We start from the raw sequence: 114,695 nt of genomic DNA on the forward strand, positions 1-114,695 counted from the left end.
GGCTGGTCCCAATCATCACAGCCCTGTGGGCGATCCTGTTGCTCGGTGAGCGGCTCTCTGCGGTCGGGGCCGTCGGCGCAGCGATCGGCTTTCTCGGTATCGGCCTCGTCGTCCAGCCCGACCCCGGAAATCTGCTGGCAGGTGACACCGTTGCCCGACTGCTCGTCATCGGCCAGGTCGTCAGCGTCGCCCTCGGCGGCGTCGTCGTCCAGCGAGCCGCACCGACGATCGAACGGGTCCCGCTCGTCGGCTGGTCGATGCTCGTCGGCGGGCTGGTCTTACACGCCGGCAGCCTGCTGGCCGGTGAGTTCCCGACCACCGACGCGGTCGCACCGATGGCGCTCGTCATGCTGGTCTACCTCGGCGTCTTCTCCACGGCGATTGCCTTTTTCATCTACTTCCGGATTCTCGAGGAACACGGCGCATTCGAGGCAGCACTCGTCGCCTACGTGGTCCCGATCGTTGCGACGGTCGCGGGCGTGTTCCTACTCGACGAGTCGATCGGTGCGCTGACGTTTGCCGGCTTTGGGCTCGTCGCGCTTGGGTTCGTCTTGCTCAAACGCCACGCGATCGCCGACGCGGTTGGGCTTACTTCTGGCGTTAGCAGCCCCTGAAACTGCTGTGGCCGACAGTCGAGGGCGGATCGACCGTACTCGAGTCGCCCAACAGATCCCGTATCCGAATGTGTCGGTATCGAAAGGGAGAAAGCACTTATAGGCCCGTTGACAAGCCTGGCTCACTTCGATTTCTGCCCCACTATGACAGGCCCTCCCACTGATCAAACACCGGCCCAGCAGCGACGCTCGAGGGGTGTTGCGTCGTTCCGAGCGGCCCTCGAGTCGCGTCTCGGAATCGACCAGCGAGCCCTCGGTGCGTTCCGGATCGCACTCGGCGTGCTCTTGCTCGCCGATCTCACGATGCTTCGACTGCCGGGACTGATCACGTTCTACACCGACGCGGGCGTCTTTCCACGGTCGACGCTTCTGGAGGCGTATCCGATGGTCGGACGGGTATCGATCCACGCGCTGTCCGGGGCGGCATGGTTCCAGGCGGTGTTGTTCGCGCTCGCCGGTGGATTCGCACTCCTCTTACTCGTTGGCTATCGAACCCGCCTCGCGGCGCTTGGCTCACTCGTCCTCTTCGCATCGCTGCACGCCCGCAATCCGCATCTGGTCAACGGCGGTGACACGATCCTGCTCAGCTTCCTGCTCTTTGGCCTGTTCCTCCCGCTCGAGGCCCGGTGGTCGCTCGAGGCCCGTCGCCAGCCCGACCCTCGCGGTCGTCGCGTGTGCTCGATCGCAACGGCGGCGATTCTACTCCACTTCGTGGCCATCTACGTGACGAACGCGGTGCTCAAGTTTCAGAGCGAGCCGTGGATGGACGGGACGGCAGTCCAGCAGATCTTTCAGTTGAACCAGTATCTCACGCTGCTCGGACCGGCGCTGTCGGCGTACCCGACAGCACTCGTTGCGACCAACTGGCTCTGGACGGCCGTGTTGACCGCCGGCGCGTTGTTGCTCGTCGCCACCGGATGGCGTCGTATCGCGCTCGTGGCGGCGTTCATTGGAACACACATCGGGATGGCGGCGACGATGCGGTTGGGTGTGTTCCCGTTCATCATGATCGCCGGCCTGCTGTTGTTCCTCCCGCCGGGCGTCTGGGATCGGCTCGAGCGGTTCCTCGTCGCGTTCGACCTCGAAAACCGGCTCGGCGCTCGCTCGGCGGGAGACAGTGACGACGCGCCGTCTCACCTCGGACGCGGTCGTCGACTCGTCGTTTCCGGGCTCGTCGCGTGTCTGCTGCTCTCGAGTCTGCTCTGGCAGGCAGCCGGGATCGGCGTTGTCGACACGCCGGCGGTGGAGGGTGAACTCGACGAGGCGAGCTGGACGTTTTTCGCACCGACACCGCCGTCGGCACACAGCTGGTACGCTATCGAGGGGACTCTCGAGTCCGACGAAACGGTCGACATCGCCAACGCACACCACGACCGGCCGCCGACTGCCGCGGAAACGTATCCGAGCACGCTCTGGAAACGCTACGGGATGGAGCTGCGCTACGCTGACCAGACGCAGTACGAATCGGCGGCCGCGTCCCTCTGTGAACGGACGGATCGCGAGGTCGACTCGCTAACCATTTCGTTTGTCGAACAGCCCGTCGATCCTGATGGCCCGGTCGGTGAGCCGACAGTTCACGAGCGCCTCGAGTACGACTGTTGAGCGTCGCCCGTATCGATACCCTCTTTTCTCACCCCCAGAGAGATGCAGACATGACTCACGAAATCGCCGTCATCCCTGGCGACGGAATCGGACGGGAAGTCACACCAGCTGCGGTCGAAGTCCTCGAGGCACTCGACATCGACTTCGAGTTCGTCGAAGCCGATGCTGGTGACGCGGTCAAAGAAGCAACCGGCGAAGCGCTGCCCGAAGAGACCTACGAGCTGGCGGCGTCGGCCGACGCGACGCTGTTCGGTGCGGCCGGTGAGACGGCAGCCGACGTCATCCTGCCGCTTCGTGATGCAGTCGGCTCGTTCGTCAACATTCGCCCCGCGAAGGCGTATCCGGGCATCGACGCCGTCCGTCCCGAGACGGATCTGGTCTTCCTGCGAGAGAACACGGAAGGCGTCTACTCGGGCCACGAAGACCGCCTGACCGACGACGTCTCCACGCTGACCCGCGTCGTCACCGAATCCGCCTCGAGAGAGCTCGCCGAGTTCGCCTGTGACTACGTCGACACCGACGACCACGACGGCTTCACGATCGTCCACAAGGCAAACGTCATGCGCGAGACCGACGGCCTGTTCCGCGACACCGTCGCCGAGGTCGCCGACGAACACGGCGTCGAAACCGACGAAGTGCTGATGGACGCCTTCGCGACGCACGTCTGTCTCGACCCCGAGCAGTTCGACGTCGTCGTCTGTCCGAATCTCGCGGGCGACGTCCTCTCGGACCTCGCAGCTGGTCTCGTCGGCGGGCTCGGCCTCCTGCCAAGCGCCAACGTCGGCACCGAGCGTGCGCTGTTCGAACCCGTTCACGGCACCGCACCCGACATCGCTGGTGAAGGCGTCGCGAACCCGGCTGCGGCGATCATCTCCGCCGCGATGATGGTCGAGTATCTCGGCTACGAGGAGGAGGCAGCGGCCATCAACGATGCCGTCGAGGCCACCCTCGAGGAAGGCCCACGAACGGCGGATCTGGGCGGCGACGCCTCGACGGACGACGTGACGGACGCGGTCGTCGACCGACTGTAACGCAGCGTCGCCACGTTCCGATCGTCGCCGCAGTCGTTTTCGAACGGTCCTGCTGTTTCGACCGTCAGCCGGCTTACAGTTATAACGGGCCACGTGGTAGCGCCTGCCCATGACTCGAGACGACACCCTCGCCGGCGTCAGCTCACGTATCGTCGACACCGACAGACTCGAGACGCATGTCCTCGAGTCGGGTGGCCAAAGCGAGTCGGCCGAAACAGATGGTACCGTCGTACTCCTCCATGGCAACGTCTCCTCCTCGCGGTTTTTCGAGGATCTCATGGCCAATCTGCCAGCCCGGTACCGGGCGATTGCGCCCGACTTGCGAGGGTACGGCGATTCGGAGCGAAAGCCAGTCGATGCGACGAACGGGCTCGGCGATTTCGCGGGCGATCTTCAGGCGCTGCTCGCCGACCTCGAACTCGAGGAGCCACTGACGCTTGTCGGCTGGTCGAACGGCGGCGGAGTCGCGATGCGGTATACGATCGACAACCCCAACGCGGTCGACTCGCTCGTCCTCATCAACCCGCTCTCGCCGTACGGCTTCGGCGGGACGAAAGACCTCGAGGGAACGCCGTGTTTCGACGATTATGCCGGCTCCGGCGGCGGCCTCGGCAACGACGAGTTCGTCGCCGGCCTCGCAGACCGCGACCGCAGCGAGGGTGGGGAGTCGTCGCCGCGGAAGATACTGCGGACGTTCTACGTCAATCCAACCCACAATTTCGACCCGGAGCGAGAGGAATCGTATCTGACCGGCATGCTCGATACGGCCACTGGCGACGAGCACTACCCGGGTGATGCGACACCGAGCGAGAACTGGCCTGGCGTTGCACCGGGCGAGCACGGCGTCAACAACGCCATCTCGCCGAAGTACTGCTCGCTCGAGGCGATCACCGAGATCGACCCCGACCAGAAACCACCCATCACCTGGATCCGCGGCGCGTCAGATCAGATCGTCTCCAACGAGTCGCTGTTCGACGCCGGCACGCTCGGAAAGATGGGTGCGATGCCGGACTGGCCCGGGACGGACGTCTTCCCGCCCCAGCCGATGGTCGGCCAGACTCGGGCTGTCCTCGAGTCGTACGCTGACGCCGGCGGTGAGTTCGAGGAGATCGTCTTCGCAAACACCGGCCACACGCCACATATCGAGGTGCCCGGCGAGTTTCTGGACCGACTCGAGCGCGTCCTCGAGGAGTGACGAGGACTCGGCGTCGCAGACGGGTTCCTGACTGTCGACTGCAGTGCAGCCGCAACTATCCCGCGGTTGTCCCGAAAATCGGGATCGAAGCCGGTCTCAGGCCTCGGTGACCTCGAGCGACCAGTCGCCGTCGGCTTCGATATTGAGCCAGACGGTCCCGCCCGCGCGGTACGACCGCGAGTTGTCGACCGCGCCGGTCTGGTTGACGATCGACTCCTTGCCGCCGTCGGCATCGTAGCCGTCGACGATGAAGTCGCCGTCACCGTCGTGTGTAACCTCGAGTCTGACGTCGGTGTCGGTCCAGATTGGCCCGACGAAGCCCGACCCCGAGCCGCTTGCCTCGACCGGGAGCGAGTCGAGGTCGTCGGCGTGCACTTCCGGCTGGAAGAGATCGATCGACCATGGCCCGTCCGCGGCGACCTCGAGGCGGTACGTTCCGCTTTCGACTGCGGCGATCGACTCGCCAGCGGTGATCCCGGAGGTGGTCACCAGCGAGTCGTCGCGACCGTTGCCCGTCGCGATCAGGTCGACGCTGAACTCGCCGTCGCTGTTGTGGGAGAAACTCGCGCTGAGAACGCCGTCGTCGAGGTTGATCGTCAGCGACTCGGACGATTCTGATCCCTCGAACGCGTAGGATTGGCCGGCCTCGAGAATCGTCCCCTCCGGCCGACCGTCGCTGAACGTCTCGTCACCGTCGTCGTCGCTTTCGAACGTGCCGTCGACGAGATCCGACGGCGTGACGACATCGAGTCCGCGATGCTCGAGATGATTGAGCAGGTGTTCGAAATCGTCGAGCGACATCCGGTTCTCGTCCGGGCCCACGTCCTCCTCGTCGACGATCCGTGGAATTCGCAGGACGGTGAGCAGCTGATACTGATCAGCGAGATTGATGTGGCGACGCACGCCGTTGTGAAGCGCAGGTCCCCAAATCAGCGGAATCGTGTCCATCCCGGTCGGTGGTACGCCGGACGTACAGGAGCCAAAGAGGAACGCCGAGTCGTGGACATCTCTGATGAGTTCGTTGGTCGTCGCGTCCATCCGATCCTCGGGGATGAACAGGTGGCGTGCGCCGTCTTCGAAGCCGTGGTCCTCGAGTGCGTCCCGATTCGTCTCGAGGACATCTCGTTGCCGGCTTTCGGGCATCTCCGGCAGGGCCATCGAGACTCGAGGATACGAGCAGATGTCCCAGCCACGATCCTGCAGCTCGTTGAGTTGGGTCTGTCCCATCCGGCCCTGGTCGCCGATTCGGTCGGGGCTGATGGCGGCTGCCGCCGTCCAGCCGCGTTCTTCGAGCATCTCCGCGGCGATGTCGTAATGGGAGTCGTGGCCGCCGTAAAACGCCAGGATCGCTTTGCCGTTGTCGGCTCCCTTGGTCCGGCGGAGGTCGTCGACGAGCAGTCTGGTGGTCTCGTCTTCCGGCCCCACTGCGACGATGTTGATGCGGGTCACGTTCGAGAGATCCGGCTCGCCTTCCGGTTTGTGCTCGTAGCCACAGTCGAGGCGGAACCAGCCGTTGAACTCGTCGGGGATCGTTCGGACGGTGTTGAGCCGTGCGTCTCGGTCCGGCGCGAGGAATTCGACGACGATCCGGTCTGTGGCTTCTGGCTTGACCGCGAGTGACGTATCCCACTCGCGGAGGTCGAGCCCGTCGGGGAAGCGAAGGTTGATACTGGCTTCACGGTCCTCGCTCTCGATGACGGCTGCCTGCGTGCCGACCCGCGCTTCGTCTGGCGCAGCTGAGAGTTCGGTTTCCCAGGCGTTCCACTCCTCGAGGGTTTCGAAGTCGGAAAGCGACTCGCCCTCGTCGATCGCAGGCCAGCGACTCTGGCCGCTTGCACCTCCAGCGCCGCTCCCATCGTCATCGTCCTGCGAGGTGACTCCATCCGTCACGGAGTCCGCCTCCGGGAGCATATCCGTACAGCCTGCCAGCGCAGCTGACGTCACTCCGGCCGTGGTCAACAGCCACCGTCGAGAGCGTCCGTCGCTCGAGTTGCGTTCGTTGTTCATCTGTTGTTACCAGAGTCGTACCAGCCGGTGTACTTGTTAATAGAGCTGTTAAATGATTCCACGGGCACCCCTCCCTCAGTTCCGGTGTGCTCGCGACCGCCTGACAGGTGCCCCGGGCTATCGGAATCGCAGACCGTATAACGCCGGTCGAAGCCGGGTTCGGCTCCGGCTGAGACCGTTTACCGACTTGTTAAGAACCGTTTCAGGCCGTCTCAAGTGGTTTTAGACGATGGCCGACTTCGTTTGGTTCTACCGAAAAGCAGCGAGAGTGCCTCGGGGTCGTACGGAAATCTCCGATTTCCGTGATGACGAGAATCTCCGATTCTCGAACCACTTGACCCCGAGGGTGAATCGCGTAAGCTATATGATTCATCTCACCGTATTGACGAGTACAGTTGCGACGTGGGTTAAAGACCGTAATCCGAAGCAACTGCCGGCAGTTGCGAGGAAATGCGACACCTCTCAAAACCCGCGTCTTTGGCGTGGTGCGACGGGTGTTGTCGGGCGGGGTGGAGCCGCCGACCCTCACGGACGAAGCGAGCGTTCGGGTGTTAATTCCAACCGACCCATTTCGGGAAGGTCGAGGGGAATTACATTCGCCTGCGACGGCGCGGCCCGTTCTGGGACGTGCGGTCAAAACGGTGAAGCCGCGGGGCTTGCCCCCGCGGTACTTCACACTGATCGGACAGCCATTGTGCGATGGGATGTGCAGTGATGATCAGTGGCTACGACAGTTCGTTCACACGATGTCGAGGTCGTCGCGATCGACACCGGCGAGTTCGACCAGCGCATCTGCCTCGAGCAGGTGACAGTCCCCAGGAACGACGAGCAGATGCAGCGGGTCGCCGAACTCGCGCTCGGCAAGGGCGGCCATCGTGTCGGCTTCAACGAGTGGGTCCGGGCTGCCTGCGCGGGCGACGACGACGCCGACGAGGTCGGGGTACTCCTCGGCGAGCAGTGTCGCGCCCACGTCGGCGGTCATGTACTCCTCGACCGCTTCGTCGCCCTCGAGACGGTTCGTCGCGGCTTCGTTGTCGACTTTGATGTCGAGATAGACGACGGTGTGCAGGCCGTCTTCACGGTTATCGTCGATTGTTCTCGTTACGCTCGCCGGGAGCCCGTCAGCGCCGTGGGCATAGGGGAACGGCAGCGTCGTCGCCTTCCCGAAACGGTAGTTCTGGAGGCCGGTCAGCGCGCTCGTGGCCGTCTGGGCCGTCACGCCGTGGATCACCCGCGTCTCGATACCCCGGTCGTGAGCGCGCAAGCGAAGGTCGACGTGGGTCGTCGAGATCATCGTATCGCCCGCGGTGAGGAAGGCGACGTCTTCGTCTTCGGCGGCTGCGAGGATGTCGTCGGGATGTTGTTCGACGCCCGCGCGGTCGCGAACCTCGATGTCGACGTCGTGGTGGGACTCGAGGTCGTCGACGGTCGTCCCGATCAGTTTGCTGGTGTAGAACTCGGCGTAGGCGCGGTCGGCGTTGCGAAGCGCCTCCTGACCCTCGACGGTGATCGAGCGCTCGTCGTAGAGTCCGAGGCCGATGAATGTGAGCATGGCAGGCCTAGCGCCAGCGCGTGCTATAACGTTTCGAGTTGGGGCTCCGCCCCGGCCGCCGTCCGATCCGAAGCGCCCTCCGGAACGATACATCGCCGTCCCTCGTGGTGAAACACCGAGACGTCGACTCCGTAGACGGTTCGGATCGTCTCCGGGGTCAGTACCGTCGGTGGGCCGACGACGTGGATCTCGCCGTCGTGAAGCAACGCGATACGATCACAGTATCGTGAGGCGAGATTGAGGTCGTGTAAGGCCGCGACGACCGCCACGTCTCGCTGTCGAACGTGCGTGGTGACGAGTTCCATCACGTCGAGTTGATGTTTGAGGTCGAGTGCGCTTGTCGGCTCGTCCAGTACCATCACCGACGGATCGCCGACCAGCGCGCGCCCGAAACGCACCTTCTGCTGTTGACCGCCGCTGAGGTCGCCCAGCCGGCGGGTGGCGAACTGCTCGAGGTCGAGTCGTGCTAAGACCTCGGCAACCGCCTCGCGGTCGGCTGCACTCGGCGACCATCCCCCGTGCGGGCGTCGTCCCTGCAGGACCGTCTCGAAGACCGTCGCCGGGAACGCGCCGTCGTCGTGTTGGGGCACGTAGCTGGCGACTCGAGCGAGTTCCTGTGGACCGAACGCCTCGATGTCTCGCCCGTCAATCTCGATCCGCCCACCGCCGGGCTCGTGGATCCGGTGAATGGATTTGAGCAAGGTACTCTTCCCCGAGCCGTTGGGGCCGAGCAGGCCGACGATCTCGCCCGCCTCGACCGTCAGATCGACTCCCTCGAGAACCGACACGTCGCCGTAGCTGAACGAGAGATCGGTGATCTCGAGTGTCATCACCAGTACTCCCTCCCTTTGACGGTCAGATACAAGAACAGCGGCGCACCGAGAAACGAGGTGACGATCCCGACTGGCAAGACGACGGGCGAGATGATCGTCCGGGCGAACACATCGGCGGCGACGAGCAGTGCCGCCCCAACGACGGCGGATGCGGGGAGCAAGAATCGTTCGGTTCCGCCGATCGTCATCCGGACGAGATGGGGGGCGACGAGGCCGACGAAGCCGATGATGCCGACGAAGGAGATCATCACCGCCGTCAGAAGCGAGGCGATGGCCATTCCACGGATGCGCAGCGACGAGACGTCGACGCCGAGGCTCTGTGCGGTTTCGGTTCCGGCGTCGAGGACGTCGTAGTTCCAGCCGTTGCGGACGAAGTAGCCCAGCCCGAAGAGGAACACCACGAGCATGAGTCCGATCTCGTCCCAGCTCGCCCGGCTCACGTCGCCAAAGGTCCAGTAAACGATCTCGGCGACCTGCGCGTCGGTCGCGAAGTACTGGATCGTCGCCAGCCCGGCGCTGAACAGCGAGCCGATCGCGACGCCCGTGAGAATCAGCGTTTCGGGGGTCGCCTCCCGGTAGGTGACCAACAGGAGGATCGCCACAGTCGCTGTCATCGCGCCGACGAACGCACCGATCGTCTGCATCGAGAGCATGACGATCCCGCCCTCGAGGCCGGCCGTGCCGACGGCGATCGTGATCGCCGCGCCGAAGGCTGCTGCATGCGAGATGCCAAGGGTGTAGGGCGCACCGAGTGGGTTCCGAAGCACCGACTGCATCGCCGCACCCGCGACCGCGAGGCCACCTCCGGCGATCGTCGCCGCGAGCACACGCGGGATCCGAACGTGCCAGACTGCCAGTTGCTGTGTCTCGGGGCCGCGCTGGGCGAGTGCAGTCACCACGTCTGCGAGCGGATAGGTGACGGAGCCGACCGCGACGCCGGCGACCCACAGGACGGCGAGCAGCGCTGTCGTCCCGGCGAGAAAGGCGACCTTTCGGCGTGTCGCCTCGCGGTGGGCCTGAAAACTCGAGTGTGCAGCCGGCTCAGAAGAGCGGTCGGTAGACATCGGGGAACTGTGCGTTCAGGTGATCGCTGTACATTCGCTCGCCGAACAGTGCCTCGAAGACGTCGTCGACCTGCCTCTCGAGGTCGACGTCCGCAAAGCGATCGGGGTAGGAGGTCTTCCCGACGAAGTAGGCGTTGGCGATCATCGGCCCGAAGTTACGCATGTCACGGTAGACCTGCAAGACGGGGTACACCTCGCCTTCTTTGACGGCCGTGAGTGCCTCGAACTCCGGATTTTCGTCGACTTCTTCGCGAACCCGGTCGACGCTTGCAACGTCGATGAAGATTCGTTCGGGATCGGCCTCGAGGAGCCGCTCGTGGCTGAGATCGACGGAGTTCTGGTGGCTCTCGACGTCTTCGATGGCGTTCTCGACGTTAGGGTAGTGAAACATCGTCGTGTCGCCACGGGTCGTCGACAGCCCATGTGCGCCCCGGAAGCGAAACGCCGCGGCGTAGCCTTCCGCGCGCTCGTCGACGGGGATGTCTCCGGTACGTTCGTCGAAGTCGGCGATGGTGTCCTCAAGGAACGTTTCGAGCTCATCGGCGCGGTCTTCTTTCCTGAGTGTCTCGCCGATCGTCTTCCAGGTTTCATAAAGGACCTCACGACCGTCCTCAGTCAGGATGTTCTCGGTGTCGACGAGCACGACCGGCGTGTTCGTCTGGTCCGCCAGTTCGTCGGCACGCGAGGAATCCCCGTTGAGAAAGATTACGTCGGGTTCGACCTCGAGGATCTGTTCGGCGTCGCCGTCGCGGTCTGCACCGCGGTCGCCGAAGGTTGGAAGCTCGCCCAGTTCGGGATTGGCCACGAGGTAGGGGAGTTCGTTCAGCGAGGACTCACGGACGCTTCCGATACCGACCACGCGATCAGTCGCGTCCATGAACGCGAGCTGTCTGAGCGTTCCGGCCCCGATACCGAGAATGCGCTCGGGGTCGTCCGGGACATCGACGGTCCGGCCGGCCGTGTCCGTCACGGTTCGATCACCTTCCGTCTCGCTGGCAGGCAGCAGACTCGCACATCCCGCAAGTCCCGCGAGAGCCGTTGTCCCGAGTCCGGCCAGGACGGATCGGCGTCGCGGCCGCCGGTGTCCATCCCTCTCGACTGCGTTCGTTGTGTCTCGAGGCACGCCTGCCTGTGAGTCATCCGTCATTATCTACCCCGAAAAATGCAATTAGTAAAAACATTTTGTATTAGTCCAACCAGGCTTGGATAACGCCTTCGGCTCTCGACAGTATCCGTTTCAGATCGTGTCGCCTCCTGTCGACGTCGGGGTCGTCGAGTACGGCCTGTCCCCGGACAGTGTCGTCGTGTTCGTGTCCTAATTAGACTCTACTAACTATGTTATTCCACACCACAAATTTATTAACAATTGGTGGCATAGTTGTTATCTGATGGACCTCAGTCCGATCGCAGAGGAGTATCTGAAAGCGATCTCTACCCTCGAGACTGAGCATGCCCGCCCGATCCGAACTGTCGAAATCGCCGACGAGGTTGGGGTTACGTCCGCCTCCGTCTCGAGTATGATCGACACACTCGATGAACGAGGACTCCTCGAGTACACACCGTACAAGGGCGTCGAACTGACCGATGACGGCGAGGAGATCGTCACGACGCTCGTGCGAAAACATCGACTGCTAGAAACGTTTCTGACGGAACAGCTCGAGTATCGGTTGACCGACGTTCACGAGGAAGTCGACCGACTCGAACACCACATCAGCGACGAGTTCGCCCAGCGCCTAGCGACGTTTCTCGACGATCCCACGATAGACTCCCACGGTGATCCGATTCCGGACACTGCGCTGACTGTCAGCGAGAAGTCGACACACACCCCACTGACCGAATACGAAGTCGGTGAGACCGTTGTCGTTGCTCAAGTCCCCGACCGTGATGTTGCCGTCCGAGAACACCTGTTCGAAAACGGTATCGACCCCGGAACGACGCTGACAATCGACGATGTGTTACCCGTCGATCTCATCACGGTCGTTCCCGATTCCGTGGCTGCTCCCGTCTCGTTACCGACACACGTTGCACGACGTATCGGCGCTCGAGTCCCGGATCAGTAGCCAGCAACTGATTTAGCCATATCTAATCTATAGTTTAGTCTCGCAAAATATAAATAGCGGTACACTAAACCGAGATGTAATGACGAACCAATCCAAGGAAAACGGTTCACGAGTCGTCTCGCGCCGAAGATTCACCGCCCTCAGTGCCGGTGCACTCACCGCCGGGTTGGCCGGCTGTTTCGGGGATGACCCGCAGGACGACGGAGGCGACAGTGATGCGGAGTTTACCGTCTTCGCGTCGATGCCCGCCGTCTGGGACTTCGTTCGACAGACTGCAGGCGACCACATGGAGGCGATCGACCTCGTCCCGATCGGTGAGCACGGCCACGACTGGACGCCCGAACCCGGGACGGTCGAGGAACTCGACGAGGCCGACGGCTTCGTCTATCTCCGTGACTTCGCGACCTGGCAGGACAACGCCGCAGATCAGCTCTCAGAACGCGACGACGTCGTCGTGATCGAGGCCTCGGAAGGGATCGAGTTCTTCGACAGTCCCGCGGAGGATAACGACGAACACTGGTGGATGGACCCAGTCGAGTGCCAGGAAGGCGTCGAGAATATCGCCGACGGCCTCGCCAAGATCGACCCCGACAACGCCGACGACTACGAGGCGAACGCCGCGGCGTTCAACGACGAACTCGAGGCACTCAACGAGGACATCCACGACATCGTCGACCGGGCGGAACTTGAGGACATCGTCGTCGCCACTCACGACTCCTTCCAGTGGTGGTACAGTCGGTACGATATCAATATTCACTCGCCGGTGGGGACCTCGCCCGACGACGCCGCTTCGGCGGCCGACGTCGAGAGAGTCGAAAAACTGATCGACGATATCGGTATCGAGCACGTCCTCTACGACGTCGGCGAACCCGCCCCGCTCGCGGAGTCGCTCGCCAACGAGGTCGACGCGGAGATCCTGCCGCTCTCGCCGGTCGAAACCCAGATGGACGGCAGTCCGGCGATCGACCCCACCGTCGAGATGGAACCCGACTGGGGGTACATCGACCACTTCCGAGAGCTGAACCTGCCGACACTCGAGACGGCGCTCTGGGCGGAGTAGAATTAGCCCAATCAAAAGGTTTGGGTAGGTGGAGCAAATAAACTATTGTAACTAATCAACGTACTATGACTCGCGCAATAACTGTCGAAAACGTCCACTTCGCCTACGACGAGCAGCCGGTGTTGAGAGACGTCTCACTGTCGGTCGAGGAAGGGGAGTTCCTTGGATTGATCGGGCCGAACGGCTCGGGCAAGACGACGCTGCTGAAGATCATGCTCGGCCTGCAGACGCCCGACACCGGCCGCGTCGAACTGTTCGGGACGCCGTCGACGGCGTTCTCGGAGGGGACTCGGCTTGGATACGTCTCACAGCAATCGACCGAGGCCGAGACGATGATGCCCGTCACTGTCCGGGAAGTCGTGACGATGGGACGATATCCACACGCCGGACTCCGGCGACTGAGCGACGAGGACCGTGAGATCATCGACGACGCACTCGAGGAAGTCGAGATCACTGACCTCGCCGACCGACGGATCAACCGCTTGTCGGGTGGCCAGCGACAGCGGGCCTACATCGCCCGGGCGCTCGCCTCCGAGGCGGACCTGCTGGCACTCGACGAGCCCACCGTCGGCGTCGACGCGGGGTCGGTCGAGCAGTTCTACGACCTGCTCGAGGACCTCAACGACGACGGCATCACGATCGTCCTCATCGAACACGACATCGGCGTCGTTACCGAACACGCCGACACGATCGCCTGTCTCGACGGGGAACTGTACGAACACAGTCCAACCGAACAGTTCCTCGAGAGCGACGCGCTGGACCGGGCATTCAGCTCGACTCGAGCGGTCGGAACGACGGCGAGTGCCAGCGGGGATTGAGATGGCCGTTGGAACGAACACCTCGAGACGACAGCTCTCCGCGCTTGCCCTTGGTATCCCGCTCGTCTTGCTCGCACTCGCCGGCTTCATCATCTGGGTGTTCCCACACCTCTTCGATCGGTTCTGGGGGACGGCGTGTTCGGCGACCGACACGTGGCTGGTCTGTAGTGGCTTCCTCCAGCGGGGGTTCACTGCCGGCGTCCTCATCGGGATCACCGCACCGATCGTCGGAACCTACCTCGTCAACCGGCAGATGGCACTGATCGGCGAGGCGCTTGCACACACGGCCTTCGGCGGTGTCGCGATCGGACTGTTCATCGGCGCGGCCGTGCCGAGTCTGAACTACCCGCTCCTGTTTGCCCTCGTGGCTGCAGCAATCTCCGCACTCGGGATGCAGTACATCGCCGTCAAGACCGACGGCTACGCCGACATCCCGATTGCGATCATGCTCACCGGTGGGTTCGCGGTCGGTATCGCCGTGATCTCCTACGGCGTCGTCTTCAGCGCGACCGTCGAGAGCTACCTGTTCGGGGACATCCTGTTCGTTCCCTTCGAGAACGTCCAGCTCATGGTCGCACTCACGATGCTCGTCCTCGGGACCGTCGCGCTCACGCACAAACAGCTCCTGCTGATCACCTTCGACCGCGAGGCTGCACGGCTCGCACGGATCAATGTCTGGTTCTACGATACGTTGTTGATCGTGCTGACGGCGCTGGTCGTCGTCGCGGCGATGCAGATCCTCGGGGCGATCCTCGTCGCTGGGATGCTCGTCATCCCCGTCGCAGCGTCGATGCAGCTCACCACGAGCTTCAACCGTGGGCTCATCCTCTCTGTACTACTCGGACAGGTCGCGGTCTTCGGTGGGATCTTCCTCTCGTACTACTGGAACGTCGCGACCGGCGCGATGATCATCATCGTCGCGATCGCCGTCTATATCTGGTCTGTGATCGGCGATCCACTCTGGTGATTCGGATTCTGTCGCCACTGTTCCGGCACACCAAAGAATTATTTAGGCTATCCTAAAACATTTGATCTGATTGACAATACTTATTCCGGGCGAGAACACACGTATGGACATGCAACAGCCCTCGAGTCCCGAGCAGGTCGACGACGAGGTTGGGACGGCGATGGATCGATCGGGGCCTCGCAGGGAGGCTGTCGAAGACGAGGAGGCGGCTCCGGACCGGTCGACGCTCCGCCGGGAGGGGGTGTTCGTTGTCCTCACCTTCGTCGGGATGATCGGCGGGCTTCTCGCCAGCTGGTTCGGCGGGCCGTCGTGGCTCGTCTGGACGTGTTACGCTGGGGCGTACATCTTCGGCGGCTGGTACGGCCTCAAAGAGAGCATCGAGGCGATCCAGGAGCCTGCCGTCGAGATCGACCTGCTGATGATCATCGCAGCACTCGGGGCGCTCACCATCGGCGCCCCCTTCGAGGGAGCCATGCTCCTCTTTCTGTTCTCGCTGTCGAACGTGTTACAACACTACGCCATCGGCCGCTCGAGGGACGCGATCCGGTCGCTCATGCAGATGCGCCCGGAGTCCGCACAGCTCCTCCGTGACGGGGAGGAAGTGACGGTCCCCATTGATGACGTCGAGATCGGTGAGGTGTTCGTCGTCCGCCCTGGCGACCGACTTCCACTCGACGGCGTCGTCGAATCCGGCGAGACAACAGTCGATCAGTCCTCGCTGACTGGCGAATCCGTCCCCGTCCCGAAAGCACCCGGCGACGAGGTGTTTGGCGGCACGATCAACGAGACCGGAAGCCTCGAGGTCCGGGTGACCCGCGAGGCCGAAGAATCAGCCATCTCGAAGCTCATCCACATGGTCGAGGAGGCCCGAAGCGAGAAGGCACCGACCCAGCGGCTTATCGACCGGTTAGAACAGCCATACGTGCTCGGCGTCTTCGCGATGACGGCGGTGGCGATCGCGATTCCGCTGGGGCTCGGCCACGAGTTCGATCCCACGTTCTACCGTGCGATGACGCTCATGGTTGCCGCCTCGCCGTGTGCCGTGATCCTCTCGACGCCAGCGGCGGTGCTCTCGGCCATCACTGCCGGTGCGCGCCAGGGCGTTCTTTTCAAGGGCGGCGAACACGTCGAGCGGACAGCGACCGTCGACGCCATCGCCTTCGACAAGACCGGGACGCTCACCGAGGGCAACACCCGGCTGACCGACGTGACCGTTCGGGAGGGGGCGAGCCTCGAGAGCGACAATGATCGCCTGCTCGCACTTGCCGCGGCGGTCCAGTCCCGATCGGAACATCACTTAGCCGAGGCGACCGTCGAGGCAGCCGAAGAACGCGGCCTCGAGATCCCAGACGCGAGCGGCTTCGAGGCCGTCGTCGGCAAAGGGGTCCACGCGACGGTCGACGATCGGACGATCCACATCGGTAACGCCCGCTACTTCGAGACGGTGACCGAGGGGGAGCCGATCGTGGGACTCGAGACTGGCCTCGAGGCCGTGCGATCGCTCGAAAACGACGGGAAGACGAGCGTGCTTGTCGCTCGCGAGAACGGGGACGCCCTCGAGGTCCTGGGCTGGCTCGCGTTCACTGACACGATCCGGGAGACCGCAGCCGAGACGATCGAACGCCTGCGCGAACTCGGCGTTGAACGGATCGTCATGCTGACCGGCGACAACGAGCGCGTGGCCCAGTCGATCGCAGCGGAACTTGGGATCGACGAGGTGTACGCGGAGTTGCTGCCCGAACAGAAAGTCGACCGGATCGAACGGCTTCAACAGCGCCACGAAGCGGTGGCGATGGTCGGCGACGGCGTCAACGACGCGCCGGCACTCGCGACGGCCGACATCAGCGTCGGAATGGGTGGAGCCGGCACCGACGTCGCCCTCGAGACCGCCGAGGTCGTGCTCATGTCCGACGAACTCAGTCGCCTTCCGTACGCACTCGCACTCAGCCGTGAGACTCGCAAAACGCTCTTTTTGAACCTCGCCATCGCGTTCGGTGCGATTGCGATCATGATCGGGGCGATTCTCACAGCCGGGATTCCGCTCCCGATTGCGGTGATTGGCCACGAGGGCTCGACCGTGCTCGTCTGCCTGATCGGGCTGCGGCTGATCGGCTTTCAGGGACCGTGATCCAACACGTGTCACCCATCACAGGCGTATCCACAGATGAACAAGGCGACTGCCTCGGGGTCGTACGGAAATCGGATATTTCCGTGACTGAGCGAAGCTTCGCTTCGCGATGTCCGCGAAACCGTCGGTTTCGCTTGATAACGAGACTCGGCGATTCTCGAACCACGTGACCCCGAGGCGGTTCACGATACGCTGTTGGTCGTACTGACGGCGCTGGTCGTCGTCGCGGCGACACTGGCCCTCGAGTCACGTGGTCGGGAGGTAGTGGATCCGTCTTTCGTTCGCCGGCCGGCCGTAGTCGGTCGGCTCGATCACAGCTAGACATTATTAGACAGGTCTAATTTTTATATTAGAATAAACAAATTTAAGTGTAAGCCCCGAATAGCATCGACTGCGCTTCGGAACGACCGAAGTGCGCTGTCAGATCGTCCTCCGGATTCGCCGGCAACGAACGGCTTCCGGATGAGCTCCTGCAACGAAATTCGAGCTCCAGTGGTCAGTCACTCGCTCGTGATCACCCGACCGAGCACAGCAGATCACACGCTCGGGTCATCTCTATTATCGGACACAGAAGCCCGTACAGACGGCGGTCAGAACGAAATATGAGACGTCGAGTCGGGACCATCGTCCTCGTCGACACCGCCCTGATGAACGAACGTCAGCTCGTCGTCGGTGAGGTACACCGTACCATCGCCGCTGACGGTAATGTCGATCGAGGGGAGCGTCGTCCCGGCGGCGTCGCCGTTGTCACAATCGCCGGAACACGCGTCGAACATCGATCCATGTCGAGGGCAGATAAGCTGGCCATTGCGCATCGCAACGCCGCGGCCCGTATCGAATCGCTGTGCTTCGTGCGTACAGCGGTTGATCCACGCTGCGACGCCGTCGTCGGCCGCGGACTGACTGCTCGTCGAGCGCTGCTCGACGCTGTCGTCACAGGGAACGAGGATACCCTCCTCCCGTTCGCCGTACTGATTTCGCACCGTGAACAGCCACGACCCCTCCTCGTGGACCGTCTCCACGGTCGTGAGTTCCTGCATAGGATCGCTAGCAGCGCCAGTCTAAAAACCGTTTACCGGATCAGTTCCTCGAGGCCATCCCCACGGCCGCCGTGAAGCGTCACCGTTACGGCAGGCGACCGGTTTTTCAGGGTATGGAAGTGCCGTGTGTCCGCGTGTCGCTCGAGGAGGGAGAGCAGACGCGTCGCGAACTGGCGGACGCGAACCTGATCGACGACGAGTACGAACTGACCGCTGAGGATGGGGAGCTCTACGTGCCGGTCACCGACCCCGACGCAGTTCCGGATACGCTCACGGTCGTCTCGATGACTGTCCCCGAGCGCGAGACGCAGACGACACCCGCCGACGTGCTCGGGTTCGACCCCTCTTACGAGCGACTTGGCAAGACCGTCCTGCTCGACGAGGACGACGACGAGCGCGCACGGGAGATCGCCGACGCCGTCCTCGAGTCGGATCTCCCCGTTGACACGGTGTTGAACAAGCAATCGAAGGTCAAAGGCGAGACGCGGATTCGCGACTGGGACCTGCTCGCAGGCGAAGACACCGAGGTCGTCCACCGCGAGTACGGCTGTGAGTTCGCGCTGGATCTCGCCGACGTCTACTTCTCGCCGCGGCTCGCGACCGAGCGACACCGGGTCGCCGAGCAGGTAGGCGAGGCGCGTAGCGCCTCGGAAAATGCGAGCGGGCAGCGCCCGCGAGCGACAGGCGAGCACGCCGTTGATATGTTCGCCGGCGTCGGGCCGTTCGTGATTCCCTTCGCGAAACGCGGCGCAGAATGTGTCGGCGTCGACGTCAACGAAGACGCGATCGAGTATCTGCGTGAGAACGCCCGCCGAAACGGCGTCGAAGATCGGGTGACGGCGATCTGTGCGGACGTCCGCGAGGTCGCCGCCGAGTACGAGGGCTGGGCTGATCGCCTCGTGATGAACCTTCCCCACAGCGCCGACGAGTTCCTCGAGACCGCAGTCGTCCTCGCGGGCGACGACTGCGTGCTCCATTACTACGACATCCAACACGAGGACGACCCCTTCGGCCCCGGCGAACGGGCGATCCGTGCGGCTGCCGAACCCGAGTACGAGGTCACCGTCGAAACCCGACACACGGTCCGTTCGTATGCGCCCCACGAGCTCAACGTCTGTCTGGACGTTCGACTCGAGCGAGACGACGGCCACGATAGCTAATCGCATAACCGAGCCGATTCGCAATCCTTATGACTGGTATCGGTCCTACGAATGAATGCACTCGCATCGAACAGCGATGGTGTGCCGGTGTAGCTCAGACTGGCAGAGCGAATCCTTCGTAAGGATTAGGTCGAGGGTTCAAATCCCTCCACCGGCTTATTTTTCCGCGAACAAATCCGTGAGCGGCAACTACGTTCTGGCGGATTTGAATCAGGGAGCAGCTTTGCTGCGACCGTGGTTCACAATCCCATCCACCGGCTTGCTTCCGACGAACAAACCCGTGAGCGGGAACGCTGTCCTGGAGTGATACCAGTCGTATCGAGCGCTGTGTGGGACTCGAGCTACGCTCGCGGCTCGATCTGGATCGAGACCGGACCAGCCGGCTGGGACGTCATCTGTGGATCTACCTCGAGGTCGCCGCTGGCATCGAGCTGATACTGCTTGCCGATCGCTGCGAGGACAGCCTTCATCTCGAGCCGAGCGAAGTGCCGTCCGATACAGATGCGCGGACCTGCGCCGAACGGGACGAACGCAGCGCCGTGCGCTCGAGGCGTGACCTGCTCCCAGCGGTTCGGGTCGAACGTGAGCGGCGTCTCGTAGAACCGTGGATCGCGGTGCATATTCCACACCGAGAGCAGCACCTGCGCGTCGTCTGGAATCGTGTGTCCACCGATCTCGACGCGGTCGGTTGTAACTCGAGGAATCGCATGCACGGGCGGATAGAGACGGAGCGTCTCGTTGATGATCTGCTCGAGGTATTCGAGGTTTTGTAAGTCGGAAACGGTCGGCTGGCCATCGATTACGTCGTCGAGTTCGGCATAGAATCGCTCAGCAACGGCGGGATGGGATCCGATCTGGTGGAGCGCATACGTCATGGCGAGGGCGGTGGTTTCGTGGCCGGCGAACACCATCCCGACGACCTGATCGAGCACCTCGTTCCGGTCGAACGCGGAGTCTGGATCGGCACGTAGCGCGGCCAATGTGGCGAGAAGACTGTCGTGCGTTGGATCGTCACCGTGCTCGGCCAGGAGTGAGCGGGCGTGCTCGCGCAGTTCCCCAGCGCCGCGCTGGAACTTGTAGCGGGCGGGCGTCGGTACCCAGTCTGGAAGCACCCACGACGTCGGCTTGAACCAGAGGTTGAGCGCGTGGGCGGCCGCGGCCAACTCGTCGGCCTCACCGTCGGTCAGCGACTGTCCGAGGACGACCTCGAACAGATTGTGCAAGGCGATCGCGCGCATTTCGTCGTCGATCCGAATCGTGTCACTGGCCTCCCAGCTGTCGATCCGGGCGCTGGTGACGCCAGTCATCGTCTCAGCGTACTCCTGAATGCGTGTCGGACTGAAGAAGTCCTCCATCGCGTGGCGCTGGCGCCGCCATTGCTCGCCGTCGACCGAGAGCAGTGCCTCTCCGAACGCGACCGTGAAGTCATCGGGCTTGGTGAACGTCTCGCGGTCCAGTAACGCTGTCTCGACGTGGTCGGGATGGGCGAGAAAATAGACGTCCGTGCCGAGCAGTTGCATTCGAAACACGTCACCGACGGATTCGACGGACTGCCTGACGAAGCCGAACGGATCGCTGGCGAAGGCGGTTGTGTGTCCGAGAACTGGCATCCCCGGCGGCGTAGGTGGGATCGAGTTCGTCCCTGTCATCAACTGTATCGGTGTGTAGCTGCCATCAAATATGTTCGTTTTGGCACATCAGCTGGCTGTTCGCAACCGACGTCCCACCGTGTTCTGACCGGCAGTTTTCTGCTGTCCAACAGTATACAACCCTGCCGAACGCAGGAGGTGGTATGACGGATACCGTCGTCGTCGTCGGTGGCGATGCTGCCGGCATGTCTGCGGCGAGCAAGGCGAAACGGGACGATCCGGACCTCGAGGTCGTCGTCTTCGAGAAAGGCGAGTGGGTCTCGTATGGGGCCTGCGGGCTGCCCTACTATATCAAAGGCGAGATTCAGTCGCTCGAGGCGCTGGTCTCGGTCACACCAGAGGAGTTTCGAGAGGAACGCGACATCGACCTGCGGACGGGTCACGAAGTGGTCGCGATCGATCCCGACGAGCGGACGGTCACCGCCGAATCAGCGTCGGGGACGGTCGTCCAGTCGTACGATCACCTGTTGCTCGCGACCGGAGCCGAGGCGGTCGTGCCGGAGATCGACGGCACCGACCGGGAGGGGGTCTACACTCTCGGCTCGATGAGCGACGGGAAGGAACTGCGCGAGTATGTCGCTCGAGCGCGTGAGCAGGAGTCGTTCCAGCAGCCAGATCGCGGCCCGGCCTGTCGGTATCTCGAGGACTGTACCGGCCCCGTCGGCGTCGTCGGCGGTGGCTACATCGGACTCGAGATGGCCGAAGCGCTGGCAGCGAATGGCTTCGAGGTGAACCTCTTCCAGCGCGGCGACCGCCTGTTGAAAGGCTTTAGCGAGGAGACGAGCGAGGTCGTCGCCGACCAGCTTCGTGAGGAAGACGTCGCCGTCCATCTCAACGCGTCGGTCGAGGAACTCGCCGGTGGGGAGGCAGTCGAAGCGGTCGTCACGGATGACGACCGGATCGCCGTCGAAATGGTGTTGCTCGGCACGGGGGTTCGACCACGGACGGCTCTCGCTGAAGCCGCCGGCATCGACATCGGTGAGACGGGCGCGATCGCGACTGATGCCTATCGCGAGACGAACGTGCCGGACGTCTACGCGGCGGGCGACTGTGCTGAAGCCACACACGCCGTGACGGGTGAGTCGGTGCACGTGCCGCTGGCGCTGACGGCCAACCGCCACGGTCGCGCAGTCGGCCAGACTGTCAGCGGCCAGCCGACCGAAGGTGGCGGCGTCGCTGGCACGGCAGCGATCAAGGCGTTCGACGTCGAGGCAGCCCGGACTGGCGTTCTCGACCACGACGAGGCACGAGCAGCCGGATTCGACCCCGTCACCGAGACGGTAACGGCGAAATCACGCGCGGGCTACTATCCCGAGGGTGGCGATGTCACGATCACGCTGACCGCTGATCGTGACTCCGGACGCGTGCTCGGTGGGAGTCTCGTCAGCGAGTACGGCGAAGGGGCTGTCCACCGAAGCCACGCCATCGTCGGCGCGCTCACGGAGGAAACAACCGTCTTCGAACTCGAGAACTACGATCTCGCCTACGCTCCGCCGTTCAACACGACCTGGGACCCGGTGCTCGTCGCTGGAAAGGTGCTCGCCGGAAGCCTTCGCTGAGCGTTCACAGCGCAGCCGAAAGCGCGAGCACGACGGCGCCCACGAGCACGGGGTAATCGGCCCGCGAAAACGCCAGCGCGGGCAGCGTCGGGTTCCAGGCGAAACAGCGTGCCTGCAAGGCGAGTGCGAGTCGATCGGCCCGGTCGAACGCCCGCGAGAGCGCGAGCAGTGAGAGCGTGCTGGCGCGCTCGATGCCCCCTCGCTCGTCGCCCAGCCGGGCAGCCATCGCGTCGCGGATCGTCCGGAGATCGGCCTGCAAGACTGGCAGGAACCGAAAGACGAGTGCGACGCCGATGCCGAGCAGTTGGCCGGGCTTGCCGGGGATCGTTCGCTGGATCGCGGCTCGAGACGCTCGCACCGGGGTCGAGCGGACGTATGCCGCGCTGACGAGTAAGATGAGCAAGACTCGATAGCTCGCTCGCGCGGAGGCGAGTCCGTCTTCGATGTCGATCCAGGGTGAGCCGAGCGTGATCGCCGCAATCACCGGCGCGAGTCCGAGGAAGACCAGCGCGTATCGGTAGGCGTACAGTGCCTCGAGAGGTGGGACGCGAGCAGCCACCAGGATCAGCGCGGCGACGACGGTGAGTGTGAGCAGGGCTCGCGAGCCGGTGTGAGCCAGCGCGGTCGTCGCGAACCCGATCTGCACCGCCAGCTTCGACCGGGGATCGAGCCGGTGCGCCAGCGTGTCATCAGGGACGTACGTGAGCATGGTTAGGCGTCGGGGACGCGGACCTCGAGGCCGGACAGCGCCTCGCGAGCCCGTTGGGGCGGCTCGTCGACGGCGACCCGACCGTCGCGCATCGCAACGACGCGGTCGGAAAGCCCCAGCACGTCCCGTAGGTCATGGGTCGCCAGCAGGACACCCGTCCCGTTGGCCGACAGCGCCTCGAGGCGTTCGAGGACGGATCGGCGGGCTGGCGCGTCGAGCCCAGTGAACGGTTCGTCGAGGACGAGGTGGGTCGGGTCCATCGCAAGCGCGCCCGCGATGGCAACACGCGATTGCTCCCCACCCGAGAGCGCGTCGATGCGTTCGTCCTCACGGTCCGCCAGGTTGACGGCCTCGAGCGCGTTCTCGACCCGGCGGTCGATCTCGTCGCGCTCGAGGCCGAGGTTCTCGGGTCCGAACGCGACGTCGGCGCCGATCGTGGCCGCGACGAACTGATCGCGGGGGTGCTGGAACACCATCCCGACGCTCGAGCGCGCGGCGACGAGGTCCTCGGCGACCGGCGTGCCGTCGACCAGCACCTGGCCTTCGTCAGGGGTCAACAGCCCGTTGCAGTGGCGCAACAGGGTCGTCTTCCCGCTGCCGTTGGCTCCTGCGAGGAGAATGAACTCGCCGTCCTCGATGGTCAGCGAGAGGTCCTCGAGGACGGGAATGTCTTCGAACGCGTACGAAACGGAGCGGAACTCGATCATTGGCGCGTCACCGTCCGCGGTCGTCCGGTCACGACTGGATCGGTTCGATTCGGCCGCTTTTGACGATCGCGATCGCCGCGGCCATCTTTAGCAGTTCGCCCGGAATAAACGGGAGCGCGAAGACGGCGATCGCTTCCCAGGGCTCGAGGGCCAGCAGCCAGGCCGCGTACCCCGCCCCCATGCCGTAGATGAGGAGCGTCCCCGCAATGAGCGCCCCGACGACGATCGGCAGCGGAACCGATGCGGGATCGCGGAGGTCGGTGCCCCGGTGGACGAGGAGGCCGACCAACCCGGCAGCGAGGGGGTACGACCAGAGGAACCCACCGGTCTGTCCGAACAGGGGTCCGAGTCCGGCTTCCCACCCGGAGAACACCGGCGCCCCGACCGCCCCGGCGGCGAGATACAGTGTTATCGACGCAGTCCCCCAGACCGGCCCGAGCACGAGGCCGGCGAGGAAGACGAACAGTACCTGCAGGGTGATCGGCGCCGGCGAGAGCGGCATCGGGATCGGAATCGTCCCCAACACGCCGAGCAGCGCCGCGAGCACCGCCGCTCGAGCGAACTGACGAACGACGTCGCCATCGACGAGCGCGACCGAGTTTTGTTCCGTAGCCATACGACCTCACTCTCGTAAACCTAGTTCAACACTTCGGTTTCCGAGCCGAGGACTGCGAATTCGTTCTCCGTGTGCCAGTCGCTGTCTTCTCCCCCGCCATCGGCGCGAAATAGCCCAATTCTTATCACTTATCCGAGTGTTCGAATCGGGACGCCGTCCGGTTGGCTGTTGCGACGGCGGCCGCCGTGAACAGACGCTCGATTTCCTGACATCCACCCCACTTCTGGAGGTGGGGCGCTCCTCTCGCCTCTCGGCCTTATTCGCGGTTCTCGAGGGTGATAATCCGTGATTGTGTTCAATCGGCAACTGAAACGACTAGCGGGGCTTATGCACTCGTTCAGTCCGGTGATGGGAAACTGATGCAATCAGTGAGCATGTGGGTACAACGGCGACGCTATCGCGGCGGGGACCGAAGACGACAGTTGACTGTCGAGACAGTGACAGCTGCTGTGGGGCGACGGGCACCGAGCTATGGGGATTGTGAGCGATGACCAGATGGGGTGGAGTCGCCGTGGCGTTCGTCGCCGTGTTGATGGTGACGAGCGTGATGGCGTTGCCGGTGCTCGGCGGCAGCAGCGGCCTGGTTGATGAGGGCGAGGCTGCAACCAGTGTGAATGGTGAGGCAGCGTCTACCGAGGATCCACACGCCTCGAGTGGTGTTGCAAGCGACGCCGGCGATGTCAGCGATCTCGAGCTGGTGTCGATGGCGTCACCGACGGAGCTGGATGGTGCTACCAGCGACGCACAACCATCGCTGTCGACCCAACAGGATGATGCTGTCGAGGACGGCGTCGACGAGGGAATCGAACTCACACAGTCTCAGGGTGTGGAGGTGAGCCAGGAGCAGCGCGAAGCAGCGCTCGAGGGCGCACGCGAGTCAGTCGCCCAACACCAGCAAGCCGACGTCGAGCAGGTCCAGGAGGCGACGACGGGGGCAGTCCACGGCTCGCTGATGCAAGCCCAGCAGGTCGACGCCGAGCAGGTCCAGTTCGCCGTCAGCGGGGCGACCGACGGCGCACTCGCGCAGTTCCAGACGGTTTCGGCGAGTCAGATGCAGAGTGCGACGTGGGGGGCCGCACACGGTGCGGTCGCCCAGGAACAGCGCGTGACCGTCGAGCAGATTCAGGTCGCCGCTCGCGGCGGTGCCGCTGGAGCGGCGAGCGAAGCCGGCGAGAAAGACATCACGCACGCGCCAAAGATCCAGGAGGCCGCACAGGGCGCGGCCTACGGCGTGCTCGAGCAGTACCAGCAGATCACGGTCGAACAGCGCCAGCAAGTCACGTTAGAGCACGTCCAACACGCGGCAGCGGGCGCATCCGCAGGGGCGCTCGAGGGGAGCAGCGAGGTCGTCCTCGAGCAAGAACAGCGCGTCGAGATCGAACAGTACCAGCGGGCGACGATCAAGCAGATTCAGAAGGCCGCAACTGGGGCTGCAAAGGGCGCGCTCGTCCAGCAACAGACGGTGACAGTCGAGCAGACCCAGGCCGCTGCACGCGGGGCGAGCAAGGGATCGTTGATACAGGTCCAGTCGATCAGTATCGAACAGATCCAGCGGATCTCGATCACACAAATTCAGGAGGCATCGTTCGGTGCAGCTAAGGGGTCGATAACCCAGAGTCAGGACGCGACTCTCGAGCAGATTCAGGCCGCGGCTGACGGGGCTGCTGGTGGCGTGCTCGTCCAACAACAGGAGGTCTCGATCACACAGATCCAGTACGCTGCCGTCGGTGCGTCACAGGGAGCGATTGAGTCGGCGATCCAGCAACAGGTCGTCGATGTCGAACAGATTCAGGCCGCTTCGTTCGGTGCTGGCGAGGGGGCCGTGATACAGCGCCAGGTCATCGACGTCACACAGGTGCAAGTGCTCGCAGCCGGCAGCGCAAGCGGTGTGCTGGTCCAGCACCAGGACGCGACCGTCGAACAGCTTCAGTTCGCCGCCAGCGCTGCCTGTCAGGAGACGGCTCGAGCAGTGCAGTATCAGCGAATTAGCATCACACAGCTGCAGGTTCTGACACAGGAGTCGGCGGCAGACGCGACCGCATACGCCGTTCAGGAGGAGATCGACGACGACGTCGAACTCAGTCAGTTCCTCGAGGTCGAACTCACCCAGCGCGTCGAAGCGATCGACGAACTCGAGGGTGAGGCGACGATCACGTTCGCCGATCAGGATCGTGACGGCGACAGCGTCGTCGTCGATAGCGTCGATCTCTCGGAAGGCGGCTTCGTGGCGATCTACGGCGGCGATGCCGTCGCCGACCCTGCTGGCGTGCTTGGCTCGTCGGACTACCTCGAGCCCGGCGCCCACGACGACGTCGAGATCGACCTCGAGACACCGATCGAAGACGACCAGCCACTCGTCGCGGTGGTCCACCACGAGACGACCGGTGACGAGACGTTCCAGTACGCCGAAAGCGATGGCGCGGACGACGAGCCGTACGTCACCCCAACCGGAGCCCCGGTCCTCGATACGGCGTTTGTGACCGTTAGCGAGCCTGCCGAGCCCGAGGCAACCCTCTCGGTGAGCGACCAGGAGGGTGATGGCGAGACGCTCGTCATCGACGAGGCGAGCGCAGACGTCGAGTACACCATCACAGCCACTGCCGACGAAGCCGCGGCTGAGAGCGACACGTTCGAAGCGGAGGAGACGGTCACCGAGCTGGAACTCGACCTCGAGCCACCGCTCGAGGCGGCTACAACTGTCGATGTCGCCGTCGTCGGACCGGATGGTGCAGAGCTCGCGACCGACTCGCTCGAGTACACGCTCGTGGACGAACCCGAGCCTGAGCCGGAAGCGACGCTCGAGGTGAGCGACCAGGAGAGTGATGGTGAGACGCTGACCGTCGAGGAAGCGAACGCATCGGTCGAGTACGCCCTCACCGTCACTGACGAGGATGGCGAGCAGCTCGCCGAAAGTGAGCCGTTCCCGGCCGACGAGCCTGTCGAATCAGAGACGTTCGATCTCGAGCCCCCACTCGAAAGCGATGCGACACTCGAGGTAGCAGTCGTGTCGGCCGCTGACCCCGCAGAGCAGGAGGTTCTCGAGAGCGAGACGATCGCATACACGCTCGTGGACGAACCCGAGCCGGAGCCGGAAGCGACGCTCGAGGTGACGGATCAGACGGGCGACGGTGAGACACTGACCGTCGAGGAAGCGAACGCGTCGGTCGAGTACGCCCTCACCGTCACCGACGAGGACGGCGAGCAGCTCGCCGAAAGTGAGCCGTTCCCGGCCGACGAGCCTGTCGAAGCCGAGACACTCGCTCTCGAGCCCTCACTCGAGGATGATGCGACGCTCGAGGTGGCTGTCGTCGACGCGGACGGGACCGAGCTCGCGGTCGACTCGCTTGAGTACACGGTCGATCCCGAACCGGAGCCGTTCGATGTCGAGTTCGTCACCTGCCAGCAGGCCGATGTGACAGGATCGTTCGAGGACGGTGACACGATCATCGTCGCCACCGGCTTCTACGAGTCGGGTGGCTTCGGCAACACGATGGGCGAGTACGCGATCACGGTTGGCGACGACGTCGCCGCGCCGTTCGAGGGGACGATCACCTACGAGACTGGCGACGAGTTCACCGTCACCGAAACCGACGCCGGGGCGACCGTCACCGTTCCCGAGGGCGACTTCGGCGCTGCGATCACCGGCTTTGCCTCGCCCGATGCGACGCCAGGCGAGATCGATTATCCGAACCCTGACGCCAGCGAGTGCATCGAGCAGGTCCGTCCCGAACTCCCTGAACTCAGCGTCGAAGAGACGACACTGACCGAGGACGCGATCGAGGTCACCTTCGGCTACGAGAATCCAAACGACGCGGCCCTGTTCGTCGACAGCGAGTTCACCGAGGGGACAACCGAGGCCGACCCAGTCGACGAACTCGAGCCCGGAACGAACACGTTTACCGTCGAGTGGACGCCCGAGACCGACGACGAACGGCTCGTCTGGGCAGTCGACATGACCAGATACGACTACGATGCGGACGCAGTCGAACCCGCTGAAACGGCGACGGCTGGCGAGATTGATCCGACCGATCCAGCCGAATTCGACGTCTCTATTACGGGCACGAACACGCCCGTCGAACAGGGCGTCGCGCTCACTGTCGATGCTGACATCGAAAACGTCGGTGGCGAGACGGGAACGCAGGATATCGAACTGGTTGTCGGTGAGACCGTCGTCGATACGACATCGATCTCGCTCGAGGCAGGTGCATCCTCGCCCCTGACGCTGACCGCGGACACTGATGCCCTCGAGCCCGGCGACTACCCTGTTATCGTCTCGAGTGAGGACGACACTGCCGAGACGACGGTGACGATCGAGCCGATTGACGACCCGCTCGAAGAAGCGCCGATTGACGAACCACCGGCGGACGAACCGGTAGATGATCCGTTCGAGGAGTCGCCGGCGGACGAACCGGCAGATGATCCGTTCGAGGAGTCGCCGGAGGATGGACCGGCAGATGATCCGTTCGAGGAGCTAGTCGATTCAGCGCCACAGTCTCTCGATGAGGCAGACAGTCCGGAACCATCGGCTGACCAGACAACACCCCCCGTCGCGTCGGCTGCTGTTGCACTCGCTGTCGGTGCCTGAGCGCTCCGTTACGTTCTTCGTCGCTGTGTTTGACACTCACGACGCTGTCGGTCTGCCGGAAAATCGCTCGAGTCGAACTGTGGCTCGCTGTCGTCTCATACGGTCTGCTGTACTGATCACCGATCCCGTCTCTGGTGATCGGCGGTCACTGACGACAGTAGTCCGTCTCAGTGCTGGTGGCCGGTTGCTTCGCCGTAGGTCACGCCGAAGCGTTCCTCGAACAGGTCCATAACGCGGGCTTCCTGGGCCTCGAGTTCTTCGTCTGCGCCCTGCCCGTGGTGGACGATGTGGTGAGCACGGCTGGCAAACGAAAGCAGCGTGATATCGCCGATCGTTTCGGCGTCGGTCTGGTCGCCCTCTGCAACGAGGTCGATGAGTCCGGACGGCAGTGTCACTTCGTCAGTCGTCTCATCGTCAGTGCTGATCGAGATTGTCGTGGTGTCGACTTCGTCGCTCATACTCATACGGTCGGGCAGCGCACCTATAGGTGCTGTGGCTTCGAGTACAGCCTACGTGTCGGCGGCGACAGATTTTCGAACCGACTCCCATCGCCCTTCTGACTCGAGATGAGACTGTAACTCGTCGGCGTACTCCTGTGTGAGTCGTTCGGCGGCCTGCAGTTTGTCGGCATGATCGTCGTCGTCACCGCCGTCCAGCCCGAGCGCCCCTTTAATCGAGGCGAACAGTCCACCACTCGAGGAGCCACCCTGCTTGCCGGCTCCTTGTCCACCCATCGCCCCCATTCCGGTCGGCATATTCTCGAGTTCGGGGATGATCTGTTCGACGCTGTCGGTGTTGGCAACGATCCGCGCACGGTCGGGATCGTCGGGCTGTTCGATCTCGAACTCGGTAGCAGTCATGATGAGACTCCACTGCTGGTTGGAAAACTCCGAATCCGCGATCCGTGCGGAGAACGCCTGGTCGACGGTCATTCGCGCCCCGACGATCCGGTCCGTCCACGGGTTGTCGCTCATAGCATTCGATTAGACTGGTAGCTGTATCAGGGTTTTCATCGGTTTTGTCACGCCGGGACGGTGGTGTTCCTGCCGACCGCGAGCGGAGTGTCAGTCGAGTCGCTCGGACGTTTCTGCGTGTTTCGTCGACAGTTCGACGTATCGGTCAGCCGTCGCCCCAAGGTGGGGGTCGTCGATCTCAGTTTTCACCTCAGCAGGCGCGCCGGCGACGAGCGTCGACGGCGGAATCTCGGTGTCTTCGGTGACGACGCTGCCGGCCGCAACGACTGCGCCCTCGCCGACGTGACTGCCGTCGAGGACCACCGCATTCATGCCGACCAGCGCGCGCTCGGCGACGGTCGCGTCGTGGACGATCGCGCTGTGTCCGACCGTCGAGTACGGCTCGAGGACGGCATCCTCGTGGAGCACAGCGTTATCCTGGACGTTTGCCCCTTCGCCGACGACGATCTGGCCATGATCGCCTCGAAGTGTCGTGTTCGGCCAGACACTGGCATCTGCTTCGATGACGACGTCGCCGATCACGACCGCCGCCTCGTCGACGTAAGCCGAGTCAGCAACCTGTGGTTCTCTCCCATCGAACGAACGTAACATGCCTGCACCTGTCTCGAGGACCATCTTGAAGATGCCCATTCATTTGCGAGTGATCGCCACACACGAACGCTGGGCTGACGGCTGCGAGGACACGAGTACGGCCCAAAAAACCGATGCGCTGCAGTGGCGCTGGATGCCGACGACGATCCAGCCGCCTCAGAAGGCGTCGCCCGTGATGTTCGCCTCTGCGTGAAGCTCTCCTTTCAGCGCGTCGTGGACCTTACAGAGTTCGAAGGCGCGCTCGAGTACCTGCTCACCGGTGTCGTCGTCGACGTCCGCCTCGACGTGGATCTCGAACGAGATCGAGTCGAGTTTGTCGTCGTCGTTGAGTTCGCCAGTCATGTCGATCTCGATCTTCCCGAGGTCGTCGACGCCGCGCTGTTGGCCGCCGACTCGTAGCGCCGGGACGTAACAGGAGCCATACGCCGCCAGCAGGGCCTCGAGCGTGTCGGGTGCCTCCTCCCCGTTTGCGTCGATAGTCGTCTCGAACTCGCGGATCTCGTTCGTCGCACTGAACCCCTCTTCGGAGATGGTGGTGACGTCTTTCGTCATTGCACTGGAGACGTCCACACCAGGTGGTGTAAACGTTACTGGTGGTGATATCAGCCAGGGGACAGGCGACCGAACCGAAAAATCGTCGTCGGTGGCGGGCAGCACTCCCGGGGACTATATCTCGAACGGTTCGTCGGCCGCAGCGATCACGACGTCGGCGTCGCTGCCTGTCGCTTTGACCTCACGCTCGAACTCCTCGGGATCCTGTTCGATCGGCGGGAACGTATCGTAGTGCTGGGGCAGCGCGTAGTCGACGTCGAGCCAGTCGACGGCGACGGCGGCCTGCCACGGCCCCATCGTGAAGTGGTCGCCGATCGGCACGGCAGCAACGTCGGGCTCGAGATACGGGCCGACGACCTCGCGCATCTCGGTCATCAGGGAGGTGTCGCCAGCGTTGTAGAACGCCGTCGATTCTTCGTCGCTGACCTGCGTTGGCTTGGTGTCCGAAATAACGAACCCGGCTGGCATCCCGCCACTGGCGTCGTTTTCGGTCATGATCCCGTTCGTGTGGTCGGCACGAACCATGGTGACGAACGCGTCGCCACATTCGACGGTGCCGCCGAGGTTCATCCCCATTCCGCCGACGGCGTCCTCGAAGCCGAACTCCGCCTGACAGTAGGAGACGAGTTCCGGCGTCGCGACTAGCGTTGCGTCCGAAAACTCGCCTGCATCGGCAATGTGGTCGGCATGGCCGTGTGTCAACAGCACGTAGTCCGGCGTGTCGATATCGGCCGGCTCGAGGTCGGTCTTCGGGTTATCGAAGAACGGATCGATCAACAGCTCTGTCTCTCCGACGGTGACGTGCCACGTCGAGTGGCCGTGCCAGATGAGCTCCATAGCATGCGACCCGTTGGGTCGAATGGAACTTAAAAGTAGTCGCGGACGACGGCATACGGCTTGGTCCAGCCCCGTTGTCGATGCGCGTCGTTTTTTATCCGGGGTCCGTACTGGGGGTATGCTCACACTGTCGCTCGAGGAGTTCATGCTGGAGTTGAACGAGGGATCGATCAAGAACGTCGGCCCGACGAACAAGTCGGCGACGGTCAAACTGTTCGACGTCGAGTCCGCCGAAGCCCGCGAGTTCGGCGACAAGCGCGTCAAGCTCGTCTTCGAGGACGCAGACGGCAGCGAGATTCAGGTGTCGCTGTTCCCTGACGACGTTCGGAAGATCGTCGACGACATCGAGGCCCTCGAAGACGAGTCGCCAGTGTTCGAGTAGGGACGTGTGTGCTGTCCGTTAGGCGGTTTCTTCGTTCGATCACCCGAACTGAAAATCGATCGCGTTCGGCGGTAACGTGTCGAGCGCATTTCGACAACCGTTTTAGGGCGAAACTGCTTGGTTCGAGTAGATGGGTAACTGTATCATCTGTGGCACACCCGTTGACGGCGAGATCTGCGAGAGTCACGAAGAGGATGTCGTATTCGACTTTCACGGCAATGCTCCCTCGCAGCTCTCCCCCGGTCGCTACTACCGGGGTACCGTCGATGGCTATGCTGACTTCGGCGTTTTCGTCGATATCGGCGACCACGTCACTGGCCTGTTGCATCGAAGCGAACTCGAACAGCGACTCGAGAGTCTCGACTGGGAACCCGGAGACGACGTCTTCGTTCAGGTTCTCGACGTTCGGGACAACGACAACGTCGACCTCGGCTGGTCGATCCGCCAGCGCGAACGCGAGTTCCGCGGTAAACTGATCGACACTGGCGACACCGAAAAACGACCCGAAGACGTCGACAGCGACACTGATGAGGCGGCATCGAGCGCGTCTGAGAGCGAGACCGACAGCGCTGCCGACGACGCCATAACATCGAGCGCGTCTGAGAGCGAAAGCGACGGTGCTGGCGCACCGAGCGCGTCCGAGACCGTTGCCGCCGGCAGCGGCTCCGTCGCGACCGAAAGCGCCGCCGCATCGACGCCGGCAACCGACGCCGACACCGAACCCGAATCCGAACCAGCACTGAACCGAACGACAGTCGATTCGATCGACTCGCAGGTCGGAAGCGTCGTCCGCCTCGAGGGCGAGATCACTGGCGTTCGCCAGACCAGTGGCCCAACCGTCTTCGAACTCCGCGACGAGACCGCCACCGTCGAATGCGCTGCGTTCGAAGAGGCTGGCGTTCGTGCCTACCCCGCCGTCGAGATCGAGGACGTCGTCGCCCTCGAGGGCGAGGTCGAACGCCACCACGGCGACCTGCAGGTCGAAACCGAGACCCTCGAAATTCTCGAGGATGACGCTCGTGAGACCGTCAAGGACCGCCTCGAAAGCGCAATCGAACGTGAGGCCCGACCGGCTGACGCCGACCTGCTGGCCGACCACGAGGCCGTGACGGCCGTCAACGATGGAATCGCAGACGCAGCGACCGCGATCCGTCGTGCCGTCATGGAGGCACGACCTGTCGTCGTCCGCCACAGCGCGACTGCCGACGGCTACGTCGCCGGTGCAGCCATCGAACGCGCCGTCCTCCCGCTGATCCGCGAGAAACACACCCGCGAGGACGCGGAGTACCACTACTTCGAGCGACGTCCGCTTGACGGCCGCGTCTACGATATGGACGATGCCACCAACGACGTCACCTCGATGCTCGAGGCACGCGACCGCCACGGTGAGCAGCTGCCGCTGGTCGTTCTCGCCGACGCTGGCTCGACGGTCGAGTCCGTCGACAGCTACGACCTGCTCTCGCTGTACGACGCCGAGACGGTCGTCATCGACGACAGTCGCGCTGACGACGAGGTTGCCGACGCCGTCTCAGTCGCCGTCGCCCCGTCGCTCGACGGCGTCGACGTCTCGGATCTGACCTCGACGGCACTCGCGGCAAACGTCGCTGCCCACATCAACGGCGACGTCCGCGCCGACCTCGAGCATCTCCCTGCAGTCAGCTACTGGGAGGACACCCCCGAGGACTACACCGACCTCGCGTCCGAAGCCGGCTACGACGAGACGGCTCTCTCCGAGCGCCGTGAAGCCGTTGCGCTCGAGGCCTACTACCAGTCGTACAAGGACAAACGCGAGCTCATCATCGATCTGCTGTTCGATGGCAGCGAGGCGGCGACGTCTCGAGACGGTGACCTTGCGGCGCACGTCTCCGAACAGTTCCGTGCGAAACTCGAGACCGAACTCGAGACGGCACGAGAAAACCTCGAAACCGAGGATGTAAACGGTGTGACGGTCGCGCTGCTGGACACTGATGCGTTCATGCACCGCTACAACTTCCCGACGACGACGCTCCTGCTTGATGCACTCCACCGTCGCCAGCGCGACGAGGGGCCGTTCGTGACGCTCGGGCTCGGCGACGACGAACTTCACGTGCGTGCGACCGAGTCGGTGGACGTCCGCGAACTCGGCGACACGATTGCCGACGCAGCATCGAACGCTGGCGTCTCCGTCGTTGGCGGTCAGGACGGCCATATCGAGTTCCTGCCGGGCGAACGCGACGCCGTTCGCGCGGCTGCACTCGAGGCACTCGGCGAACTGCTCGCGTAATCGGCCACACTGTCTTCGTCCCACTGCTGTCAACCGTGAGAAACTTCTTTGTCGGTTCGGAACGCAGACGCCCGTATGGGTGCCGATCCGGGCCGACAGCTCCGTGAAAACATCACCGGCGTGACAGCGATGATCGTAACCGGGGTGTGGCTGTCGCTCATGTTCAGCCCGTGGGGCGGGCAGCTGTGGCTCCCGCTGATGCTCATCGGCTACCTCGTTGTCGTTCCGCTGGTCGCCTTACTGTTTGGCGACGAACAGGCCCAGGCAGAATGGTGGGACGGGACGTGGGTCGAATCAACCGACACGAGTACGGAGCAGTCGACGGACCGAACCGCTGACTCGACGCAGAACGCACGGGGCCGGCAGGACGCCCTCGAGACGCTTCGGGATCGCTATGCGGCAGGCGAGTTAACCGACGAGCAGTTCGAACGCAAACTCGAGCGACTGCTCGAGACTGAAACGATCGAGGACGCCGAGCAGTGGCGACGTGAGCGTCAGAACGCAGTAGACGACCCCGACCGGGACCTCGAGTACGACACCTGAGCCGACTCGAGTTCACGCTGTCGGCAAGATCACTCCCTCACAGCGACTCAGTGCCGTCTCCTAGTCGTCGGACGGGGTTGGCTCCGAGCCGGCGTCGATCGTCTCCTCGACGAGATTTGCAATCGTGGTTTCGAGCTCTTTCGTTACCGTTCCGGCCGCCAGTCGGTCGAGCACGAACGACCAGACCGAGTCGAACGAGTACCGAGCGACCGCCGAGACGCGGGTTTCGTCTCCGCTCTCGACGATGAGCTTTGAATAGCGCTGTTCGAACATCTCCGCGCCGTCGACGAACGTGTACTCGTACCCGTTCTCGAGTTCGGTGAAGACGACGGTTAGCTCGTTGCCCTCGAGGGAGGCGGTGACCTCCGTTCCAGCAGCGGTCCGCTCAGCGGTGTGGATCTCGTAGATCTCCGCGTACTCGAGAATTGACTGCGGCGAGAGCTGCTCTCGAAGCGCTCGAGCAGATGGCTGGACGACGGATGTGACCTCGACCTCGTGCATCGTTCGAAACAGAGGAGCCGATTCGAAAAAATCGTATGCATTGTTTCTCCCGGCATATATTTCGCTCGTGTGGGCCGTTCGGGTCGTGCCCGAACCGACGTTCCACCGGTCAAGTGCCGTCTGTGTCCGCGTCAAACTGGCCCGTTCGAACCGAGCGGTTATGAGTCCGACACGCTTATTCGCGACGCGCGACGAAACACGTGTAGTGAGCACCGAGACGCCCGATCCCACCGAAACCGACGCGTTCGAGCAGGTCTGTGAGATGATCGTCGAGCGAATTCTCGCGGGCGAGATCGAGCGCGACGAACTCGAGAAGGCCAAACTCGAGGCCTGTTCGGAGCACTCAGCGCCGAAGGTGCCGAAAAACTCCGAACTGCTCGATCACGCCCCTAACGAGCACCGCGAGGAGTTGCAGGAAGTCCTCCAGCGCAAACCCGTCCGCACCGCCTCAGGCGTCTCGCCGGTTGCGATCATGACATCGCCCGAGCGCTGTCCTCACGGGAAGTGTCTGTACTGTCCCGGCGGCCCCGACTCGGAGTTTTCCTCCTCCCAGAGCTATACCGGCGAAGAACCCGCTGCGGCCCGCGGCGTCCAGAACGATTACGACCCCTATGGGCAGGTGACGCTGCGACTCGAGCAACTGCGCGAGATCGGCCACCCTGTCGACAAAGTCGAGCTCATCCTGATGGGTGGGACGATGACCGCCCGCAGCCATGACTACCAGGAGTGGTTCGTCAAGCGCGCGCTGGAGGCGATGAACGACTACGACGTCGAGAAAGAACCCGAACCGGCAGAAGGCGTCAGCTTCGCACAGGACCCCGAGGAGTACGAGTGGAAGTACGTCGAGGACGTCATCGAACAAAACGAGACGGCCGACATACGAAATATCGGGACGACGTTCGAAACCAAACCCGACTGGTGTGACCCCGAACAGATCGACCGGATGCTCGAACTCGGCGGCACGAAAGTCGAGGTCGGCGTCCAGACCACGTTCGAGCGGATCAACCGGGAGATGCACCGCGGTCACGGCATCGCCGAATCGATCGAGGCCAACCAGCGCCTGCGGGATTCGGCGTTCAAAGTCGGTTTCCACATGATGCCCGGCCAGCCCGGAATGAGCAAGGAAATGTGTCTCGAGGACTTCCGGCGGATCTTCGAACAGGAGGAGTGGAAGCCCGACTATCTGAAGATCTATCCGACGCTGATCGTTCGTGGGACGGCGACCTACGACTGGTGGCACAAAGGCGAGTACGACCCACTCGGAAACGAGGAGGCCGCCGAACTGGTCGCCGAAATCAAGGACATGATCCCGCGCTACACCCGCCTTCAGCGGGTCCAGCGAGACATTCCGGCTGACTTCATCGATGCCGGCGTCTGGAAATCCAACCTCCGCCAGCTTGCCCGAAAGCGCATGGACGAACACGGCTGGGAGTGTGAGTGTATCCGCTGTCGCGAGGCCGGTATGAACGACGCCGAACCCGACGAGATCGAACTCGACGTGATGACCTACGACGCCTGTGGCGGCACGGAACAGTTCATCTCGTTCGAGGACTTCGAACAGGACCTGCTGGTCGGCTTCTGTCGACTCCGGTTCCCGAACGACCCGGTGCGTCCGGAACTCGAGAACACGGCGCTCATCCGAGAGCTTCACGTCTACGGCTCGGAAGTCGCCGTCGGCGGGACTGGTGAGACAGACCAACACCAGCATCAGGGCTACGGCCAGCGCCTGATGAACCAGGCCGAAGAACTCGCTGCCGACGCGGGCTACGACAAAGTCAGCGTTATCTCCGGTATCGGTGCTCGAGAGTACTACCGGGAGAAACTCGGCTACCACCAGGACGGCCCCTACGTCAGCAAGCGACTCTGAGGACGCCGGTCGAACTGGCGTGCTTTGATCACTTCCCCTCGAGTGACAGCTCTCGAGAGCGGGTAAGGATTGCCTGTTGCACAGTGCTAATATAACTACTCACCCCCAGAAAATTTATACGGCGTTGGGGATAACGTTTCACCTGCCGACGATCGTCGGCACCGTTGTCATCTCCCCACCCGGACAACGGCCACTGAGTTGCCTCTCAGCGCGCCGTGAACTCCCCAGCTCGTTCATCCCCCACCGAACGAGCACCCCCGCGGCGTGTTTTTACGATCGCACGACCTCGAGAGCGACGCGTCTGTGTGTTGTCAGTCGCCGTCGTCTCGAGCACGACAGCCCTCTCGCCGTGTCGACGTCTGCTGCTCGGTGTCGTCCCCGCTCGAGCAACAACTGAGTTGTATTCGTTACGTATACTATCGTGTCTGCCCTCTCTTGGGACGTGATGACATTCAGCGACAGCTTGCTCGAGGACGGCGCACACATCTGGGATGCACAGAAAAACCACCCGTTCGTCCGTGAACTCGCGGCAGGGACACTCGATGAGCGGGCGTTCAAACACTGGGTGAAACAGGATTATCGGTATCTGCTCGATTACGCGCGACTGTTCTCGATTGCGGGGTCAAAAGCCCGCGACGAGGACACGATGACCCACCTGCTGGGGGTCGCTCACGAGGTCCTCGACCACGAGATGGACCTCCACCGGGAGTTCGCCGCCGACTACGGCATCTCGCGTGCGGATCTCGAGTCAGTCGAGAAAGCGCCGACCTGTGTCGCCTACACGAACTTCCTCGTGCGGACGGCCTATGACGGTTCGATCGCCGAAATCGCGGCCGCGCTGTTTCCGTGCATGCAGGGGTATCTCGACGTGGCCGAGCACATGGCCGAGATCGCCGATGGCGAGCATCAGTACACGCCCTTTATCGAAATGTACACCAGCGCGGAGTTCCGCGAGGCCACCGCGTGGTGTCGCGAGTTCGTCGACGACTGCGGCGAGCGGTTCCCTGGCGAACACGACGCCATGCGCGAGGCGTTTCTTACGAGCGCCAAACTCGAGTACCGGTTCTGGGAGATGGCGTACACGCTCGAGGGATGGGAGCTAAAGCGAGAACTGTAGCCGGCTGCGAGCCCGTTCATACGGTCTGGTGTCCCGATCACCAGAGACGGGATCGGTGATCGGCGGTCACTGACGACAGCAGTCCGTCTCAGTCGATCGTGACCTCGAGTTCGAGCACACCCAGATACTCGGGTGCGCCGCCGGCGGTCGTCCGAAACTCCGTGGGCGTTGAGCCGACGTAGTCGTAGAACTCGGACTGGCTCTGTGGGATCATCGGTGTGCCGTCGTCGCGTTTGAGGTAGGCGGGGGCGTCCGTCCGTTGGATTCGCTCGAGGCGTTCCTCCCAGTCGCTGCCCGAATAGAGAAAGACGCCGAACGAGAAGCGGCCGGCAGCGAGGGCGTCGTGTTTCGACTCGAACATCGTCGCCTCTTCAGTTTTGTACTCCTCGTCGCTGACCCACGCGAGCGCCGCCACGTCGTCGGTCTGGAGCAGGTACAGATCCCAGCCGAGCTGGGCGTCGAACACCGCCCAGGTGTTCCGGGGACCGATCGTATCGACTTCGACGCTGAACGCGGGTCGGCCACGTGCACCGGACGGTTCGTGGACGAAGGTGGCGTCGTAGCCGGGGGCGCGGATGCCCCGGTCGTGGTAGACGATGCCGTCGACGTCGATATCGACCTCGAGTTGGTCGACGATCGATCGCACGGAGAACGCGCCCTCGTCCTCGAGGTGGCCGACAAACGTGGGAAAGCGAGAGACGTGCTTCCAGGGGCGGTCGTCGGGCTGGCTCATGGCTGGCACCCTCCATCAGACTGCTGGCGTTGCTGGGCGTGTCGGCTGGGCCGCACTCGGCCGGCGTCGACAGTGTCGCTCATACACGCAGCAAGGAAGGCGGCGGGGATTAGGCTTTCCGACTGCAGGTCCGCGCTGACCCAGCCACGCCGGAGCGACACGTCTTTTTGACAGCGCCGGGCAGGTGTACGTATGGATCCAAAGCGCGAGCTTACGAGCGTCGACCTCGCTGCCCTCGTCGGGGAACTCGGGGCCTACGAGGGCGCAAAGCTCGACAAGGCGTATCTCTACGGCGACGATCTCGTCCGACTCAAGATGCGAGATTTCGACCGCGGCCGCATCGAACTCATCCTCGAGGTCGGTGAGATCAAACGCGCCCACACGGTCGCCCCCGAGCGGGTACCCGACGCCCCCGGGCGACCGCCGCAGTTCGCGATGATGCTCCGGAACCGACTCTCGGGGGCTGACTTCGCCGGCGTCGAACAGTACGAGTTCGACCGCATCCTCGAGTTCGTCTTCGAACGCGAGGACGGGACGACCCGACTCATCGTCGAACTGTTCGGCCAGGGGAACGTCGCTGTCACCGACGGCGAGTACGAAGTGATCGACTGTCTCGAGACGGTGCGACTCAAGTCCCGAACCGTCGTGCCGGGTTCGCGCTATGAGTTCCCCGACAGCCGACTCAACCCGCTGACAGTGTCTCGGGAGGCGTTCGACCTCGAGATGGAAGATTCGGATACGGACGTCGTCCGAACGCTTGCAACGCAGCTTAACTTCGGCGGGCTCTATGCCGAGGAGATCTGTACCCGCGCCGGTATCGAGAAAGGGATGGATATCGCCGACGCCGACGAGGACGACTACGATCGCCTCTACGAGGCCATCGAACGGCTCGCCCTCGACCTTCGGAACGCGAACTTCGAGCCGCGACTGTATCTCGAGGACGGCGAAGACGGCGACGATGACGACGAGAGTGCCCGCGTCGTCGACGCGACGCCGTTCCCACTCGAGGAACACGCTGAGCTAGCGGCCGAGCCCTACGACTCGTTTTTGGCCGCGCTGGACGACTACTTCTTCCGGCTGGAACTCGACGATGAGGAGGAGCCAGACCCAACGACCCAGAAGCCCGATTTCGGCGAGGAGATCGCCAAATACGAGCGAATCATTGACCAACAGCAGGGCGCGATCGAGGGGTTCGAACAGCAGGCCGACGAACTTCGGGAGCAAGCCGAGTTGCTGTACGCCGAGTACGGCCTCGTCGACGACATTCTCTCGACGATTCAGGACGCTCGCGCGCAGGACCGTCCCTGGGACGAGATCGAAGCACGCTTCGAAGAGGGTGCCGAGCGCGGGATCGAAGCCGCCGAGGCGGTCGTCGGCATCGATAGCAGTGAAGGGATCGTGACGGTCGACATCGACGGCGACCGGATCGACCTCGTCGCTCACGACGGTGTCGAGCAGAACGCCGACCGGCTCTACACCGAGGCAAAACGCGTCGCAGAAAAGAAAGCGGGCGCGCTGGCGGCCATCGAGGACACTCGTGAGGATCTCGAGGACGCAAAGCGTCGCCGCGACGAGTGGGACGCCGACGACGAGGGCGACGAGCAAGCGGACGATGAGGAAGCCGAGGAGAAAAACTGGCTCGAGATGCCGTCGATCCCGATCCGCGAGAACGAGCCGTGGTTCGATCGCTTCCGCTGGTTCCACACCAGCGACGGGTATCTCGTGATCGGTGGGCGCAACGCCGACCAGAACGAGGACCTCGTCAAGAAGTATCTCGAGCCCGGCGATAAGGTCCTGCACACGCAGGCCCACGGCGGCCCCGTCACTGTACTGAAGGCGACGGACCCGAGCGAAGCCTCATCCTCGGACATCGAGTTGCCTGACTCAAGCATCGAGGAGGCTGCCCAGTTTGCCGTCTCCTACGCGTCGGTCTGGAAGGACGGCCGCTATGCGGGTGACGTCTACGCCGTCGACTCCGATCAGGTGACGAAGACGCCCGAAAGCGGCGAGTATCTCGAGAAAGGCGGCTTCGCGATTCGCGGCGACCGTACCTACCACCGCGATACACCGGTCGGCGTCGCGGTCGGCATCCAGTGTGAGCCCTACACCCGCGTCATCGGCGGCCCGCCGTCGGCGATCGAGGGACAGGCAGAGACGACGATCGAACTCGAGCCGGGACGCTACGCCCAGGCGGACACGGCAAAGCGACTGTATCGTCGCTTCCGCGACCAGTTCGCTGACGAGTCGTTCGTCCGTAAAATCGCGAGCCCGGACCGCATCCAGCACTTCATGCCGCCGGGCGGCAGCCGGATCGCTGAGGAGTAGCGGTCACACACGCCCGTCTGTGACCCGCTCAGTGTAGCGTTCCCTCCCGGTGTTTGTCGTCGTAGGCGAACAGCGCGTAGCCGACCTCGGCTGGGGAGTAGCTGGTTTCCGTGGCAATCTCACGGATCGGCTCGATCATCGCCACGTAGTCGGCGGCGTCGAACGACTCCTTGCGTCCCTCGAGGTAGTCGAATCGCTCGAGGGTCGCCCAGACGCGCGTATCGACGACGGCGTGTGTCGAGGGCTCGAGTGCGGTGAGCACGCAGGAGGCCGTCGGCGCTTTGAACCCGCGTAATCCGGACAGGAGCTGAATTTTCGAGAAGTCGTCGTCGACCACGAGGACGTTTGCCGTTACGTTCCGACACCGCTGTTCGGGGTTCGACTCGACGTGGTAGGCGCTTCGCGTCGAGGACTCGTAAGCGATATCGTAGAGTTGGTCGCGGGTGAGATATCCTTGTTCGCGGTACTGGTCGCCGAACGTCGCTAACCGCTCGGGCAACACGCCCTGTGTCTCGGCGTAGTGCTCGAGCGACGTTGCCACGAGGTCGCGATCGATTTCGGTCGGCATTCGCTCGAGTCGAGGGGATGTCGGCTGGTGAAGATTATCATAAAATGAGGGCCAGCCACTTCGAGGGTCGACGGGCGAACTGTGGTCAGCTCTCGGTAACGTCCGCGTCCGTGTCGTGGTCGATTTTGTCGGCCCATTTCTGCTGGCTCTCGTCGTACGATGCCCCGAGTGCGATCAGGAAGCCGATAATCGCGGTGATCACCGCGATTGCGCCGACGGCGACGACGGCGACTGAGAAGAGCTCGCCGCCCAGCACCTGTGCCGAAGTCAACAGCGACACCGCCGTCACGGCCGCGATGAGTGCGAGCAGGCGACCGAAGCGTCCGGTGTCGAGTCCCGAATCGGATTCGTCGGTGCCAGTGTCCAGGAACTCGTTGATGATCCCGTTGTACTCGTCGTCGCTGGCCACGTTTCCAAGCGAGTGAATGGAGTGGGAGACCCACAGTCCAGCGGTAAAGTTGAGCAAGGCGACAAAGGAAACGAGTCCGATCTGCCCCTGGATGAACAGCCCTGCCAGCACCGCGTTGGCGAACGTGACAACCATGATGGCGTGGACCGCAAGCGAGCGTGTGCCGAAGTCCTCGAAGAGCTGGACGTGTGCGAGTTTCATACTCTCTAGTGGCTTCGAGCGTGCATACCTTGCGCCCCTAACTATGCCACACTGTACCAAACGTGACTGTGGTGCGAGTCGATACGAACGCCGATCGAAACCGAGACGGCCCGTCGCCGGGACCCACTCGAGTCGCTCGAGGGATCGCAGCCCACTTACCGATTCCGCGCAAAGCCACGGCCATGCAGATCAAAGACCGGGAGCACGTCGAGGGCGGGCGCGAACGGGTGACCGTCGTCCCCGAGAGCGTCGACGACCTCTGGCACTTGCAGTACGTCTTAGAGCCCGGCGACCGCGTCGCGGGCGATACGACCCGGCGGATTCAGCGCAACGACGACCAGATGCGTGATACGGGCGGCGAGCGCGAACACATGTGGGTCGCCATCGCCGTCGACGACATCGAGTTCCACAAGTTCGCGAATCGGCTCCGGGTCGGTGGCGAGATCGTCGCCTGCTCGCGAGAGGACCAACTGGGCTTTCATCACACCCTGAACGTCGAGGAACGCGACGAACTCTCGATCGAGAAACGGTTCAAACCGGACCAGGAGGCCCGCCTCGAGGAAGCCGAAGAAGCGACTGAAAACCCCGACGTCGCCATTGCGACCGTCGAGGAGGGACAGGCCCACGTCCATACGGTCGCCCAGTACGGCACCGAAGAGCGGGCGACGATCACCGGTACGACTGGGAAAGGCGAGTACGCTCGCGGCCGCTCGGAGCTGTTCGCCGAACTCGGCAAAGTCCTCAGGCGACAGGATGCGGACGCGATCATCCTCGCCGGGCCAGGCTTTACGAAACAGGACGCCTACAAGTATTTCGAGCAGAACGAGCCCGAGATCACCGAGCAGATCACGATGGTCGATACGGCTAGCGTCGGCGACCGCGGCGTCCACGAGGTGCTCAAACGCGGCGCCGTCGCCGACGTCCAACAGGAGACTCGCATCGAGAGCGAGGCCGAGTACATCGACGAACTCACGAAGCGAATTGCCGAGGGTGCGAAAGCCGCCTACGGTCCCGAGGAGGTCAAGCAAGCCGCCGAGTTCGGCGCGATCGAACGGCTGCTCATCCTCGACGACCGACTCCGAAAAGAGCGCGGCCCGGACGGCGAGTGGGCGATCGATGTCGACGACATCGTTCGCACAGCGGAACAGAAAGGCGGCGAGGTAACGGTCTTCTCGAGCGAGTTCCCACCCGGCCAGCAACTCGCGAACCTCGGCGGCATCGCGGCGCTGTTGCGCTATCGGCTCGAGTGAGTTCGCCGACGACGCTTTTTCGGTCAGTTGGTGTCGGGCTGTACTTCGTCGCTCGCCTGGATCAGTTGGATCAACACCGAGGCAAACAGCGAGTCGGAACTCCAGATCGCCGTCTCACTGTGGTCGTCACCGACGACGCTCAACAGGAGGCTGTCGTCGTCAACGATGACGATCCGGCCCGAGCGCTGGTCGTCGCCGCGATGGGCTGGTGGAACCGCGGTCTCGACGCCCTCGAGCGCACCGAGTTGTGCCCGAACCTCATCAGTGCGGCTAATCACGAGCACTGAGACGCCGGCTGCGGCCTGTTCCTCGAGCGTCCGTTTGATCGGCTCCGTGACGAGCGCTGGCAGCCGCGTTCCGAAGACGATCGTCTCCTCGGCCTGTGAAAGCAGATCAACGACGCGGTCGTCGACGCGGTCGCGGCTCCGAACCGTCCAGATGTCTTCCTGTGTCTCCTCGGTCGTCGACTCTTGTTTGACCGTGTCAACGTACTCGAAGGCCCGTTCGCGTTCGCGTTCGAACCGTGCCTCGAGCGTGGCCTGTGCTTCTTCGATGCTGACTGGCCGGTAGCGGATCGGATTCGACTGCTGGATCTCGAGCAGGCCGCGGTTCTCTAAGCTCTCGGCGACGCTGTAGACCTGCGATCGGGGAACGTCGGTGACGCTGGCGACGTCGCGTGCCGTACCGGAGCCGAGTCGGTGGAGGGCGATGAACACCTTGGCTTCGTAGCTGGTGAGCCCGAGCCGTTCGAACGCGTCGAGGGCGTCGCTTTCATCAGTCACTACTCATCGCCTCGTGAGTCGTCTCCTGTCGCATTTGGTTCGGTTTCGGTGCCACCGTCACTTGCCGTTGGCGTTTGGGTGGTCGCTCCCGACATCGCAAAGGAGACGTCCGGACCGAAGTATCGCGTCCAGAACACCAGCAGCGTCGGGAGGACGACGACGCTCGCGAGGAACGCATACGTGATCGTCAGCCCGGTGATGATCCCGAACTGCCGGAGGACAGGGAGGATGGCGAAGGCAAGGGTACCGAAGCCACCGACGGTGGTTGCGGCACTGCCAAGCAGTGCGCCGCCGGTTCCGGTCACAGTCGTCTGCATCGCCGACCAGACGTTGCCCTGGCGCTCGAGTTCGAGCGTGTAGCGGGCGCTGATGTGGATACTGTAGGCGACACCGAGCCCGATCGTGAGGCTGGTGATCATCCCGGTCAACACGTTAAACGGCATCCCGATGAGATGCATCGTCCCCAGAATCCAGCTGACCGAGAAGGCGACCGGCAACAGCGTCACGGCTCCAAGTGTCGCGCTGTTTCCGGTCAGCCAGTAGGCTGCTGTCAGGAACCCGAAGACGGCGACGAGCGTGATCAGCAGGCTCTGGAGCACCGTATCAAGCAGATCTTGCTCGACGATGTAGTTGACGAGTGGGTCGCCGGTTGCAATCGCGTTCAGTTCTCCGGGGCCGGCATCGAGATTACGTTGATCGCCGGTGCCGCTGGCGTCGATTGTTCCGGCAATGGCGCGCATATCGTCGGTCGTCTGACCGAAGCCGACGTCACCGCGGGTGGCGATGATCAACCGCGCTGAATCGTACTCGCCGTCGTCGGTTCGGTAGAGCACGCTGCTGGCTGCATCCTCGTTGACCTCGAACAGTTCGTCGTACAGTGCGTCGACGTTCTGGTCGGGGACACCGTCGTCGTCCGTGTCGGCAGCGTGGAACGACTCGTTGAACGACTCGTTTTGGGCTGCTGTCTCCTCCATCACCGAGAGCGGCCCTCGGATATCTGCCTCACCGTTTGCGAGCGTGTAGACGGATTCGGTCGCTGCCGCCTCGTCCTGTGCGTCAGCGACCTGTTGTAAGCTCCCGTCGTCGGCTATGTCTCCCTCGATGAGTATCTGCGCTTGCGTATCATCACGCTGGAAATTCTCGTTGACGAACTCGAGATCAGCTTTGGCCTGATACTCGCCGGGAGCCATCCCTGCTGGGAGCTTCTCGGTCCAGGCGGGCGGGCTCTCGGCGAGGAAATCCTCCTCGTCGAAACTGGTGTCGACCTCGCTTGCGCCGTAGACGCCGCCAGCAGTGAGCAACAGTGCCACGACCAGGATGACAAGCGGGATTTTTCGGGCTGCAGTCGAGCCAAGCGTGAGGGCGCTCGTAAATCGGCCCTCACCGGTCCCGAACGCGCGCTTGTGTCGGCCCCAGCCGCGTGCCTCGAGTGCCGAATCGATCTCGACTTTCAGCGCAGGAATGAGTGCGCCGAAGATGATCAGGGCTGCAATAATGCCGACGGAGCTGACGATCCCGAACTCCCGAATGGGGCCGATCGGGCTGACGAGATTCGCGAGGAATCCGATCGCAGTTGTCGCCGTCACCCAGATGAGGGCGACACCGACGCCCGCGAGTGCGATCGTCATCGATCCGCGGACGGTACTGTCTACACCACCCGTCTCGCGTTGCTCGCGGGTCGCGTCGCTTCCCGCTCGCTCATCCGAGATCCGTTGGATCTCGCGTTGCTCTCGATGTCTCATAAAGACGTGTATCGCGTAGTCGATCGAGAGCCCGATCAGTAACACCGGCACCGCGATCATCATCTGGTTGAAGGCGATTCCGGCCCATCCCATGAAGCCGAACGTCCAGACGAGCACGGCGAGGATACCGACGACCCCCAGCGCGATGTCGACTGGATCGCGGTAGGCGACCGACAGTGCGATGACGACGAACAACAGCGCGAGCGGGCCAACAATCGCGAGACTGTCGCCCATCGATCGATCGATCTCGTCGTTGATGATGCCAAAGCCGAAGACAAGATACTCCTGTTCGTTCTGGTTTGCGAGGTCACGAAGGTCGAGTTGAGCGTCGAGTGCCGGACCGGAGCCACCCTCCATCCCCATCATCTCGCCGCCCGTCTGCTGGGAGACCAGCGTCATGCGAGCGTCGGCCTCGGTCGTGCCAGGCTCATACGACGTCGGCATGAAGCCAAGTGCTGCCCCGCTGCCATCACCGTCGTCAGAGAGCGTCTGTGTGAGTGCGTCCTCGAACTCCTCCTCATCGAGGTCCTCGAGCGCCTCGATCTGTGCCTCGAGCGACGGTCGCTCATCACCACCTTCCTCGAGTGCCTGTTGGTCTTCCTGAAGCTGTTCGGAGTCCGCTTCGAGCTGGTCGTACTCGTCTTCGAGAACGCCGAACGTCGCGCCGGCATAGACGTCCTCGAGGCTCTCGGTTAGCGCCTCGTAGTCGTCAGCGACCTCGGGGTTCGTCGCCGGATCGTCATACTGTTGTTCGAGTGCCCAGCGGTCAGCCTCGATCTCTCGAGCCTGGTCGCCAAACTCCGTGTACTCTGCGGTCTGCTCATCGTCGAGTTCGGCTTCCTCGGCGGCCTGTGTGAGTGTCGCCTCGATTTCGGCTTCCGTGTCTGCGGCAGCTGCCTCGTCGCCTGCTGCAAGGTCGGCCTGAGACTGCCGCTCGAGTGCGACCGTCTCGTTGAGTCCATCCTCGAGCGTGCCGCGTCTGGTCTCGAGGTCGGCCTCACGCTGCTCGAGTTCGGCACTTTGCGCTTCGATTTCGGCAACCTGCTCGTTGGTGATTGCCGTGATCGCGACGAGGTTTTCGACGCCGGTAATCGAATCGTTCTCGACGAGCGTCGCGTTGATCGACTCGTTCGCGTGAATCTCTTCTTGGAACTCAAGTGAACTGACCAACGACTCCTGTGTCAGGACGCCATCGCCTCTCGCGATCAGTTGTACTGATGTCGTGTTCTCATCGCCTTCAGCGGCGAAGCGCTCGTCGATATCCTCGAGCGCTTCGGCCTCCGGTGAGTCAGTCTCGAACTGCTCGAGTGAGGACTCGTCGTCGACCATCGACACACCTGCACCCATGAGTGCTGTCGTCAACAGGAGGGCAAGAATAACGACTCGAGAGTGACGGGTTACGACGTCTGCGAGACGATTCGGGACGCTCATCCATCTATCGCCTCGAAATAGGCTGATTGGAGTTGTGGGACCATTCTGTTGTTATGATCCTACAAACTACTGCTATATACTTCGTTCGGATATCACTGTTAGGCATGGGTGGCGTTGGCTTTGAACACAGGTGATGGGGTCGTCAACCCAGGAGTGAGGATCGGCGACAAAGAAGTTCATCGGCGACACTGAGACGGACTGCTGTCGTCAGTGACCGCCGCTCACCGACCCCGTCTCTGGTGATCGGGACAGCAGCCCGTCTGACAGCTCACTGCCCGCTGTTGACGGATTCGTCGCTGGTATCACTCGACCGAGATCGTTTTCAGATCCTCGGCGAAGCGGACATCGCCGTCGTAGTGGGTGCCGATCGACTCGAGCATCTCGTCGTGACGGCCCTCGGTGTGTGGATACAGATGCGTCAGGTAAACCCGTCCGATCTCTCGGCCGGCGAGTGCTTTGCCGAGCGTTTCCGGCGTCGGGTGGTTCGAGACGTCGACGTCGTCGGGGAACGAACAGTCGTGTGCCAGGATTGCCGAACCTTCGGCGAAGTTTGCCAGTCCGGCAAACGCCTCGGTGTCGCCGCTGAAGGTGAACAGATCGCCAAATCGGTAGGCCAGACACGGCAGCGAATGGCGCGTTTCGTAGGCCGAGACGTCGAAGCCAGCGACGGAGAACTCGCCAGCGACGACCTCCCGAACCTGCAGATCGAGTTTGTCCTGCATGTACTCGTGAACGTCGAGCAGGTCGTCGACCAGCGCTTTCGTTCCCTGCGGACCGACGATCTCGAGGTGGTCTTCGCCGGCGAGCCAGCGGGCTTTCATCAGTGGCAGCAGGTCGGCGACGTGATCGAGGTGATGGTGGGTCAACAACACCGTCGAGATCCGCTCGTAGCCGACGCCGGATTGCTGGAGTCGGTGCAAGACGCCCGAGCCACAGTCGACGAGCAGAGTTCGACCGTTCTCCTGAACGAGCACTCCCGTCTGGAAGCGCTCACCAGTCGGCATTGCGCTCCCGGTTCCGAGAAAGGTGACACGCATATCGAACCCTTCGAACGGCCTGCCCGATAAGGGTAGCCTCTTGGCGGTCGCGTCGCTTCCGGCAACTGCTCTGCTCGAGCGCGTTGGTACTGGCTCATCCCACGCCTGATCGGTTTCCTATCGCCCCGGAATCGGCGAGGGGTTTTCGATGATGGACGCTCTACATTCTTCTAGCACAGTGCCATCGCTCGAGTACTACGACAAACTCCTGCTCGCCATCGCCGGGAGCCTCGCGTTCGGGTTGGCGATCGGTGTTGCCACATCCGTCGCGTTCGAAATTGGACTTGCCGGTGGGGCGGTGTTTGCAACGCTGTTCGTCTACGATGCGCTCTTTCGCAACCCGCCGCTCCCGTCGACGGGTGCCAGAGCCGCCGTACTCGTCTGGCATGTGTTCGTCATCGTCGCGATCGCGACAGCGGTCCTCTGACCGACGACGCACGGTTCACTTTCGCTCCGGTGGGCAAACCCTCTTACATACCCATCCCCCAGACGACGACAATGGACGGGAGTGTGCGCCCATCGGTGCTGGATTCCGACGCCGAGTTGCCGTTCGATCCCGACGCGGTCACGATCGAGGACCGCGACGTTTTCGAGCTGCTCGAGCCCGCAGTCCAGGAGTGGTGGCTCGAGGCCTTCGGCGAGTACGTTCCCGAGAATAGCGGCTTTTTCACACCGCCACAGCGGGGTGCGATCCCGAAGATCCACGAGGGAACGAATACGCTGATCTGTGCGCCGACGGGGAGTGGCAAGACCCTTGCGAGCTTTACGTCGATACTGAACACTCTCTACGCAGCGGATCGGGACACGGATGATGGTCTCGAGAACGCCGTCTACTGTCTCTACATCTCGCCGCTGAAATCACTCGCCAACGACATCCACCGAAACCTCGAGGTCCCTCTCGAGGGGATCGAAGACATCGTCGCGAGCCGAGACGACGACCGAGCGATGGGCGAGATCCGCCACGCGATTCGCCACGGCGATACGTCCTCGAGTGACCGTCAGAAGATGCTCGAGGAGACTCCTCATATCCTCAACACGACACCTGAAACGCTCGCGATTTTGCTGAACTCGCCGAAGTTCCGCGAGAAACTGCGCACCGTCGAGTACGTCATCGTCGACGAGATCCATTCGTTAGCGGACGGCAAACGCGGCACCCACCTGTCGGTTAGCCTCGAGCGACTCGAGGCGATGACCGAGGGCGACATCACGCGAATCGGCTGTTCGGCGACGATCGACCCACTCTCGCAGGTAGCCGAATTTCTGGTCGGGCAGGAGACGCCGGGCGGTGACGCTCGTCCGTACGAGATCGTCGACGCTCGTTTCGCTCGCGAGTTCGACATCGAACTCGAGTGTCCGACCGACGATCTGATTAACACCTCCCGCGAGGTCGTCCAGGAGCGATTCTATCGACAGCTTCACGAGCACATTCAGGCCCACACGAACACACTCGTCTTCACAAACACGCGTTCGGGTGCCGAACGCGTCTTGCACACCCTCCGTGAACGCTTTGACGCCTACGACGAGGCCAACTCCGGCTGTCATCACGGCAGCCTTTCGAAAGACGTTCGTCAGGATATCGAGACGCGGCTGAAAGACGGCGACATCGACGTCGTCACGACCTCGACCAGCCTCGAGTTAGGGATCGACATGCCCCACGTCGATATGGTGGTCCAGGTCGGCTCGCCGAAAAGCGTCGCCGCGTTGCTCCAGCGAGTCGGCCGCGCGGGTCATCGCGTCGGCCAGACCGTCACTGGCCGGGTGATCGCCTTGGATCGGGACGAACTGCTCGAGTGTGCGGTCATGCTCAAAAAAGCCGACGACGGGTTCGTCGACTCGGTGTCGATCCCCCAAAACGCCCAGGACGTCGCCGCCCAGCACGTCTACGGGATGGCAATCGCCGAAATCCGCCCGGAGGCCGACCTGAAGGCGATTTTGAAGCGGGCCTACCCCTACCGGGACTACGCCGAGACGGAGTATGAGTCGCTGATGCGGTATCTCACCGCCGAGTACGCCGGCCTCGAGGATCGAAACGTCTACGCGAAGATCTGGCGCGACGAGAACGATCCACCCGACGGCGAGCACCACCACGAGGCGTTTCCCGTCGGCGAGTCCCTGATCGGCAAACGCGGCCGGCTGGCGCGGGTGATCTACATGACCAACATCGGGACGATCCCCGACTCGTTCACCTGTGATGTCTACACCCGCGCGAGCGACGAGTGGGCCGGCCAACTGGACGAGAACTACCTCGATACGCTCGAGAAAGGCGACGTGTTCGTCCTCGGCGGCGACCACTTCGAGTATCGCTACCGACGGGGCTCGAAAGTGTACGTCGATCGCACGAGCGCCCGCCCGACTGTCCCTTCGTGGTACTCCGAACGGCTACCGCTGTCGGTCGATCTCGGCCGAGAGATCCTCACGTTCCAGGCTGCCCTGCTCGACCACTACGAGACTGGCGGGCCACCCCGCGTTCGGGCCTGGCTGCGAGAGTTCCCGCTGGACGACGACAGCGTGCGCGCGATCGCCCGACTGTTCGACCACCAACTCCAGTACGCCGGCCTCGAGAGTGTAAGCACCCACGACCGGCTCGCGATCGAGGTCGTCCGCGACCGCGAGGAGTACGAACGCCACTACTACGTCCACTCGGCGTACGGCCGCAAAGTCAACGACGGCCTCTCGCGGCTGTTTGCCTACCACTGCGCCCAGCAGGCGACCACCAACGTCCGTGTCGCCGTCGCTGACAATGGCTTCGTCCTCTCGATGCCGTTGAATCGCAAGGTCGATCTCGAGGGACTCATCGACGACCTCGAGGCCGACGACGTCCGCGACGATCTCCGACGATCGATTTCGGGAACTGACCTCCTCCAGCGATATTTCCGCATCAACGCGACGCGAGCGCTGATGATCCTCAAACGCTACAAGGGCTACGAGAAATCGGCGAGCGAACAGCAGGTCTCGAGTGAGATGTTACTCGGCTTCGCGGAGGATCTCGAGAACTTCGCCGTTATCGAGGAAACGTATCGAGAGGTTCTCGAGGACAAACTCAACGTCGACGAAATAGAGGCGGTCGTCGGCGACATCGAAACCGGCGATCTCGAGGTTTCTCGAACATTGCTCGATTCGCCGACGCCGCGGGCGTTCGGGCTGGCGACGCTGTCGGCCAGCGATGTCGTCCTTGCCGAAGACGAAAGCGCCGCGTTGCAGGCGTTTCACGAACACGTCCTCGAGAAAATCGGCGATGAGTCGCTGCAGGGACTGCGGGCCAGCACAGACGACAACTAAGGCGACACCCCGGGACAGCGCTTCCACAACTCATAGATACCATTCAATATAACTCCGCAGTAGTGGCTCGAAATCCATAGTTCGGACAGATAGTTGGATGGTTTGCAGCATTCCGGTGTACGCTGGCGGTGAGCCAGCCGCTGTCGCGATCAGTAGGGACCGACTGACTGAACTCGTGGATTGAACAGATACACATCACTGAACCACAGAACGGTACACAACTATGACTGATGCCGAACAACCAAACTGGGACTTCAAGGACCGTGATATTGCTATCCTCTGTGAGCTCTCGAGCGACCCACAGCTGTCTTCGCGGGAACTGACGAACGTCCTCGAGTCGGAGTACGATATCGACGTCTCACACGTTACGGTCAGCGAGTCGATTCGACGGATGCGCGATGAGGGTGTGTTCCGGGAGGCCATTATTCCAAACGAGGAGTATTACACGTTCGCGCTGTTCGAGTTCAAGTTCAACACCCAACAGTTCGAAGACAACTGGCGAGACGCAATGGAGCATATCAAAAACGACAAGCACACGTTGTTTTTCTTCCTCTCGGATGGCGAGTACCAGTGGAAAACGGTCATGATGTTTCGCAGTCGTGAGCAGATTTCGAAGTGGATCCACAGCTGTTACAAAGAACACGGCGGCGTGATTGCAAACATCCGGAACTCCGCGGTTCACAACGTGTTGAAGTTCCAGACGGATCCGCAGATCTACAAAGACCTCCGAGACGAACAGTGATCAACCGGGAGTCGTCGCTCATGACGTTTCGGCAGCGTCCTCGTTTTTATCAGCGAACCACCCATACTGGCGAGTGAAACGACCAATGGTACCACAGCCACGCCTCGACGCCGAGACGACGATGTCTCGGGTTGTCACACGGAGTTCGGAGGATCGAAAGCGATGACCGACCGAGACGTCCACCTGCCGGTCGCCGCCCAACCGACCGTCGACTCGATCGTCGACTACACCCAGCGGGCGGAAGCCGGCGGCTACGACTGCGCATGGCTCCCCGAGACGTGGGGCCGCGACGCCGTCACCGTCCTGACGGCGATGGCCGAACGCACCGACGAAATTGCGATCGGCTCGAGCATCCTCAACACCTACTCACGGTCGCCAGCGCTGTTGGGCCAGACGGCAGCAACGTTACAGGAGGTCTCCGACGGCCGGTTCCGACTTGGACTCGGCCCGAGCGGCCCCGCCGTCATCGAGAACTGGCACGGTTTAGCGTACGGCAACCCGCTCAAGCGCACCCGCGAGACCGTCGACATCGTTCGGCAGGTGCTCTCGGGCGAGGCCGTCGACTACGACGGCGACGAGTTCGACCTCGCGGGCTTTCGGCTGCGCTGTGCGCCACCGGAGCCGACCCCGCCGATCGAAGTGACCGGCATGGGACCGAAGGCCGTCGAACTCGCCGGCCGCTTTGCCGACGGCTGGCACGGGATCATGCTCACCCCCGACGGCGTCCGCGACCGCCTCGAGGACATCGAACGCGGGGCCGAACTGGGCGAGCGCAGCCCCGAGGACGTTCACGTGACGACTGGCGTGACCTGCTGTGTGCTGGACGACACTGACCGCGCCCGCGAACTCGCGCGCCAGCACGTCGCCTTCTACGTCGGCGGCATGGGCACGTTCTACCGCGACGCACTCGAGCGACAGGGCTACGACGAGGCCACGGAGATCCACGACGCCTGGCAGGCAGGCGAGCGCGAGCGTGCACTCGAGTGCCTTGGAGACGACCTCCTCTCTGATCTCTGTGCCGTGGGCGACCCCGAATCGGCTCGTGAGAGCCTCGAGCGCTACGAGGCCGTCGACGGGATCGACGCGATCGCCGTCAGTTTCCCACGTGGCGCGACAGAAGCCGAGGTTCGACAGACGATGGATGCAGTGGCACCGGGAGCCGACTGAGCACCGGCGGTCGAACGACGTCGGCCGCGGTGTGTCTTTAGTGCGCTCGAGTCGACCCCGACAGCTACAAACCCCCAATCCCCTCAGTTCGTGGTATGCCCGGCAAGGTGAGCCCGGACGACTTGCTCGACCACGTCTTCGGCCGGACGGGAACGGCTGCCGACGACGAGACAGTACTACAGGGACCCGCAGACGGCGAGGACGCCGCTGGAATCGCAGTCCCCGGAAGCGACGAGACACTCGTCGTCAGCTCCGATCCAATCTCGCTTGCGGCCTCGCAGGTCGGCACGCTCGCCGTCCGCGTCGCCTGCAACGACGTCGCTGCCTCGGGTGCAGACCCGCGCTGGCTGACGGCCGTCATCATGCTTCCCGACGAGGACGCACCACTCGAGGCGATCACGCGCGACCTCGACGTGGCCGCTCGAGATATCGGCGCGTCGATCGTCGGCGGCCACACGGAGTACGTCGACCAACTCGAGCGCCCGCTGCTCTCGCTGACGGCGATGGGGATGGCCGAGTCGTTCGTCCCGACACACGGCGCTGAACCAGGCGACAGCGTCATCCTGACGAAAGCTGCCGGGCTCGAGGGCACCGCGATCCTCGCGTCCGACTTCGGCGATGACCTCGGCGTCGACGACGCCACCTGCGAGCGCGCTGCGGGGTTTGTCGATGAGATCAGTATCGTCGCCGACGGCCGCGCGATCCGCGAGTATGCCACGGCGATGCACGATCCCACTGAAGGCGGCGTCGCCGCCGGTGCGCTCGAGATCGCCCGCGCTTCGGACGTTCGCCTCGAGATCGATCGCGACGCGGTGCCGATTCGCGAGGAGACCCAGCAGCTATGTGCGGCGGCCGACGTCGATCCGTTGCGAATTTTCGGCTCCGGGGCGTTGCTCGCGACCGTGCCGAGCGAGGCCGTCGATGACTGTCTCGAGTCGCTCGCCGAGGCAGGCCTTGAAGGGGCCGAAATCGGCACGGTCCAAGCGGGTGCGTTCGAACTGATCCTCGACGGTGAGTCGATAACCGACCCGATCGAGGACGACCTTTACCCGCTCTGGGAGGCGGCCGACGCCGAGGACTGACCGTCGGGACTGCTGGCTGCCAGCACCGCGTCGATGACCGTCTCGATGAGGACCGGGTCGGGCGCGACGACGATGTCCGCCCCGAGACGAACGAACGGGTCGCTCGAGTCGGCTGTAGCAACGGCCACGATTTTGGCGTCGGTGTACGACTGGGTGGCAGCGATGGCGTCGCCGGCATCGGTTCCAGCAGCCGAAACGAGCACTGCACGACACCGCTCGAGGCCCGCTCGCTCGAGCGTGTCGCCGTCTGTCACCTCGCCGACGAACCTGTTGACATCGTCGGGCAGGCTCGACACTGCGTCTTCGTTCGTGAGGACCGTGACCGACGCGTGTTTTGCAAGCCCCTCGAGTACGGGTGCGAGCGTCGCGTCGCCGTCGAGGACGGCGACCTGTGGTGTGTCTCCATCCTCGCTGCCGCCGGCAGCGCTGGTGTCGGTCGTCGTCATCGCGCGTCGACCAGTTCGCTCGAGGTGGGCCTCGAGTGCGGGCTGGAACAGGCTGCCGGCGGCCGCGGCGATGGTCGCGGGCCCAAGGATCGCCAGCGAGATGGCAAAGAGGCGTCCCGAATCGGTGGCTGCGTGGATGTCGCCGTAGCCGACTGTACTCGCGGTGACGACAGTGAAGTAGACCGCGTCGACGACGCCGTCAACGCCGTCGAACTCTCCGCGGAGCGCGTACGCACCGGCAGTGCCGTAACAGAACACGCCGACGAGCGCCAGCAGTGCGCCGATCTGCGTTGCAGTGAGATGACTCGAGCGACCGAACCGCCCGCTCGTGGCCACGAGAACGACGAGGCCGCCGACAGAGAGGACAACGAGCGGCACCGAGAGCAGCCGGTACTGGACGATACCGTGAGCCGCCGACAGCCCAATAAGGACGACAGCGGCGGCGAACGCGATTCGGTACCCCCGTCGCATTCCCCACGCGGTGACGAGCAGGGCGAAGCCGATGATGGTGCCGCTGAACTCCGTGACCGCCTGCAGCGTCCCGAGGACGCCGGCCGCCTCGACAGCGGGAGCCGTGAGAATCGCCGCGACGCCGGTCACGATTGACGTCAGCGCGATCGCGACGACGACCCAGACCACGACCCGAACGCCGGGCCGACGCGGGTGAAGCGAGTCGAGCATAGCGAGTCCTCACCGCCGACAGCGGTAAATCCCCGGCCGTCTTCCACGTTCCGAGACCGGACCCTGCGCGAATTCGCCTGCACGAGTGTTTCCCTCATGATAGTGGTTGTCGTGGTATGGCGACAATCGCGTACGAGACACCCGACGGCACCGCCGAGGAAGCGGTCGACGCCGAGCATATCACGGACTCGGGGAAGGTACAGGGCGTTCGAATCAGACTCGAGAACGCGGGCTTCGTCCACGTACCGTACACTCGGCTGTACTGGATTCGAATGAGCGAGGACGAAGGGAGTGTCGACTACTCCTCGGCGTAACGACCCGAGCGACGGTCGACCACCGCCGAACCGACGTGGCCGACGACCGCGGGAACGACGATGATCCACGCGACGAGAGCAGCGTAGAGTGCGCCGAGCGCGAGTGTGGCGCTGACGGCCGATTCGGCAAGTTGGAGCGCCACGACGCCGCCGCCACCGACAGCGGCGAGGGCGACGCCCTCGAGTCTCGAGCGCAGGGCTGGGAGCCCGTTGATTCGACCGGCAGTCAGCAGGCCGCCGAGCGCCCCGCCAACGGCAAGGATAGTGTCCTCGCGGCCGCCAGTGATGGCGAGGGCGGGCACCGCGAGGACGATTGCGATCGCGAATCCGACTGCCGGTACACCGCGAGTGAGTCGGTTCATCGCGACGACGAAGCCGACGCCCAACAGTGCGCCGACGATCACATCACCGAGGTAGTGGACCCCGAGGACGACTCTCGAGAGCGAGATGGCGATGACGAGCGCCCCGACGCCGGCGACGGCCCACGCCTCTCGAGATCGGTTGGATACCGAGAGCAGACCGCCATAGACGACCGTCGCCGCGAACGCGTGACCGCTCGGGAAGCCGTAGCCCTCGCGTTCACTCTCGAGGGCGACCAGCATGGCGTCTTCCGGCGGACGCGGGAGTGCGAGCGCTGTTTTCAACGCGAGCATCACCGCGAGGCCGGCGATCGCGTAGCTGATCACGAGCGCGCTCTGTCGTCGATCGCCCCACCAGAACAACAGCGCAAGGATCCCCATCAGCGCCGTGACGCCGCCGAGTTCGGTAATTGCGATCACGAACTCCGCATACTCCGCAGACACCGCCTCGCGAACGAGTTCACTCTCCGCTTCGAGTCTCATCACGGGTACTGACTGTCAGGTAACTCTATATAAGCGTATCCCGTCGCCGTCGCGTCGGGCCGGCTCTCGAGGCGACGCCGACCGCCGTCGATCCGGACCCGCGGCCGACACGAGCGAACGCGAGAAACTCACTCGATCTTCGCCGTAGTCATGACGATGGCAGTCTCGCCGTCGTCGTAGATCACCGTCAGTTCCGCTCCGGTTGGCACGTCCTCGATCGTGGCCGTCTCGCCTGCGGTTACCGTCTCGACGCCGAACGAATTTTCGTGTCGGTCGCCGTCGACCTCGACGACGACGGCGTCGCCCTCGAGGTGGTCACCGCCCGTGTGGGTGAGTTCGACGGTTGCCTCGTCGTCCAGCCGTTCGATATCGAACGCGACCTGTGGAACACTCTCCGTTTCGGTATCGGCTTCCGGTCGGCGAATGCCGACAAGCGTCGCCGTCCCTGCCTCGAGTGCATCCTGGCCGCTGTCGACGACGACGAGGCCGTCGACGTCGGCACTCGTCTCGAGGTGGAACACGCCGGCCTGCAGGTCGTCGAACGACGCCTGACGCTCGTCAGTGGGGGTGTTGTCCACGAGCTCGACGAGCGTCCAGTCGGCATGATCGACGAACGGCCCGTTCGCAAAGACGTGATACGTCACGCTGTCGCTATCCATGACTGGGGCGATGTAGGCCGTCGGGACGTCACTGTCGAGATCACGGCTGACACGGAGTTCGTCGGCCGTCGCGTCCGCACCCTTGAACTGTGCAGCGAGGACGAACGCCGACTCGGAACCCGAATACTCGATCTCTTGCCCGTCGTCCGTGACGCGCACGTCGTCGTCGACGAACGCGGGATACTCCACAGTTGCGTCGGCCGTCACTGCGTTGGCGAGTGCATTCGAGTCGTCGCCGTCGGTGTCGTCTTCGCTCGACTCGTCGGGTTCGACGGATGACTCGTCCAGACAGCCGGCACCTGCTGTGGCGATGACGCCCGCAGTGACGGCGAGCAGTCGTCGTCTCGATGATTCTGTCATTGTGACGGCTTTCGAAGCAAGCTATAAACCTGTTGCCAACTCGTCGAAGGAACAAACACTCCTGTGTCGGGCTACGTCCGCGCCCACTCGAGCATTCGCGCATAGACCGGATCGGACGAAAGCGCCGCCGGATCGCCGACGAGCACGAGCGCGCGTTTCGGTCGGGTCAGCGCGACGTTGATGCGTCGGTAATCCTCGAAGATGGGTCCCTCGAGCGTTCCCGTCGCAGTAAAAGAGATAATGATGACCTCCTGACTCGAGCCCTGAAAACGGTCGACCGTATCGACGGTGACGTCGTCGGGCACGTGTCTCGAGAGTTCGGAGACCTGCGCCCGGAAGGGAGCGATAACGCCGATTTCGGATCGCTCGAGGCCTGCCGCCTCATACTGCTCGATCAGGTCGGCGATCCGCGCTGCCTCCTCACTGTCGGTGTACTGCCCGCCGTCGCCCTCGACGTCGACGAACGTGACTGGGTCCTGCAGTGCTGGGGGGAGTGCATCCCTGGCAACGCCCTCGAGATCGTTCAAGGTTCGTCCGGCGACCTCGGGTTCGGCGGGTCGGAGCTCGCCGTCGTAGAACTCCCTCGAGGCGAAGGCCTGAATGCGCTGGTTCATCCGGTACTGGCGGTCGAGCATGACCCCAGCCTCGGGATGGCAATCGATGAGGCGTTCGAACAGCGACTCCGTGAGGTCGTTTTCGGCGCGGACGACTGGCGGCAGCTGTTCGTGATCGCCGACGAGGACGAATCGCTCGGCGAGATTGATCGCCGCGCAGGTGCCTGGCTCCGTGAGCTGGGCGGCCTCGTCGACCAGTGCGACGTCGAACGCCTGCTCTTTCATCACTCGAGAGCCACAGGTCGCCGTCGTCGCGGCGACGACCTGTGCGTTCTGGAGTTCGGCGACGCGGTCTTCCGGGTCCCCCGAGCGCTCGAGGCGATACGGCTCCATATCCTCGCGGATGCCGCTTTCGGAGCCGACGCGGACGACGGAGACGCCTTCGCCGTCTCCAGATCGTTGCGTCTGCGACCCAACGCCGTCTTCGAGTTGCTCGAGCAAGGCCTCGAGAGCGTTGTCGACGGCTCGGTTCGTAAACGCAGAGAGCAGGACGCGCTCACCGCGTTCGACCATCGCGCGAATGGCACGGGCAATGGTGTAGGTCTTCCCGGTGCCCGGCGGCCCGTGAATCAGGGCACAGTCTCGCGCGCCGACGGCTTTCGTTACGGCCTCGTTCTGGGCGGCGTTGTTGTCGATGAACGTCTCGTCGACGCCGCCGGTTTCACCGGCTCTGTTTCGGTGCGTCTCCGACGCACCGCTCTCCTCGAACTCGGGCGTGGCTCGCCCGAACAGGATATCCTTGCGACGCTCGTCGCCTTTGAGCAACGCGTCGTGCATCGCGACCAGCAGCCGGTCGGTCGTCAGTTCGGAGGGGTAGACGTCGAGCCGCGTGACCTCGACCGGCTCGTCGGCCGTCAGGACGACCACATCGTCCAACCGTTCGATGGTTGCGAGTTCCGAACTCCCCCGGACTGGATGGCCGTCGCTCGCCAAGACGAAGTCGCCTTCCCGTATCTTCGAGTTCGCGCTGCTCGTCCGGCGGGCGCGAAGCTCCCAGCGACCGCCCTCGAGTGGGCGTTTCTCGATAAACTCGAGGTCGATCAGCGCCCGATCGTCGTCGGCGCGCTCCTGGGCGTCCTGTTCCCAGAGTTTGGCGTACTCGTGGTGGACCTCCCGGCGTTCTTCTTCGATCGCCCGATAGAACCGATCGAAGTACTCGCGTTCCTCCTCGGGTAGCGGCGTCGCGATCTGGCCGGCTTTCGACTCCTGATCGAGCCGGCCCGAGACGACCATGCAGGTGTCCTGTTCGAAACAGTACTCACACTTGGCCGACCCCTCGTAGCCGGTCGGGATGTCGCCGGCGATCTCCATCGCCGCGAGTTCGTTGCGCTGGCGGACGACGAACTTCAACAGCCCATCGCCCATCGTGAACTCCTTTGCCGGGGTGAGATCGCCCGTTTCCTCGTTGCGATCCAGCGCCGAGTTTTTCGTGTAGAGCAGCGTCCCGAGGTCGACGTCGCCGCCGTGTTCTTCGAGCAAGAGCGCATAACAGGCCGCCTGCACCTTGTCTTTGAACCGCGGCTCTTTTTTCAGGTTTTTGCCCGTCTTGAGTTCGACCGGCGCGCCGCGTCGGATGGCGTCGGCCCGCCCGCGAATGCCGAACGTCTCGCTGATGAGCAACTGCTCGGAGCGCCAGCTGTCTTCTTCGGTTAACCGACCCTGCTCGAGCCACCCTTCGATCGCTGTGGCGTTCTCCCGAACCTCCTCGGCGACAGCCTCGGACGTCTCGCCGAGCAAGCCGAGTTCGAGGCCGCGTTCGTCGACGCGGGCGGCGATCGATTCCTCGAGGTCGCGGCCACGAAGCAGGTCGCCAAAGACTTCGTGGACCAGGGTCCCTTTGACGACGGGATAGTTCAGCGGCACACCCGACAGTTTGTTCAGATAGTAGAGTCGGGGACACTCCACCCAGTTGCGGATCGCCGTCACGTTCACCAGAAAACTCGGCTCGACGACGACGTAGGAGTCGCCCGTCGTCGCATACTGGGTCTCGCCCTGATACTCTTCTTTTTTGGCGTTGGTAACGAGCACCTCCATTCCCGGCTCGAGATAGTCAGCCGACTCAGCCCACTTGTTCCAGAGGGTTACCGTCGTGGTCTCGTGGCCAGCTGCGAGGTCCGTCTCCGTGTCGTCTTGAGGACGCGCCACCGTTTGTGACGCTGTGCCGTTATCGCCGTCGCCTGCCATCCGCAACGGCACTTCAGCGAGGTCGCTCTCGCCGTAGCTCGTCGACACCGTCCGCACCTCAACCTCATCCGCGACGGTTCCGCGTACGTACACGACTGTTTGTCACGGACGAGTCCTCAAAAACGCTATCGGTCGTCCGTCCACGCGCCGTCCACCTGTTAGTTGCTCCCCGAGCCGAACCGTCTCGTCACCGCCCCCTCGAGTTCGGTCCTGACCTGTCGGAGGATCGGGCGCGGGTCGTCCAGATGGCCGTAATCGAACTGCGGCGTCGTAACACACGAGCCGATAATCTCGGCCGCCCGCCCCGGCAGCGGGGGCCGTTCGACGAACGGAGAGTCCTCGCGAATGACACTTACCAGATGCTCGAGTTCGCCGTACAGGTAGTGGGTGCCGACGCCGACGTCGTAGCCGGGTTCGATCAGGTCGGACCGACCGGTGGCCGCCAGCCAGTACCAGGCCGGGAAGTCCGCACCGGCGCGAGTCGCACACGCGAGCGACTGCCACATCCGCGGGTTGATCTCGATGATCGAGAACTCGCCGGTTTTCGTGTCTCGGACGTACTCGATACAGGCGAGGCCGTGCCACTCGAGTTCGTCAAGGATCGCCCGGCCGGCGTCCTCGAGTTCCGGAATGTCGACCGACTCCCGGAAGACGCCCCCGCTGCCGGTGTAGGAGTCGCCGCGAAGCTGGCGGTGCTGGAACGTGCCGAGCGCTTCTCCGTGGTCGTACAGCGCCCCGAAGAGGTACTCCTCGCCCTCGACGTACTCCTGGACGATCGGTTCGTGGCCCATCTCCGCCTGGAGCATGTCGACGTCCGGCGTCTCGCCCGCCGGTACGTGTTCGACCGACTTGGCGATCGTCGAGTCCTCGAACGTGAACTCCTCGAGGTACGTATCGGTGAGCAGGTTGTACCGGGACTTGACGACTCTGTCGCCGCTCCAGTCGTCGACGTCGCCGAGCAGTTGGGTGTCCGGGATCGCCACATCGGCCTGCTTTGCAGCCTCCGCGAGTTGCTTTCGGTCGTGAACCGATTGCAGCGTCTCGAGATTCGGGACGACGACGTCGACGTGGCGCTCGAACTCGTCGGCGTACTTCGCGAGGACGTACGGGTCGTGTGGCCGGTGGGGGACGATCGTCCGAACGTCCGGCCGGGCGGCCAGGCCCAACAGCGCGTCCCTGTACGCCGGGAGATCGCTCGGCGGTGAGACCAGCACCGACTCGTCGCAGTACCGGGAAGCGGTGACGCTCAGAGACTCGTCGTCGACCGCGGCGATCGTATGGACGTCGCGGTGACCGAGCGATCTGACGGTCGCGTACCCGTGTGGATATCGCGATGCGGTGACGACGACGGCGTCGCGGTTGTCAGTCAAGATCGATCACCGTCGGTTGGAGACACCGCTCGAACGGACCGGGCGTGTGATCGTGTCGCATCGTCGAATCGTCCTCGAGTACACACGCCGTCGCGGGCATCGTCAGGACTGTCAACAGCGTATAAAGCTCGCCGACACGGTCTTCGCCGCGACAGTGGGTCCGGTACAACTCGCGTATCGCGTCGGCGTCCGGACCGGGGAGCGCGTCGGCGAGACCGCCCTTCGCCTCGAGGATGTCGGTCGCGAACCCGAACGAGCGAAGCAGTTCTGCGTCGTCAAGCCACGGGCCGTCGGTCAGATACGGCTCCGGCGGCGACCGGGGCGAGACGTACTTCTGCCAGCACTCCATCGCGTGTTCGCCGGCGTACGCGGCCGGGAACGACCGCGAGAGCGAAACGCCGGTGCTCGCGTGTGGGATCGCCGCCAACTCGGGGGACAGTCGCTCGACGGCCCGGTTGACGAGGTTCCGTCGGAGCCGGTACCGGATCGGCATCGACAACGAAAGGTCGACGAGTCGGTCGTCGAGAAACGGCGTTCGATACGGAAGGGTCTGCCGGAGGGCGGTGTGAAATCGCATGTCGTCGTCGTTCGACAACGGATACAGATCGCCGTAGTAGACGACTTCCTCGAGCGAGTCGTAGGTGACGCCGTGATGGACGATCCGATCGCCCTCGCGGTAGATGTTCTCCTCGAGCACCGTCCGGAGGTCGGTCGGGGTTTCGAGATCGTCGTGGGCCCGCTCGAGCAGGAGATCGATGTAGTCGTCGACCGTCTCGACCGACCGCTCGACCGGCAGCGTCACCGATCCCAGCGGGCCGAGCGACGTCGTCGGGGACGGGATTCCGAACCCGTCGAACAGCGAGTCGGCGTACAGCCCCGACAGGAGTCCGTCGATCCGGTCCGTGAGTTCGTCTTCGAAACCGGTCGTGTACGGCTGCGTGAACCAGCCGTTGAACGAGCCCGCCCACCGGTTGCGCTCGAGCGCGTTGATCCGGTACTGTGGCCCCCGCTCGAGCAGTTCGAACTCGGCGTCAGCTGTAAGCGCGACCCGTTCCGCGATGCGGGCCTCGCGGTTCATCCAATCGTTCATATGAAACGCTGTCGCGTCCTCGAGGCCAGCCAGTACGAGCCTGGAGTCGCTGCCCCCGGAGAGCAACACGCCGTAGTCGCGACCGTCTCGCGTCCACTCCTCGACGACCGTCCGGAACCGACGCGTGAACTCGTCGACAAACCACTCGAACGACTCATCGCGCGGGCAGTATCGCGGCCGCCAGTACTGGTCGGTCGTCAGGTCGCCCTCGGCGAGCGAAAGCGTCGTGATCGTCCCCGGCTCGAGTTTCTCGATTTTCTCGAACGGCGTCGTCACCCCGAACGTTCGGCGAAAGGCGAGATACTCGTGGAGGTACGCCGGGGAGAAGGCAGTGTCAACTGCCGGATGAAACGGGAGCGCCTGGACGTTCGTCGAAAAGACGAGCGTCTCGTCATCTGGCCGCGTCCAGTAGACCGGTACCGTGCCGAGTCGATCGGTACACAACGAGAGTCGGTCGCGTTCCGCGTCGTACAAGAGCAGCGTGAAGTTCCCGTTGAGTTCGCCGACGAAGTCGATCCCTTCGCGTTCGTACCGCGACAGGCAGTACTGTGCGGGATCGACACCGGTGGGACGAGGCTCGTACTGTCCGGGTCGCGTTCCGTCGCTCGAGTCGGCTCCGTACACGTCGCCGATCACCCAGCAGCAGATCGATCCATTGCTGGCCGCGTGGGGACCGTTCGAGGCCCGGTGTACCCGTGGCGCTGCCGCGATCGCCACGCCGTCGGTTGCGTACTGTACGCTGGCGTCGGACGGAAGCCAGTCGTCGAGTATGCCCGCAGCCGAGCCGCCGGTGTGGACCACCCCGTGTGTGTATCGCATCTCTCATCACCTCTCCGCCGAGTCGAGCAGCGCTTGCTGATCGACGGTCGGCGAAAGTACGCGAGCCTGCATCATAGCCGACGGAAGTACGCGAGCCTGCATCATAGCCGACGAAGGGGTCGCTGCGGTATTTATTATATCTACGATAGAATCAATGCATTCCGTGAGTTCAGTCGTAGTAACTGAGATTGGCCTCCATCACGAATCCGTAACCCGCTGAACGGCCGTCCGAGACCCGGTATTTCGGCCGACCGACACGACTGACCGAGCGATCGTCCGCCGGGAGCGTCGCCTTCACACTACGGCACGACGGGAACTCTTTCACGTGGTAAAACCGTTAGAAACAGTTCATGATCGATTCGTCGGGTGTCGAGCTCCGTCCGATCGTCAGACGTCGGGACGATCGACGCGTGGTACGACCGGTCGGTCCGTATCAGTCACCGTCCTCAATCGTCTCACCCTCGAGATACCGTCTCCCGCGGTCCGTAATCTCGTACTTGCCACGGTCGACCCGCTCGACGAGTTCGTGCTCGGCTAACTCGTTTAAGCGGCGGTTGACTGCTCCCCGACTCCGATCGATGTTTCGGGCGATCAGCGACGGCGTGAGAACCAGTCCTGCGGTCTCGAGCGTTCGAAGGATGTGTCCGTCCATCGGCGTCATCCACTCCGGTGGCGACCGAACCGCGCTCGGATCGGCACAGAGAAAGACCGACCACTCCGTCCGCCGGAGACGGTTGTGCATCGGATCGTAGAGCCCGTATGCGACGAGCAGCGCAGCCACCCCGTGGACGAAGTGAATCGCCGGGCGATACGTCAGCTGCACGAGCGGATCGCCGATGACAAAGAGAAACAGTCCGACGAACGAGACGGCTATCGATGGCCGGGTGCGAAGCTGGACCCGGTTCCGATACAGGAGGATGCAGAGGACAAGGCTGGCCAGTACCCCGACGAATAGATCGTACGCCACAAGCATTGAGTGGTCAGTCACGACTCTCCCCCGAAGTCGTGAAGCGTCAGGAAGAGCAGCGACACGAGGACGAGGACGCTCGTGTTGACCCCGCTCTTGAGAAGCCGTACGAGCGGAACGTCACAGCCGACGAGCAAGACGAGGCCGTTCTGGACAGTAAACAGTGACATCACCACCAGGAGCGCAAAAACGAGCGTTCCGATCGGCGTACGACGGAAGACGGACCACAGAAGCAACGAGAGGAGCGTCGCACTCGTCCCCGTAATAACTGCAAAGAGGACCGAGGCCTCATAGACGAGACAATCGCTCATTAGCCGACTATCGATTACTCCTTCTCATTACTCTTGCTCTGTTGACCGCCGTCTTTCGCGGACTCGAGACCGGATCAGCGGCCGAATCCGCTCAAGCGACGCGTCGTAAGCCCGGATTACTCGCGTCGGACCTCGTCTCGAGGTGGAACAGCCGCCGACGTTTTTGCCCGAATGAAACGGATCACCGCCCGTTATGAGTGACTCGAGCAGGGACGACCGTGATCGGGAACCAACGAGCGGGGCCGGTGACGTCGGCGACGAGGAACGGGTGTAAGCGGTTCGAGCCCGCCTAGCGGGCCGGACCGAACTCCGGCTCGAGTCCGTCCTCGAGCCGTCGGAGCCGGTGTTCGGCGGCGTGATGGCGAATCGCCACGACGGCAAACGCGACCATGACGACGGCGAACGGACTCGAGACTGCGAACGAGACGCCGTTGAGATAGCTATTTCCGAGCTGTCCGACGGCAAGTGCAAGCGGGCCGAGTGCGAGCAGGCTGCTTTTGACAGGCGTTGCACGAAACAGTTCGACGAGCGAGAGTGACTGGCGGACAGACATGGACAAGCGTCAGTTACTCGTTCTGTCGGCGGAGTCGGGGTAGCCTTTTTGCTTCGACCCGATCGGGTGCGGGGGCCTGTTTCGAATCGACTGGCAGGGTCGATCGTCGCGACCGATACGTTCATTCTGCCTGCCTCACAACCACTACGTATGCGGATTCGCGAGTGGAAAGACATACTCGAGGACGTCACCGAGCGGAACGTCGAGCCGGAGGATTGGCGTGCTGTCGCCGGTGATCGTGCCGGCGGCGTCGGCGAAGACATGTACCTCGCGCATCCAGCGGCCGGGGTCTTCTTCCTGAAGACCTACGCAAAGAACCCGTTCGAGGTGCGCGGCGTCGGCACGCGGGTTGCTCGCAGTCTCGATGACGAAATCGGCTCATTTCTCCCCCAACAGGACGAGGGCGGGCGCTTTGCCGTGCAGTCGCCACCCGAAGATGCGGACCAGGCCGAAACCGTCGGCAAGCGACTCGAGACCGTCCTCGAGACCCATGCGGACGCGCCGACGCGTCCACAGGATCTGTTCGACGATGTCATGGAAGCTCTCGAGAGCCCCGCGTTCGGTCCGATGGCCTACGACCAGTACGACCGGCCCGACGAACTCGACGGGCTTTCCGAGCAGTTCGAGGAAGCCGACGACCTGCTAAACGCGGAACTCGATGACTTGATCGAGACCGACGAAGTCGATCGTGGCTTCATGTGAGCGACGGTGGCTGCAGCGTTCAGCCTGCGTTTGCGACCGGTGTGTCTTTGCAGGCGGATACCGACTGGTGATGATATGAGCGACCGTGCAGAAACCGTCGTCCGTGACTACTACGACACACTCCAGTCCGGTGAGCCGCTGTCACCATACTTTCTCGAGGACGAATCGACTGTCAAATTCGGGATCAGCGAGTCGCTGTACGGATTCGAGGCCATCAGCGAGGCGTTACGAGAACAGACGGCGACGACTGAGGAATGGACCCTCGAGAGCGAGCACCTGGTCGTCACGGAACGCAACGGCAGTGCTACGTTCGCCGACGAGGTGACGATGGCCTGGACGGACACCGAAGACAACGACCGACGGCGCTTCGAGACGCGCTGGAGCGGCACACTCGTCGAGACAGCAAGAAGCGAGGCAGCCGTCGACGCACACGAGTGGCTGTTCGCGACGATGCATGTCAGCGCGGCCCACGAGCTATGAGACGTGGGCCTGGGCGCGACCCCAGAACGACGTCGTCCGGAAGTGAGTTGACCCGGCCATCAGCCTGGATCGAGGCCGGATTCGTCTTGCTCGTCGGTCTTTCGGGTGGGATGATGGCACTCCAGGGTGGGGCATCACTGGCCGTGATCGGGCTGATGATGGTCGGTGGCCTCATCGCTGGCGGCGCGTTGCTCTGGTATCTTCGCTGGATTGTCGACTAGTAGCTCACACGTTGACTGCTGTGCCGGCGCAAACGGTGCCGGTCGCCAGATACGCTCAACGGTCGACACGCCGGAGCCATAGCTCGGGCTCGTCGAGTTCGTCGTGTGTCGGGAGATATGCTGGTCCCTCCCAGACAAGACTCGCCGTCTCGAGGTCGCGTGCGCTAACGACATCTTCGAAGAAGTTCTTCCCGCGTTTGTACTGTCGTTCCTTGAGGCCGAGTCCGAGCAGCCGTCGGAACAGTTGCTGGAGCGGGCCGCGACCCTGTCTGCGTTCGTCGAGTTTTCGACGCAGGTCGGCGTACTCATCGTCGAAGGCGTGGTCCATGAGGAGTTCGGCGTACCCCTCGACGACGGTCATCGCTGCATCGAGTTCGCGGAACGATGCCCGGTTGAACGAGCCGTCCGAGAGCGCTGCGATGCCGTCTTCCATACGGGTCTCGAGGTGGTCGGACAACCAGGGTGCAGCGCCGAACTCGGCGGCATGGGTTACCTCGTGGAAGGCGATCCAGCGCCGGAACCGGTCGGCGTCGACGTCGAGTTTCTCGGCGGCGTTCAAGATGTTCGGCCGAACGAAATACAGCGCGTGATCGTCGGCGGGCGTCTCGGCGAGCAAGAGCGGATCGTACTGGCCCAGCACGTTTCGACCGAGAAACGCGAGCAGGACGGTCATCGTCCCCGTATTGACTGTTCGGGCAACACCGGGGAACGTGCCGGTCTGGACCTGACTCTCGAGGGTGCCCATGACGCGTTCGAACGTCGCGATGTTGGCGTCGATCCAGTGGTGACGGTTCTGGATCTCGATAGTGTCGGGAACGTCGAACTCGGCACCCGAGACCGTTCGGATGGCGTCTCGCGCCTCTCGGACGTCACGCGCGTAGGCCTCGCGCTCGGCGGCTGGAACATCGAGCGACCCCGGCTCGGTCGCTGCTTTCGCAGCGTCGGCAGCCGACTGCCAGTCGATCATATCGTCACCGGACGCCCCGGCAACGGCCTGGGCGCTACGATAGAGATTCACGAATGCAGATACGGGAAGCAGGCGCAAAAGCGTTCGGTCAGGTTAGTTGACGATGACGTCGGGCTCTTCTTCTGTCTCGAGGTCTGGCTCGTCGTCGTCGCCGCGGAACTTCTTGGCAGCGGCGGCGATGCCGACGAGGACGACGAGTGCGACGATGGCACCCACGGCTTTTCCGCCGGAGCTGTCGTCAGTCGTGGCAGCTTCGTCCTCGTCAGTTTCGGCCTCGAGGTCGGATGACTCCTCGCTGTCGCCGAACGGAAGCGGCTCGTCGAGCGTTCGTGGTCCAAACTGGGTGTCGCCGTCAAGATGCAACTCGATGAAGGTAAACTTCTTTTCTCCCATAACCGGATGTCCCACGAGTGTCCACTTAGCCGTTGGGTTCGGGTTCTGAGAGCGAGAGGCAACAGGATAGTACCAACTGCAACGACTTCCACACGCATCGCACAGCTGTCGTGCGATCAGATGTGCAGTGACGTTCGGTGACTACGATACATTAATTCCGTTGGGACGGTACTTCTACCCATCACAGTCGGTACCAGATGGATACAGGACCGGTACGATTAAGTGTCCATCACCTGCGCTCTTTCGTATGAGTGGACGACCGCTGGATGTCCTCGAGGCGTCGCTTGGTGAACGTGTTTCGGTACGACTCAAGAGTGGCGACGAGTACGTCGGCGATCTCGCTGGCTACGATCAGCATATGAATCTCGTGCTCGAGGACGTCACAATCCCCATCGGGGACGAAGTCGAATCAGAGTCGCCGGCCGAAGACACAACCATTATACGCGGCGATAACGTCGTTTCGATCACTCCATGACTGGCGCAGGAACCCCGAGCCAAGGAAAGAAGAACAAGACGACACACACCAAATGTCGTCGCTGCGGAGAGAAGTCCTACCACACCAAGAAGAAAGTCTGCTCGTCGTGTGGCTTCGGTAAATCGGCCAAACGACGCAGCTACGAGTGGCAGTCGAAAACCGGCGACAACTGATTCCTGAGACTGCGGTTTTCGCTTCTGCTTTCTTCACCTCGAGTCCCAACTGCAGCTGTCACTAATCGTGCCGACAGTTTGTGCGACGACGTGAAACCGCCGATGGACAGTCATTTGTCTTGGGCCACGAACACGTGCGTATGGAGACGACGGACGCCTTTGTCGGTCTCGAGTGTGTCGATTGTGCGGCGACCTACGACGCTGCGGACGAACCACACCAGTGTCCCGCCTGCGGCGGGATGCTCGATCCGAGCTACGACTACGATGCGATCGACCTCGACCGCGAGGCCCTCGAGTCGCGACCGTTCGACTCGCAGTGGCGCTATGCGGAACTGCTCCCGTTCACGCGAGAGTCGGCAGTGACGAGCGACGAAGGGGCAACGGCGCTGGTCGACTGCCCGAATCTGGCCGACGAGCTGGGCGTCGAGCGTCTGCTGATCAAAGACGACGGCCGGAACCCGACGGGGTCGACGGCGGACCGCGGCCAGTCGCTGGCGCTGACAGCGGCCAGTCAGCACGGCGCGACTGACGTCGTCCTCGCCTCGACAGGCAACAGCGGCCAGTCCGCGGCCGCTTACGCAGGCCGGGCTGGCCTCGAGTCACACACCTACGTCCCGTCGCGCTCGAGTTTCACGAACAAGGCGATGGTCAACGTCCACGGCGGCGAGATGAACGTCGTCGGTGGGCGTTTCGATGACGCTGTCGGGGCCTACGAGGAGGGACTGGCCGAACACGACGACTGGTACTCGGTCCAGTCGTTCGTCACGCCGTATCGCCACGAGGGCGCGAAGACGACCCTCTACGAAATCATCGAGAGACTCGAGTGGTCGGTGCCCGACATTGTCGCCTACCCGACGGGTGTCGGTGTCGGTCTTGTCGGCGCGTACAAGGCTGCGACGGAGCTGCAGGAGCTCGGACTGATCGACGAGTCGCCGGCGCTGTACGCCACGCAGGCCGAAGGCTGTGCGCCGATCGTCGACGCCTTCGAGAACGATCGCGACGTTCACGAGCCGGTCGAGACGCCCGATACCATCTGTGGCGAACTCGAGATCGCGGACCCGCCGGCGAGTCGGCGGGTGCTCGAGGCGCTTTCCGAGACGGATGGCGGCGCCGTCGCGACTGCGGACCGGGATATTCTCGAGGCGGCGGTGCAGGTCGCCCAGCATACCGGCCTCGAGATGGCCCCGAGCGCGGCGGCGGCCGCAAGCGGCGTGTGGGAACTCGCCGAGCGCGACGCGTTCGACGGCGATGAGACCGTTGTCATCGTCAACACGGCCTCGGGGAACAAGGAAGGTGACGTGTTGCGCAGTCACCTGATGAGCCAGGGCATATAACGGATTCTGCCCCGAACACGGTCGTATCGTCGCTTACACTGTTGTTGCGTGTTTGAGCGTGGACTCGAGAGCCGATTAGCGAGGACTGAACCGGTTGGTCCGATCGTCACCGTCAGTTCGTTCGTCGTCGGTGCTCTCGGCTCCGGGTTCGGTGACGTCGTCGTAGATGTCGATGTGGTGGATCGCACTCGGTGAGAGCAGTCGATCGCCCTCGAGTTCGATCCAGCCGTTTGCGTGGACGACGATCGGTCCGGCATACAGCTCCTCGTCTGCGTCGGCCCCGTCGTAGATGACGACATCACGATACGCCTGCGTGAGCGGGTTCATATCGTCTGTAACGATCGAATCTCGTGAGAACGGCGGCGGGAACATTGACACCTCAGAACGAACATTCGCTGGCGCATAACTGTTTTGTTGCTGACACGGAGTTCGTGTCGTCAGTCGTCGTCGGCCTTCTCGGCGTTTCGGTCGTCGATGCGTTCGGCTTTCGCCTCATCGACGACATCGATCGAGACGCCGGCCTCCATGCCGCGGTTTCGGTTTGCGTCACCGAATCCGGCGCTCAGCACGCGGGTCAGGGCGTCTTCGACGTCCTCGTCGAGTTCGGTGATGCGGTCGGATTTAACTTCGATGACAAATCCGGTCGTGATGTTCGGTGACGTCGGCAAGAACAACACCTCACGGCCGTCATCAGTCATTTTACCGGTTTTGAACGCCGTCATCCGGAGCCCGTTCCAGGTCTCGAGTTTGACGGGTTTCTGGAGCGATTCCTGTTCGCCGAAGGCCGTTTCGGCGGCCATCTTCGAGGCGTTGTAGACGACTCGCATGACGGGGACGCGGTTTGCGATGTTGTCGACGAGCCGTTCGACGAGGCCGCCGACGGTCGTTCGCATGAGATAGCCGACAGAAAACGTGAGGATAACGAAGACGGTCAGTGCGACCACGACGCGGAGGAACTGTGCAAGTTGCTCGCGAGTTTGCTGGGCCTGCTCGTTATCGCCAGGGATGAGCGACTCGAGAGCTTCGGCCTCGAGAATCAGCCCGGGCGTCATCCCGGCGATGAGTCCATAGAGCCAGTAGATGACGTAGAGAGTGACGAGAATTGGGCCGAGGACGATCAGCCCACTTGCGAAATCTCGCTTCCACGAAGCCATGTACAGAAACTCTCACTAGGGGCTAATGAGCCCTTCCCTTCACCGCCCGACGATCGCTCGGAGGGCGAACCACAGATTTGCTTTCCGTTCGGTTATCCGACGGTAGAAGTACGATTTCCAGCGGTCGCCGTAGGGGACGTACTGGTAGACGGGGTACTCCTCGGCGAGGTCGAACTGGGCAGATTCGCGGACCCCCATGAGCAGCTGGAACTCGAAGTCGGTGCCGTACTCGTCGTGGAGTTCGATCGCGTGGTCGATCATCGCTGGGTCGTGACTGCCGACACCGATCCCGCCGTCGTACTGTTCGAACGCGTACTCGAGGAGGGCTTTGTACTCCCGATTGACCCGGTCTGAATCCTGGTAGGCGACGGCGGCCGGCTCGTCGTAGGCACCTTTGACGAAGCGGACTTTGCCAGGGACGTCTGCGAGCCGTTCGACATCGTCACGGGTCCGTCTGAGGTTCGCCTGCACGCAGACACCGACCTGATACTGCTCGCCGTCGCCGTACTCGGAGGCGAGCTCCTCGAACGCGTCGAGGGTCGTGTCCGTCGTCGTGTGATCTTCCATGTCGATCCAGACGAAGACGCCGTGGTCGGCTGCCGCGTCGACGACGGCGGCAAGCTCTTCGCGGAACACGTCCTCGCTAATATCCAGCCCGAGCTGTGAGGGTTTGACCGAGATGCAGGCCTCGAGGTTCGAGCGCGCGATATCGCCGGCCAGCGCCCGATACTCCGCGGCGTCAGAGCGGACCGGTGGGCGATCCTCGTAGTGTTCGCCAAGCAGATTGACGATCGCCGTGACGTTTTGGCCGTTGAGCTGTCGGACGTGATCGAGTGCCTGTGCCGGGGATTCCCCGGCGACAAAGCGGGTCGCGATCGGCGGGATCATACTGACCTGTTCGCCAGCCAATCGTAAGGGAGTTTGTACGTCTCTCGAGGTGATGCGTTCGTCCGGGACCGATTGCGACTCGTGTCATCGTCCAGTTCGAGCGATCGGTCCACGGTCCGGGAGCGACAGCTGGGTACCACCATCGCCGTCTCGCTGTCTATCCAACGGAGCCACTGGCTCGCGCTCACACTGATATTCGAAATCTGTGTATGGCCTGCATGAATACTGTGGACAAAATATTAATACCTGTTTCACCTGGGGTGATGTATGACCGCAGGACCACCGATCGAAGAGCTGCATTACGAGGACGCACCGGCTGTCGACAACGTTCCTGGCCCGAACACCCGCGCGCTACTCGAGAAACAGGAAAATATCGACAGCAGCGCGGTCGCCTATCCCGGCGACATTCCGATCGCGTTCGAGGAGGGGAAAGGCGCGACGGTTCGTGACGCCGACGGCAACACGTACATCGACCTCTTCGCAGGGATCGGCGTGCTCAACGTCGGTCACTCGAACCCCTATGTGCTCGAGGCGGTCCACGAGCAGGCTGACAAGTTCGTCCACACGGTCGACTTCCCGACGGAAGCGCGCCTCGAACTCATCGAGAAACTCGACGAGATCGCGCCGGCGGGGCTGCAGGGGAACAACCGGGTCGTCTTCGGCGGTCCGACGGGGAGCGACGCGATCGAGGCTTCGATCAAACTCGCCAAATACAACACGGGCGGCGACGGACTCATCGCCTTCCGCGGGGCCTACCACGGCGCGACGACCGGCGCGATGAGCGTCACCTCGAACAAGAAGTTCAAGGGCCACTACACGCCGCTGCTTTCTGACGTCGTCCACGCGCCGTACCCACATCCGTTCCGACAGGACAAGACATCTCAGGAGGCCGTCGACCACGCACTCGAGGAGGTCAAAGCGATCGTCGAGGACCCATACGGCGGCCTCGCAAATCCGGCCGGAATCTTCGTCGAGCCGATCCAGGGTGAAGGCGGCATCGTCACCCCACCAAAGGGCTTCTTGCAGGGACTGCGCGACATCGCCGACGAGAACGATATCGTGCTCGTCTTCGACGAGATCCAGAGCGGTCTCGGCCGCACCGGTGAGTGGTGGGCCAGCGACTGGGAAGGTGTCACACCGGACGTGATGACCTCCGCGAAGGCGCTGGGCGGCGTTGGCTTCCCGCTGTCGGCGACGATGTATCACGAGGACCTCGACACCTGGGGCTCGGGCGATCACGCTGGCACCTACCGCGGCCACGTCGTCGGCATGCGTGCCGGCACCCGCGCCATCGAGTACATCCAGGAACACGACCTGCTCGCCCACGCCCGCGAGCTGGGTGAGTACATTCAGGGCCGACTCCGCGAGGCCGCCGACGAGACGGACCGCCTCGCAGACATCCGCGGCAAGGGCCTGTTCATCGGCGCCGAGTTCGTCGACGAACACGGCGCTCCGGACGGCGACGTCGTCGACGCCATCCAGCAGTACTGTTTCGAACGCGGCGTCCTGATCTGGACGGCCGGTCGACACGGCAACGTCCTGCGGTTCCTGCCACCGCTCGTGCTCACACACGACCTGGCGGAGACAGCACTCGACATCGTCGTGGAGGCAATCGAGCACGTGACTGAGGACGTGAAACAGACCGCCTGAGCCGGTCGCTCGAGTCAGTATGTCCGACCCCACCCCCATCGAGACCGACGGCGCACCGAGCACCGACAACCCCTACTCACAGGGCGTCCGCGCCGGCGACACCCTCCACGTCTCCGGCTACGGTCCCGTCGATCCCGACACCGGCGAGGCTGTCGACGGCGAGATCGAGGCCCAGACCGAGCGAGTGCTCGAGAACATCGCCGCTGTCGTCTCCGAGGCTGGCGGCGACGGCCTCGCGGACGTCGTCAAGGTGACGGTCTATCTGACGGATCTCGAGGACTACGAACGGGTCAACGAGGCCTACGGCGCGCAGTTCGGCGACGAACCGCCGGCCCGCGTCTGCGTTGAGGTCTCGCGGCTCCCTGAGGACGTCCGCGTCGAGATGGACGCGACGGCGTACCTCGGCTGAGACGGCTTTCTGTACCCGTCTCTCGGCGGCGTCGCGTGTTTACGATCGTGTCGGTGTAACTATAGGAAGTCCGTCGACTCGGCCGAACACCCCACCTTCTCGAGTCGCCGTCGCGCTGTCCGTGGCCGTGCGGGATGCGAGTATTGAGCACGATTAAGTAGTTCTGCTCTCTAGCAGTGCCAAGCATGGCCTACGACACCCCCACCCGACTGCGCGAGCTGCGACGGGCGTTCCACCGCCATCCCGAACCCGGCTGGCGGGAGTTCCAGACGACGGCCCGCGTCGTCCGCGAACTCGAGGAAATTGGCGTCGACGAGATCGCCGTCGGCCGCGAGGCGCTGGCGACTGACGAACGCATGGCTGTCCCCTCCGACGCTGACCTCGAGCCGTGGCTCGAGCGGGCCCGCGATGCGGGGGTTCGCGAGGACATCCTCGAGCGGACGGCAGACGGCCACACTGGCGTTGTGGCGGTCCTCGAACAGGGTTCGGGACCGACGGTTGGCTTGCGCGTCGATCTCGATGCGATCTCGATGGCTGAGTCAACTGCAGACGACCATCGGCCGGCCGCCGAAGGATTTCGCTCGGTACACGACGGCTACATGCACGCCTGTGGCCACGATGGCCACATCGCGATGGGGCTGGGAACGCTCGAGGCAGTCAAAGCGAGCGAGTTCGAGGGGACACTGAAGGTCTTCTTCCAGCCCGCCGAGGAGATCTCTGGCGGCGGGAAGGCGATGGCCGCCGGTGGCTATCTCGACGACGTCGACTACCTGCTCGCGGTTCACGTCGGCCTCGACCATCCAACCGGCGAGATCGTCGCCGGTGTCGAAAAGCCACTGGCGATGGCACACCTGACGGCGACGTTCGAGGGGGCAAGCGCCCACGCCGGCAAAGCGCCGAATCAAGGCGCGAACGCGATGCAGGCGGCCGCGACGGCGATCCAGAACGCCTACGCGATCCCCCGCCACGCCGACGGGATGACCCGCGTCAACGTCGGCCAGATCGAAGGCGGCACCGCGAGTAACGTCATCGCCGAGGAAGTCTCAATCGAGGCCGAGGTCCGCGGCGAGACGACAGCCCTGATGGAGTACACCCGGACCGAACTCGAGCGCGTGCTGTACGCCGCCGCCGAGATGCATGACTGCGACGTCACACCGCGCGTGCTCGGCGAGTCGCCTCGCGTCGACAGTCATCCGGCGCTTCGCTCGCTCGTCGGCGACGTCGCCTGGGGGGTGCCAGGCGTCAACTCCGTCGTCCCGACGACGGACCTCGGCGTGAGCGAGGACGTCACCTATCTAATGGAGCGTGTACAGGCGAACAACGGGCTGGCATCGTATGTGCTCGTGGGCACGGACCATCCGACGAACCACCACACGCCGACGTTCGATATCGACGAGGACAGTCTCGAGATCGGTGTCTCGGTACTTGCAAACACCGCGATCGAACTCTCGCGGCGGCGACCATGATGGTGGTCTGTCGCCAGACACGTTCGATCACTATCATGTCTGGCGGATCAGAACCATTAATTCCCGCGCTCTCTGTGTATGCACCATGAGCCAGGACGACGTGCCGGAGTCGCTGCGAACGGCGGCGGACTCGGATCGGCCGCGCGGAATTCTAACGCCCTCCGACCGTGACTTCCTGCTTGGCCGAAAGACGGATTACACGGACCACTCGAAAAAACAGAAGCGAAACCGAATCCGGCGACGGGTTCGCAACGCGGTGCTCGATTTCAGTATCCTCTTCGAGTATCTCGAGGAACGCGACCGACAGACGGTGTTCGACCCTGACGACGAGGACCGCGATGCCTACACGCAGGGGATTACGGATATGCTCGCCTTTCTCCATCTCGGGACGATGGGCTACTACACCCCGTTCAAAGACATGCTTTCGGAGGGCGTCGGCAAAGCCGAACAGCAACTCGCCGGCTCGAACTACCGGATGGTCAACGTCGAGTTCAACGTCGAACCGGTGGGCCAGATCGACGTCGACGAGGTCATCAACAAACTCGAGAACGAGGAGTTCGCCCAGTTGACCGACGAGGAACTCCGTGCGTTCGTCCGACTGTTGACGATGTCGGATGGCTTCTCACCCGACGCGGCCCGCGAGAACATCCAGGACCGCGTTGACGAATTCAGCCAGCGGCTTACCGAAAGCGCCGAGACGCGCGAACAGAAACTCGAGGATCTGACGAACTGAGCCCGTCGACCGACGACTAACGGCGATACACCCGCCGGTAGTCCACCGTCGCCAGTGCCGAGGGAGTCGTCCGTGTTCACAATCGGCCTCGAGACTGTCGGGTCGCCGTTGGATGGCACCGTTCGGGGTACATCCTGCTATCGAAGTGGGATGTCTTCTATTGTCATTAGCAGTATACAGTATGTGACTCTGGAGACTCGTGTTTCTTTTCCAAAGGAACAGCGCCACTCGCAGTGCTGATGCCAAGTAGTTGTTTATTCGCGATAGAAGTGTCCGATACTATTCTACGATCGTATCTAGGTGCACAATCAGTCTATTCTGTATATCGTTAAGACAGACAGCTACAAATCCGTCCAATAAACGCAATCTGTGTATGCCAGTTACAGAAAGGAAATATTTATACGAGATACTGACAATTGGTTCGGTATGCCATTGCAGCTCATGGCGAGTGGTAGATGGAGGCACGGATTGGGGACCAAACGAGCGGCCCAGCACTCGAGGGAGGTGAGCGAATGAGCGACTCCGAGATGGGGATGGTCGAACGGTTTACTGACGAGCTCGACCCGGTCGTCTTCGTGTTCGGGGCGTTGCTCACACTCGGGGTGATCGGCGCGTTCTTCTTCGATCGGGACGCTGTCTCGAGCGGGATCGCGACTGTGCACGCGGAGATGCTCAGCTACCTGAGCTGGGCGTTGCTGGTGATCGTCTTTCTGATCGTCCTCTTCTTGCTGTTCCTGATCGTCGGCCCGTGGGGGAAGATCAAGCTCGGAGATTCGGATCCAGAGTACAGCTTCCTGTCGTTTTTCGCGATGTTGTACTCGGCCGGATTCGCCGCCGGTGTCGTCTTCTGGGGACCGACCGAGGCGCTGTTCTATTACGACAATCCGTCACCGCTGTTCGGCGTCGAAGGTGGAACGGGTGAGTCAATCTCGATCGCCGTCCAGCAGACGCTGTTCCACTGGGCGCTCCCCCAGCTCGCGGTGTTTACCATCATGGGGATCGCGATCGGCTACTTCGCGTACAACTACGAGTCGGTGCCGCTGCGTGTGTCCTCGGCGCTGACGCCGATCATCGGCAAGGAGAACCTCGATGGACCGGTCGCGAAAGTGGTCGACATCGTCGCCGTCTTCGCCACGATCGGCGGTGTTGCGACGTCGCTTGGCTTCATCGGAAGCCAGTTCGTTTCCGGACTCGACTACCAGTGGGGGATCAGCATGGGCGACACCGGGATCTTGCTCATCGTGACGACGATGACGATCCTGTTTACGATCTCGATGGTGCTCGGGGTCGACAAGGGGATTCGCCGGCTGTCGAACTTCAACATGGGGCTGTTCGTCGCACTCATGCTCGCGACGTTCATCCTCGGTCCGACGATGTTCCTGGTGTTGCTCGGATCGCAGGCGATCGGTGGGATGATCAGTGACTTCGTGTCGATGAGTCTCTACACCGGTGCCGGCACCGAGGGCGGACTCGCGTGGATGGAGACGTGGACCGTCTTCTACTGGGCATGGGCACTCTCGTGGTCCCCGTTCGCCGGCCTGTTCATTGCGCGGATCGCCAAAGGCCGCACCGTCCGTGAGGTCGCATTTACGGGTATCGTGGCGACCTCTGCGGCGACGATTCCGTGGTTCACGTTCGTCGGCGGCACTGCCGTCTTCTTCCAGCACGAGGGGATCGCCGACTTCGGGCAGGTGATGGCGTTCGAGGTCGGGCCGGAAGTGTCGGGCTTCATCCTGTTCGATGCGTTCCCGCTCGGGTCAGTGTTCATGATCGCGTTCCTCGTGCTCGTGACGACCTTCTTCATCACGTCGGCTGACTCCTCGACGCTCGCCGTCTCGATGATGACCACCGGCGGCAAAGCACAGCCTTCGACGATCAACCGCATCTTCTGGGGGATCGTGCTCGGGCTGACCGCAGCAATCCTCATGATCCTCGGCGGTGAAGGTGGTGCCGACGCACTCCAGCAGGCAGTCGTCATCACCGGCGCACCGTTCGCGTTCGTCTGCCTCCTCGCGATGTTCTCGCTGATCAAGAACTTCAGCGCCACCAAAGGACAGGTGTTGCTCCAGGACGAAACCGTGCTCATCGGCTCAGCATCTGACAAGTCCGAGGACGAACCCGCTGCAAGCGCCGAACCGACTGACGACTAAACCTCGCCGCCCGTTCGTTCTTTTCTCGATTCGACTGGCAGTATCTGTGCGATTTCCACGACCATCCGCGAACCCATAACAAGATTTAATGATGACGTACACATAATCTGTGTATGGACAGGGACACTGCGCAACCGGACGTGGACGCCTTCCCCGGACCCAACGGCCGCGAGTGGGTCGAGTTCCACGGCAAGAACGCGGCACCGAGCGAGTACTCACACGAATTCGTCTGGGACATCACCCGCGAGGCAGACGGCCCGTTCGTCACCGACGTCGACGGGAACGTTCTTCTCGACTTTACGTGTCATATCGGCGCGGCGCCGCTTGGCTACAACAACGAGAAACTCACCGATAAGCTTCGTGCGTTCGACCTCGTCGAACCGATGAAGATCGCCGGCCAGGACATGTATTTCGGCGCTGGCCCGAGCCCCGAGGAGTCGGACGTGCCGGGCTCGAGTCACCTGATGGACAAGCTCACGGACGTCTCGAGTCAGTACGGAATGGACACCGTCTTCCTCTCGAACTCCGGAGCCGAGGCGATGGAGAACGCGATGAAGATCACGAACGACTATCGCGCGCCCGCGAAGTACGGCGTCGCGTTCTCGGGGAGCTTCCACGGCCGAACGTTCGGCACGCTCTCGATTACGAAGTCAAAGGAGGTTTACACCCGCCACTACCCCGAAATTAGCGGGATCGAGACGATTCCGTTCTGTGCAGATCGAGGCTGTTCGGCCGACACCTGTGACTGTGGATTCTTTACCGGCGCGGGCTCACAGCTTCGCAACTCACTTGCGCCCGAAGGTGGTCACATCAACCCCGACGAAATCGCGTTTCTCACCCTCGAGCCGATTCAGGGCGTCGGCGGCTACCGCTTCCCGAGCGAGACGTTCATGCAGGAGGTCGCGGACGTCACCGACGAGTACGACATCCCACTGGTTGTCGACGAGATTCAGTCGGGCGTCGGCCGCACCGGCGAGATCTGGGCCGCAGATCACTACCCGATCGAACCCGACGTCATCGCCAGCGCGAAAGCCCTGCGCGTCGGCGCGACGATCTCGCGCTCGGAGATCTTCCCCAGCGAGAAGAACCGACTGGGCTCGACCTTCGGCGGCGGCGACCTGCTCGGTTCGATGATGGGCACGTTCACCCTCGAGGCCATCGACGAGTACGACCTGCTCGATAACGCCACCAAACGCGGTGCACAGGCCAAAGAGTTGCTGCGTGATGATGCCCCCGACTACGTCGAGGACGTCCGCGGCAAGGGCCTGATGCTCGCCGTCGAGTTCGACACGCCCGAGCGACGAAGCGCCGTCGTCCAGGAATCGCTCGAGCGCGGCCTGCTCACCCTCGGCTGTGGCAAGAAGACGATCCGTCTGCTCCCGCCGCTTGACTCGAGCGAGCGCGAGATCGAACTCGGGATCGGCATCTTCCTCGAGGCGATCGACGCCGTCGGCGCGAGCGCGAAAGCAGCGTAATCACGACCCAGCGCTGGCGGACGCGGTACGCATCGCCGTCACTGCGGGCACGTGCTCGCTTGTGACTGCAAGAGTGGTGGCTGTCGGTCAGTGAGACGACTCGTCCGGACCGTCAACTCAGCCGTACGTTCGCTCGAGATACGCGATGATATCCTCGCTCTCGACCATCCCTGAGACATCGTGCTCGGGGTCGACGAGCACTGGGACACCTGATTGGCCACTCACGGCTTTGACGTCCGAACGGCGAAAGCGAAACAGAGAGACGTTGTGACACTCGTATTCTAACTCGAGTTCATCGAGTTTCTGTTCGACCGTTCGACAGTACGGACAGCCACGGAGTCTGTAGAGTTCGATCATCGAGATTGTACTGGTGGCGACGTAGGCGGTGGAAACTATAGTAGCTACTGACTATCAGTGTACAGTCAATCGCACGACGACGCCGGGTCGGTGTGGAACGCGTCACTCGAGCGAGTGCTCGACCACCGACACAGCCTCGAGTTCGTCCAGTGCCTCGAGCACTCCACGAAGATGCTCGGGGCCGCTCCCCTCGAGGCCGACGGTCACGGGGGTTCGGTTCGGATGGTCGCCCGCAGTTCGACGCGCGCGCTCTAAGACGTCAAGCTCCGCCCGCTGTGATTCGACGGTGTCGACCACGTCGCCGACGGCCGTCGGCCAGCCCGTGATGGCCAGTCGGGCGTCGACGTAGCGCTCGAGGTCGTAGAGCCCGGTGCGGGTCAGTTCGGCGTGTTCGGTGAGGTTGACGTTGCCACCCGAGATGACGACGCCGACCCGTTCGCCCTCGAGTTCCAGGTCGTCAGCAAGCGCGGCTGCCAAGGATGCTGCTCCGGCACTCTCGGCGACGGTTTTCGCGCGCTCGGCCAGTAGCGTCACCGCGGTCGCGATTTCCGTATCGCTGACGCTCACCGCGTCGTCGACGACCTCGCTGGCGACGGTAAACGTCGTCCCGAGCAGCCGCGTATCCGCGATCCCCTCTGCGACGGTGTCGACGTCCTCGAGTTCGTGAATTTCGTCGCCCTCGAGCGACGGCTTTGCGTGGGCAGCGCCGTCGGGCTGGACCCCGATCACGCGAATATCCGGGTCGTGTGCCTTCAGGACTGTCCCGATCCCCGAGATGAGGCCGCCGCCGCCGATGGCGACGAGGACGGTGTCGAGGTCGGGATACTGCTCGAGTAACTCGAGGCCGACTGTCCCCTGTCCGGCGATGATCGCTTCGTCGTCGAAAGGGTGGACGAACGTCTCGCCGGTTTCACCAGCGCGCTCGACGGCGTACTCATAGGAGCGTTCGTAGATCTCGCCCTCGACGACGACTTCGGCTCCGTAGCCGCGGGTGGCCTCGATTTTTGCCGCGGGCGTGACCTCGGGCACGACGATGGTCGTCTCGATATCGAGCAGCTGGCCGGCCAGCGCCACGCCCTGGGCGTGGTTGCCCGCACTCGAGGCGATGACGCCCGCCTCACGTTCCTCGGGGGTGAGTTGCGCCATCCGATTGTACGCGCCGCGGATCTTGAACGAACCCGTCCGCTGGACGTTCTCGAGTTTGAGACCAACGGAGTCGGCCCCGCTCAGCTCGGCGAACGTCCGCGAGGTGTCCAGTGGCGTGCGATGGACGACATCGGCGATGCGCTCGCGGGCGGTTTCGACGTCGTCGACGCTGACGAGTGGGGCGTTCATCTCTTCGACCTCGTTCATCTCTCACTCTCGTTCCGTGCCACAGGATGCTGGTGCTCGAGTGTCCGAATCGTCTCGACTAAGACGTCGACGCCGTGGGCGAGGCTGTCCTCGTCGACGTCGAACGTTGGCGTGTGGTGGCTCGTCGGGTGGTCGGTGCCGACGATCAGGTACGTCGCCAGCCCGCCATCTCGCTGGACGCGCTCCATCAGGAAGGTTGCGTCCTCGCTCGCACCGAAGTCGGCGGCGGGCAGCACGCGGTCGATGCCGTCGACGCCGTTCGCGACCTCGCTGACGAGCGATTGCAGTTCGGGGTCGCTGTCGGCTCGCGGCGATTCGCTGACGACCTCGACGTCGGCCTGACAGCCGTGCATTCTGGCCGCGGACCTGACCGTTCGCTCGAGTCGGTCTTTCATGTACTCCATTAGCTCGGTCGTCTCGCCGCGGGCTTCGGCCTCCATATGGGCGCGTTCGGCGATGACGTTGCTCGCAGAGCCCGCTTCCGCGTAGCCGATGTTGACGCGAGTCATCCCGTCGGCGTGGCGGGGGATGCCGTAGGCGTTCTCGATCGCCGTCCCCATCGCGTGCATCGCGTTGTCGCCCTCGTTTGGAGCCTTGCCAGCGTGGGCGGAGGTCCCCTCGATCGTCGCGTCGACGTGACACATCGCCAGCGGCTTTTCGATTCCGGCGACCACTTCGCCGGTCGGATGGTCGAGGCCGACGTGGATCGCGAGCAGGTAGTCCAGCCCCTCGGCGAACTCGCTTTTGGCCATCGGACAGCCGCCGCCGCTGGTCTCTTCTGCGGGCTGGAAGAAGACGACCAGTCGCCCCGAAAAGTCGCTCGCCTTGATCGCCTCGAGGACGGCTAGTCCCCACGTCATGTGGGCGTCGTGGCCACAGGCGTGCATCGTCCCGTCAATCTCCGAGCGAAAGCCTTCGGCTGCGGGATCGTGGTCGTGGTCGTCCGACTCCTCGATGAACAGCCCGTCGATGTCGACCCGCAGCCCGATCGCCGGCCCTTCGCCGCGCTCGAGTACGGCAACTGCGCCGGTGTTGCCACCAGTCATTCGCTCGAGCAGGGCCTCGTCAGCACCGCGCTCGCGGGCGCGTTCGAGCCATGGCTCGAGGTCCGCGTCGGGGACGGCCATCCGGTCGGCGGGGTCGTAGGCGTCCGGGCCGACGGCGAGTTCGTCGACGCCGATGGCGCGGATCTCTTCGACGAGTCGGGCTGTCGTGGCGAACTCGCGCCACGCCGGCTCGGGGTGGCGGTGCAGGCTCCGTCGGAGCGTCACGAGGCGGTCCTGGATCGGTTCGTTCATGCGAGTCACTAACGCGCCCCACCGACTTAATTATACACAATCTGTGTGTACGGGAGATACACAAAAAGGATAAGAGAGACGGTGACAATCGTACTGTATAGTTGCGTTTCAGCGGTACTACACCGTTGTCGCGCGCACATTCACCACCATGAGCACGAACCCAGATATCGTCGTTCTGAGAGAAGGCACCGAAGGACTGTCGATGGAATCCTACGCCGAGACGCTTCGCGAACGGCTGCCCGACCACACCGTCGCGCTCGCACGGACGCCCAAAGAAGAGCGCGAACTCGTTCCGCAGGCAAAGATTGTGACGGGCATCACTATCGAGGAGGAACTTCTCGAGTCCGCCGACCGACTCGAACTGTTCGCCTGTACGTTCGCCGGGACCGACCACGTCCCGATGGACGCGCTGGCCGACCACGGCGTCGCCGTGACGAACGCAGGCGGCATCCACGCCCCCGGCATCGCCGAGCAGTCGATCGCGAACATGCTCGTCTTCGCGCGGAACCTCCACGAAGGGTGGCGACGCAAGCAAAACGGCGAGTGGCGTCACTTCCAGTCTCACGAGTTCACCGACAGCACCGTCACGGTCGTCGGCCTCGGCTCGATCGGCCAGGAGATCGTCAAGCGCCTCGACGGGTTCGACGTCGAGACGATCGGGATTCGCTACACGCCATCGAAAGGCGGCCCGACCGACGAAGTGCTCGGCTTCGAGGACGAAGACATCCACGAGGCCTTCTCGCGAAGCGAGTACGTCGTCCTTGCCTGTCCACTCAACGACCTGACCCGCAACCTCGTCGACGCGGATGCGCTGGCGACGCTGCCGCCGAACGCCGTGATCGTCAACGCCGCCCGCGGCGGCATCATCGACACCGACGCGCTCGTCTCGGCGCTGCAGTTCAACGGCATCCGCGGGGCCGCCCTCGACGTCACCGACCCCGAACCGCTGCCCAACGACCACGAGCTCTGGGACCTCGAGAACTGTCTCATCACACCGCATACGGGCGGCCACACGCCGAAACACTGGGACCGACTCGCCGACATCGTCGCCACCAACGCCGACGCGCTCGAGGGCGACGGTGACCTCGAAAACGTCGTCTATCAGCCGGGCTCGAGTTGAGTTCGATGGCAACCGACAACTCGCGGTCGACGACTGACCACAGCGATCAGACGTCGACGCCGGACGAGACCGAGCTCGGACCGCCGTCGGACCCGCGAGCGGGTGACCCTGCAGCGGACCCGCGAGCCGACTACGACTACGTCGGTGGCGATATCGATCGTCCCGACCTCGTCTCGGCGCTGCGCGAGCGAATCGACGGCGAGGTCCGTTTCGACGAGTACAGCCGCCAGCTGTACGCCACCGACGCGAGCGCCTACGAGATGACGCCCGTCGGCGTCGTCCTGCCGGAGTCGACGGCGGATATCGCCAGCGTCGTCACCTACTGTGCCGACAACGGGATTCCGGTGCTCCCGCGAGGTGGCGGCACCAGCCTCGCCGGGCAGGCGGTCAACGAGGCCGTCGTTCTCGATCTCTCGGCGCACATGGGCGACGTACGCGAGGTCGACCCCGACGAGCGCCGGGCGACGGTGCAGGCGGGGGCGGTTCTCGCCGATCTCAACGACGAACTCGAACCATACGGCCTGAAGTTCGCCCCGGACCCCGCCGCCGGCAATCGGAGCACGATCGGTGGCGCAATCGGGAACAACTCGACGGGGGCCCACTCGCTGCAGTACGGCAAGACCGACGCCTACGTCGAGGCCTGCGAGGCCGTGCTCGCCGACGGCTCCGTCGAGCGCTTCGGCGAGGTAACCGTCGCCGAACTTCGCGAGCGGGCCGATCCCGATGGGAGCCTGCTCGAGCGGATTCACGAAGCTCTACGCCGCGTCATCGACGAGGAAGCCGACGCGATCCGAGACGTCTTCCCACAACTGAAACGCAACGTCTCGGGGTACAACCTCGATCGGCTGGTCGCGGAGGCCTACGGCGAGCCGGCGGCGTTCGACGAGAACACCGAGGAAACCGTTGCGGTCGACGGCGAGCCCGACCCCGACGCGACGGTCAACCTCGCTCGTGTCTTCGCCGGCAGCGAGGGCACCCTCGGTGTCGTCACGGCTGCCACAGTCTCGCTCGAGCCCGTCCCCGAGACGACGTCGGTCGCGCTGTTAACGTACCACGAGCAACTCCCTGCGATGGCCGACGTCGACACCATCGTTCGCAACCACGATCCGGTAGCGATCGAGGCCATCGACGACGTGCTGATCGACCTCGCCTCGAAGACCGAGGAGTTCGCCGACTTGGTCGAACGACTGCCCGCGGGAACCGAGACGGCGCTGCTCGTCGAGTTCTACGCCGACAGTGACGACGACGGCCGCGAGCAGGTCGCCGACCTGCTGGCCGACCGACTACCCGACGAGACGGTCTCGGACCCGACCGCTGATGGGGGTGCGAACGTGGCAACGGACGCCGCGAGCGAGGCCGACACTGACCCCGTTCGCGCGTTCGACGCCCTCGAGGCCCACGATCCGAAGGGAATTGCCGAACTCTGGAAGCTTCGCAAGAGCGCCGCGCCAATCTTGCTCTCGCGGACCTCCGACGCGAAACACATCTCCTTCATCGAGGATACGGCCGTCCCGACGGAGAACCTCGCGGAGTACGTGGCGGACTTTCAACAGGTGCTCGAGGACAACGACACCTTTGCGAGCTTCTACGCACACGCGGGACCGGGCTGTATGCATATGCGACCGCTGGTCGACACCAAGAGCCCGGCCGGACTCAATCAGTTCGAGGCGATTTCCGACGCCGTCACCGACCTCGTCGTCGAGTACGGCGGCAGCGTCTCGGGCGAACACGGCGACGGCCGCGCCAGAACCCAGTGGAACCGCAAACTGTACGGCGAGGACGTCTGGAACCTCTTCCGGGAGCTGAAGACGGCGTTCGATCCCGACTGGCTGCTCAACCCGGGTAACGTCTGTGGCGACCACGATATGACCGAGCACCTGCGATTCTCCCCCGACTACGAGTTCGAAGCCGGCTTCGAGCCTGCCCTCGAGTGGGACATCGACAACGGCATGCAGGGCATGGTCGAACTCTGTCACGGCTGTGGCGGCTGTCGCGGCGACCAGGAAACCACCGGCGGCGTGATGTGCCCCACGTATCGCGCGGCCGAAGAAGAGAGCTTGAGCACCCGTGGGCGGGCGAACATGCTCCGGGCGGCGATGAACGGCGAACTCGAGGCTGACGCGACCGACGAGGAGTTCTTGGCGGAGGTGATGGACCTCTGTATCGGCTGTAAGGGCTGTGCGCGGGACTGTCCGAGCGAAGTCGATATGGCCAAACTCAAAGCCGAAGTCGAACACGCAAGTCACCAGCAAAACGGTGCGAGCCTCCGTTCGAAGCTGTTCGCGAACATCGACCGACTGAACGCCGTCGGCTCCGCACTCGCCCCGGTTTCGAACTGGGCTGCGTCGCTGCCCGGCGCTGGAACTGTTGCCGAGAAGACGGTCGGCATCGCCCGCGAGCGCGACCTGCCGACGTTCGCAAGCCAGAGCTTCGAGGACTGGTTCGAGAGCCGCGGGCCACGGATCTCACTCGAGGAGGCCGACCGAAAGGTCATGCTCGTCCCCGATACGTACACCAACTACAACCACCCGCGAGCGGGGAAAGCAGCCGTACAGGTTCTCGAGACGGCGGGCGTCCACGTCCGGATTCCCGAAGACGTCGGGTCGACTGGCCGGCCGGCCCACTCGAAGGGCTTTCTCGACATCTCGCGCGGGCGAGCGCGGACGAACGTCGACGCGCTGGCTCCTGCCGTCGAAGACGGCTGGGAGGTTGTCCTCGTCGAGCCCTCCGACGCGGTGATGTTCCAGTCCGACTACCTGGATCTGCTCACCGGCCGTGACGTCGAACGTGTCGCCGTGAACACCTACGGCGTCATGGAGTATCTCGAGCGGTTCGATCTCGCAACGAAACTGCCGACCGCAGCACCCGGCGAACGGCTGACCTACCACGGTCACTGCCACCAGAAGGCGACGAAAAAGGACGGCTACGCGGCGACGGTGCTCGAGACGGTTGGCTACGAGGTCGACGCGCTGGATTCGGGCTGTTGTGGGATGGCCGGGTCGTTCGGCTACGAGGCCGAACACTACTCACTCAGTCGGAAGATCGGCGAGATCCTGTTCGACCAGGTCGACGGCAGCGACGGCGAGACCGTCGTCGCGCCCGGGGCCTCCTGTCGCACACAGCTCTCGGAGTACGACGGTTGTGACGATCCGCCGCATCCGATCGAGAAGGTCTCCGAGGCACTGTCGGCGACGTAACGGCCCGATTTTTCGATCTCGTTGTGACTCGAGGATCTCGTCGTGAAATCGGGATACGCGAACGAAACCGAGTTGTGGCCGGCTACGGCCAGAGCCCGCGCGTCGCCTTCGCCTCGGCGATTCGGGAGAGCGCCACGACGTAGGCGGCGTCGCGCCAGGTGAGGTCTTTTGCTTCGACCTCCGCACGAACGTCGTTCCAGGCCTCGAGCATGTGTTCCTCGAGTTCTGCGTTAACGCGCTCCAGGCTCCACTGGCGGCGATTGATATCCTGGAGCCACTCGAAGTAGCTCACCGTCACCCCGCCGGCGTTGGCGAGGATGTCCGGAATTACCTGTACGTCGCGCTCTGCCAAGATCGAGTCGGCGGCGAACGTCGTCGGCCCGTTTGCACCCTCGACAACGATGTCGGCCGCGATGGCGTCTGCGTTGTCCGCGGTGATGACGTTGCCGACGGCGGCCGGGATCAACACGTCGACGTCGAGTTCGAGGACGTCCTCATTGGTGATCGTTTCAGGGGCGTCCTGCTCGAGGACGGCTTCGGGCTCTTCCTCGTGGGTCGGAACGTCATGCGTCGAGAGACCGTCGGGATCGTAGATCGCGCCGTTGACGTCGCTGACGGCGACGATCGTCGCGCCCCAGTCCTCGAGCAGGCGGGCGGCGTTGGCGCCGACGCTGCCAAACCCTTGGACGGCGACGGTGGTGTCCGAGAGGTCGCGGCCGTTGTAGTCGACCGCCTCTCGTGTGACGATCGCGGTCGACCGACCGGGAGCTTCCTCGCGGCCGTAGGAGCCGCCGATGACGGGTGGTTTGCCGGTGACGATCCCGGGGACGGTCTCACCCTGTTGCATCGAGTAGGCGTCCATGAACCAGGCCATGGTCTGTGCATCGGTCCCCATGTCAGGTGCAGGGACGTCTTTCGTCGGACCGACCACGTCGCGCAGTTCCTCGGCGAACCGACGCGTGAGCCGTTCGGTCTCGTCGCTGCTCAACGATTTTGGATCGATAGCGACACCGCCTTTTCCGCCGCCGAAGGGGAGATCCATCACGGCGCACTTCCAGGTCATCCACATCGACAGCCCGGTACACTCCTCCGCAGTTACTTCGGGGTGGTATCGGAGTCCGCCCTTGTATGGGCCCCGGACGTCGTCGTGTTGGGCGCGATAGCCGGTGTAGACCTCGACGCTCCCGTCATCGCGCTCGAGCGGGACCGAGACCTGCTGGACCTTGGTCGGGTGTTTCAGTCGCTCGATCACGCCCGGATCGACGTCGATGTGGGCTGCCGCTCGCTCGAGTTGGCGGCGAGCGGTGACGAGCGCCGAGTCGAGTTCGTCGTCCGTCTCCGTCTCGCGGGTGGGTGGTGTCGTCGTCATCCGTTCTCTTAGGTCGTAAACAGCTCTCGTGGGAACTCAGCCAGCGTCTCAGCGCCGTCGCTGGTGACCCGGAACGTCTCGCTGATCTCCATGCCGACCTCCTCCGTCCAGATGCCGGGAATCATGTGGAAGGTCATGTTCTCCTCGAGGACCGTCTCGTCGCCCGGACGGATGCTTGCGGTGTGTTCGCCCCAGTCCGGCGGGTAGCCCAGTCCCATCGAGTAGCCGATCCGATCTTCTTTCTCGAGGCCGTACTGGGCGATCGTCTCGCGCCAGGCCTTCTCGACGGCCTCGCAGGTCACGCCCGGTTCGACGACATCGAGGGCTGCTTCGATCCCTTCGACGACGATTTCGGCGGTTTCCTCGAGTTCTTCCGGTGGATCGCCCACGAACGTCGTCCGGGCCAGCGGCGAATGATACCGATGGCGACAGCCCGAAAGTTCGATGATAACCGGGTCGCCGTCTTCGAACGGACGGTCAGTCCACGTAAGGTGTGGCGTGTCGGTGTGGTCGCCCGAGGGCATCAACGGGACGATCGAGGGGTAGTCGCCACCGTACTCTTCGGTGCCCGTGATCAGTGCCTCGTAGATCGCCGCCGCGGCCTCGTACTCCGGGACGCCTTCTTCGATCGCGTCGAGGCCCGCCTGCATGGCGTTTTCTGAAATGCGGGCGGCCTCGCGCATGTACTCGATTTCCTGCTCCGATTTCTTGATTCGTACCCAGCCGACCAGCAGCGTCGCGTCTTCGAACTCGGCGTCGGGCAGGTTCTGCTGCAGGCGCGTGTAGGACTTCGCGGTGAAGTAGGCCGCGTCCATCTCGAGGCCGATCCGGCCGTCCGCGACCTCGAGGTCCTCGAGCACGCCCGCGATGTAGTCCATCGGATGGAGATCGTGTGGCGAGTGGACGTGGTCGTCACTGTAAGAGAGAATGTTCGACTCGGACAGATACGCCGTCGCCCGCGCGCCGCCGCCGTCCATCTCGCGGCCGACCCAGACCGGTTCCTCGTGGTCTGGCGTGACGATGACCGCCTGGTGGACGTAAAACGACCAGCCGTCATAGCCGGTGAGGTAGTTCATATTGGCCGGGTCGGAGACGACGATCGCGTCGAGGTCTTCCTCGCGCAACCGTTCTTTCGTCCGCTCGACCCGCCGTTCGTACTCGGCTTCATCGAAAATATTTCGTGACACGGTAACAGGGCCTCTACGAGGGAGATCGATCAGCAGCGCTAAAAGTTTTTCGTGTATGTCTATTACAGATACTGTGTACGCTTGGACGACGGACCGGCGCCGTGGGTCGTTCGTGGACCGTTCTCGTAGTCGCCTGCGAACCACCGGCGATTAAGACACGGCGGTTCGTTCGGCCGGATATGGCAATCCTCGAGACAATCGTGATCGCGTTCTGGGCGATGTTGCCCGCCTACGTGCCGAACAACGCCGCGGTGTTAGCCGGCGGCGGCCGACCGATCGACGGCGGCCGGACGTGGGGCGACAAGCGAGTGCTTGGCGACGGCAAAACGTGGCGCGGCACTGCCGCCGGGATCACCGCTGGTCTCGCGTTGGCTGGTCTCCTGTCGGTCGTCGCGGCCGACGTCAGTGCAGCCACCGGGATCGATGTCCCCGAGTTCACGCCGCGTGCAGCGCTCGGGCTGGCTGCCGGGGCCATGCTCGGCGACATCCTCGCCTCGTTTCTGAAACGCCGGTCGGGCCGCCAGCGCGGCGCGATGTTCCCCGGCCTCGATCAGCTCGATTTCGTTGTCGTCTCCTTGCCACTGACGGCGCTGCTCGCGAGTGAGTGGTTCTTCGACGTGTTCACCTGGGACGTCATCGCCGTCGTCGTGATCTTGACGCCGATCCTCCACGTCACGACGAACATGATCGCCTACAAACTCGGCCTGAAAAACGAGCCCTGGTAGCTGGATCTCATCGACGACCGCGAGTCGACTTCCAATGACGAACGCAGCAGCGACGGACGTGACTCGAGCCGGCTACTGTTCGGGAACTGCTTCCTGCTCGTTTTGAATTCGCGCCGCTGCAGTCTCTCGATCCTCGGGATAGCCAACGTCGATACGCCAGCCGTCCATCCGGATCGCGTCGATGGTTCGGCCGGACTGAATCAACAGATCGATCGCGTCGGGCAGTTCGTACTCGCCGCGGTCGGAGGGTTGGACGAGGTGGCAGGCGTGGAAAATGGCAGGCGTAAAGGTGTAGAAGCCGGTCATGACCAGATTCGACGGCGGCTCTTCGGGCTTCTCGACGACCTCGACGATCTCACCGTACTCGTTCGTGTCGAGGACGCCGTAGCGGGAGGCCTCCTCGTAGGGCACTTCCTCGACGAGAAAGGCGGCGTCGGCACGATCCTCCTGCTGACGGTTGATCACGTCCCCGAGGTTGCCACGGAAGACATTGTCGCCCAGCATGAGGACGAAGTCGTCGTCGATGTGGGGTTCGGCCTGGAGGATCGCGTGCGCGAGGCCCAACTGCTCGCGCTGGTGGGCGTACGTGATCGGCACGCCCTCGTACTCGTCGCCGTACCGTTCGATGATCTGCTCTTTCATATGACCGACGACCACGACGAGCTCGGTGACGCCGATCTCGAGGAGGTTGTCGAAGACGTCCTCGATGAGGGGTTTGTCGTCAACCTCGACGAGCGCCTTCGGCTTCTCTTCAGTGAGGGGCTCGAGGCGGGTCCCCTTGCCTGCGGCCAGCACGACTGCTTGCATGTCCGATGATATCCAGAGCGAACTCGTATATACTTTGTGAGCGATAGGTTCGCCTTGGTAACTCCCTCTGGGTCTTGCCGTCACGCGTCTTCCACCCGTTTCGATGGTTACGATAGCTCTTCGTAGATACGCGTTCGAACCGTGAGATCGTCTTCGGCGAGCGTCTGAAGCAGCGAACGGAGTTCCGCGGTGGATGCCGACTCGAGGACGTCCTCGAGTGACTGCTCACCGCCGATCGTTTCGACGTCGCCACTCGCCAGCACGGCCGCGACGATGTGCTTACACAGGTTCGCATCGTCGGGACAGCTACATCCGCCCTCAACGTAGCTGCCGTTCGAGAGGGTGACCTGAACGTCGTACGGTCGACTTCCCTGGACCGTTGCCTCGAGGGAGTCGTCGACGCGTTGGATATCGGTCACAGCACCCTGTTCGTAGTAGCGCTCGCCGCGGTCGTATCGGCCGGGGTCCGTGATCGAGCGGAGCGTTTCCGTATCGACTGCTGCGGACGGCTGCTGGGTTTGGAGCCGCGGAAACGCCTCGATTACGGGGTCCTCGCCTGGGACAGCGGGATCTGCTGACCGGCGATGAATGTAGCCCTGCTGGGGCCATCCAAGCGGAAACCAGTGGTCCGGATCGCACACAACGTCCCAGCAATCGGTGATCACGTCCACGTGGTCTCCCGGAAGAATTCCCTCGAGAGTCACGGTACGGGGGGTCGTCCCGACGGTGAGAGAGACCTCGGTCTGGTGTGTGTCGGCGGCGGCGACCTGCTCGGCGTAGTCTGTTCTGACGGCCTCGAGTGCGGCGATCCCCTGTGCCGTGAAGCCGTGGCCGGTGCGCTCGAGTTCGAAGATGACGTCGGCGTACGTGTGTTTCTCACGGTACTTGATCAGCGGACGGTTGCTCCCCGTCAGGTCAGCGGGGTCAGATTCCGGAAGCGTCGTCCCGAAGACGATCGGCGTGACCGATTCGTCGGGTGTCTCGGGAAGACGGTTCTCGTCGGGTGGGTGCTCCGACTTTGGCTCGCCCAATTGGGTCTCGAACAGTCGTCCACAGGCCGGACACACCGTCGTTCCGAGATCGTCGCTGTGCCACGTCGTCCGTTCGTGGGCGCGACACCAGTCACAGCCCTGTCTCGTCTCGCGATCGGACCGGTCCCAGTCGGCGGCGCGAACCGGTGTCACCCGTTTGAGATCAGCGATGACCGTCGCTCGGCGTTTCTGGTGTTGGTCCAGCCTCGTCCGACACGAGCCACACAGGTCTGAATCGCTCTCCTCGATAGCACTCGGCAAGACGAGGCGCTGGTCGTGGGCGTACCCTCGAGAGAACGCCGTCTCATCGACCGATCTCGATCCTGAACGGATCTCCTCGCGTGATTTCGGCGGCTCGTAGGCGACGATGTCGGTCGCCGTGACGGTTTCGTCGAGAGCTGCGTCTTCGTCGTCGAACGCCCGGCCGTATCGACAGCCGTCGGGGCCGACGACGTGCCACTTTCCAGACCCGGAGCGAGCGAACGTTGGCACGGTTGGCGGGAGAACGGTGCGGTGACGGATAGTGGTTTCCAACCGTCGCCAACTTATTTTTGACTGCGATAGAGACTTGTTCAGACAGCCACCGATGAACGCCGACGAGCTTGAGACACACGTCGACCGACTCGAGGATGACCTCGAGGCGTTACAACGCAGTATCGGCGACCGCAACGCGTGACGTTACACGACAGTCAGGTCGTAACTCGGCCGCTCCCCCATCAATGAAAGACTATCCCCCAATTCCATGCGTCGAAACCGCTCCCGACTGCCTCTTCGAGTCCGGCCATCTGTGGCTCCTCGAGAAAATCGACGGGGCTCCCCTCCGTTTTCAGCTCCAGCCGTCGGGGCTGATTCGATTCGGTGATCGAAATCGCGTCTACGACGATTCCGACGACATCCCAGCGCCCTACCAGCACGCCGTCCGCCACGTCCGGGAGCACCTCGAGCGTGACGCGCTCCGCAGCGCCGTCGACGACGTGGAAGACGTCGTCTTCTTCGGCGAGGCCACCCACCACCACACGATCGAGTACGACTGGGAGCGCACGCCATCGTTTCTCGGCTTCGACGTCTGGTCGGCCACTGCGGATGCGTTCCGTCCGCCGGATACCGTCGACGGGATTTTCAGGGGGATTGGCCTCGAGCCCGTAAACGCCATCGAACGGGAACTCCATACGCGGGATTTCGATCCCGATTCGTACACGGTGCCGGAGTCTGCGTGGTACGACGGCCCTGCCGCGGGCGTGGTTATTCGGAACAAACGGGGCGACCGTGCGAAGCTGCTCCATCCCGACTTTCAGGACGTCGACGAGACGGCCCCCGTGGATTCGTCAGCAGAAGAACTGGCGGCGGAATACGCCACGCGACGGCGACTCGAGAACGTCGCGGGGATGCTCGAAGATCGTGGTCAGTCGGTGACCTTTGAGACACTGTATGAACGTGTCCTCGAGGACATCGCTCGTGAGAAGCACACGCAGTTGTATGGCGAAAAGGGGACACTCGAGCTGGGGACGTTTCGCTCCGAAGTCAGTGCGTTGACGCGGGCGTTTCTCGAGGAGTGGCGAGACGGCGAGTAGTGATAGCCGTGGAACGCCCACCGCACAGATCTGGCACGTTACTGTGCGAAGGGGACGTCGAACGGGAGATTTCTCGAGACCGTGGTTCGGAACGTCCTCGAGATCGATAGCAGGACGAGGAAGTAGACCAGCGCACCGAGGCCGACGAGGGCGACAACGAAAATTTCGTTGTAGGCGGCGATTGGTTGTGGTTCACCGAGGGCTCGAGCGGCGTAGACGACGACGCCCATGAGCAGGGCGGCGATACACTGTTTGGATATTTCCTCGAGTGGGACGCTGAACCCGACGTGACGACGAGTGTAGTAGAAGCCGAAGACGAGACCGATGGCGGCAGAGCTCGCTGTGGCGATCGCCGCGCCGACCCAGCCTATAGTGTAGACGAGTGCGACGTTGAGCACGAGGTTTGAGACGATGAAGACAGCGTTGGCCCGGAACGCGAGGTCGGGTCGGTCGATTGCGTTGAGGGTATTGAGCAGCTGCTTGTTGTACGTGTACGCGAGAATGCCGACGAGCAGCATCGTCAGTACCTGTGCACCGATCTCGAAGCCGTCGCCGTAGATAAGCATCAATCGATCACCGAGGATCGCCGCGCCGGCGATTCCTGGGATCAAGAACAGTCCAGCATACGAGAGTGCGTCGTTGGTGAGCGTTCGGACCATGTCGGTGTTATCGGCCGCGGATCGTTTGCTTAATTCCGGGAATAGCGTAGTTTGGATCGCGCTTCCGAAGATGTCGAGGAACTTCGAGAGGGTGTAGGCGACCGCGTAAATCCCGGTGAGCCCCGCGGGAACGAACAACCCGAGCACGATAATATCCATGTCACTGAACGTCTTCTTTCGCATGCTCCCAAGCCAGGAGAACTTCGCGAAGTCGAACAGGCTGACGACGTGTCGCCACCGTGGGCGGGCAAACGTCGGTCTGACGACGAGGAGTCCGATCGCAGCGATCGCGGCGGTCCCGATGGCGTAGCCGAGGAGCATCCCGTCGAGTTCCCAGCCCAGGTAGACTAATGCGATCATTACGATGCTCTGTGCTCCTTGTTTGGCGGTGCTGAGCGGAGCATAGACGTGGACCCGGTGTGTCCCCTTGAGCGCGGTGTTGACCAGTCCGCTGAAGATCGAGACGACTAACAGCAGAACGACAAACTCGGCGACCGGCTGGCCGACGTAGGCGTTCACCTGCTCTCGGAATGCCAGGACACCGAGCGCGACGAGAGCCGTGAGCGTCGCCTTGATCGCTGTTCCAGCGACGAGGTACGCGTCCGGCTCTTCGTCCTCGCTCATGCGCTTGACGATCGCCTTCCCGAAACCGACGCTCTTGACGATCCCGAGCCAGGAGACAAGTGCGAGCGTTATTGCGTAGAAGCCGTAGATCTCCTCGCCGAGGGTTCGAGTGAAGTAAATCGTGGCAAGAAAGCCGAGAAGAGAGCCGGCGAGTTTTGAGACGAGGTAGATGACGGAAGTTTGGCCGAGACGCATGAAGATTCGTGTTACGTGAGTAACGGACGAGTGGTTTAAGGATATTCTTACTCGGAACAGGTGCTACTCGTCTTCGAGCACGTCCACCAAATCCGGATGGTCGCAGAACTCCTTCGGAATCTCTTCCCCCCGACGTGCACGATCCCGTATCGCTTGCCACTCGGCGTGACGGCGAAACACCTGCACGGGAATCCGATCAATCTCGAGCACTTTTGCGATTGCGAGGCGATGTTGACCGCACATGTTCCACAGGAACTCCCCATCTCTCCCGATGTCGACGGCGATCTCGTTGGCCAATGGATGCATCGCATCGTTGAGACCATCCCACGCTGTCTCGGGGTTTTCCTCGACCAGCTGACGCTGCGATTTGTATCCATCGTCGCGAATGTGCCGATAGAGTCGATCGATCTCCTTCCCACGGTCCTCGAGCGTTGCCTTGTCATATCTGTCGGCGAGGACGGTTTCGCCCCACTCAAGTCCCTCGACGAACCGTTGTTCGATTGCTTTAGCAAACGTTCGCTGCATGTAGGGTTCACCTGCACTATCCCATTCACCATCGACAACCCATCCACGTCGTTTCGAGAATATCTCTCCAGCCGTGTACTCGATCGACGACGGATCGACGAGGATGCATTTGTACGGATCCGCATCTGTGTATTTGTGTGGGTACACCCTGTTGAACAACCAAACCATCTGATGTACTGTTTCCCGGATTAGGACGTAGACTGCGGTTGCTACCGGGTTTGGTAACGATCGAACGAGGCGATGTAACTGTAACTTCCAGCTCAGGTACCTTGTCCCATATAGAAACAACCGGTCTGCCCCTTCGGTACGAAGTGTCTTCAGCGAATGTTCTATCAAATCCCGGAAGCCAGAAAACTCAACTTTCCCCATGTAGTTCGTCCTGTGTTTTATGTTTGTAAGTCGAAACGCCGATCAACATTTCGTTGTGACCGTAGCTTTATCAAACGTGTTTTGATTTGGGTTTCGGTTTTTTTAACGCCCATGAAACTGAGTGCTTAAGGTTCGTCACCAGAACGATTTAGCTGAATGTGGACACCGAGGGACTTTTCATACAGGAAATTCCGCCGGAAGGTTGAACAAGACGGAAGCGCGAATGCTGTCAAGGCATCGTTTGAACTGGTAGCGAGAAGCGCTCTCGGCCCCCTTGTGTTCCAACGACTTTTCGAACACGGAACCATTCGGTCTATCCACCGTCAAGAACTGCTCAAACGCGCAACTAATGTCGTCTATCCCGAGACAGGGACGTCGGAAACAGCATCTGTACCCTTCGCTGCAAACGTCGGGCAAGGATACGTTTTCCCAACGACTGGACTTGTGTTGACTGACGACGGACATCCCGTCGACGAATCAGTTGGACCAGCTGGTGACGACAAAAACGGCGTTATCAAATCGATCGTTCGGCATGCGTTCGTCGATAGTCCGAGTTTGGCTACCGACCTCGTTACTGGGAATACGGATTCGCTCCAAGACCACGCAAGGACGCTGGACACGATTTGTCCGCTCTCTTATCGATATAAGAACTACTACCACTGGACGATAGAGACACTTCCACGGGTTCGATATGCTCGAGCATACGAGGAACGAACTGGCGAGGAAGTAACGTACGTCGTCTGGTCAGGCGCTCCACCCTACGTTGCCGAAACGTTGGACCTGATCGGAGTTCCGGAGCGAAAAATCGAACGAGCTAGAGCTCCAGTATATCGCGCTTCAAACGTTGTCGTCCCATCGTTTCCAGAACAAACAGCGACGGATTATGAATGGGTTCGTGAAGCTGTTCTCGAGAACATCGATCCAAATACGGAACCGATCGACGTTGGAAGCAACGTCTACATTTCGCGTACGAACGCTGTCGAGCGACAGATCGTCAACGAGTCTGCAGTCGTCGAGGCACTCTCGAAATACGGGTTCGAACCGTACGTTCTCGAGAGTCAGAGTGTCGCCCAGAACGTCCTGTTATTTCACGAGGCAGACGCTATCGTCGGAGCCCACGGAGCTGGATTAACCGATCTTATCTACTGTGAGGATGGCGTCGTGTTCGAACTCTTCGGCTCGAAAGTCAAGGACCCCTACGAGCGATTGGCTGACACTGTGGGCGTCGACTATCAGCCGGTTCGGTGCCAGCCCGACTCGACGGACATCGCCGTCGATGTCGATCATCTTGAGCGGACGATCGAAAACGTGCTCGAGTAGAGAAATAGCTCAGCAATTTCGATTATTCTCGTCGAGGACATCTGCTAGATCGGGATGGGTGTGATGCCTCTCAAAATCTTCCAGGAACACGGATCTGGACGTTTGGGAAGCCGTCTCCCGAACCTGTTGCCACCGTTCGTGTCGGGCCGAGATCCGGACTGGTATTTCCTCGAACTCGAGTATCTTCGTGATCGCGAGCCGGTGCCGTCCATCGACGAAGAGAAACTGACCGTCGCGACCGATGTCGACGACGACCTCGTCGTAACAATTGAATCGGTCACCATCGGCGTACTTGTCCGAAGACAGTCCCTCATGCTGAACGAGTTCCTGCTTGCTTCGGTACCCCTGGTTCCGGATGCGTTCGTAGAGATGGTCGACTCGAGCACAGGCCTCCCACACGTCTTCCTCGTTTGCACAGCCTCGCCAGATGACGTTTCCGCGGTCTGCTTGCTCGAGGACGTGCTGGATGAACTCAATGTCCCCCCACTCTTTGCCGTCCTCGAAGCGCTGCCGAAGTGCCTGGACGACAGGGAGGTCCTTGACGCGCTCGTCGCTTTGGTCCCAGTCACCACCCTGGATTGTCCCGAGGTCCTGCCACTGGAACCGTCCCGGGTTCGGTCCCCGACCGGTGACATGGGTGATCTCGGTCGGATCGACGCGGACGATTTTGAAGGGGTCAGCGACGGCGGAGTGTGGGCGGGAGTTCCACCAGCGAAGTAATTCCCGGTAGCGTGGACTTCCGTAGAGGCCCTTGGTGCCGAGTACGTGTCTAACGTACCGGGGAACGAAACGCGCCGACTTTTCGATGGTCGGAACGAGCCCCTCGTTTCGGTAGACGTGTCGTGCTCGGTGGAGGAGCTTTTGCATTAGTTAACGTGGAATCGAAGTGGAACTCGCCTATATGTTGCGAAGCGCTCGACGAGGTGATGATCGATCGAGGGCGTGACGGCGAACTGCTGCTGGTCGACGGGTGACACCGGCTATTCATCGCTAAGGTGCGGCGTCGAGGAGATCCCCGTGCTGGTCGTCGTTCGTCACCGGGAGCACGTCGACGACAGGTGACTCGAGGCTGCGTGGTCTGGGGTTCCGGGACGGCCCCGAGATTGGTCCCGAGGAACTTATATCGGCGTCGCCTCGAGTGTAGTATCACGACGAATGTCAGGTCCCGAGTCGGATGTCGAGGGGGAGACGATCACGATCCACGAGCTGCTGGAACGGAGCGCGGAATCCGCACTCGAGCTCCAGCGCGAGGACGGATCGTTTCCACCGGGGCGAAACGGGGTCTACGACGAGTCGGAGACGCCCGTGCGAACAACGTCACACTGGCTGACGACGCTGTCGAAGGTGTACGAGATTACCGGCGACGAGGTGTTCGCCGACGCGGCCAACGACGCGGCCGACTATTTGCTCAGCGACGAGGCACGGCCACACGGGTATACGTTTCACTCGAGGAATGCGGAGGGGAAAGACAAGTGTGATGGGCTTATTGGTCAAGCCGCACCAATCCGAGGATTGACGCGTGCAGGACTTACTCTTGAGCGACCGGAATTAGTTGAAGTAGCAAGGGATGTTGTTGCTCTCCACCCTTTCAACGAACAACTAGGTTTGTGGGAACGGGTCGAAATTGACGGTAGCTTTCAGTCTTTTGATCGGACGTTGAACCATCAAATCACATTTGCTGCTGCTATCGCAAATTTCCCAACTCAATGCAAGGATATTAAAAATGATTTGAGGAGATTTCTGGATAAACTACGGGAGAACCTTCGAATAGACAATGACGGAGTCATAAAGCACTATGTGCGTCCATCATTATTGGAAGTAATCCGATGCCTTGGCTCTAACATACGCCATTGGATACTATTGCTTAATGAATTGATGTTTCACTATTATTTATATTCGACGAATCGTAGGGTGAAGGAGATGAGCTACCAACCACTGAATTTGTATGGACTAGCTCGCCTCAAACAACGATTTCCTAACCACATACTTTGGGAAGACCAATCAATCCAGAAGTCGTTGGATCTCTGTAAAAAGCATTTTGGTGTTATTAAGAATACTAATTCAGGAAGTCTTGTGCCGGGAATTCAGATTGCATATGCTCTTTCTGTTTTTGATGACTGTCGTGAAATTGATGAATACATCGCCGTGGACGTCAATAATCGGTTCAATTTTGAAACCAACCTTCTTTCAAATAATGTGATTGATCCACACCTTACATCTGCATCAATCTGTAATGCTGTAACTCTCTCTGACGTTGAGATTAACCTGGCCTCACAACGAGCGCTCTCAGAACGTTAAAACAGAGAACCGTATCGAGATACTGCTGTTTCAACATCGAAATCATTTGCGCGGCTCATAACTCTTTCCGGGTCACAGGACTCTTCAAGAGTCTGTTCAATTGCGTCTGCAAGTTCTTTATTATCACCAACAGAGACGAGCGAACCGTACTTTCCACGATCAAGAATCTCGTCAGGACCGCTCTCACAGTCTGTAGAGACCACCGGACATCCACAGGCCATCGCCTCAATGAGGACGAGACCGAACCCTTCGTGTACCGACGAGAGAACGAACACGTCCGCGGCCGACATATAGCTGTATGGATTATCGACGAACCCTGGAAACGAGACGCGGTCGCTGATTCCAAGCTCTATAGCCTGACGTTGTAACGCCTCCGTCTCGGGACCATTACCGAATAGGACGAGACGAATATCGTTTCGCTCGAGTCGAGCAAACGCGTCGAGAAGCGTATCGAATCCCTTCTGTGGCTCATGACGACCGCCGGATAGAACGACCTCGAGCGACTCGTCAGCAAGCCACTCGTGATCTACCGGCTCAGATGCTTGTTCTCGAATTAATTCGACTCTGACCGGATTGTAGATCATCGAGATCGAGTCATCCTCGAGTCGTGTCTTCTCGAGAAGATCGTGGCGAACACCTTTGGAAACCGCAACAGCGTGGTCTGCCAGTGGGTAACTAGCCCATGCTCCCAGTGTAACGAGTCGATCCTTGATGGAGTCGATACTATGCGACAGCATGTTGTGTTCGCTGATGACGAGCCGTGTGTTAGTGGAAGCAAGCTGGTGGGCCGCGATTGCGATGAGGTTTGGCTCGGTCATCATCGAGTAGAGCACGTCTGGCTCACGTGAAGTAAGATATCGACGTAATGGCAAGAGACTAGTTGCCACGCGCCTCGCCTCCAGGTCAACGATGGAAACGTCGTCGGGAACTTCATCGAGCAAATCACCGGAAGCATCCACGAGAACGAGATCGACATCGTAACCTCGGCCAGAGAGCCCACTAGAGAGATCCAGCGCAACGCGTTCTGCCCCACCGATCGTCATCGACGTTAGATAGATCCCGATCGATCTCGGTTCTGTCATCGAAGTATATCAGTCGCATTGTGTCAGGTCGTTAAATCCCTTCTGACTTTATTGATCTGATAGATTGAGGCATTTCATGGAATCGACCAACGCCTTTTTGCGACTGGCATATCGACTGACGTAGAGACGACACTGTCGCCATGTCTTATTCAGAACACGCGAGAATATCCGTCATCATCCCCGTCTACAACGACCCCGCCGGTATCCAGACCACCCTCGAGTCCCTCCTCACCCAAACAACCAACTATCAAATAGTCGTCGTCGACAACAACTCCAGCGACCGGACCCCGGAGATCGTCCGCTCGTACGAAGACGATCACGACCACCTCATCCTCTGCCACGAGACCGAGATCCAGTCCTCCTATGCCGCCCGCAACACCGGTATCCGCAACACCGACAGAGAACTCCTTGCGTTCGTCGACGCCGATATGACCGTCCCCGAGGACTGGCTCGAGTCCGCCCTCCACACCTTCCAAACCACAGACGCCGACTACATGGGCTGTAACGTCGAGCTTACCCTCCCGAACAACCCACCACTCCCGGCCCGCTACGATCACCACACGGGCTTTCCCGTCGAAGGGTACCTCGAGCACCAACAGTTCGCCCCGACCTGCTGTCTCTTCACCCGACGAACTGTCTTCGAGGACGTAGGCCTGTTCGATCACCGCCTCGAGTCCGGCGGCGACAAGGAGTTCGGCAACCGGGTCCACGAAGCGGGGTATGACCTCCAGTTCGCCGAGGACGTGATGATGTACCACCCAACCAGAAATAGCTTCCGCGCACACGTGAAAAAGGATCGCCGCGTCGGCCGCGGGCTCTGTCAGCTCCAGCGCTTTCACCCCGAACGCTATGGCACGCCGGGGATCCCGCCACGTCCCAGCGGGATCAAACGCCCCGAGCGAGATCTCCCCACGAAGGATCGACTCGCCTTCGGTGCGCTTTCGAAACTGCTCACCGCCGTCCGCGGGATGGGCTACTACGAGGAGTATCTCACTGGCGACGAGGACGCGACCCTCGAGGGCGTACCACGACTCGAGGCGTGAGCGATCGCTCGAGGACACATTACACCGTCCGGAAAGAAAACCAGACAGTCAGTTACCCGCCGTAGCGTCACGGTCGGCGATTAACTCCGAGCGATCGACGTCGAGCAATCCGTAGAGATAGCCAAACCCGACTGCCGCGGTAAAGATGAAAATCGTCACGAGCTGTTTTGCCTTCGCACTCGAGGGCTCACGAACCAACTCGCCGACCCGATCTGGAACGAACTCGAGCATGAGCTGTCCCAGGTATTCGTTTTTGTCCCCAGAGGCCTCGGGTAACAGAATGTCCATGATCCGTTTGGAGTAGCCCTGCCAGAACGACCGAAACACCAGCCACCGGAAGTCCCCACGGTAGTCGAACAGTTTGTGGTGAACCACGGCGTCGGTGTTGTAGATCACACCCTTGCCATACTTGTTGGCCATTCGAATACACACTGGCGCTTCGTGAGCCTGGATGTGGCGATCCCCTTTCCGGCCCGTATTCTCGTCGTAGCCGCCGACGTTCAAGAACACGTCCCGGCGAAAGGAGATGTTCGAGCCGTACGTGTTCCGCAGTTCCTCCATGTGCTCGCCCATTCCGCGTTCGTCACAGCCGACCAGCCAGTAGAACTCCTCGGGGAAGAAATCCGGCTTCTCGGTCACCCAGTCGGGTTTTGCGTGGCCGCCGACAGCAATCGCGTCGGTCTCGTCGTAGACGCGTGCTAGTTCCTCGATCCAGTCGGGTTCGGCGACGGCATCGTCGTCGATAAACGCCACGACGTCGCCGGTTGCGATCTCGGCGCCTCGAGTCCGACTGTAGGAAATTCCCTGATTCTCGTCGTTGCAGTGGAGGACGACGCCCTCGAGGTCGCCGTAATCTTCGCAGACGCGATCGAAGACGGCGTCGTTCCCGTCGACGACGATGACGACCTCGAGTGGGTCGTACGTCTGGTCGAGGACGCTGTCGACACACTCCGAGAAGACGTCGTAGCGTTCCATCGCGTAGGTACAGATGACGACAGAGACCTTCATCGAGAATCGGTTGCTGTGACCGGCGAATAAGTGTTTTCCTTCAGGTGAGTTACAGTCGTGGTGGAGTGTCCACCGGCGATCCCTGTTTGAGTCACGACGATGGGGTATAGATGTCAGAGAGCGACAGAGAGATGACAAGGCTTATTCTTGGCTTGTGTCTGGTGAGACCTAATGAGTACGGACACTGAACACGTCGAAGACGAGGGCGCTGAAACGGCGCCGTCGTTGCTCGAGACGTGGGCTGACTGGTATCACATCCCCGTCATCGGGGCCGTGATGCTGTTTATGTTCTGGGTACGGACCCAGGCGTATGGAAGATTCGTCACCGAGGATGGCACGCCCGCACTGGGTGGTGTCGACTCGTGGTATCACTGGCGGACGGTCGAGTGGACCGCCGAGAACTATCCGAATACGATGCCGTATGAGATCTGGACTGGATTCCCGACTGGCAACTACGTCGGCCAGTTCGGGACGCTGTTCGACCAGATCATCGTCACTATCGCGATGATCGTGGGCCTCGGCGATCCATCCACGAGCACGCTCTATACCGTCGCGTTGCTCACTGTTCCAGCAATGGCAGCACTCGTCGCGATCCCGGTCTTCTATATCGGCCGACGCCTTGGCGGCACTGTCGGCGGGCTCGTCTCGGTCGTTGTCCTCGCACTCGTCCCGGGATCGTTCCTCGCTCGCTCGACTGTCGGCCAGCTCCAACACCACGTCGCCGAGGTGCTGTTCATGGCGATCGCCGTCCTCTCGATGATGGTCGCCTTGCGGGTCGCCGAACGCGAACAGCCGATCTACGAACTCGTCGTTGACAAGGATTGGGAGACATTGCGACAGCCAGCTATCTACAGCGCCCTCGCAGGTATCGCACTTACCCTCTACATCTGGGTCTGGCCGCCTGCCGTCGTCCTGATTGGTATCTTCGGTGTGTTCTTTGCCGTCCAGCTGTGTCTCGACTACGTTCGTGGTGTCTCACCGGACCACGTCGCGTTCGTCGGTGCGACCAGTCTTGGTGTGACTGCCCTCACGACAGTCTTGCTGATTGAGGAGCCGGGAACAAGTGTCACGAGTTTCGGCTATCTCCAGCCAGCCACGGCGCTCCTCGTCGCTATCGGCTGTGTGTTCATGGCCTGGCTCGCTCGAGAGTGGAACAATCGTGATATCGACCGCCGTTACTACCCAGCCGCGATCGGTGGGCTCATCGTCGCGGCGTTCGGGATCATGTGGCTCATCCTCCCTGATCTCTACAGCACACTCGTTGGGAACCTAACGAGCCGACTGCTGCCACTCGATCCGGGAACGGGTTCGCTCACTATTTCGGAAGCGCAGCCACCCGAAAACTTCACCAGCCACGTCTTCAACGAGTTCGGGGCGGCCTTTTACACGATGCTTGCGGGCCTTGCCCTGCTCATCGCTCGGCCGTTCCTCGGACGTGAATACCGCGCTGAGTACACGCTGATCATCGTCTGGTCGCTGTTCCTGATCAGCATGGCTGCGACACAGCTTCGGTTTGCGTACTATCTCGTGCTAGCCGTTGCGGTCGTCAACGCCGTCTTCGTCGCGGACATCGTTCGCATCTTCGACCTCGATATTCGGGGTGGTGTCGACTCGCTTCGCCAGGTCGAGACCTACCAGATCATCGTCTTGGTACTGGTCGTGATGCTTCTGTTTGCACCACTACTGCCACCGATCGCGGCCGATACCGATACCGCGTGGGACCGTGGCGAACGCGTCGGTCCGCACCAGGAAGCGATGGTCTGGGAGGAATCGAACCACTGGCTTGCCGACAACACGCCCGAACCTGGTGACTGGGGTGGCGCGGATAACGCCAGCGAACTCGAGTACTACGGCACCTACGACTACCCCGAGGGCGCGGACTACGACTACCCTGAGGGTGCCTACGGTGTGATGTCGTGGTGGGATTACGGCCACCTAATAACGACCCAAGCCGAGCGTATCCCACACTCGAACCCGTTCCAGCAGAACGCCCGCTCCTCGTCGGCGTTCCTGACCGCTGAATCCGAACAGCGCGGCGAACTGATCCTCGATGCGATCGCTGCAGGCGAAGATCCGCGTGGCACAGATGAGCACACGAACGAGGATCTCGAGGCAATGGCCGACGGTGCGACTCACGAGGAGATGCGGTACGTGATGATCGATCACGCGATGGCTGGCGGGAAGTTCCCCGCGATTACCCAGTGGACGGGGCCGGAGTACACCGACTACATGACGCCGGAAGACTACCAGCCTGGACAGTCACTCCATTCGGATGAGATCGCGGAGACGTTCGGCGAGGTGCCGTATCACAACACGATGCTGTCCCAGCTGTACTTCGACGACGCGGACGGCATGGAACACTACCGTGTCGTTCACGAGAACGAAGGCGCCGGAACGGCCCTATTCGCCAGTTACGCGCAGGTGTTTTCCGAGGAGGCGCCAGAGTTCCCAGAGCAGACGGTCCAACAACTAGAAGCCTGGGGGTACGAGGACGGTGACGTGCTCTACGTTCAGGACGGCGAACTCGCCCCACCTGGTGAGGGACAGCTCGCAGTTCAGGTGAATCAGCGAGTCGGCCAGGAGAGGCTGTTACAGCTCGATCAAGGTCCGACCACGGAGCTCTTCGGTGTCAATGACGCCGCCGCAGTCAAAACGTTCGAACGCGTCGATGGTGCGACACTCTCTGGGACCGTCGACGACGAGGACGACCTCCTCGAGGAGGATGCGACAATCACCGCCACGGTCGACCTCGAGACGAACGCCGAGCGAACGTTCACCTACACGCAGGAAGTCGAGCTCGCTGCCGACGGCTCCTTCGAACTGGTTGTCCCGTACGCGACGGACGACGAACTCGGCGTCGAGGACGGCTACACGAACAGCAGCGTCGAAGCAGTTGGTGACTACACGCTAACCGTCGGCGAGCCCGGCGAAGAGGGCTATGAAGCACAGACTGCTGTCCCCGAAACGGCAGTGATTCAGGGTGAACTGATCGACGATATCGAGTTCGAGCAGACTGAACTCGAGGACCAGGACGACGCTGACGATGCGGACGGTATCGAAGACGTAGACGACGGTGACATCGAGGAAGGGGCCCCTGAAACCGAACCCGATGACGAACTCGGCGACGACGCAGGTGTCGCTGGCGCACTCGCTCCGGCGGCGACGCAGGTGGCCGGCTAACGACACTTCGTTTTTATTGGCTGTCTCGGAACTGGGCTTTCGTGATCGTGTCTCGAGATGCCATCGGATCGACACGGACACTGTGTGACAGTCAGCTAACAACAGTTGCTGATCGGCACACTGGGCGTTGTTCAGCGCTGTCCAAGAGTAAGAAAGCTTTTCCCGCCGTCCGGAATACCCCCGGGCAATGCGGGAGTTTCTCGCCGTCTATCTGAAAGGATTCTCGATGGGGGCAGCCGACGTCGTCCCCGGAGTATCGGGTGCGACGATCGCGTTGATCGTTGGGATCTACGATCGGCTGATTCGGGCGATTACGGCGATCGACCCACGATCGTTTCGGCCGGCCCTGCGTCCCCACGACCCCGAGGCACGAACACAGCTCCGGACGGAACTCGAGCGAATGGACATTCCGTTCCTGATAACGCTTGGACTGGGGATCTCGACGGCGATCGTGGTCCTTTCGCGGGTGATGCATGGAGCAGCGACGACGTATCCCGTGCCGACCTACGGCTTTTTCTTTGGGCTGATCGCGGCATCAGCAGTCGTTCTCTACGGCGAGGTCGAGACGTGGACGGCGGGACGGGTCGTGGTCTCGCTGGTCGCGATCGTGCTCGCGTTCCTGATCACGGGCATAACTGCTGGTGGGGCCTCACACGGTGTGTTGATGGTGTTCATCGCCGGTGCGGTCGCGATCTGTGCGATGGTCTTACCGGGTGTTTCGGGGGCGTTTTTCCTCCTTATTCTCGGCCAGTATGAGTATATGACTGGCGTACTGAGCGAGTTCGTTGATGGCCTCATTGGGCTGCTCAACGGTGATGCGCTCGCACCCGTACTCGAGGCGGGCTCGGTCGTCGCTGTCTTCGGCGTTGGCGCAGTCATCGGGCTGTTCACGATGGCCCACGCAGTGGGCTACGCCCTGGACCGCTACCGTGCTGCAACGCTTGCCTTCCTGGTGAGTCTCATGGTCGGAGCGCTCAGACTGCCGTTCGTAGAAGCGACGAGTAATCTCGGTACCTCACCCGCTGGCACACCGACCATTGCCGTCGTCGCGGGGCTCATCGGCGCGGCTGCCGTCTTGCTCGTCGACTGGTATACCGACGACCTCGAGTACTGAGCTGCCGATCCGCTGGCGCTCGTTTGGGTATACAGCTGGACAGACCGGCCGACTGGATCAGTTGCGCTACTGCTGCCGTCGCCGTCGGAGACGATCGAGAATACCGATCCGGTCCGTACTGACTGCTGTCCGAGCTCTCAGCTGGTCGTGTTTTCGTCGCCGTTCGTGGTCGGCCCCAGTGCCTGAAAGACGATCGTCGGAAACCGCGGGACGACGGCGCTGGGTCGCCGACCGCTTCCGTTTCCGGGCAGTGGGACGCGTTCGATGATCCCCCGATCTGCGAGTTCGTAGAGAAAGCGTTTGACCGTGCCAGCAGTCAGCGAGGAGCGGCTGGCGATCTCCGTGGCGACCTCGCGGATCGGTCTGTCAGCCGACTCGACAGCGACGAGATCAGCAAGCACCCGCTGGCGCGTCTCGGAGAGTGAGAGTACCCGATCGAGATGGACGCCGTCTTCGGGAACGCCAGCCCATGCCGTCTCGAGGTGGTGTGATTCGAGTCGGTCGCTTCCGTCGGTGGTCGCGAGCACGCTGGCACCGAACAGCGTCGCCAGCGCGTCGTGTGCATTGCCGTCTGCCCACGTCGCGATGGTGCGAATCGATTCGTGATCCAGCGCTCCGGCTGCCAGCCCAGTCGAAGCGCGGTCAGTGACGACATCAACGAGTTCGTGGTTGCGGTAGGCCGGAACCGAAATGGTCGGGTTCTCGTCGCTCCAGTTGTCAGGGACGGTCTGGCCGACGGCGACGGTCGAGACACTTTCGGCAACCGGCTCGAGCAGGTCGTGGGTGCGGTCGTATGCGAGGGATTCGGGCTCATCGTGGTGATCGAGGGCGATCACTGCCCGGTGGTCCGGCCGTCCGAGTCGGTTACAGAGTCGGTCTCGAAGATCATCAGTGCCGACGCCGCTTTTCGGGACGGGTTCCTGAGATAGAACTGACAGGACCTCCTGATAAAAAGCGAAGGCGCTCTCGACGCGGCGGCCATCGACGTAGACGAACCACGTCACTGGGCCGGTGCTGCCGGCACGGGTTGTCGTCCCGATCGTCCGCGTTGGCTCACTGAGTCGGTCGTTTAACGCGCCGAACAGGGCAGTGATGATCGCTGACGTTCCCGATCCGGGTGGGCCGACCACGGACACCGCTGGCGGCAACTCGCCGTCGAACACCGGTTCGAAAGCGTCGAGCAACTGCTCTAAGACCGGTCCACGACCCACTGGATCCGGTCGATGGACGACTGGGCTGAGGTGATCGCGGTCGACGACGACCGACCGGCCCTGTCGTGCTGATACTCGTCGCGCGATCCGCTCTTGTAACTCCATCTATCTGGTCTCCTGGCCCTGGCGTCGATCCGCGTCGTCAGCAGTCCCCACGAGTGCCGCTGCGATGATTTCGAGGGTGTGTTTGATCTCGTAGCCGGTGCCGTGTTCCATCTGCATCGAGCAGGTCGGACACTCCGTCAGACCGGTCTCCGCGGGCGCGTCGTCCATGTGCTCGAACATCTCTTCGCCGATTTTCATCGACGTCTCGTAGTTCTCCTCTTTCCAGCCGTACGTGCCGGAGATTCCAGAACAGGAATCGCCGACGTCGTGGGCGTCGATGCCGTCTATTGCCCCTAGCACTTCGATCGTCTGTCCATCGAGTCCCTGGTTACGTGAATGACACGGTGCGTGATAGGCAAACGACTCGTCCTCGAGTGATGTGCCCTCGAGTTCGCCCTCGAGATCCTCGTGGACCCGGAGATATTCGACGGCGTCCCAGGTGTTCGCAGCGACGTCCTCGGTCCCCTCGAAGTCGAACAGTTCGGGGTACTCCTGGCGGATCGACATCGAACAGGAGCTACAGGAGGCAATGATGTCGGCTCCGTCTTCGAGTGCGGCCGCGAGTTCGCTGACGTTCGTCTCGGCGGCTCGACGGGCGTCCTCGAGCATGCCGTTAGCGAACATCGGCGTGCCTGAACAGGATTGCTCGGGGACCATGACCTCGTAGCCGAAGTGTTCGTAGACGCGGACGAGCGCCTTCGCGACCTCGGGTGTGTTGTAGTTCGAGTAGCAGCCGTGGAAGTAGGCGATGCGCTTGTGCCCGTCCTTTGGACTGCCTCGCTTTGCTCGCGCTTCCTGCGCTCGCTGTTTCGAGGTGGCGTTGCCACCTCGTTTCGTCCACCACTCCCGGAACGTCTCGGTCGCGAACTCGGGGAACTCCCGCTCGCTCGTGATCCCCAGCGTCTTCTCACCCAGCCACTGGGTGACCGACAGCCCCATCACGAAGTTCGCCGTCCGTGGGAAGGCTGCGGCCAGCGGTGCGAGTCGCCGGTAGTTCGCGAGGATTCGGTTGCGGATGTACTCTCGAGAGAGCTTGTTCATGTGCTCCTCGACGTACTCGCCTCGAGCCGTGTTGTGCATCTGCGAGAGCGGTACCTCGGAGGGGCAGGCGCTATCACAGCGCATGCAGTTCGAACACTTCATCACGGAGTCGTCGATGTCGTGGTCGTCCTGTCGTTTGAGCCGCCACTGCTCTGGCCCCTGGAACTTCGGGCCGGGGAACTCGTCGTCGACCTCGGCGACAGGACAGTTCGTATCGCAGGTCGAACACTTATAACAGTTGTCGGCTCCCGGTCGGAGGTCCATCTCCTCGGCCTCGGGGAAGACCTGAATCGGTTCGAACTCGTCGTCGGTCGATACGCCGTCGTCGGTTGGGTAGTCGCCCGGTGCACCGTCGTCGGTCGGGTGTTCTGCGTCGCTCATGAAATTACCTGTTTCGGCCGCTCGCACTCGAGTTATCGCTCGATCCGGTCGCTCGCACACTGCGTCTCGAGTCAGTCATTCGCCGCCCTCCTCGCCGGCCCGTGTCCCGGCGACGTAGCCCGTCGCGAGCGAGACGCCGCCGCCGGATTTCTCCGCCGCGAAGTCATACCCGCTCAGAACCGCGCCAGCCGCGCGCAGGTTCGAAAACTCTGGCTCGTCGTCGGCAGTCAACGGCCGCAACTCGCGGTCGACGCGCAGGCCGAAGCGTGCGTAGGGCTGGTCGCCGAACACGTCGTCGACGAACCAGTCGTAGCGGTCGGCGGCGTGGGGAACGTGACAATCAAAGAGCGGTTCGTACACCCGCTCGCGTTCCGAACGGACGCCCTTGCCGACGAGCCCGCCCGTCGCGAGGACGTACTGGTCGGCGCGGTGGGGGAGTTTCGAGCCGGTGCGGTCGACGACGACGTGGTCGATCCGGTCGCCGTCCGTGTCAGTCTCGTACTCGACCACCGGCACGCCCGAGGTTACCCGCACGCCCGCATCCTCGAGTGCATCGTAGAGCAGGTCCTCGAGTCGCAGTCCGGGCAGGCTGGGCGGCCCCATCGGGACTTCGAAGACGTCGACGCCGAGGGCAGCCGCGAGGTCGGCCCGCACCTCGGCGGCGTGGTCGTCGCCCAGAATCGCGGGAAAGCCGACTCGAGACTCGCCCTCTATGTGGGACTCGACGGCCGTGGCGAGCGCCTCGCGCGCGCCGGTCTCGCCTGCATCCGTAGAGACGGATTCGTTCTGATCGAGCAGGTGGGCATACCGCGTCACCTTCGCGTCGTCGCGGACGATGCCGGGGAACGACAGCGTGACGCCGCGAGCCGTAAACGGGATGCCAGCGGCCTCAAGATGAGCTGCAGCCAGTGGAGCCTCGAAATCCGGGAGGGTCTCGAAGCCGACCAGCAGCGCGTCCCGGTCGTCGCTCGCCAGCCCGGCAGCCGTCGAGGCCGGGTAGCGGGAAGTCGGTTTGACCGTGCCGCCGTGGGTTGGGACAAGTGCGTTCACATCCGTATGTGCGCCGGCGTACGCCTCGCCTGCGACGTCGTCGAAAAACGAGAGCGCCTCGCGGACGGCCTCGACTCCGACGCGCTCGTAGGGATGGCCGTCAGGGAGGTCGGAGAGGACGTCGAAGGGGTCGACGAGCGGGCCGTCACCCGCTGGCGTGTAGCCGAGCACGTCGATCAGCCCGCTGGCGTGGCGCAGCGTGCTCTGTTTGTGCGTCACCAGTCGCACCTGTCGGTCCTGTGCTGCCGCAGCGAGGGCCGCCGTCGCGCCGGCGAGTCCGCCACCGATTACGAGGACGTCGTCTTCGATCGCCATCTCAGCTCCCCCCGTCGGCACGCGGTTCGGCCGTCCGTTGGCCGCCGTCGAACGCCGCGTACTCGAGGTCACCCGACTCGCTTGCGGGGTCGCGGTCGCGGTTCATCGTCGTCGCGTGCAGCGCGTAGTTGAGCATCGCCTGCGAGAGCTGTTCACCCCACAGCGCGTGGCGTTCGCCCTTCCAGCGCTCCTGAAACAGTTCGTCGAGCGCCGTCCGGACGGTCTCCTCGTCGTACTTGGGGTGGAGTTCGTTCGCCATATTCTGACAGCAAAAGCCGCCCTGACAGTTGCCCATCGAGGCGCGGGTGCGGATGCGAACCGCGTTCAGGTCCGTTCCCGACTGTGAGATTCCGTCCTGAATTTCCGCGCGCGTAACGCCCTCACACTGGCAGATCACCGGATTCGCGGCGTCGGTCTCGAGCACCTCGCTTGCGCGACTGCCGAGGCGCTGTTTGCTCCGGCGAGCGACCGGCGAGCGCAGTCCGAAGTCGTCCATCCCAGCCTCGAGGGCCTCGATGTTCTCGCTGCCGGGGAGCGGTTCGTCGGCAGTGGCACACGAGGCCCGCACGCCAAGTTTGTCACAGACGTGATCGACGATCTCTTCGGCCATCGCCCGGTATGTTGTCAACTTCCCGCCGACGATGCTGGACATCCCCGAGACGCCGTCGCGCTCGGCGTGATCGAGCAAAAAGAACTCCCGCGTGATGTCCGTCGGATCCGTGGTCCCGGTCCCCGGCGGCTCGTACAGCGGGCGAACGCCCCAGAACGAGCGGATCGTCCGCGCTTCCGAGAGGATCGGGACGAGTTCCGAGAGGGTGTCGATCATCTGGTCGACTTCCCACTGCTCTTCGGGGTAGTCGTCCGGGTCCGAGACCTCCTCGTCGGTGGTGCCGAGGATCGCCGTCGTCTCGTGGGGGACGATGATGTCGGCGTCGCCTTTCGGCCGACAGCGGTTGATGACGGTGTCGACCTGCCGGACGTTCATGATCGTCATGACGCCCTTCGAGGGGCGGACCTCGATCTCGAGGTCGGCCATGTCCCCAATTTGGCCGGCCCACGCGCCCGTTGCGTTGACCACGTAGTCAGCTGTGATCTCCTCGGTCGTGCCGGCGACGGTATGGTTTCGTTTGCCCGGCCCCGAGGTGTGGCGCACGTTCACGCCGTAGATGTCGTCGCCGTCACGCAGGAGGTCGATCACTTCCGCGTGGGTCTCGATGCGTGCGCCGTGGGTTTCGGCGTCGGCCGCGTTCGCGACGCAGAGTCGAAACGGATCGACCGCGGCGTCGGGAACTTCGATCGCGCGTTTGACGTCGGTCGCGAGGTAGGGTTCGACCTCGCGTGCTTCCCGTCCCGAGAGAACACGCGCGGGAATGTTACACTCCCGACAGCCCTCGAGTTTCTCCTGGAAGTACGCGTCCGAGTCCTCGGGTCGCTGGACGAACAGGCCGCCGGTCTCTTCGACGCAGTGGCCGGCGATCTCCCGGAGGATTTCGTTTTCCTCGATACACTCTATCGCGCTCGCCTGATCGGAGACGGCGTAGCGGCCCCCGCTGTGTAAGAGCCCGTGCATACGGCCAGTTGTCCCCTCGGTCAGATTGCCTCGTTCGACGAGTGTGACCTCGAGGCCGCGCATCGCCAGATCTCGAGCGATGCCACAGCCGGTGGATCCCCCGCCGAGAACGAGGACGTCAGTGTGGGTTGTCATCCCTTGGTTCGTACCTAGATCCCCCTACTCTTTATTTTATCGACGCTCCATCAACACCCATAACAACTGAAAGTGTGTGAGAATATCACCCATTATTTGACCACGGTTCGGCCCCTATTTCCGGTGAAACGACGATTTTCGGGCGAACGACTCGACTGTTTTTGGAGAGGTAGCCGTAATATTGTTAGACCAATATAATGGGGCTATTACACTTACAGGAACATTTATAATGATCGTCGGATTT

98 protein-coding genes and 1 tRNA gene (1 of these 99 running past the window's edge) are annotated in these 114,695 nt (G+C 62.6%); 47 read left to right on the forward strand and 52 right to left on the reverse strand.

Annotation, left to right across the window (positions count from 1 at the left end):
- The 4 genes from ACERJA_RS08325 to ACERJA_RS08340 form a co-directional block, all read left to right on the forward strand.
- A protein-coding gene (locus ACERJA_RS08325; RefSeq protein WP_373607746.1) for a DMT family transporter crosses the window boundary here: on the forward strand, positions 1–614 show its 3' portion. It extends 301 nt beyond the left edge of the window; 614 of the gene's 915 nt are visible here — the last part of the coding sequence; its start codon lies off the left edge, out of view; it ends in the stop codon at positions 612–614.
- Between the two features lie 144 nt (positions 615–758).
- Positions 759–2,216, forward strand: coding sequence for an HTTM domain-containing protein (locus ACERJA_RS08330; RefSeq protein ID WP_373607747.1), 1,458 nt, complete (start codon positions 759–761; stop codon positions 2,214–2,216).
- A gap of 50 nt (positions 2,217–2,266) precedes the next feature.
- Positions 2,267–3,247 carry an isocitrate/isopropylmalate family dehydrogenase gene (locus tag ACERJA_RS08335; protein WP_373607748.1) on the forward strand — a complete coding sequence of 327 codons (981 nt, stop codon included), beginning with the start codon at positions 2,267–2,269 and terminating at the stop codon, positions 3,245–3,247.
- A 109-nt stretch (positions 3,248–3,356) separates the two neighbouring features.
- Positions 3,357–4,442, forward strand: a complete 1,086-nt coding sequence (locus tag ACERJA_RS08340; RefSeq protein ID WP_373607749.1) for an alpha/beta fold hydrolase — start codon at positions 3,357–3,359, stop codon at positions 4,440–4,442.
- A gap of 96 nt (positions 4,443–4,538) precedes the next feature.
- Here ACERJA_RS08340 and ACERJA_RS08345 read toward each other — a convergent pair whose 3' ends face one another.
- From ACERJA_RS08345 to ACERJA_RS08365, 5 genes are all read right to left on the reverse strand, one after another.
- The gene (locus ACERJA_RS08345; RefSeq protein ID WP_373607750.1) at positions 4,539–6,449 is read right to left on the reverse strand and encodes a polysaccharide deacetylase; all 1,911 of its coding nucleotides are present in this window, start codon (positions 6,447–6,449) and stop codon (positions 4,539–4,541) included.
- Positions 6,450–7,188: 739 nt separating this feature from the next.
- Entirely contained in the window at positions 7,189–8,001 is an 813-nt protein-coding gene (gene dph5, locus ACERJA_RS08350) for a diphthine synthase (RefSeq protein WP_373607751.1), read from the reverse strand.
- A 23-nt stretch (positions 8,002–8,024) separates the two neighbouring features.
- Positions 8,025–8,831: an ABC transporter ATP-binding protein gene (locus tag ACERJA_RS08355; protein ID WP_373607752.1), complete on the reverse strand. Its 807-nt coding sequence runs from the start codon at positions 8,829–8,831 to the stop codon at positions 8,025–8,027.
- Entirely contained in the window at positions 8,831–9,898 is a 1,068-nt protein-coding gene (locus ACERJA_RS08360) for a FecCD family ABC transporter permease (protein ID WP_373607753.1), read from the reverse strand. Before ACERJA_RS08360 ends, ACERJA_RS08355 begins: the two co-directional genes overlap by 1 nt.
- A complete protein-coding gene (locus ACERJA_RS08365; protein WP_373607754.1) occupies positions 9,876–11,045 on the reverse strand; it encodes an ABC transporter substrate-binding protein in 1,170 nt (389 codons plus the stop codon). The genes ACERJA_RS08360 and ACERJA_RS08365 overlap by 23 nt, the downstream gene beginning before the upstream one ends.
- A gap of 241 nt (positions 11,046–11,286) precedes the next feature.
- Here ACERJA_RS08365 and ACERJA_RS08370 point away from each other — a divergent pair, with 241 nt between their 5' ends.
- From ACERJA_RS08370 to ACERJA_RS08390, 5 genes are all read left to right on the forward strand, one after another.
- A complete protein-coding gene (locus ACERJA_RS08370) occupies positions 11,287–11,958 on the forward strand; it encodes a metal-dependent transcriptional regulator (protein ID WP_373607755.1) in 672 nt (223 codons plus the stop codon).
- Positions 11,959–12,037: 79 nt separating this feature from the next.
- Entirely contained in the window at positions 12,038–13,018 is a 981-nt protein-coding gene (locus ACERJA_RS08375; protein WP_373607756.1) for a metal ABC transporter substrate-binding protein, read from the forward strand.
- A 65-nt stretch (positions 13,019–13,083) separates the two neighbouring features.
- On the forward strand, positions 13,084–13,836 hold the full coding sequence (locus tag ACERJA_RS08380; RefSeq protein WP_373607757.1) for a metal ABC transporter ATP-binding protein: 753 nt from the start codon (positions 13,084–13,086) through the stop codon (positions 13,834–13,836).
- Position 13,837: 1 nt separating this feature from the next.
- Complete coding sequence (locus ACERJA_RS08385; protein WP_049889622.1) at positions 13,838–14,803, forward strand: metal ABC transporter permease; 966 nt, start codon at positions 13,838–13,840, stop codon at positions 14,801–14,803.
- 160 nt (positions 14,804–14,963) lie between these two features.
- The gene (locus ACERJA_RS08390) at positions 14,964–16,931 is read left to right on the forward strand and encodes a heavy metal translocating P-type ATPase (RefSeq protein WP_373608465.1); all 1,968 of its coding nucleotides are present in this window, start codon (positions 14,964–14,966) and stop codon (positions 16,929–16,931) included.
- Between the two features lie 590 nt (positions 16,932–17,521).
- Here ACERJA_RS08390 and ACERJA_RS08395 read toward each other — a convergent pair.
- Positions 17,522–17,971: a Rieske (2Fe-2S) protein gene (locus tag ACERJA_RS08395; RefSeq protein WP_373607758.1), complete on the reverse strand. Its 450-nt coding sequence runs from the start codon at positions 17,969–17,971 to the stop codon at positions 17,522–17,524.
- Between the two features lie 113 nt (positions 17,972–18,084).
- Here ACERJA_RS08395 and ACERJA_RS08400 point away from each other — a divergent pair, with 113 nt between their 5' ends.
- Both ACERJA_RS08400 and ACERJA_RS08405 read left to right on the forward strand, forming a co-directional pair.
- The gene (locus ACERJA_RS08400) at positions 18,085–19,131 is read left to right on the forward strand and encodes a class I SAM-dependent methyltransferase family protein (RefSeq protein WP_373607759.1); all 1,047 of its coding nucleotides are present in this window, start codon (positions 18,085–18,087) and stop codon (positions 19,129–19,131) included.
- Positions 19,132–19,214: 83 nt separating this feature from the next.
- Positions 19,215–19,288: transfer RNA gene (locus tag ACERJA_RS08405), tRNA-Thr, on the forward strand.
- A gap of 184 nt (positions 19,289–19,472) precedes the next feature.
- On the opposite strand, the gene ACERJA_RS08410 is transcribed toward ACERJA_RS08405, so the two are convergent.
- Entirely contained in the window at positions 19,473–20,780 is a 1,308-nt protein-coding gene (locus ACERJA_RS08410; protein ID WP_373607760.1) for a cytochrome P450, read from the reverse strand.
- Positions 20,781–20,923: 143 nt separating this feature from the next.
- Here ACERJA_RS08410 and ACERJA_RS08415 point away from each other — a divergent pair, with 143 nt between their 5' ends.
- Positions 20,924–22,339 carry an FAD-dependent oxidoreductase gene (locus tag ACERJA_RS08415; RefSeq protein WP_373607761.1) on the forward strand — a complete coding sequence of 472 codons (1,416 nt, stop codon included), beginning with the start codon at positions 20,924–20,926 and terminating at the stop codon, positions 22,337–22,339.
- Positions 22,340–22,343: 4 nt separating this feature from the next.
- Here ACERJA_RS08415 and ACERJA_RS08420 read toward each other — a convergent pair whose 3' ends face one another.
- The 3 genes from ACERJA_RS08420 to ACERJA_RS08430 are packed head-to-tail and all read right to left on the reverse strand — an operon-like array spanning position 22,344 to position 24,371.
- On the reverse strand, positions 22,344–23,048 hold the full coding sequence (locus tag ACERJA_RS08420; RefSeq protein ID WP_373607762.1) for an energy-coupling factor transporter transmembrane protein EcfT: 705 nt from the start codon (positions 23,046–23,048) through the stop codon (positions 22,344–22,346).
- A 2-nt stretch (positions 23,049–23,050) separates the two neighbouring features.
- Positions 23,051–23,755 carry an energy-coupling factor ABC transporter ATP-binding protein gene (locus ACERJA_RS08425; RefSeq protein ID WP_373607763.1) on the reverse strand — a complete coding sequence of 235 codons (705 nt, stop codon included), beginning with the start codon at positions 23,753–23,755 and terminating at the stop codon, positions 23,051–23,053.
- A 28-nt stretch (positions 23,756–23,783) separates the two neighbouring features.
- Entirely contained in the window at positions 23,784–24,371 is a 588-nt protein-coding gene (locus ACERJA_RS08430) for a biotin transporter BioY (protein WP_373607764.1), read from the reverse strand.
- Between the two features lie 487 nt (positions 24,372–24,858).
- Between ACERJA_RS08430 and ACERJA_RS08435 the strand changes: the two genes are divergently transcribed.
- Complete coding sequence (locus tag ACERJA_RS08435) at positions 24,859–28,956, forward strand: hypothetical protein (RefSeq protein WP_373607765.1); 4,098 nt, start codon at positions 24,859–24,861, stop codon at positions 28,954–28,956.
- Positions 28,957–29,123: 167 nt separating this feature from the next.
- Here ACERJA_RS08435 and ACERJA_RS08440 read toward each other — a convergent pair whose 3' ends face one another.
- The 5 genes from ACERJA_RS08440 to ACERJA_RS08460 all read right to left on the reverse strand — a co-directional run bounded on the left by ACERJA_RS08440 (position 29,124) and on the right by ACERJA_RS08460 (position 31,910).
- Positions 29,124–29,414 carry a hypothetical protein gene (locus ACERJA_RS08440; protein ID WP_006064679.1) on the reverse strand — a complete coding sequence of 97 codons (291 nt, stop codon included), beginning with the start codon at positions 29,412–29,414 and terminating at the stop codon, positions 29,124–29,126.
- A 51-nt stretch (positions 29,415–29,465) separates the two neighbouring features.
- Positions 29,466–29,930 (reverse strand): DUF5799 family protein, encoded by a 465-nt coding sequence (locus tag ACERJA_RS08445; RefSeq protein WP_373607766.1) that lies wholly within the window; start codon positions 29,928–29,930, stop codon positions 29,466–29,468.
- A 90-nt stretch (positions 29,931–30,020) separates the two neighbouring features.
- On the reverse strand, positions 30,021–30,560 hold the full coding sequence (locus tag ACERJA_RS08450) for a gamma carbonic anhydrase family protein (protein WP_373607767.1): 540 nt from the start codon (positions 30,558–30,560) through the stop codon (positions 30,021–30,023).
- A 117-nt stretch (positions 30,561–30,677) separates the two neighbouring features.
- Positions 30,678–31,073 (reverse strand): OsmC family protein, encoded by a 396-nt coding sequence (locus ACERJA_RS08455; protein WP_373607768.1) that lies wholly within the window; start codon positions 31,071–31,073, stop codon positions 30,678–30,680.
- A gap of 114 nt (positions 31,074–31,187) precedes the next feature.
- The gene (locus ACERJA_RS08460; RefSeq protein WP_373607769.1) at positions 31,188–31,910 is read right to left on the reverse strand and encodes a metal-dependent hydrolase; all 723 of its coding nucleotides are present in this window, start codon (positions 31,908–31,910) and stop codon (positions 31,188–31,190) included.
- 118 nt (positions 31,911–32,028) lie between these two features.
- Here ACERJA_RS08460 and ACERJA_RS08465 point away from each other — a divergent pair, with 118 nt between their 5' ends.
- The 3 genes from ACERJA_RS08465 to ACERJA_RS08475 all read left to right on the forward strand — a co-directional run bounded on the left by ACERJA_RS08465 (position 32,029) and on the right by ACERJA_RS08475 (position 35,098).
- Entirely contained in the window at positions 32,029–32,292 is a 264-nt protein-coding gene (locus tag ACERJA_RS08465) for a hypothetical protein (protein WP_373607770.1), read from the forward strand.
- A gap of 130 nt (positions 32,293–32,422) precedes the next feature.
- A complete protein-coding gene (locus ACERJA_RS08470) occupies positions 32,423–34,555 on the forward strand; it encodes an OB-fold nucleic acid binding domain-containing protein (RefSeq protein WP_373607771.1) in 2,133 nt (710 codons plus the stop codon).
- Positions 34,556–34,630: 75 nt separating this feature from the next.
- Positions 34,631–35,098, forward strand: coding sequence for an SHOCT domain-containing protein (locus ACERJA_RS08475; protein WP_373607772.1), 468 nt, complete (start codon positions 34,631–34,633; stop codon positions 35,096–35,098).
- A gap of 60 nt (positions 35,099–35,158) precedes the next feature.
- Here the strand turns inward: ACERJA_RS08475 and ACERJA_RS08480 are convergent, their stop codons facing one another.
- A complete protein-coding gene (locus tag ACERJA_RS08480; protein ID WP_373607773.1) occupies positions 35,159–35,599 on the reverse strand; it encodes a hypothetical protein in 441 nt (146 codons plus the stop codon).
- A gap of 205 nt (positions 35,600–35,804) precedes the next feature.
- Here ACERJA_RS08480 and ACERJA_RS08485 point away from each other — a divergent pair, with 205 nt between their 5' ends.
- A complete protein-coding gene (locus tag ACERJA_RS08485; RefSeq protein WP_373607774.1) occupies positions 35,805–37,466 on the forward strand; it encodes a tRNA uridine(34) 5-carboxymethylaminomethyl modification radical SAM/GNAT enzyme Elp3 in 1,662 nt (553 codons plus the stop codon).
- Positions 37,467–37,911: 445 nt separating this feature from the next.
- Positions 37,912–38,583 (forward strand): thiaminase II, encoded by a 672-nt coding sequence (gene tenA, locus ACERJA_RS08490; RefSeq protein ID WP_373607775.1) that lies wholly within the window; start codon positions 37,912–37,914, stop codon positions 38,581–38,583.
- A gap of 88 nt (positions 38,584–38,671) precedes the next feature.
- Here the strand turns inward: tenA and ACERJA_RS08495 are convergent, their stop codons facing one another.
- Positions 38,672–39,316: a hypothetical protein gene (locus ACERJA_RS08495; RefSeq protein WP_373607776.1), complete on the reverse strand. Its 645-nt coding sequence runs from the start codon at positions 39,314–39,316 to the stop codon at positions 38,672–38,674.
- Between the two features lie 192 nt (positions 39,317–39,508).
- On the opposite strand from ACERJA_RS08495, the gene rqcH reads away from it, so the two are divergent.
- Positions 39,509–41,641 carry a ribosome rescue protein RqcH gene (rqcH, locus tag ACERJA_RS08500; RefSeq protein ID WP_373607777.1) on the forward strand — a complete coding sequence of 711 codons (2,133 nt, stop codon included), beginning with the start codon at positions 39,509–39,511 and terminating at the stop codon, positions 41,639–41,641.
- 28 nt (positions 41,642–41,669) lie between these two features.
- On the opposite strand, the gene ACERJA_RS08505 is transcribed toward rqcH, so the two are convergent.
- Entirely contained in the window at positions 41,670–42,209 is a 540-nt protein-coding gene (locus ACERJA_RS08505) for a hypothetical protein (protein WP_373607778.1), read from the reverse strand.
- 85 nt (positions 42,210–42,294) lie between these two features.
- Positions 42,295–42,819, reverse strand: a complete 525-nt coding sequence (locus tag ACERJA_RS08510) for a hypothetical protein (RefSeq protein WP_373607779.1) — start codon at positions 42,817–42,819, stop codon at positions 42,295–42,297.
- Positions 42,820–43,001: 182 nt separating this feature from the next.
- On the opposite strand from ACERJA_RS08510, the gene ACERJA_RS08515 reads away from it, so the two are divergent.
- Positions 43,002–44,069 (forward strand): mRNA surveillance protein pelota, encoded by a 1,068-nt coding sequence (locus ACERJA_RS08515; protein ID WP_373608466.1) that lies wholly within the window; start codon positions 43,002–43,004, stop codon positions 44,067–44,069.
- Between the two features lie 23 nt (positions 44,070–44,092).
- On the opposite strand, the gene ACERJA_RS08520 is transcribed toward ACERJA_RS08515, so the two are convergent.
- The 3 genes from ACERJA_RS08520 to ACERJA_RS08530 all read right to left on the reverse strand — a co-directional run bounded on the left by ACERJA_RS08520 (position 44,093) and on the right by ACERJA_RS08530 (position 49,061).
- On the reverse strand, positions 44,093–44,851 hold the full coding sequence (locus ACERJA_RS08520) for a TrmB family transcriptional regulator (protein ID WP_373607780.1): 759 nt from the start codon (positions 44,849–44,851) through the stop codon (positions 44,093–44,095).
- The gene (locus ACERJA_RS08525; protein ID WP_373607781.1) at positions 44,851–48,024 is read right to left on the reverse strand and encodes an MMPL family transporter; all 3,174 of its coding nucleotides are present in this window, start codon (positions 48,022–48,024) and stop codon (positions 44,851–44,853) included. The genes ACERJA_RS08520 and ACERJA_RS08525 overlap by 1 nt, the downstream gene beginning before the upstream one ends.
- 302 nt (positions 48,025–48,326) lie before the next feature.
- The gene (locus ACERJA_RS08530; protein WP_373607782.1) at positions 48,327–49,061 is read right to left on the reverse strand and encodes an MBL fold metallo-hydrolase; all 735 of its coding nucleotides are present in this window, start codon (positions 49,059–49,061) and stop codon (positions 48,327–48,329) included.
- Positions 49,062–49,239: 178 nt separating this feature from the next.
- Between ACERJA_RS08530 and ACERJA_RS08535 the strand changes: the two genes are divergently transcribed.
- The 5 genes from ACERJA_RS08535 (at position 49,240) to ACERJA_RS08555 (ending at position 55,331) form a co-directional block, all read left to right on the forward strand.
- Positions 49,240–49,488 carry a hypothetical protein gene (locus ACERJA_RS08535; RefSeq protein ID WP_373607783.1) on the forward strand — a complete coding sequence of 83 codons (249 nt, stop codon included), beginning with the start codon at positions 49,240–49,242 and terminating at the stop codon, positions 49,486–49,488.
- A 71-nt stretch (positions 49,489–49,559) separates the two neighbouring features.
- A complete protein-coding gene (locus ACERJA_RS08540) occupies positions 49,560–52,340 on the forward strand; it encodes an ATP-dependent helicase (RefSeq protein ID WP_373607784.1) in 2,781 nt (926 codons plus the stop codon).
- Positions 52,341–52,563: 223 nt separating this feature from the next.
- Positions 52,564–53,082: a winged helix-turn-helix domain-containing protein gene (locus tag ACERJA_RS08545; protein ID WP_373607785.1), complete on the forward strand. Its 519-nt coding sequence runs from the start codon at positions 52,564–52,566 to the stop codon at positions 53,080–53,082.
- A 162-nt stretch (positions 53,083–53,244) separates the two neighbouring features.
- Positions 53,245–54,249 (forward strand): TIGR04024 family LLM class F420-dependent oxidoreductase, encoded by a 1,005-nt coding sequence (locus ACERJA_RS08550; RefSeq protein ID WP_373607786.1) that lies wholly within the window; start codon positions 53,245–53,247, stop codon positions 54,247–54,249.
- A 95-nt stretch (positions 54,250–54,344) separates the two neighbouring features.
- Positions 54,345–55,331, forward strand: a complete 987-nt coding sequence (locus ACERJA_RS08555; protein WP_373607787.1) for an AIR synthase family protein — start codon at positions 54,345–54,347, stop codon at positions 55,329–55,331.
- Here ACERJA_RS08555 and ACERJA_RS08560 read toward each other — a convergent pair.
- Positions 55,295–56,458 (reverse strand): ion channel, encoded by a 1,164-nt coding sequence (locus ACERJA_RS08560; RefSeq protein ID WP_373607788.1) that lies wholly within the window; start codon positions 56,456–56,458, stop codon positions 55,295–55,297. The two genes, ACERJA_RS08555 and ACERJA_RS08560, sit on opposite strands and share 37 nt — an antisense overlap.
- 116 nt (positions 56,459–56,574) lie before the next feature.
- On the opposite strand from ACERJA_RS08560, the gene ACERJA_RS08565 reads away from it, so the two are divergent.
- The gene (locus ACERJA_RS08565; RefSeq protein WP_373607789.1) at positions 56,575–56,772 is read left to right on the forward strand and encodes a hypothetical protein; all 198 of its coding nucleotides are present in this window, start codon (positions 56,575–56,577) and stop codon (positions 56,770–56,772) included.
- On the opposite strand, the gene ACERJA_RS08570 is transcribed toward ACERJA_RS08565, so the two are convergent.
- From ACERJA_RS08570 to ACERJA_RS08605, 8 genes are all read right to left on the reverse strand, one after another.
- A complete protein-coding gene (locus tag ACERJA_RS08570; protein WP_373607790.1) occupies positions 56,757–57,614 on the reverse strand; it encodes a phosphatase PAP2 family protein in 858 nt (285 codons plus the stop codon). The genes ACERJA_RS08565 and ACERJA_RS08570 overlap by 16 nt on opposite strands.
- A 128-nt stretch (positions 57,615–57,742) precedes the next feature.
- The gene (locus ACERJA_RS08575) at positions 57,743–58,633 is read right to left on the reverse strand and encodes a hypothetical protein (RefSeq protein WP_373607791.1); all 891 of its coding nucleotides are present in this window, start codon (positions 58,631–58,633) and stop codon (positions 57,743–57,745) included.
- Between the two features lie 71 nt (positions 58,634–58,704).
- Positions 58,705–61,524, reverse strand: a complete 2,820-nt coding sequence (locus tag ACERJA_RS08580) for an AAA domain-containing protein (RefSeq protein WP_373607792.1) — start codon at positions 61,522–61,524, stop codon at positions 58,705–58,707.
- 65 nt (positions 61,525–61,589) lie between these two features.
- Positions 61,590–62,801, reverse strand: a complete 1,212-nt coding sequence (locus ACERJA_RS08585) for an ATP-grasp domain-containing protein (protein ID WP_373607793.1) — start codon at positions 62,799–62,801, stop codon at positions 61,590–61,592.
- Entirely contained in the window at positions 62,794–64,710 is a 1,917-nt protein-coding gene (locus ACERJA_RS08590) for an asparagine synthase-related protein (RefSeq protein WP_373607794.1), read from the reverse strand. The genes ACERJA_RS08585 and ACERJA_RS08590 overlap by 8 nt, the downstream gene beginning before the upstream one ends.
- Positions 64,711–65,143: 433 nt before the next feature.
- Positions 65,144–65,698: a MarR family transcriptional regulator gene (locus tag ACERJA_RS08595; protein WP_373607795.1), complete on the reverse strand. Its 555-nt coding sequence runs from the start codon at positions 65,696–65,698 to the stop codon at positions 65,144–65,146.
- Positions 65,695–65,988 (reverse strand): hypothetical protein, encoded by a 294-nt coding sequence (locus ACERJA_RS08600; RefSeq protein ID WP_006064647.1) that lies wholly within the window; start codon positions 65,986–65,988, stop codon positions 65,695–65,697. Before ACERJA_RS08600 ends, ACERJA_RS08595 begins: the two co-directional genes overlap by 4 nt.
- A gap of 289 nt (positions 65,989–66,277) precedes the next feature.
- Positions 66,278–66,541 carry a hypothetical protein gene (locus ACERJA_RS08605; RefSeq protein ID WP_373607796.1) on the reverse strand — a complete coding sequence of 88 codons (264 nt, stop codon included), beginning with the start codon at positions 66,539–66,541 and terminating at the stop codon, positions 66,278–66,280.
- Between the two features lie 150 nt (positions 66,542–66,691).
- On the opposite strand from ACERJA_RS08605, the gene ACERJA_RS08610 reads away from it, so the two are divergent.
- The 3 genes from ACERJA_RS08610 (at position 66,692) to ACERJA_RS08620 (ending at position 67,944) form a co-directional block, all read left to right on the forward strand.
- Positions 66,692–67,243 carry a hypothetical protein gene (locus ACERJA_RS08610; RefSeq protein ID WP_373607797.1) on the forward strand — a complete coding sequence of 184 codons (552 nt, stop codon included), beginning with the start codon at positions 66,692–66,694 and terminating at the stop codon, positions 67,241–67,243.
- Between the two features lie 75 nt (positions 67,244–67,318).
- Positions 67,319–67,723 carry a nuclear transport factor 2 family protein gene (locus ACERJA_RS08615; RefSeq protein ID WP_373607798.1) on the forward strand — a complete coding sequence of 135 codons (405 nt, stop codon included), beginning with the start codon at positions 67,319–67,321 and terminating at the stop codon, positions 67,721–67,723.
- Positions 67,720–67,944 carry a hypothetical protein gene (locus tag ACERJA_RS08620; protein ID WP_373607799.1) on the forward strand — a complete coding sequence of 75 codons (225 nt, stop codon included), beginning with the start codon at positions 67,720–67,722 and terminating at the stop codon, positions 67,942–67,944. Before ACERJA_RS08615 ends, ACERJA_RS08620 begins: the two co-directional genes overlap by 4 nt.
- Before the next feature lie 55 nt (positions 67,945–67,999).
- On the opposite strand, the gene ACERJA_RS08625 is transcribed toward ACERJA_RS08620, so the two are convergent.
- Together ACERJA_RS08625 and ACERJA_RS08630 are read right to left on the reverse strand one after the other, a co-directional pair.
- Entirely contained in the window at positions 68,000–68,962 is a 963-nt protein-coding gene (locus ACERJA_RS08625) for a zinc-dependent metalloprotease (RefSeq protein ID WP_373607800.1), read from the reverse strand.
- Positions 68,963–69,004: 42 nt separating this feature from the next.
- Entirely contained in the window at positions 69,005–69,304 is a 300-nt protein-coding gene (locus ACERJA_RS08630; protein WP_373607801.1) for a hypothetical protein, read from the reverse strand.
- Between the two features lie 247 nt (positions 69,305–69,551).
- Between ACERJA_RS08630 and ACERJA_RS08635 the strand changes: the two genes are divergently transcribed.
- The 3 genes from ACERJA_RS08635 (at position 69,552) to ACERJA_RS08645 (ending at position 71,286) form a co-directional block, all read left to right on the forward strand.
- Positions 69,552–69,779, forward strand: a complete 228-nt coding sequence (locus ACERJA_RS08635) for an LSM domain-containing protein (RefSeq protein WP_076609089.1) — start codon at positions 69,552–69,554, stop codon at positions 69,777–69,779.
- A complete protein-coding gene (locus ACERJA_RS08640) occupies positions 69,776–69,952 on the forward strand; it encodes a 50S ribosomal protein L37e (protein ID WP_006064639.1) in 177 nt (58 codons plus the stop codon). Before ACERJA_RS08635 ends, ACERJA_RS08640 begins: the two co-directional genes overlap by 4 nt.
- Positions 69,953–70,092: 140 nt before the next feature.
- Positions 70,093–71,286: a threonine synthase gene (locus tag ACERJA_RS08645; RefSeq protein WP_373607802.1), complete on the forward strand. Its 1,194-nt coding sequence runs from the start codon at positions 70,093–70,095 to the stop codon at positions 71,284–71,286.
- Between the two features lie 75 nt (positions 71,287–71,361).
- On the opposite strand, the gene ACERJA_RS08650 is transcribed toward ACERJA_RS08645, so the two are convergent.
- The 3 genes from ACERJA_RS08650 to ACERJA_RS08660 form a co-directional block, all read right to left on the reverse strand.
- Positions 71,362–71,658 carry a hypothetical protein gene (locus ACERJA_RS08650; RefSeq protein WP_373608468.1) on the reverse strand — a complete coding sequence of 99 codons (297 nt, stop codon included), beginning with the start codon at positions 71,656–71,658 and terminating at the stop codon, positions 71,362–71,364.
- Positions 71,659–71,723: 65 nt separating this feature from the next.
- A complete protein-coding gene (locus ACERJA_RS08655) occupies positions 71,724–72,440 on the reverse strand; it encodes a DUF502 domain-containing protein (RefSeq protein ID WP_373607803.1) in 717 nt (238 codons plus the stop codon).
- Positions 72,441–72,479: 39 nt separating this feature from the next.
- Positions 72,480–73,328, reverse strand: a complete 849-nt coding sequence (locus ACERJA_RS08660) for a proline dehydrogenase family protein (protein ID WP_373607804.1) — start codon at positions 73,326–73,328, stop codon at positions 72,480–72,482.
- A gap of 267 nt (positions 73,329–73,595) precedes the next feature.
- On the opposite strand from ACERJA_RS08660, the gene ACERJA_RS08665 reads away from it, so the two are divergent.
- The 6 genes from ACERJA_RS08665 to ACERJA_RS08690 all read left to right on the forward strand — a co-directional run bounded on the left by ACERJA_RS08665 (position 73,596) and on the right by ACERJA_RS08690 (position 81,211).
- Complete coding sequence (locus ACERJA_RS08665; protein ID WP_373607805.1) at positions 73,596–74,978, forward strand: aspartate aminotransferase family protein; 1,383 nt, start codon at positions 73,596–73,598, stop codon at positions 74,976–74,978.
- A gap of 19 nt (positions 74,979–74,997) precedes the next feature.
- Entirely contained in the window at positions 74,998–75,387 is a 390-nt protein-coding gene (locus ACERJA_RS08670; protein ID WP_373607806.1) for a Rid family detoxifying hydrolase, read from the forward strand.
- A gap of 185 nt (positions 75,388–75,572) precedes the next feature.
- Entirely contained in the window at positions 75,573–76,853 is a 1,281-nt protein-coding gene (locus ACERJA_RS08675) for an amidohydrolase (RefSeq protein WP_373607807.1), read from the forward strand.
- Between the two features lie 85 nt (positions 76,854–76,938).
- Positions 76,939–77,586 carry a hypothetical protein gene (locus ACERJA_RS08680; protein ID WP_373607808.1) on the forward strand — a complete coding sequence of 216 codons (648 nt, stop codon included), beginning with the start codon at positions 76,939–76,941 and terminating at the stop codon, positions 77,584–77,586.
- A 512-nt stretch (positions 77,587–78,098) separates the two neighbouring features.
- The gene (locus tag ACERJA_RS08685) at positions 78,099–79,736 is read left to right on the forward strand and encodes a BCCT family transporter (RefSeq protein ID WP_373607809.1); all 1,638 of its coding nucleotides are present in this window, start codon (positions 78,099–78,101) and stop codon (positions 79,734–79,736) included.
- A 113-nt stretch (positions 79,737–79,849) separates the two neighbouring features.
- Complete coding sequence (locus ACERJA_RS08690) at positions 79,850–81,211, forward strand: aminotransferase class III-fold pyridoxal phosphate-dependent enzyme (RefSeq protein WP_373607810.1); 1,362 nt, start codon at positions 79,850–79,852, stop codon at positions 81,209–81,211.
- A 117-nt stretch (positions 81,212–81,328) separates the two neighbouring features.
- Here the strand turns inward: ACERJA_RS08690 and ACERJA_RS08695 are convergent, their stop codons facing one another.
- The 3 genes from ACERJA_RS08695 to ACERJA_RS08705 form a co-directional block, all read right to left on the reverse strand.
- Positions 81,329–81,568 (reverse strand): glutathione S-transferase N-terminal domain-containing protein, encoded by a 240-nt coding sequence (locus ACERJA_RS08695; protein WP_373607811.1) that lies wholly within the window; start codon positions 81,566–81,568, stop codon positions 81,329–81,331.
- A gap of 102 nt (positions 81,569–81,670) precedes the next feature.
- Positions 81,671–82,921 carry a threonine ammonia-lyase gene (gene ilvA / locus ACERJA_RS08700; protein ID WP_373607812.1) on the reverse strand — a complete coding sequence of 417 codons (1,251 nt, stop codon included), beginning with the start codon at positions 82,919–82,921 and terminating at the stop codon, positions 81,671–81,673.
- On the reverse strand, positions 82,918–84,219 hold the full coding sequence (locus ACERJA_RS08705) for an amidohydrolase (RefSeq protein ID WP_373607813.1): 1,302 nt from the start codon (positions 84,217–84,219) through the stop codon (positions 82,918–82,920). The genes ilvA and ACERJA_RS08705 overlap by 4 nt, the downstream gene beginning before the upstream one ends.
- 148 nt (positions 84,220–84,367) lie before the next feature.
- On the opposite strand from ACERJA_RS08705, the gene ACERJA_RS08710 reads away from it, so the two are divergent.
- Together ACERJA_RS08710 and ACERJA_RS08715 are read left to right on the forward strand one after the other, a co-directional pair.
- Entirely contained in the window at positions 84,368–85,339 is a 972-nt protein-coding gene (locus tag ACERJA_RS08710) for an NAD(P)-dependent oxidoreductase (protein WP_373607814.1), read from the forward strand.
- A 5-nt stretch (positions 85,340–85,344) separates the two neighbouring features.
- A complete protein-coding gene (locus ACERJA_RS08715; RefSeq protein WP_373607815.1) occupies positions 85,345–88,536 on the forward strand; it encodes an FAD-binding and (Fe-S)-binding domain-containing protein in 3,192 nt (1,063 codons plus the stop codon).
- A gap of 82 nt (positions 88,537–88,618) precedes the next feature.
- On the opposite strand, the gene gdhB is transcribed toward ACERJA_RS08715, so the two are convergent.
- Positions 88,619–89,905: a glutamate dehydrogenase GdhB gene (gene gdhB, locus ACERJA_RS08720; RefSeq protein ID WP_373607816.1), complete on the reverse strand. Its 1,287-nt coding sequence runs from the start codon at positions 89,903–89,905 to the stop codon at positions 88,619–88,621.
- Between the two features lie 8 nt (positions 89,906–89,913).
- Positions 89,914–91,092: a M24 family metallopeptidase gene (locus ACERJA_RS08725; protein WP_373607817.1), complete on the reverse strand. Its 1,179-nt coding sequence runs from the start codon at positions 91,090–91,092 to the stop codon at positions 89,914–89,916.
- A 179-nt stretch (positions 91,093–91,271) separates the two neighbouring features.
- On the opposite strand from ACERJA_RS08725, the gene ACERJA_RS08730 reads away from it, so the two are divergent.
- Entirely contained in the window at positions 91,272–91,817 is a 546-nt protein-coding gene (locus ACERJA_RS08730) for a CDP-2,3-bis-(O-geranylgeranyl)-sn-glycerol synthase (RefSeq protein ID WP_373607818.1), read from the forward strand.
- A 72-nt stretch (positions 91,818–91,889) separates the two neighbouring features.
- Here ACERJA_RS08730 and aglF read toward each other — a convergent pair whose 3' ends face one another.
- Both aglF and ACERJA_RS08740 read right to left on the reverse strand, forming a co-directional pair.
- Positions 91,890–92,624, reverse strand: coding sequence for a UTP--glucose-1-phosphate uridylyltransferase AglF (aglF, locus tag ACERJA_RS08735; RefSeq protein ID WP_373607819.1), 735 nt, complete (start codon positions 92,622–92,624; stop codon positions 91,890–91,892).
- Between the two features lie 107 nt (positions 92,625–92,731).
- Complete coding sequence (locus ACERJA_RS08740; RefSeq protein WP_373607820.1) at positions 92,732–94,147, reverse strand: SWIM zinc finger domain-containing protein; 1,416 nt, start codon at positions 94,145–94,147, stop codon at positions 92,732–92,734.
- Positions 94,148–94,374: 227 nt separating this feature from the next.
- On the opposite strand from ACERJA_RS08740, the gene ACERJA_RS08745 reads away from it, so the two are divergent.
- Positions 94,375–95,226, forward strand: coding sequence for an RNA ligase family protein (locus ACERJA_RS08745; protein ID WP_373607821.1), 852 nt, complete (start codon positions 94,375–94,377; stop codon positions 95,224–95,226).
- Between the two features lie 38 nt (positions 95,227–95,264).
- Here the strand turns inward: ACERJA_RS08745 and ACERJA_RS08750 are convergent, their stop codons facing one another.
- Both ACERJA_RS08750 and ACERJA_RS08755 read right to left on the reverse strand, forming a co-directional pair.
- On the reverse strand, positions 95,265–96,704 hold the full coding sequence (locus ACERJA_RS08750; RefSeq protein ID WP_373607822.1) for a polysaccharide biosynthesis C-terminal domain-containing protein: 1,440 nt from the start codon (positions 96,702–96,704) through the stop codon (positions 95,265–95,267).
- A gap of 63 nt (positions 96,705–96,767) precedes the next feature.
- Positions 96,768–97,229: a hypothetical protein gene (locus ACERJA_RS08755; protein WP_373607823.1), complete on the reverse strand. Its 462-nt coding sequence runs from the start codon at positions 97,227–97,229 to the stop codon at positions 96,768–96,770.
- A gap of 816 nt (positions 97,230–98,045) precedes the next feature.
- Between ACERJA_RS08755 and ACERJA_RS08760 the strand changes: the two genes are divergently transcribed.
- Positions 98,046–98,918 (forward strand): DUF563 domain-containing protein, encoded by an 873-nt coding sequence (locus ACERJA_RS08760; RefSeq protein ID WP_373607824.1) that lies wholly within the window; start codon positions 98,046–98,048, stop codon positions 98,916–98,918.
- A gap of 9 nt (positions 98,919–98,927) precedes the next feature.
- Here the strand turns inward: ACERJA_RS08760 and ACERJA_RS08765 are convergent, their stop codons facing one another.
- Positions 98,928–99,785 (reverse strand): hypothetical protein, encoded by an 858-nt coding sequence (locus ACERJA_RS08765; protein WP_373607825.1) that lies wholly within the window; start codon positions 99,783–99,785, stop codon positions 98,928–98,930.
- Between the two features lie 288 nt (positions 99,786–100,073).
- Here ACERJA_RS08765 and ACERJA_RS08770 point away from each other — a divergent pair, with 288 nt between their 5' ends.
- Positions 100,074–101,216: a hypothetical protein gene (locus ACERJA_RS08770; protein WP_373607826.1), complete on the forward strand. Its 1,143-nt coding sequence runs from the start codon at positions 100,074–100,076 to the stop codon at positions 101,214–101,216.
- Here ACERJA_RS08770 and ACERJA_RS08775 read toward each other — a convergent pair.
- Positions 101,213–102,298 (reverse strand): glycosyltransferase, encoded by a 1,086-nt coding sequence (locus ACERJA_RS08775; protein ID WP_373607827.1) that lies wholly within the window; start codon positions 102,296–102,298, stop codon positions 101,213–101,215. The genes ACERJA_RS08770 and ACERJA_RS08775 overlap by 4 nt on opposite strands.
- 140 nt (positions 102,299–102,438) lie before the next feature.
- Between ACERJA_RS08775 and ACERJA_RS08780 the strand changes: the two genes are divergently transcribed.
- A complete protein-coding gene (locus ACERJA_RS08780; protein ID WP_373607828.1) occupies positions 102,439–103,341 on the forward strand; it encodes a glycosyltransferase family 2 protein in 903 nt (300 codons plus the stop codon).
- Positions 103,342–103,389: 48 nt separating this feature from the next.
- Here the strand turns inward: ACERJA_RS08780 and aglG are convergent, their stop codons facing one another.
- The gene (gene aglG / locus ACERJA_RS08785; RefSeq protein WP_373607829.1) at positions 103,390–104,349 is read right to left on the reverse strand and encodes a glucosyl-dolichyl phosphate glucuronosyltransferase; all 960 of its coding nucleotides are present in this window, start codon (positions 104,347–104,349) and stop codon (positions 103,390–103,392) included.
- A gap of 171 nt (positions 104,350–104,520) precedes the next feature.
- Here aglG and ACERJA_RS08790 point away from each other — a divergent pair, with 171 nt between their 5' ends.
- Together ACERJA_RS08790 and ACERJA_RS08795 are read left to right on the forward strand one after the other, a co-directional pair.
- Positions 104,521–107,529 carry an oligosaccharyl transferase, archaeosortase A system-associated gene (locus ACERJA_RS08790; RefSeq protein ID WP_373607830.1) on the forward strand — a complete coding sequence of 1,003 codons (3,009 nt, stop codon included), beginning with the start codon at positions 104,521–104,523 and terminating at the stop codon, positions 107,527–107,529.
- 187 nt (positions 107,530–107,716) lie between these two features.
- Entirely contained in the window at positions 107,717–108,643 is a 927-nt protein-coding gene (locus ACERJA_RS08795) for a DUF368 domain-containing protein (RefSeq protein ID WP_373607831.1), read from the forward strand.
- A gap of 137 nt (positions 108,644–108,780) precedes the next feature.
- On the opposite strand, the gene ACERJA_RS08800 is transcribed toward ACERJA_RS08795, so the two are convergent.
- The 4 genes from ACERJA_RS08800 to glpA all read right to left on the reverse strand — a co-directional run bounded on the left by ACERJA_RS08800 (position 108,781) and on the right by glpA (position 114,451).
- Positions 108,781–109,959, reverse strand: coding sequence for a Cdc6/Cdc18 family protein (locus ACERJA_RS08800; protein WP_373607832.1), 1,179 nt, complete (start codon positions 109,957–109,959; stop codon positions 108,781–108,783).
- On the reverse strand, positions 109,960–111,381 hold the full coding sequence (locus ACERJA_RS08805) for an anaerobic glycerol-3-phosphate dehydrogenase subunit C (RefSeq protein WP_373607833.1): 1,422 nt from the start codon (positions 111,379–111,381) through the stop codon (positions 109,960–109,962).
- 75 nt (positions 111,382–111,456) lie between these two features.
- Positions 111,457–112,746, reverse strand: a complete 1,290-nt coding sequence (gene glpB, locus ACERJA_RS08810) for a glycerol-3-phosphate dehydrogenase subunit GlpB (RefSeq protein WP_373607834.1) — start codon at positions 112,744–112,746, stop codon at positions 111,457–111,459.
- A gap of 1 nt (position 112,747) precedes the next feature.
- Positions 112,748–114,451 (reverse strand): anaerobic glycerol-3-phosphate dehydrogenase subunit GlpA, encoded by a 1,704-nt coding sequence (gene glpA, locus ACERJA_RS08815; protein ID WP_373607835.1) that lies wholly within the window; start codon positions 114,449–114,451, stop codon positions 112,748–112,750.
- Between the last annotated feature and the right edge of the window lie 244 nt (positions 114,452–114,695).

The organism is Natronorubrum sp. A-ect3 (assembly GCF_041821125.1).
In the GTDB taxonomy this organism is placed as follows: Archaea; Halobacteriota; Halobacteria; order Halobacteriales; family Natrialbaceae; genus Natronorubrum; species Natronorubrum bangense.

What these genes read in the sequence shown, in the direction of transcription:
- ACERJA_RS08680 (WP_373607808.1), top strand. Translation starts at nt 76,939, where the DNA reads ATGAGCCAGGACGACGTGCCGGAGTCGCTGCGAACGGCGGCGGACTCG.
- ACERJA_RS08590 (WP_373607794.1), bottom strand. Translation starts at nt 64,710, where the DNA reads ATGCGATACACACACGGGGTGGTCCACACCGGCGGCTCGGCTGCGGGC.
- ACERJA_RS08365 (WP_373607754.1), bottom strand. Translation starts at nt 11,045, where the DNA reads ATGACGGATGACTCACAGGCAGGCGTGCCTCGAGACACAACGAACGCA.
- ACERJA_RS08370 (WP_373607755.1), top strand. Translation starts at nt 11,287, where the DNA reads ATGGACCTCAGTCCGATCGCAGAGGAGTATCTGAAAGCGATCTCTACC.
- ACERJA_RS08375 (WP_373607756.1), top strand. Translation starts at nt 12,038, where the DNA reads ATGACGAACCAATCCAAGGAAAACGGTTCACGAGTCGTCTCGCGCCGA.
- dph5 (WP_373607751.1), bottom strand. Translation starts at nt 8,001, where the DNA reads ATGCTCACATTCATCGGCCTCGGACTCTACGACGAGCGCTCGATCACC.
- ACERJA_RS08515 (WP_373608466.1), top strand. Translation starts at nt 43,002, where the DNA reads ATGCAGATCAAAGACCGGGAGCACGTCGAGGGCGGGCGCGAACGGGTG.
- ACERJA_RS08605 (WP_373607796.1), bottom strand. Translation starts at nt 66,541, where the DNA reads ATGTCTGTCCGCCAGTCACTCTCGCTCGTCGAACTGTTTCGTGCAACG.
- ACERJA_RS08710 (WP_373607814.1), top strand. Translation starts at nt 84,368, where the DNA reads ATGAGCACGAACCCAGATATCGTCGTTCTGAGAGAAGGCACCGAAGGA.
- ACERJA_RS08775 (WP_373607827.1), bottom strand. Translation starts at nt 102,298, where the DNA reads ATGACAGAACCGAGATCGATCGGGATCTATCTAACGTCGATGACGATC.
- ACERJA_RS08650 (WP_373608468.1), bottom strand. Translation starts at nt 71,658, where the DNA reads ATGTTCCCGCCGCCGTTCTCACGAGATTCGATCGTTACAGACGATATG.
- ACERJA_RS08395 (WP_373607758.1), bottom strand. Translation starts at nt 17,971, where the DNA reads ATGCAGGAACTCACGACCGTGGAGACGGTCCACGAGGAGGGGTCGTGG.
- ACERJA_RS08550 (WP_373607786.1), top strand. Translation starts at nt 53,245, where the DNA reads ATGACCGACCGAGACGTCCACCTGCCGGTCGCCGCCCAACCGACCGTC.
- ACERJA_RS08465 (WP_373607770.1), top strand. Translation starts at nt 32,029, where the DNA reads ATGCTCACACTGTCGCTCGAGGAGTTCATGCTGGAGTTGAACGAGGGA.
- ACERJA_RS08340 (WP_373607749.1), top strand. Translation starts at nt 3,357, where the DNA reads ATGACTCGAGACGACACCCTCGCCGGCGTCAGCTCACGTATCGTCGAC.
- ACERJA_RS08730 (WP_373607818.1), top strand. Translation starts at nt 91,272, where the DNA reads ATGGCAATCCTCGAGACAATCGTGATCGCGTTCTGGGCGATGTTGCCC.
- ACERJA_RS08390 (WP_373608465.1), top strand. Translation starts at nt 14,964, where the DNA reads ATGGATCGATCGGGGCCTCGCAGGGAGGCTGTCGAAGACGAGGAGGCG.
- ACERJA_RS08630 (WP_373607801.1), bottom strand. Translation starts at nt 69,304, where the DNA reads ATGGGAGAAAAGAAGTTTACCTTCATCGAGTTGCATCTTGACGGCGAC.
- gdhB (WP_373607816.1), bottom strand. Translation starts at nt 89,905, where the DNA reads ATGACGACGACACCACCCACCCGCGAGACGGAGACGGACGACGAACTC.
- ACERJA_RS08425 (WP_373607763.1), bottom strand. Translation starts at nt 23,755, where the DNA reads ATGATCGAGTTCCGCTCCGTTTCGTACGCGTTCGAAGACATTCCCGTC.
- ACERJA_RS08635 (WP_076609089.1), top strand. Translation starts at nt 69,552, where the DNA reads ATGAGTGGACGACCGCTGGATGTCCTCGAGGCGTCGCTTGGTGAACGT.
- ACERJA_RS08430 (WP_373607764.1), bottom strand. Translation starts at nt 24,371, where the DNA reads ATGGCTACGGAACAAAACTCGGTCGCGCTCGTCGATGGCGACGTCGTT.
- ACERJA_RS08755 (WP_373607823.1), bottom strand. Translation starts at nt 97,229, where the DNA reads ATGCAGCGAACGTTTGCTAAAGCAATCGAACAACGGTTCGTCGAGGGA.
- ACERJA_RS08805 (WP_373607833.1), bottom strand. Translation starts at nt 111,381, where the DNA reads ATGAGCGACGCAGAACACCCGACCGACGACGGTGCACCGGGCGACTAC.
- ACERJA_RS08475 (WP_373607772.1), top strand. Translation starts at nt 34,631, where the DNA reads ATGGGTGCCGATCCGGGCCGACAGCTCCGTGAAAACATCACCGGCGTG.
- ACERJA_RS08510 (WP_373607779.1), bottom strand. Translation starts at nt 42,819, where the DNA reads ATGAAACTCGCACACGTCCAGCTCTTCGAGGACTTCGGCACACGCTCG.
- ACERJA_RS08690 (WP_373607810.1), top strand. Translation starts at nt 79,850, where the DNA reads ATGGACAGGGACACTGCGCAACCGGACGTGGACGCCTTCCCCGGACCC.
- ACERJA_RS08750 (WP_373607822.1), bottom strand. Translation starts at nt 96,704, where the DNA reads ATGCGTCTCGGCCAAACTTCCGTCATCTACCTCGTCTCAAAACTCGCC.
- ACERJA_RS08620 (WP_373607799.1), top strand. Translation starts at nt 67,720, where the DNA reads ATGAGACGTGGGCCTGGGCGCGACCCCAGAACGACGTCGTCCGGAAGT.
- ACERJA_RS08335 (WP_373607748.1), top strand. Translation starts at nt 2,267, where the DNA reads ATGACTCACGAAATCGCCGTCATCCCTGGCGACGGAATCGGACGGGAA.
- ACERJA_RS08660 (WP_373607804.1), bottom strand. Translation starts at nt 73,328, where the DNA reads ATGATCCCGCCGATCGCGACCCGCTTTGTCGCCGGGGAATCCCCGGCA.
- ACERJA_RS08480 (WP_373607773.1), bottom strand. Translation starts at nt 35,599, where the DNA reads ATGCACGAGGTCGAGGTCACATCCGTCGTCCAGCCATCTGCTCGAGCG.
- ACERJA_RS08410 (WP_373607760.1), bottom strand. Translation starts at nt 20,780, where the DNA reads ATGACAGGGACGAACTCGATCCCACCTACGCCGCCGGGGATGCCAGTT.
- ACERJA_RS08360 (WP_373607753.1), bottom strand. Translation starts at nt 9,898, where the DNA reads ATGTCTACCGACCGCTCTTCTGAGCCGGCTGCACACTCGAGTTTTCAG.
- ACERJA_RS08540 (WP_373607784.1), top strand. Translation starts at nt 49,560, where the DNA reads ATGGACGGGAGTGTGCGCCCATCGGTGCTGGATTCCGACGCCGAGTTG.
- ACERJA_RS08570 (WP_373607790.1), bottom strand. Translation starts at nt 57,614, where the DNA reads ATGAGACTCGAAGCGGAGAGTGAACTCGTTCGCGAGGCGGTGTCTGCG.
- ACERJA_RS08685 (WP_373607809.1), top strand. Translation starts at nt 78,099, where the DNA reads ATGAGCGACTCCGAGATGGGGATGGTCGAACGGTTTACTGACGAGCTC.
- ACERJA_RS08445 (WP_373607766.1), bottom strand. Translation starts at nt 29,930, where the DNA reads ATGAGCGACAACCCGTGGACGGACCGGATCGTCGGGGCGCGAATGACC.
- ACERJA_RS08765 (WP_373607825.1), bottom strand. Translation starts at nt 99,785, where the DNA reads ATGCAAAAGCTCCTCCACCGAGCACGACACGTCTACCGAAACGAGGGG.
- glpA (WP_373607835.1), bottom strand. Translation starts at nt 114,451, where the DNA reads ATGACAACCCACACTGACGTCCTCGTTCTCGGCGGGGGATCCACCGGC.
- ACERJA_RS08545 (WP_373607785.1), top strand. Translation starts at nt 52,564, where the DNA reads ATGACTGATGCCGAACAACCAAACTGGGACTTCAAGGACCGTGATATT.
- aglF (WP_373607819.1), bottom strand. Translation starts at nt 92,624, where the DNA reads ATGCAAGCAGTCGTGCTGGCCGCAGGCAAGGGGACCCGCCTCGAGCCC.
- ACERJA_RS08695 (WP_373607811.1), bottom strand. Translation starts at nt 81,568, where the DNA reads ATGATCGAACTCTACAGACTCCGTGGCTGTCCGTACTGTCGAACGGTC.
- ACERJA_RS08530 (WP_373607782.1), bottom strand. Translation starts at nt 49,061, where the DNA reads ATGCGTGTCACCTTTCTCGGAACCGGGAGCGCAATGCCGACTGGTGAG.
- ACERJA_RS08385 (WP_049889622.1), top strand. Translation starts at nt 13,838, where the DNA reads ATGGCCGTTGGAACGAACACCTCGAGACGACAGCTCTCCGCGCTTGCC.
- ACERJA_RS08415 (WP_373607761.1), top strand. Translation starts at nt 20,924, where the DNA reads ATGACGGATACCGTCGTCGTCGTCGGTGGCGATGCTGCCGGCATGTCT.
- ACERJA_RS08655 (WP_373607803.1), bottom strand. Translation starts at nt 72,440, where the DNA reads ATGGCTTCGTGGAAGCGAGATTTCGCAAGTGGGCTGATCGTCCTCGGC.
- aglG (WP_373607829.1), bottom strand. Translation starts at nt 104,349, where the DNA reads ATGAAGGTCTCTGTCGTCATCTGTACCTACGCGATGGAACGCTACGAC.
- ACERJA_RS08525 (WP_373607781.1), bottom strand. Translation starts at nt 48,024, where the DNA reads ATGAGCGTCCCGAATCGTCTCGCAGACGTCGTAACCCGTCACTCTCGA.
- ACERJA_RS08575 (WP_373607791.1), bottom strand. Translation starts at nt 58,633, where the DNA reads ATGACAGAATCATCGAGACGACGACTGCTCGCCGTCACTGCGGGCGTC.
- ACERJA_RS08610 (WP_373607797.1), top strand. Translation starts at nt 66,692, where the DNA reads ATGCGGATTCGCGAGTGGAAAGACATACTCGAGGACGTCACCGAGCGG.
- ACERJA_RS08555 (WP_373607787.1), top strand. Translation starts at nt 54,345, where the DNA reads ATGCCCGGCAAGGTGAGCCCGGACGACTTGCTCGACCACGTCTTCGGC.
- ACERJA_RS08745 (WP_373607821.1), top strand. Translation starts at nt 94,375, where the DNA reads ATGAAAGACTATCCCCCAATTCCATGCGTCGAAACCGCTCCCGACTGC.
- ACERJA_RS08800 (WP_373607832.1), bottom strand. Translation starts at nt 109,959, where the DNA reads ATGGAGTTACAAGAGCGGATCGCGCGACGAGTATCAGCACGACAGGGC.
- ACERJA_RS08355 (WP_373607752.1), bottom strand. Translation starts at nt 8,831, where the DNA reads ATGACACTCGAGATCACCGATCTCTCGTTCAGCTACGGCGACGTGTCG.
- tenA (WP_373607775.1), top strand. Translation starts at nt 37,912, where the DNA reads ATGACATTCAGCGACAGCTTGCTCGAGGACGGCGCACACATCTGGGAT.
- ACERJA_RS08715 (WP_373607815.1), top strand. Translation starts at nt 85,345, where the DNA reads ATGGCAACCGACAACTCGCGGTCGACGACTGACCACAGCGATCAGACG.
- ACERJA_RS08600 (WP_006064647.1), bottom strand. Translation starts at nt 65,988, where the DNA reads ATGAGCGATTGTCTCGTCTATGAGGCCTCGGTCCTCTTTGCAGTTATT.
- ACERJA_RS08665 (WP_373607805.1), top strand. Translation starts at nt 73,596, where the DNA reads ATGACCGCAGGACCACCGATCGAAGAGCTGCATTACGAGGACGCACCG.
- ACERJA_RS08615 (WP_373607798.1), top strand. Translation starts at nt 67,319, where the DNA reads ATGAGCGACCGTGCAGAAACCGTCGTCCGTGACTACTACGACACACTC.
- glpB (WP_373607834.1), bottom strand. Translation starts at nt 112,746, where the DNA reads ATGGCGATCGAAGACGACGTCCTCGTAATCGGTGGCGGACTCGCCGGC.
- ACERJA_RS08380 (WP_373607757.1), top strand. Translation starts at nt 13,084, where the DNA reads ATGACTCGCGCAATAACTGTCGAAAACGTCCACTTCGCCTACGACGAG.
- ACERJA_RS08780 (WP_373607828.1), top strand. Translation starts at nt 102,439, where the DNA reads ATGTCTTATTCAGAACACGCGAGAATATCCGTCATCATCCCCGTCTAC.
- ACERJA_RS08455 (WP_373607768.1), bottom strand. Translation starts at nt 31,073, where the DNA reads ATGACGAAAGACGTCACCACCATCTCCGAAGAGGGGTTCAGTGCGACG.
- ACERJA_RS08790 (WP_373607830.1), top strand. Translation starts at nt 104,521, where the DNA reads ATGAGTACGGACACTGAACACGTCGAAGACGAGGGCGCTGAAACGGCG.
- ACERJA_RS08440 (WP_006064679.1), bottom strand. Translation starts at nt 29,414, where the DNA reads ATGAGCGACGAAGTCGACACCACGACAATCTCGATCAGCACTGACGAT.
- ACERJA_RS08795 (WP_373607831.1), top strand. Translation starts at nt 107,717, where the DNA reads ATGCGGGAGTTTCTCGCCGTCTATCTGAAAGGATTCTCGATGGGGGCA.
- ACERJA_RS08420 (WP_373607762.1), bottom strand. Translation starts at nt 23,048, where the DNA reads ATGCTCACGTACGTCCCTGATGACACGCTGGCGCACCGGCTCGATCCC.
- ACERJA_RS08470 (WP_373607771.1), top strand. Translation starts at nt 32,423, where the DNA reads ATGGGTAACTGTATCATCTGTGGCACACCCGTTGACGGCGAGATCTGC.
- ACERJA_RS08460 (WP_373607769.1), bottom strand. Translation starts at nt 31,910, where the DNA reads ATGGAGCTCATCTGGCACGGCCACTCGACGTGGCACGTCACCGTCGGA.
- ACERJA_RS08705 (WP_373607813.1), bottom strand. Translation starts at nt 84,219, where the DNA reads ATGAACGAACCGATCCAGGACCGCCTCGTGACGCTCCGACGGAGCCTG.
- ilvA (WP_373607812.1), bottom strand. Translation starts at nt 82,921, where the DNA reads ATGAACGAGGTCGAAGAGATGAACGCCCCACTCGTCAGCGTCGACGAC.
- ACERJA_RS08400 (WP_373607759.1), top strand. Translation starts at nt 18,085, where the DNA reads ATGGAAGTGCCGTGTGTCCGCGTGTCGCTCGAGGAGGGAGAGCAGACG.
- ACERJA_RS08675 (WP_373607807.1), top strand. Translation starts at nt 75,573, where the DNA reads ATGGCCTACGACACCCCCACCCGACTGCGCGAGCTGCGACGGGCGTTC.
- ACERJA_RS08435 (WP_373607765.1), top strand. Translation starts at nt 24,859, where the DNA reads ATGACCAGATGGGGTGGAGTCGCCGTGGCGTTCGTCGCCGTGTTGATG.
- ACERJA_RS08345 (WP_373607750.1), bottom strand. Translation starts at nt 6,449, where the DNA reads ATGAACAACGAACGCAACTCGAGCGACGGACGCTCTCGACGGTGGCTG.
- ACERJA_RS08645 (WP_373607802.1), top strand. Translation starts at nt 70,093, where the DNA reads ATGGAGACGACGGACGCCTTTGTCGGTCTCGAGTGTGTCGATTGTGCG.
- ACERJA_RS08640 (WP_006064639.1), top strand. Translation starts at nt 69,776, where the DNA reads ATGACTGGCGCAGGAACCCCGAGCCAAGGAAAGAAGAACAAGACGACA.
- ACERJA_RS08670 (WP_373607806.1), top strand. Translation starts at nt 74,998, where the DNA reads ATGTCCGACCCCACCCCCATCGAGACCGACGGCGCACCGAGCACCGAC.
- ACERJA_RS08505 (WP_373607778.1), bottom strand. Translation starts at nt 42,209, where the DNA reads ATGCCGACCGAAATCGATCGCGACCTCGTGGCAACGTCGCTCGAGCAC.
- ACERJA_RS08565 (WP_373607789.1), top strand. Translation starts at nt 56,575, where the DNA reads ATGGCGACAATCGCGTACGAGACACCCGACGGCACCGCCGAGGAAGCG.
- ACERJA_RS08560 (WP_373607788.1), bottom strand. Translation starts at nt 56,458, where the DNA reads ATGCTCGACTCGCTTCACCCGCGTCGGCCCGGCGTTCGGGTCGTGGTC.
- ACERJA_RS08770 (WP_373607826.1), top strand. Translation starts at nt 100,074, where the DNA reads ATGTCAGGTCCCGAGTCGGATGTCGAGGGGGAGACGATCACGATCCAC.
- ACERJA_RS08495 (WP_373607776.1), bottom strand. Translation starts at nt 39,316, where the DNA reads ATGAGCCAGCCCGACGACCGCCCCTGGAAGCACGTCTCTCGCTTTCCC.
- ACERJA_RS08450 (WP_373607767.1), bottom strand. Translation starts at nt 30,560, where the DNA reads ATGGGCATCTTCAAGATGGTCCTCGAGACAGGTGCAGGCATGTTACGT.
- ACERJA_RS08330 (WP_373607747.1), top strand. Translation starts at nt 759, where the DNA reads ATGACAGGCCCTCCCACTGATCAAACACCGGCCCAGCAGCGACGCTCG.
- rqcH (WP_373607777.1), top strand. Translation starts at nt 39,509, where the DNA reads ATGGATCCAAAGCGCGAGCTTACGAGCGTCGACCTCGCTGCCCTCGTC.